We start from the raw sequence: 113,913 nt of genomic DNA, 5'->3' as shown, positions 1-113,913 counted from the left end.
CCACGCCGTCGGCAGCCACGACGTGCTGTTCTGCGAGGTGGTGGATCTCTCGGAGCCCGGCGGTGGACAGGTCCTCGTCTATGCCGGCCGACGCTACCACACCTTGCCCGTGTCATCGCCTGCGTCACCCGCGCCCGCCCGCAAGGCGGACGGCCTGCTGGGGGCGCTCTGACGCCGCGCATCCGAACCATGCGGCCCATCAGGCCGTCGAGGCGCGCAAGCTCAATGTGCGGGAGGATGTTGATTTATCCACCGGGGCTGCTTACCGCATCACCATTGAACGACGTCGGACTTGTCATGCGCCACGGCATCGGGCCGGAGAACCGGGTTCGACCGGGCGTGCCAAGCTCTCTATTTGTATCGGGCATTCGAAATACACAGTTCGCCCTACACTGCGGGGCGAGACCATAGATTCGGTTGTGTCGTTTCAACGATCTTCACCAATGGTGCCGTAGGGTCGAGCGTGCGATTTCGTGGGGGACCTGCTTGGCTCGGCACCATACCTTCCTCGAACGCCTGTTCGATCTGAAGCCCTATGCGTCGGCCTTCAGCACTGCCCTGCTGGGCTGGCATCCCGCCCTGCGGCGGAGCACGGGTTACTTCCCGGATTTCGCCTGGCCGGCCGGCCGCGCGCGGGTGATCAGCGACGAGACCCGGAGGCATCGCCTCTGCGCGCCCGGCTACGACGCGGCGCGGGCCATCGTCATGCGCCACAACGCCGATGTGATGAACGGGCTGGAGACGGCCTGCATGGGGGACACCACCCGCACGATGATCGCCGGGATCGGCGGCGTCCTGATTCCCGGCCACACCGTGATCCCCGCCGATTACGACACGGGCCGCCAGATCTCCCTCGGCCAGCGGGGCCAGGCGCGCTGGGCCTTCTGCCACCCCGCACCGATCGGCCTGCGCAAGATCGTCCTGACGGAGCGCTGCCTCGCGATCCCGCCCGTCTTCCATTTCGGCCATCTCCTCACCGACGTGCTGATGCCGATCTGCGAGGCCGTGCGCGTCGGTGCCATCGACAAGCGGGAGGAGACGGTGTTCGTCACGGCCTCGCACCCGCCCCTCGTGACCGCCTTTCTCGATGGGCTGAAGGCGCTCGGCTACCCGATCCGGCAACTCGTGCTCAAGGCGACGGACCATGTGGTCACGGAGCGCTATGTCTATGCCCGGAGCCATTGCCCCAATATCGAACGGATCTTCGGCGTACCCCAGGCACTGGATACGGCACGGGCCATCTTCCGTGCGGCCTATCGGGGGCATCCGATCACGCCGCCGGCCTCGAAGCTCTATCTCCGGCGCCGCAACCAGCGCCTGCGCGTCGTGGAGGGCGAGGACGCGCTGGTCGAGCGGCTGGAACGCGCGGGCTTCCGCATCTTCGAGCCGGGATGGGGCAACCATGCCGAGCAGATGGCGGCGATAGCGGGTGCCGACGTCGTGGCCGCCGTACACGGCGCCGCCCTGGCCAACACGATCTTCTGCAAGCCCGGCGCCACCGTCGTCGAACTGATGGCCTCGACCTCCCGCAAGAGCACAGTGCTTCACTGGGCGAGTGAGGGCGGGGCCGACTACGTGCCGGTCCTGGGCGGCCCGGAGGGCGCCCGGCAATCCTTCGCGATCGATCCCGCGGCCACGGCGGAGGCCATCCTCCGCGCCGTGGAACCCGCACCGAGACTCCATGCCGGGGCCTGACGCATGACGACCCCGGACACCTCGGCACGCGGCCTCGCGGGGCGGAACGTCCTCTGCGTGGCCGGTTACCTGCTGCTGCTGGTCTCCGCCTATTTCATCGCCAAGAACCTCTCGGCCAAGCTGATGATCGCGGGGCTCGTCACCATCGCCGTGAGCGATCCGACGCTGCTGCGCGAACGCCTGCCGCACGCCCTGGAATGGGGGCTCGCCGCGCTCGCGGGCTTCGCCGCCTGGACGGTGCTCGGCCTTCTCGTCAATGGCATTCCCCTGGGGCCGGCGAGCGATGCGGTGGCGAATTTCGCGCTCCTGGCCGTCTCCCTCCTGGCGGGACGGCGCCTGCTCGCCTGCTGCGGCCTCCGCTTCATCCTGAGCGCGCTCTTTGCCGTGGCCAGCCTCAGCGCACTCCTGACGCTCGTTCTGCATTTCGGCGGGGGCCTCTCCTTGGCGGACAGGCTCGTGCCGCTGGGTCGGCCGTCCAACTCCATCCCGGGAGCCGGCGGCCTCTGCATCGCCCTGATCGGCATCGTCGCCCTCCTCGGTGACCGGTCACGCCCGGCCACACCCGCGACGATCGCCCTCGTCGCCCTGGCCGCGCTGCCGATCGTCGTGGCCATGGCCATGACCCAGAGCCGCGGTCCCATCCTCGCGGCGGTCGTCGCCCTGGCGGCGACGCGGCTGCCGTGGCGTCCGGATGGCTGGCGTCTCACCGGCTGGCGGCTCTTCGCGGTGGCCCTCCTGGCCTGGAGCCTCACCACGGCGCTGATCGTGATCGAGCCCTGGCTGAGAGCGATGCTCTGCGTCGACCAGTCGAATTTCTGCCGTCCCTCCAGCCGCCAGCAGATCTGGACCTGGGTGTTCGAGCATATCTCGCAGCGGCCCCTGCTCGGTTTCACGCCCGTCTTCCGCTTTGCCGATTCGCTCTTCAACCACGCCCATAACGGCCTCTTCGGCACGGCGATGTATTTCGGCGTCCCGGCCTTGGTGGCCGCCCTGGCGATGACCTTCGTCTATTGCCGTCACCTCGCGACCGTCGACGGAGGGCTCTCGACGTTCTGCGCCGCCGCGCTGATCTTCAGCTTCGGCTACATGGGATCGGACCTTCCCAACCCGTTCTCGTTCGTGAACATGCATTTCTTCTTCCTCTGGCTGCCCATCGCCTTCGCCTTGGCGGGGCGGTCGGAGGAGGCCGCGACCGGGTCGGATTAGGACATCGTCCTGAAGCGTCGCGCCGCTCCATGGGGTGCGGCTGCCACGCTCCTTGCATCACGCGATCCGCATCACGCGCCCACACCCGTCCGGAGACGACGCGATCATGGCAGCCGAACCCTATTTCCCCGTCTGGCGCGCCAGGGATGCGACGTCGGAGGCCACGGACGTCATGCCCGACGAGCGGCTGCCCGCGGGCCAGACCGTGCTCCTCGGCTTCCAGCACGTGGTGGCGATGTTCGGCGCCACCGCGCTGATGCCGATCCTGATGGGGTTCGACCCCAACCTGGCGATCTTCTTCTCCGGCATCGGTACGCTGATCTTCTTCCTCGCCACGGGCGGCCGGGTGCCGAGCTATCTCGGCTCGTCGGCGGCCTTCGTCGGTGTGGTGATCGCGGCCACGGGCTATGCCGGGGCGGGGCCGAACCCCAACATCGCCGTGGCGCTCGGAGGCATCGTCGCGGCGGGTCTGCTCTACGGCCTCGTGGGCGCTGTCATCGGGCTCGTCGGCTATGCCTGGGTGGAGCGGGTGATGCCCCCGGTGGTGACCGGCGCGGTGGTGGCCGCCATCGGCCTCAACCTCGCTCCGATCGCGACGCGGATCATCTCGGCCTCCGCCTTCGACACCTGGTTCGGCCTTCTGACGGTGGTCATCGTCAGCGTCATCACCATCTACGCGCCCGGCCTCGCCCGGCGCCTGCCGATCCTGATCGGGGCGGCCCTCGCCTACCTGCTCTATCTCCTCCTCGCCAACGGGTTGGGTCTCGCCAAGCCCATCGATTTCTCCGCCGTCATGGCCGCCCCCTGGATCGGCGTGCCGGGCTTCGTGGCGCCAATCTTCGACCCCAAGGCGATCGCCCTCATCGCCCCGGTCTTCGTGGTGCTGATCGCCGAGAATCTCGGCCATATCAAAGCCATCGGCGCGATGACGAGCCGCAACCTCGACCCCTACATCGCCCGCGCCTTCCTCGGCGACGGCCTCGCCACCATGCTGTCGGGGGGCCTCGGCGGCACGGGGGTGACGACCTATGCGGAGAATATGGGCGTCATGGCCATGACCCGGATCTACTCGACCCTGGTCTTCGTGGTCGCCGGCTTCACCGCGATCCTGTTCGGCCTGTGCCCGAAATTCGGGGCCCTGATCCTGACCCTGCCGGTGCCGGTGATCGGCGGTCTCTCGGTGGTGGTGTTCGGGCTGATCGCCGCCACGGCCGGGCGGATCTGGGTGGAGAACCGGGTGGACTTCGCCAATGCCCGCAACCTCCTCACGGTCGGCGTCGCCGTGGTGCTGGGCGCGGGCGACCTCACCCTGAAATTCGGGTCCTTCGCCTTCGGCGGCATCGGCACCGCCACCTTCGGTGCCATCCTGATCTATCATCTCCTCGACATGACGAGGATCGGACGCGCGCGGGTGTGACGGCGGCGCGCCCCTTCACAGGAGGGGCGCGGCCTATTCGGCCGCGAACAGGCCCGGCATCTCCGGCTCGACGCTTCCCGGCAGTGTCGCCTTGGGGTCGCCTGGCCCGGTCTCGCAGCCGAGCACGGGCAGGGCGATGACGCGCAGCCCGCGAAAATCCGTGCGGCAGACGATGGTGCCCCGCGTCTCCACATAGGCGAGGAGCCGCCGGGCGCGCCCCGGCGAGCGGCTGCCGATGGCCCGCGCCAGGGCCTCGTCGCCGGGGCAGGGCTCTCCGGCCAGGGCCGCGCGGGCGAGGAGCAGGAACAGGCCCTGGACCTCGTCGGGCAGGTTGGCGGCAGCGGCCTGTGCCTCGTCCCAGCGCGCGTCCCCGTCGGCCCGGGAGGCCTCACCGTCGAACCCGGCCCGCGCCACGCCGAGGCGGCGGCGGAAGGCGGCGAGGGGGAGGGATTCGCCGTCGAGCCCGCGCATGCGGCAGCGCACGAGGAAGTCCTGGTAGATCACGGCCACGGGCTGGCGCCCGGCATCGGGGTCGGCGGCGATGCCGCGCAGCACCTCGTCGAGGCCGGCGCGCAACTCCTCTTCGCTCAGGGGCTCGGGCGCCTCGACGGGCTCGGGTCGGTAGGCGCTGAGTTCGCGCAGGAGGTCGGCGGGGCTCGCACGGGGCGTCGGCGGAGTGCGCGGTGCCGGGGCCCAGGAGGCCGGGCCATCCTCGGCCGAGCGGGTGAGAATGAGGGCGCGCAGATCCGCGTCGGCGGGAGCGGGAAGCGGCACGAGCTTGGGCGAACCCGAGCGCGCCGAGGTGGAGACCGGCCCGATGCGCAGGGCCAGCGGCCGGCGGCTCAACGCGGGGCCGAGGGCCACGAACTCGCCGCGGGAGAGATCGCGGAACCGCTCGGCGCCGCGGCGGTCGAGACCCAGCAGGTCGGCGGCGCGGGCCATGTCGATGTCGAGGAAGGTGCGGCCCATCAGGAAGTTGGTGGCCTCGGCCGCCACGTTCTTGGCAAGCTTGGCGAGGCGCTGCGTGGCGATGATGCCCGCGAGCCCGCGCTTGCGGCCACGGCACATCAGGTTGGTCATGGCCCCGAGAGAGGCCTTGCGCGCCTCGTCGGAGACGTCGCCGGCGGCAGCGGGCGCGAAGATCTGCGCCTCGTCGACGACGACGAGGACGGGGTGCCAATGGCTGCGCTCGGCCTCGAACAGGCCGCCGAGGAAGGCGGCGGCGGCGCGCATCTGCGCCTCCATGTCGAGGCTCTCCAGGGTGAGGACCACGGAGACCCGATGGGCGCGCACCCGCGCCGCGATGGCCTGGAGATCGCCCTCCCCATGGGCGCCGTCCACGACCACGTGGCCGTAGGCCTCGGCCAGGGTGACGAAATCGCCCTCGGGATCGATGATCACCTGCTGGACCGAGCCCGCGCTCTGCTCGAGCAGGCGGCGCAGGAGATGCGACTTGCCGGAGCCGGAATTGCCCTGGACCAGGAGTCGGGTGGCCAAGAGTTCCTCGAGATCGAGCCGGGCGGGCTCTTCGCCCGGCCCCATGCTCAGACCCATCTCGATCCCCACCGTCATTCCCGCTCCGCTGTCCCGTATCGCGCCCGCGACGAGACCGATCCTAGCACGGATGAGCCCAGCGTGCGGAGCACGAGGGCGGCGCATCCACAGGCACGAGCCTCGCCGATTAGACATAAAGACCTAGGCTATTTGACCTAGGTTTTTAAGCAAAGGACGAACATCCTAGACACTCCATGCTCAAGGCTTTGCGAACGCGCGCATGGCCGCTCCATCGACCACAGAGCGCTGCATTTTCCTGCAGGCCGCCCTTGCCGCCCTGCCCCGCGCATCTAGATTCCGGTCTCATGAACCCAGTCCTCATCGTTGCCCTGGTCTGCGCCTCCACGGTCCAGGCCCCCGACTGCTCCCGCGAGACGGCCCTCGACGTGATCACGGGGCCTGCTCACACGCTTCAGGAATGCATGATGCAGGGGCCGGTCCTGGCGGCCAATGCCGGCCACGGCAACAATCCGGACACCTACGTGAAGACCCGCTGCGAACCGCGGCGCTGAGCCGGCCGGGCGCGAATCCCCCAGGAACGAAGCCCCATGAGTAACGACGTCAGCCCGGACCGGGCAGTGATGATCCGCCTGCGCGCCCGCCTCGCGGTGGTGGAGCGGGCGGCTTGGTTCGGCTTCGCCGAGGCAATGCGTCGGCAGCCGGAGGAAACGGAAGCCTATATCGCGGCCGAGCGCGCCAAATGCGCCGCCGGGTTCGCCGGCCCGGCCTGGGCCCGCGACCTGAGCGATGCCGAGCGAGCGATGCTCGGCGCCGAGGTGGATGCGGGGCTGGCGCAGCTGATGGAGGACGCCAAGGAGGACTGATCCTCTCGGTTCCCTTCCCCCGGACGGGTGAAGCGGGTGAGCCGCTGACGTGGCGCGTATTCGCGTGAGGTCCCAGATCACCTTGCGCTTCGCTGCAGGCGTGTAAAAGGTGCGGCCTGCGATGCCGGACTCGACGAGAGTCTGACCAATATCTTCCCCTCACCCGCCCCACAGATCCCGCCAGGCCGGCGGCATCGCCAGGCCCGGCAGGCTGGTCGCCGCGTGGATTCCGATGGCCACGGCGCGAGCGAGGGTATCGGCCGCCGCCGCGCCGATACGGGCGAGATCGGTGATGGGGTCGGAGAGGGGAATCCGTCCGGTGGAGACCGCGAAGACCATGTCGCCGTCGAGCGGCGTGTGGACGGGGTGGATCGCCCGCGACAGGCCGTCCTGCGCCATCACCGCGAGGCGGCGGCACTGAGCCTTGGTCAGCACCGCGTCGGTGGCGACGATGGCCAAGGTGGTACTGGTGCCGGGCGAGGCCTCGCGGGGCCAGGTGAAGGCGTCCGCCGGCATCGGATCGGGGAAGCCGAGGCCGCCGAACTCCCCCTCACGCTCGAACGGCGCCGCCCAGAAATGCCGCCCCTCCCCCACCGTGACCCGGCCGAAGGCGTTCACCGCCACCAGCGCGCCGACCCGCGCGGGCGTGCCGTCCACGAGGGAGGAAGCCGAGCCGAGGCCGCCCTTGAGGTTGGCCGTGCGCGCGCCGTAGCCTGCCCCCACGGTGCCGAGGGCGAAATCCTGCGCCGCCGCCGCGGCGGCCTCGTAGCCGAGGTCGCGATAGTGCGAGAAGCGGCCCCAGTTCTTGTCGCCGCCGTTGAGGAGATCGAACAGGATCGCGCCGGGGACGATGGGGACACGGATATCGGCGACGGGAAACCCCCTCCCCGCCTCGGCGAGCCAGGCCACGACGCCGGCCCCCGCGTCGAGACCGAAGGTGGAGCCACCGGACAGGACCAGGGCGTCGATGCGCTCCACCGTGCGCTCGGGGTCGAGGAGGTCGGTCTCCCGGGTGCCCGGCCCCCCGCCGCGCACGTCGACACCCGCCACCACGGCCGGGTCGAACAGGATCGCGGTGGTGCCGCTCGCCACGCGCGCATCCTGGGCGTGGCCCACGGTGATGCCGGCGATGTCGGTGATGCGGTTGCGCATCCAGAGCCTCCGAATCTCGCTCAGAACGATCGCATGCCCGGGCGGTCGGGGCCAGCGGCGGCGGGCTCGGGCGGCTCCTTGGCCCGCCGCGCCGCACGGAAGGAATCGACGGCATAAAGCGCCAGCGCCAGCCAGATCAGGACGAACAGGACCAGTCGATGCGGCTCCAGGCGTTCGCCGTAAACGAGGACGCTGAGGGCCATGAGGCAGGAAGGGGCGAGGTATTGCATCAGCCCGAGGGTGGAGAGGGTGAGGCGCTGGGCGGCGGCGGCGAACCAGATCAGCGGCAGGGCTGTGGTGGCGCCGGTGAGGAGCAGGAGGCCGAGGCGGACGGGATCGCCGTTCACCACGGCGGGGGCGGCGAGGACGAGATAGAGGCCGGCGGCGGGCAGGAGCAGGAAGGTCTCGGCGGCAAAGCCCACCATGGCGTCGACGCCCACCACCTTGCGCACCAGCCCGTAGAGCGAAAAACTCGCGGCGAGCGTCAGGGACAGCCAGGGCAGGTGCCCCGCCAGGACCACCGCCAGGATCACGCCGGCGGCGGCGAGCCCCACCGCCACAGCCTGGACCGGCCGCAGCCGCTCGCCGAGAACGAGGGCGCCGAGCGCCACGCTCATCAGCGGATTGATGAAATAGCCCAGACTCGCATCGAGCATGTGCCCGGACTGGACCGCCACGAGGTAGAGCAGCCAGTTGATCGCGATGAGCCCAGCCGAGACGACGAGGAGAAGGTGGCGGCGCCTCAGGGGAAACGGGTTGCGCACCCGCCGGCGCAGGACCGCCAGCAGGCCGACCACGAGCACGCTCGACCAGACGATGCGATGGGCGAGGATGCTGCCGGCCGGCACGGAATCGAGCAGCCGGAAATGCACCGGTACGACGATGCCCCAACTCAGGTAGGCTCCGAGCGCGTAGATCAGCCCCACGACGTTCCTCCCGTCCCGCTTCGGGGATGGGACGGGGTTTACACCAAGATCCGAAGCGGAGCGCGGGCGCGGGATGGGGGGAGGCAATGCGTCGAGGGGCCGCTTCGCCCTCCCCGTCCGCGGAAGGGGGGAGGCCGATCAGCGGCGCGGCGGGGTGATCGGGTCGCCGCGCAGGAGGGCGTTCAAACGCTCGGTGTCGAACCCGTCCGTGGCCTTCGGCTTGGCCGGCGCGGGCTTGAGCGAGGCCGTCTTCGTCACCGCGGGTTTGGCGGCGGAGGATGGGGAAGGCTTCGATCCGGTGGGCCTGGCTCCCGTCGGGCGGGGTGCGGCGGGGCCGGTGGTCGAGACGCTGGCCGTGCCGCCGAGGGGCAAGGACGGCGACGGGATCGAGCCGGTATCCTGCGGTTCGCTGGGAACGGGGGCCCGCACCATCTGTGGCGGCGACGGGGCGGGGAGATGTGCCAGCCGGTCGGCACTGACGAAGCCGATCGCCAGGACGCTCAGGCCGAAGACGCTGCCGACGACGAGGAAGCGCAAGATACGCACGCGATACGCTTTCTACAAATACTCAACACCTTGAATACCGCTTTTAAACCAAGGCCGTTAACGAACCCGAGCATCGCCGTCCGGCCCGACCGTGCCATTTTCTGACCCTTCCTGCCGTCGCAGGCGGGAGGCGGTCACAGGATCTGGCTGAGGAAGGCCTGGGTGCGGGCGTGGCGCGGCCTGTCGAAGAACTCGGCCGGCGGCGCCACCTCGATGACCTGGCCCTCGTCCATGAACACCACGCGGTCGGCGACCTCGCGGGCGAAGCCCATCTCGTGGGTGACGCAGAGCATGGTCATGCCGCCGCGCGCCAGCTCGGCCATGGTGTCGAGCACCTCCTTGACCATTTCCGGGTCCAGCGCCGAGGTCGGCTCGTCGAACAACATCACCTTTGGGCTCATGCACAAAGCGCGGGCGATCGCCACTCGCTGCTGCTGCCCGCCCGAGAGCTGGCCGGGAAATTTCCCCGCCAGCTGCGGGATGTGGACGCGCTCGAGATAGCCCATCGCGAGTTTCTCGGCCGCCGCCCGGCCCATCCGCTTCACGTGGATGGGGGCGAGCGTACAATTATCCAGCACGGTGAGATGGGCGAACAGGTTGAAGTGCTGGAACACCATGCCGACCTCGCGGCGCACGGCGTCCACGCTGGCCTGCGCCCCGGTGAGTTCGGTCCCGTCCACCCGGATCGTGCCCTGCTGGTGCGCCTCGAGTCCGTTGACGCAGCGGATCAGGGTCGATTTGCCCGAGCCCGAAGGGCCACAGATCACGATCTTCTCGGCCTTCGCCACCGTGAGGTCGACGTCGCGCAGGACGTGGTGGGCGCCGAACCACTTGTTGACGCCGGAGAGCGCGACGGCGGGGGAGGTCTGCGGTGCCTTCAAGGATTCACTCGTCATCGTCTCTCTCCCGCCGCGAGGCGGCGCTCGATGAACCCGGCATAGCGCGCCATGCCGAAGCAGACGGCGAAATAGACGAGGGCGGCGAAGATGTAGGCGGTGGCCGGGATGGTGGCGGCCGACCAGCGCGGATCGGCGCGCGAGGCTTCCAGCACGCGGATGAAATCGCTGATGCCGACGATGGAGACCAGGGTGGTGTCCTTGAACAGGCCGATCATCGTGTTGACGATGCCGGGCAGCGCCACCTTCAGGGCCTGGGGCAGGATGACGAGGCGCAGCGCCTGGCCCCGGCCGAGGCCGAGCGCCGCCGCCGCTTCGGCCTGCCCCTTCGGCACGGTCTGCAGCCCGCCGCGCACCACCTCGGCCATGTAGGCGGAGGCGAAGAGGGCGATGCCGACGAGGGGCCGCAGCAGGCGGTCCACGGTGATGTCGCCGGGCAGGAACAGGGGCAGCATCACGTTGGCCATGAACAGCACCGTGATCAGCGGCACCCCGCGCCAGAACTCGATGAAGGCGGTGGAGAGCACGCGCACCACCGGCAGGGTCGAGCGCCGCCCCAGCGCCAGCAGGATGCCGAGCGGCAAGGAGACGACGATGCCCACCGTGGCCACCACCACGGTGACGAGGAAGCCGCCCCACAGGCCCGTCGCCACCGAGGGGAGGCCGAGCGACGGCGCGCCCGAGAGGAGCAGGTAGGCGACGACCGGGAAGACCAGGAAGGCGAAGAGCGCGCCGAGATCGCGCCGGGGCGCCCCGAGCCAGAGCATCCATCCCGCGGCGAGGGCGAGCAGCGCGACGGCGAGGTTCGGGCGCCAGCGCTCCGGCGCGGGGTAAGAGCCGTAGGCGAGGTAGTTGATCTTGTCGGCGATGAAGGCCCAGCAGGCCCCCACCGGCCGCCCCGCCACCTCCGGCCGGCAGGCATCCCCCGACGCCCCGGTCCAGACCGCATCGATGACGAGGAAGCGGATCGCGATGGGCAGCAGCCAGGCGAGCAATCCCAGGATCAGCAGGGTGGTGAGCCCGTTGGCCGGGCTCGAGAACAGGTTCCGGCGCAGCCAGCCGAGCGGTCCGCCGACGGTGGCGGGCGGCGGGCGCGAGGCGACGAGATCGGCGCGGACGAATCGCCCCATCCTCAGCGCTCCACCATGGTCACGCGGCGATTGTAGAGGTTCATCAGGAAGGCCGTGGCGAGGCTGAGCGTGAGGTAGACCGCCATGGTGATCGCCACCACCTCCACCGCTTGGTTGGTCTGGTTAAGCACGGTGCCCATGAAGACGTGGACGAGATCGGGATAACCGATCAGCACGGCCAGCGACGAGTTCTTGGTGACGTTGAGATACTGGCTGGTGAGCGGCGGCACGATCGCCCGCATCGCCTGCGGAACCACCACGAGACGCAAGCTTTGGCCCCGGCTCAACCCCAAGGCGGAGGCCGCCTCCCCCTGCCCCCGCGCCACGCTGGAAAGGCCCGCCCGCACGATCTCCGCGATGAAGGCGGCGGTGTAGGTGGAGAGCCCGAGGACCAGGGCGGCGAATTCCGGCAGGATCGGCAGGCCGCCCTCGACATCGTAGGGGCCGCGCGCCGGCCAATCGACCGCGACCGGATGGCCTGCCAGCGCCAGCCCGATCCAGGCGAGACCCGGCAGGAGGACCGGCAGGGCGAGGCCCGGCAGCCAGACCCGGACCGGGGGCCGCCCGGCCTCCGCCGCGCGGCGCGCACGCCGTCGCAGGAGCGACAGGGCGGCGAGGCCGGCGAGGAAAGCGATCGGCACCAGCCAAGCGCTCCCCGAGAATTCGGGGGCGGGCAGGACGAGGCCGCGCTGCGAGACGAAGGCGCCCCCCAGGCTCGCCGGGGCCTCGGCCGAGGGCAGCGCGACCCGCACGGCCACGTACCAGACCAGGAGCTGCAGCAGCAGCGGCACGTTGCGGATTGCCTCGACATAGGCGGAGGCCAGCCCGCGCGCGAGGAGGTTCGGCGAGAGCCGGGCGATGCCCACCACGAAGCCGATCAGCGTGGCGAGCACGATGCCCAGCGCCGCAGCGAGCAGCGTGTTGCAGAGCCCCACCAGGAACGCGTCGAGATAGGTCGAGGTCGCCGCCGCGTAGGGGATCAGCCGCTGGCTGATGTCGAACCCGGCATTGCGCGACAGGAAGCCGAACCCGGCGACGATGCCCTGTTTCGCGAGCTTCTGCGCGGCATTGCCGGCAGCGAGATAGACGAGGCCGGCGACGGCGAGCGCAAGGACGATCTGGAGCGCGAGGGCGCGAAGGGAGCTCTTTCGGGATTCAGCCATGACGGCATCCTCCGCACGCGGCCCCTCTCCCCTCTGCGGGAGAGGGTGGCCTTCGCGTCAGCGAAGGTCGGGTGAGGGGAGCGCCCTCTCCGGAAAGACCTGTGCCAGCCCCTCTCCCGCCCGCTCCGCGGGCACCCTCCCCCGCGAAGGGGGGAGGGTCTTGCTCCCACACCCCCCTCACCGGATCGGAGGCCCGTATTGCAGGCCGCCCTGGTTCCAGAGGGCATTCAGGCCGCGCGGGATCTTCAGCGGTGTCTGCGCACCGACATTGCGCTCGAACGCGTCGCCGTAATTGCCCACATGACGGACGATCCGGTAGGCCCAGTCGGTGGTGAGCCCGAGGCCCTCGCCGTATTTGCCCTCGAGGCCGAGAATGCGCTTCACGTCGGGGCTGAGCGCCGACCGGCGCATCTCCTCGACATTGGCCTGCGTGATGCCCGCCTCCTCGGCGTCGATCATGGCGTAATGGGTCCAAGCGACGAGATCGCGCCACTGGTCGTCGCCCTGGCGCACGCCGGGGGCGAACGGCTCCTTCGAGATCGCCTCGTCGAGGATGACGTGCTCGTCCGGATGCGCCGTCTTCAGGCGCTCGCCGTAGAGGGAGGACTTGTCGGTGGAATAGGCGTCGCAGCGGCCGGATTCGTAGGCACCCAGCGTCTGCTCGCTATTGGCGAAGGTGACGACCTTGTAGGTCAGCCCCCACGTTCGGAACCAGTCGGCGAGGTTGAGCTCGGTGGTGGTGCCCTGCTGCAGGCAGATCGTCGCCCGGTCGAGCTGTTTCACCGACGTGAGGGCGAGGGACTTGCGCACCAGGAACCCCTGCCCGTCGTAGAAGGTGATGACCGGGAAGTTCATGGCGGCGGTGTCGCGCGACAGGGTCCAGGTGGTGTTGCGCGACAGGACGTCGATCTCGCCCGATTGCAGGGCGGTGAAGCGCGCGGCCGAGGATTGCGGGATGAACCGCACCTTGGCCGGATCGTCGAAGATCGCCGCCGCCAGCGCCCGGCAGAAATCCACGTCGAGCCCGCGCCACTGGCCCTGGCTGTCCGGAATGCTGAACCCCGCGACCCCGCCGCTGACGCCGCAGACAAGATGCCCCCGCGCCTTCACCTGGGCGAGGGTGCCTTCGGCAAGGGCAGGAGACGCGGTGAGGATGGCAAGGAGCGGGATCGAAACCAGTCGCATCCGCGCATTGCAGAGGATCGGCCGCCGTGGTCAAGCCGCCGCCTTCACCATCGTCATCCCGGGGCCGCGCAGCGGAGCCCGGGATCCAGACGCGTAGACGTTGCGAGGATGGATCGCGGTCACCTGGGTGAAGCAGTACGTGTTCCGGCATCCGCCATGGTTCCGGATTGCGCGCCGCTGGCGCGCCCCTTCGGGTCCGGGCTCGCCTTCGACAACCCGGAATGACGGTGGGCGTGGCCAGCGCGAGGTTGACGCATCGTCTCCCGCGAGGCTGAGGTTGCGGCGCAACCGCCCTCCCCGCATACGGGTTTCCATGTCGAACACCCCTCCCCGCGATCCCGCCCGCTTCGGCCCGGCCACACGCCTCGTCCATGCGGGGCGCGACCCCTCCGCGCAGCATGGCTTCGTCAACACGCCGATCTATCGCGGCTCGACGGTGCTGTTCCCGACCTATGACGACCTGCAGCACCGGCGCGGGCGCTACGATTACGGCACCAGCGGCTCGCCGACGATGGATTCGCTCACCCAAGCCTGGAGCGAGCTCGCCGGAGCGGCGGGCACGGTGCTGACGCCGTCCGGCCTCGCCGCCCTCACGGTCGCCCTGATGAGCGTGGTGAGCGCGGGCGACCATCTCCTCGTCACCGACAGCGCCTACCGCCCCACCCGCATCTTCTGCGACGGCGTGCTGAAACGCTTCGGCGTGGAGGTGACCTATTACGATCCCCTCGTCGGCGCCGGCATCGGCGAGTTGATGCGCGCGAATACGAAAGCGGTGCTGGTGGAGGCGCCGGGCTCGCAGAGCTTCGAGATGCAGGACGTGCCGGCCATCGCGGAGGTCGCCCATGCGCACGGTGCCGCCGTCATCATGGACAACACCTGGGCGACGCCACTGTTCTTCCCGCCGCATGAGCGGGGCGTCGACATCGCCGTGGAGGCGGGGACCAAATATCTCAGCGGCGGCTCGGACCTGCTCCTCGGCCTCACCTCGGCCAACGAGCGATACTGGCCGGCGCTCCACCGCACCTTCGAGCATTTCGCCATGTGCGCCGGGCCGGAGGATGCGTTCCTGGCGCTGCGCGGTCTGCGCACCATGAACCTGCGCCTGCGCGAGCACGAGCGCCAGGGCCTCGCCATGGCGCGCTGGATGCAGGCGCGGCCGGAGGTGCTGCGGGTGCTCCATCCGGCCCTGCCGGAGGATCCCGGCCACGCCATCTGGAAGCGGGACTTCTCCGGGTCGTCCGGCCTGTTCGGAGTTGTCCTCAAACCGGCTCCGGCGAACGCCGTGGCGGCGATGCTCGACGGGCTCGAATTGTTCGGGATGGGCTTTTCCTGGGGCGGCTTCGAGAGCCTCGTCATCCCGTTCGATTGCCGGACCTACCGCACCGCCACGCGCTGGGAGCCGGGCGGACCGGGCTTGCGCTTCCATATCGGCCTCGAGGAGATTTCGGATTTGCAGGCCGATCTCGATGCGGGGTTCGCACGATTGCGCGCGGCGATGGGATGAGCACCTCCCTCCTCTTTGTGGGGAGGAGGGTTTTTCACGGCGCCAGCCAGGTCCCCGCCCAGCCGTCGCCGTCCCGCTTCCAGGCGGCGCGCCGGTGTCCCCGCCGGTCGAGGAACAGGAATTCGAGCCGGGTGGCACTCACCTGAACCGCGCAGAAATTCGGCCGGCCGGCGGCGATGGCTGCGTCGGTCTCCGGCAGGGTATAGCCTTCGCCCGACGCGAGTTCGGTTCCGGGCCCCGGCGCCACGCCGTAGCAGACCCGGCTCATCGTCATCGACCCGTCCCAGGCGGCATCCGCCAGGGCATCGTCGGTATGAAGCGTGGCCGGGCCCGAGACCCGGATCTGGACCTTGCTCGCCGAATCGTAGCCGTGCAGCGCGGCCCGACCGGAGGCGGCAATCTCGGCCGCCTTGCGGGACCGGCGGTCGCAATGGAAGCGCAGGATCCCGGTCTGCCGCTCGGCCTCGCGCAGGACGATGGTGCGCACCTGCGGGCAGCCGTCGGCATCCACCGTGGCGAGAGCCGGCATGTGGAACGCGTTGCGGCGCAGCCTCGGCCCGTCCTCCAGAAGCCGCCAGAGATGGGCCAGGCTGGCGTCGAGATCGTCGAAGAAATCCGGCAGCGGAATCGTCGGGGGAGTCATACCGTGGACGTCACGGAACGGCATCCGTCCCGGGCTTCCGGCGCTTTTCTTTCAGGATCAGCGCAACGTTGCGGAGATAGATGCCCGTCGAGAGGGCCTGCCCGAAGATGATGACCGGCTCGCGCCGCACCAGCCCGTAGACCAGGGTCATCAGCCCGCCCGCGATGGAGAGGAACCAGAACGAGAGCGGCATGACGCTGCGGCCGGCCTTCTCGCTCGCCAGCCATTGCAGGATGAAGCGGGCGCCGAACACCACCTGGGCCAGGATGCCGAAGACGAGCCAGCCGTCGAACTTGGTGACGAAGATGTCATAGGCGTAGCCGCCCAGGTCTTCCGAAAGCTGCATCAGCATGAGTCAGGCCTCCCTGTCCGTGACGAGCACGACCTCCACCGCCTCGGGCGAGGGCCGCTTGCGGCGGATCAGCCACCACACCCCCGCGAGATCGAGGAGCCCGACCCAGAGCCGATCGAACAGGCCGTAATTGGAGCGCCCGGTAAAGCGCGGCCGGTCGACCACATCGGCATGGACCACGCGGTAGCCCTCGCGGGCAACGAGGGCCGGCATGAAGCGGTGCAGCGCATCGAAATAGGGCAGCGCCCGGTAGACCTCGCGCCGGAACACCTTCATGCCGCAGCCGGTATCGCGGGTGTCGTCCTTGAGGATGCGGCCGCGCACGCCGTTGGCGATGCGCGATTGCAGGCTCTTCAGGCGCCCGTCCTTGCGGCCGACGCGCTGGCCCTGGGCCAGGCCCGTGCTCCGGCCGCCCTCCTCCAGGGCCGCTACCAAGGCGGGGATGAAGGCGGGGTCGTTCTGGCCGTCGCCGTCGAGGGTGGCGATGAGGGCGCCCCGCGCCACGGCGACGCCGCTGCGGATCGCGGCCGATTGCCCGCCGCTGCGGGCATGGCGGACCACGCGCAGCCAGGGCCGGGTACGGCGCAGATCCGCGAGGATCGCCCCCGTGGCGTCGGTGGAGCCGTCATCGACATAGATCACCTCGAACGGGGACAGGGCCGAGCAGGCGCGCTCGATCTCGGTGACGAGGCTCTCGACATTGCCGGCCTCGTTCTTCACCGGGACGACGATGGACAAGCGGGTGGAGGGGGCTGTGTCGGTTTGGGTCACGGGGTCACCGCATAGGCCGAGAGGTCGATCCGCCGGCCGCTGTTGATGTTGAAGCCGGAGACCCGGCCCACCGGGGCAGCCTTAACGCTTGTTTCCGCCCGCCGGAACTCGTCCAGGAACGGCTCGGTGACGAAGACGAGGCGGCAGCCGCCCCCTGCCAGGAACTCCGCCGCCTCGGCCCCGGTATTCAGCATGGCGAGATCGGTCCCGATGAGGAAGACGAGGCTCGGCTCGCGGTAGCCGAGGCTGCCGACCTTCGGGGCGGCGCAGGGCAGCCCGTCGCGGAGGGTGGCGAGGCGCGGCGAGACCTTCAGCGCCGCGAGCACCGGCTGGGTCAGGCCGAACACCGCCGGCGAGAGAAGGGCCGAGGCCAGGATGGCGCAGGCCAGCGCCCGTTCGGGCAGGCGGCGCGCGAACAGGACGACAGCGAGGATCGCGGCGGCGCAGGAGGCCAGCAACAGCGGCAGCCCGGCGACGGGGATCACGTGGTCGAAGGTCCAGGCCACCCCGACGAGGCCGAAGGTCAGGCCGACGGGGATCAGCACCACCAGGGCGGCCACGGCCCTGGCTCCCCGCCGGCCCGGATCGAGGGCGCCGCGCGCCACGGCCAGGAGGGTGAGGATCGCCACGGCCGGCATCAGCGGCAGGACGTAGTGCGGCAGCTTGGTCGGTACGGCCTCGAACACGATCCAGGCGGGCACGATCCAGGCGAGGAGGAACGCGATTGCATCGTCGCGCCGGTTGGCGAAGGCGAAGGGCGCGCTCAGCGCCGCGAAGGCGGCCCCCGGCCAGAAGGTGGCGAAGAACACCGCCAGATAGGTGCCGGGCGGCGCGCCGTGCTTCTCGGCGGCTCCCCCCACCTTGCCGAGCATGTCGCGACCCACCGCCTCGCCAAAGAACGCGCCGCCGCTCTTCCACGCGATGGCGACGAACCAGGGGGCGACGATGGCCAGGGTCAGCCCGAGGCCGAGGCCGGGACGCAGGTCCATGAGCCAGCGGCCGGACCGCTCCTTCAGCGACAGCGCGAGCGCGGCGAGCCCGACGAAGAGGGGCACCATCGGCCCCTTGATCAGGATGCCGATCGCCATGGCCAGCCAGAACACCAGCACGGTCGTGAGATCGGGCCGGCCCCGCGTCCGTCCGGGCGTGATCCGGCCGAGCCAGACCCGCGCCAGCGCGCCCATCGCGGCGACCGAGCAGGCGGTGAGGATGGCGTCCGTCTTGGCGAGGCGCGCCTCCGCCGAGATCATGATGCAGGCCGAGAACAGAGCGGCGGCGACGAGCGCCCCCCGGCGCGGCAGGAAGGCGAGGGCCGCCCAATAGGTGAACAGGCTCGCCAGCAGCGCGCCGATCAGCGAGGGCACGCGGTAGAGCGCGATGGTGGTGCGGGCCCGGTCGACCCCCAGGGCCTCGGCCCCCTTCACCACCGCGGCCTGTGCCCAGTAGATCCCCACTGGCTTCTTGTGGCGTGCCTCGCCCTGGAATCGGATGTCGACGATGTCGCCGGTCTCGATCATCTGCTTCGACGCCTGGGCGAAGCGCGGCTCGTCGCGGTCCATCGGCTGGAGCGAGACGAAGCCCGGCAGGAAACAGACGAGGCAGAGAGCCAGGAGCAGGGCGCAGGCGCGGGCATGGCTCGCCGAGGCCGCCTCGATCAGCCTGTCGAGGAAGCCCGATTCGGCGCCGGGCGGGACGGCATGTCCGGCATCGGCAATTTTCATGAGACGGGACGCAATGGGGCGGACATGGGGCGGCTCCGGGCCGACGGGCAGCCCTTGACGATCGGTCGATGCCGCGACGGGCGGCGGTGTCGATGATGCGGCCGGGAAAGTCAAATTCGCCCGCATCGGAGGAGGGCTGCCAGGATCACGCAAAAGCAGCGAAACGACGGCGGTAATCGCCGGGCGTCGTCGCGATCCGGCGCAGGAAGACCCGGCGCAGGGTCTCCTCCGCACCAAAGCCACAGCGTTCGGCGATGCGCTTCAGCGGCAGGTCGGTTTCCTCCAGCAGCCGGCGGGCGGCCTCGAAGCGGATGCCCTCCATCGCCTCGGCCGGGCTGCGGCCCGTCGCGGCGCGGTAATGCCGGGCGAAGCTGCGCGGGCTCATCCCGGCCCGGTCGGCCAGGGCGGGGATCGTCAGATCGGCGGCGAGGTTCTCGCCGATCCAGGCATGGAGGCGGCCGAACCGGTCGTCGCCGGCCTGGAGCGAGAGGGCGGCGCTGAACTGGGCCTGCCCGCCGGGCCGCTTGAGGAACACGACGAGGTGACGCGCCACGGCCAGGGACATCTCCCGCCCGAGATCGGCCTCCACCAGGGCGAGCGCGAGATCGATGCCGGCGGTGACTCCGGCCGAGGTCCAGAGCCCGCCGTCACGGATGAAGATCGGGTCGGCCTCGACCCTCGCCGCCGGATAGAGAGCCCGGAGGGCATCGCAACGGGTCCAGTGGGTGACCACCCGGCGGCCGTCGAGGAGGCCCGCCGCCCCGAGGAGGAAGGCGCCGGTGCAGACCGAGGCGACGCGGCGCGACCGGGCGGCCCGCGCGCGCAGCCAGCTCCGAAGGTCGGCATTGTCGAGCTGGGCCTGAACCCCTCGCCCGCCGGCGACGATCAGCGTGTCGATGGAGCCGGTATCCGGAACCAGCCCCTCGGCCGTCAGCGCGAGGCCCGACGAGGTGGCGACGGAGCCGGCGCGCTCGGCGACGACGCTGACGCGATAAGGGGATGGCCGGCCGGCATCGACGAAAAGGTCGTTGGCGGTGGCAAAGACCTGGAGCGGACCGGCCACATCGAGGAGTTGCACCCCGGGATAGGCCAAGATCGCCACGGTGATGATCGCCCCGGCTAGGGGCGGCTCCAGAAGCGGGCGGTTTGGCAGGATAGGAGGGTTTTTGGTCATGTCGGCCGGCAACCTGCGCCGGTATCGTCGCACCTGTCCAGTCGCGGACTTTCCGTTGCCGCCCCCCCTCCCGGAGACCCTTGCCATGTCCCAGACCGAGATCCGCTTCGAGATCGGCCTCCTGACCTTCGAGGGCGTGCAGCAGCTCGACCTCACCGCGCCCTACGAGGTCTTCGCCTCGCTGCCGGGGGCGCGCGTCCATCTCGTCGGCCTCGACCGCGCCACCATCGTCAGCGCCACCGGATTGCCGCTGACGCCCACGACGGATCTTACCGCCTGCCCGCCCCTCGACCTCCTGTGCATTCCGGGCGGGATCGGCGTGAACGCCCTGATGACGCACGCGCCCGTGCTCGATTTCGTGCGCGCCCAGGCCGAGCGGCCGATCCTCGTCACCTCGGTCTGCACCGGCGCCCTCATCCTCGGGGCGGCGGGCCTGCTGCGGGGGAAGCGCGCGACGACCCATTGGGGCGCCCTCGACCTGCTGGCCGCGTTCGGGGCGATCCCGGTCGACGAGCGGATCGTGCGCGACGGACGGATCATCACCGGAGGCGGCGTCACGGCCGGCCTCGATTTCGCCCTCGCGGCGGTGGCCGAGCTCGCGGGTCGGATCGAGGCCGAGACGATCCAGCTGGCCCTCGAATACGCGCCGGCCCCGCCCTTCTCGGCGGGCCATCCCGGCACGGCCTCGCCCGAGGTGGTGGCGGCCGCCCGCGCGCGATTCGCCGCCTCGCGCGCCGCCCGCGAAGAGATCATCGCGGGGATCACCGGGAACGGGCGGTTCTGAGCCTCATGCGTCATCGGGCCCGGAGGCGAGGGCATAGACCGCGTCGCCGAGACGCTGGAACGGACCGTCGGGTCCCGAGCGCTTCCAGAGCCGGGTGTTGAGGGCGGCCACCGGGTCGATGCCGGGGACCGACAGGCCGCGCAGGGTCAGTCCCTCCAGGATCTCGGCGGCATGGAGGGGACGGCCCGCCTCCTCGAGGATCTCGGAGGCCGCCTCCATGAGGAGACGGCCCTCGCGCCGGGCCTGCGACCGGTCGCCGCCGGATTCACCGGCAGGCTCTTCGCTTACCGTATCCGGCGACGGGGCGACCGGGGCCGGATCGCGCCGCCCGTCCACTGCTCCTCGGACGGGCACGGATATCCGCCGGCCGATATCGAGGAAGAGCGTGAGGTCGGCGATGACCCGCTCGATGCGGGACCGTTCACGATAGAGGTCGGAGAGGCGCGCCTCGGCCTCGGCTTCCGTCAGGAACATGGTGGCACCTCTGGAATATTCCAATTATGGAATATCTAGCAGAAGACGCATCATAATGGAATATTCCAAACGGATATTTGGAAGATGCCTCAGCCCGCGAGAGCGCGCCGTGCCGCACCGGCCTTGGATGCGCCCGCCTTCGCCCCACCGAGCCTGGGCGGCACCAGCAGGGCGCTGGGATGGGCGGGCTGGAGCATCATGCCGGCCTCGTCGAGGGAGACGGGCAGTTTCGGGAAGACCTCCTGCATATGGGCCAGATCGGCCTTGAACGCCTGCCGGAAGCTGCGGATGCTGGCATTGTCAGCGCCGAACTGGCTGTGCAGATTGGCCCAGGTCAGCCGCAGCGGGCGCTGCAGGACGCGCAGGCGGTAGCCGAGCCAGAACAGGAGATCGAGCTTGCGGGCCGATCCGGCGAAGGCGCGGGCCGCGCGGATATCCACCGGCAGGGCGTGCTGGATCAGGTTGTCGTAGAAATCCTGGTGGAACTGGACGGTCTTCGACCAGACCTGCCCCTCCCCCGATCCGTGCGAGAGCCAGAGGTCGAGCTGGCGGAAGGGCGGCACGTTAAGGGTGCTGGCCTTGTCGCTGCCGTCCCAGAGGCCGATCTGCAGGGTGCAGGCGGCGAGCCGGTTGAGCTGTTCCTTGAACTGCCGGATCGTGCCGCGCTCGCCGCCGGTGACGGAAAATCCCATCTCCTTCATGAAGCCCGACAGGCTGTCGGCCACCGTGATGGTGGGGCTGCGCTGGCGCACCGCCTCGGTGCAGAGATGCAGCAGGACGAGGCGGGCCTTGGGGCCGTAGGGCAGGCCCTGGAACTCCATCTCGCCATTGACCGGGTTCTTGAGGCGACCGGCCAGCAGGCTGAGGGAGTTGCGGCCGTATTCCCGGAAGAACTCGCGGGCATCGCCCGGATCGCGATAAGGCAGGCCGCACAGGGCCAGCACGCTGTGGATGTGCTGCAGGTTCTCCGGCAGGGTCGGTTCGTTCTCGATGACCTCGCGCACCATGTCGCGCCGGCGCCGGTCGCGGGGCATGGCGCCGCGCATGTCGGCGGCCTCGCGCAGGATCGAGGCCTCGGCGTCGCGGGCACGCTGCCGGTGGAGGATGTGCTCGACGATGCTTCCGAACAGGAAGCTGCCGCGGCCGGCCTCGACCTCCTCCAAGAGGTCGGGATCACGGATCTGGGCGAGCTTCTCCTCGATCCCCATGGCTGTCATCGATACCGGCGGCTCTCGTCACTGAACGTCCGCCATCGCACGATTCCGAGGCCAGGAGTCGCCGGGGCCGGATCTTATCCCGACAATCCACGGGCCCGGCCACGAAAGCCGGCAACCGGGGGATGCGCCGCACCCGTTCGGCGATCCCGCCACCGGAAGAGACCGCCACCTGGCCGTTCCGGCGCCTACGCAGAGTTCGATACGGGCCGGAATTCCGTTCTATCCCCATACTTCACCGGCAAACCCCGTTCTCCCCGCAGAATTCCATACGGATCGGCGCAGAATCCCATACGGATCTGGGCCGCGACAGCGCAGAATCCGATACGGAGCCACGCAGAGTTCGATACGTCCCCGCGCAGAGTTCGATACGCGAAAGGGGCTCAACCCACGGGACGATCACGCGAATTCGCCGTCCCATATAACTTGCTGAACTGACTCTCTAAAAAGAGGTTACTGATATCTTTCCTAAGGGCCCGGTGGATCGTTCGTTTTGCCGGACGGCACGGTTTTTTGATCGATATCTTGGAATTTCCAGGATTCCTCCTCTCCCGGTCCACAGGTTCGGCACAGACGAGGATGGACCGCGCACCTTGCGACAGCGGGTTGAGGGAACCCCGCCGCGTGGCCTAACCCTGGTCCGACACTCGCTTCCGCTTCTCCCCGATCCTCCGATTTCCCAAGCGTGGTGAACCCGTGACATCCGACTCGCCGATCGAGACCCTGCTGCGATTGATGGCGGCGCTGCGCGATCCCGAACGGGGCTGCGCCTGGGACCAGGTCCAGACCCTCGAAACCCTCGCGCCTTACACGCTGGAGGAAGCCTACGAGGTGGTGGACGCCATTGAGCGCGGCGATCTCGACGAGCTGAAAGGCGAACTCGGCGACCTCCTGCTCCAGGTCGTGTTCCAGGCGCGGGTCGCCGAGGAGGCCGGGAGCTTCGCCTTCGACGACGTGGTCCGGACGATCTGCGCCAAGCTGATCCGGCGGCATCCGCATGTGTTCGAGGCGGATGGGTCGCCGCTGGCGGACGGTCCCGAGCGCCTGAGCCTGGCGCAGCTCGACGCCAATTGGACCGCCTCGAAAGCAGCGGAGCGGTCGGAGAAGACGGGACCGTCCGAACACGCCGGGGGCGACCTTCTCGGCTCCGTCGCCAAGGCCCTGCCCGCCCTCACCCGGGCCGAGAAGATCAGCCGCAACGCGGCGCGGCACGGATTCGACTGGCCCGACGCGGCCTCGGTCATCGCCAAGATCCGCGAGGAGGTGGACGAGGTCGCCGACGCGCTCGGGCGGGACGACCCGGATCACCTCGCCGAGGAGATCGGCGACCTGCTCTTCGCGGTGGTGAATCTCGCCCGGCATTCCGGAATAGACCCGGAATATTCTTTGAAAAGAGGGAATATCAAGTTCGAGCGGCGCTTCCACGCCATGGCGGCTTTGATCGCGAAGGATGGGACAAGCCTGGAAGAGGCCGATCTTCCCGCCATGGAGGCCGCCTGGCAGCGGGTGAAGCGTTCGGAAGCCTGATCGCCGGCAGGCTTCGGTCCGTTCGGCCGCCCGCGCTCTACCGCCGCCCGAACGGCCAATCGACGATCCGCGTGGCGTGGAGCGCCCACCAGACCAGAACCGGCTGCAGGGCGAGGCGGGGGCCGTGATACCACCAGCTGTCGGGTAGGCCGGGAACGGAGATCCCCTCGACCGCGTGCTTGATGTTGGCCGGGAACACGCAGATCGCGTAGGCGGCCAGGGCGTAGCCGGCGGCGCGGCGGGTGCGCGCGACGAACAGGCCCGCCACGCAGGCGAGTTCGTAGAGACCCGTCAGGATGACGACCTGCCTCGGCCAGGGCACCCAATCGGGCATGATCGGCAGGAAGCTGTCGGTGGCCGCGAGGTGGAGGAGGCCGATTCCGCCATAGAGCGCGGCGAGGCCGAGCCGCGAGAGCAAGCGGCTGTGCATTGGGGCCTCCGTCGTGATGGTCTCCGGCCTCACGCCACTTCCGGCGCGACGCCGCATTCCTCGGCGATGAGACGGCGGAGCCCGTGGCTCAACGCGGCGACGGCTTCGTGCCCGCCGGGAAACGCCGTCGTCCCGATCGCCGTGACGGGGGACAGGCCGCGCAGGGAATTGGTCATGAGCACCGCCTCGGCGGCCAGGACCTCCTCGAGGGCGAGGGAGCGTTCCGTGGTCCCGATGCCGAGGGATTGCGCCAAGCCGAGAACCTGCGCGCGGACGATGCCGGGCAGCACGCCGTCCGACAGGGGCGGGGTGACGAGGCGCCCGTCCAGGATTGCGAACAGGTTGCCGGTCCCGGCGCAGGCGAGGTGGCCTTTGGTGTTGAGGAACAGGGCCTCGTCGAATCCCCGCGCCCTCGCCTCGCGGGCGGCGAGGATGGCGTCGAGATAGCCCAGCGTCTTGATCCTCGCGGCCGGCGAGGTCTCGTTGCGGCGGATCTCGCTCGGAGACAGCGAGACCGGCGCGAACCCCGATCCCGCCCGGCGCGGCGCGGCGGTGATCCACCAGACCGGCCGGGCCGGCTCCGGCGGGGCGAGGCCGCGCGGGCCGGAGCCGCGGGTGATCGTGGTGCGGAGCGCGCCGTCGCCGATGGCAGCGGCCACGAGGCGCATCGCCTCCCCCACCGCCTCCCGGTCGATGGCAAAGCCCAGATCCCCGGCCGAGGCGGCGAGCCGGGCGAGATGCGCCTCATGGAAGGCGAGGCGGCCGCCGAGGCAGAGGGCCGTGTCGAAGAGGCCGTCCCCGAGGGTCAGGCCCCGGTCGGCGAGGTCGAAACCGTGACGGCTGCCCTCGTGGAGGGCGCCGTCAAACCACAGCATCGCGGCTCTCCCGCCACCGGCGCGCCAGATCGAGGAAGTTGCCGAACACCGCGTGGCCGTTCTCGGTCAGCACCGATTCCGGGTGGAACTGCACGCCCATCGTCGGGTGGCGCCGGTGCGACAGGGCCATCACCTCGCCCTCCCCCGACACGGCGTCGATAACGAGGGATTCGTCCATGCCGGGCTGGGGCGTGACGATGAGGGAATGGTAGCGGCCCACCTGCATCGGGTCGGGCAGGCCCGCGAACAGGCCGGACCCGCCATGCCGGATCGCCGTCGCCTGGCCGTGGAGCGGCCGCGCCGCCCGCTCGACCCGGCCGCCGAAGGCCGCGCCGATGGCCTGGTGGCCGAGGCAGACGCCGAGGATCGGGATCTCGCCGGACAGGGCCTCGATGGCGGGCAGGGTCACGCCGGCCTCGTTGGGGGTGCAGGGGCCGGGCGAGAGGATCAGCGCCTCGGGGGCGAGCGCGCGGATGCCGGCGACGTCGACGGCGTCGTTGCGCAGCACCCTCACCTCCTGGCCGAGCTCCTCCACGTAGCGCACCACGTTGAAGACGAAGGAATCGTAATTGTCGACAACGAGGATCATGGTGTCCCGCCCTCGTTCCGGTCGGGCTCGAAGGCGGCGAAGACCCGCGCCGCCTTGGTCAGGGTCTCCTCGTATTCGGCGGCCGGGTCGGAGAGGAGCGTCACCCCTCCCCCGGCCTGGAGCACGGCGCGGGCCTCGTCCATGAACACGGTGCGGATGGCGATGGAGGTGTCGAGCGACCCGTCGAACCCGATGGCACCGATGGCGCCGCAATAGAGCTCGCGGGCATCGCCCTCGATCTCCGTGATGATGTCCATGGCGCGCAGTTTCGGCGCCCCGGTGATCGAGCCGCCGGGAAAGGTGGCGGCGATCAGGTCGATGGCGTCGAGCCCATGGCGCAGGGTCCCGGTCACCACCGAGACGAGGTGATGGACCGAGGCGTAGGATTCGAGACCGCACAGGACCGGCACCTTGACGCTGTGCGGCTCGCAGATGCGCGAGAGGTCGTTGCGCAGGAGATCGACGATCATGATGTTCTCGGCCCGCTCCTTGACGTTGGCCTGGAGCGCTTCGCCCAGAGCCCGGTCCTCGGCGGGATCCTCCACCCGGCGCACGGTGCCCTTGATCGGCCGTGTCTCCACCGCCCGGCCCTGCAGCTTCATGAAGCGCTCGGGGCTGCTCGACGCGATGGTGAGGGCGTCGAAGGACAGGTAGGCGCCGAAGGTCGCCGGGTTGGTCTCGCGCAGGCGGTGATAGAGCGAGAAGGCGTCGAAGCCCGGCGGCAGTGCCGCCTCGAAGCGCTGGGCGATGTTGGCCTGGTAGATGTCACCGGCCCGAATGTAGTCGCGGACCGTCTCCACAGCGGCCTCGTAGGAGGCACTGGTGAAGTTGGAGCGCCAGGCGAGCGCCGGCGCCTCTGCCCTCGGCCGAGGGCTACCGGCGGCCAGCAGCTCCGCGAAACGGTCGAGCCGCGCCCGTGCCCTGTCGGCGCGGGCGGATTCCGTGAGTTCCGGAAAGCCGGTGGCGATGAGCCGGCAGGTGCAGCTGTCATGGTCGATGGACAGGATCGTGTCGTAGAAATTGAAGGCGATGTCGTCGGTGAGGCCGGCGCGGCGGGCCGGCGGCGTCACCCGTTCCAGGCGCGCGCCGAGATCGTAGGCGACATAGCCGATGGCCCCGCCGGGAAAGCCGGTTCCCTCGTCGCCCGCCAGCCGGTAGGGCGCGAGGCAGGCGCGCAGGGCATCCAGGCCGGACCCCTCGAGCGGGTGTCCGTCCAGAGTCGCGCGGCCGTTCGCGTAGCGGAACCGCCCGAACGGGTCTGCGGCCACGATCGAGACGCGTCCCAGGGTCTCGTGGCGCATGGCGCTGTCGAGGAAGGCCAGCCCCGGCAGGGACGAGAACGCCTCCGCCGCCGCGACGGGATCGATGAAGGGGATCTCGCGGGTCCACATGATGCTGTCGGACTTAAGAGCTTCGCGCGGGCTGGGACACGGGCCCCTCCTGCGGCATGGTTTCCTGATAACGCGCCACAGGTGACACGGGTCGCCGTTCGACGGAAGCCGCGCGGGCTGCATGGGCCGTGCAGGCTGTCGGCATGGTGCCCGGAACCGCCGCCCTCGCAACCGCGCGAGGATGGGCGTATAGGGAGACCGCAACCCGGCACCCTCCGCCACGACAATCACAGCCACCGGAATCACGGCCGGTCGAGTTTTCCTCGGCCGCGACCGACGAGCGACCATGACCGTACCTGTTCCGACCCCGGCGAAAGCCGCGCCCAAGATCTCGTTCGTCTCCCTCGGCTGCCCCAAGGCGCTGGTGGATTCCGAGCGCATCCTCACGCATCTGCGGGCGGAAGGCTACGAGCTCGCCCGCCGGCATGACGGGGCGGACGTGGTCATCGTCAACACCTGCGGCTTCCTCGATTCGGCCAAGGCCGAATCGCTTTCGGCCATCGGCGAGGCCATGGCCGAGAACGGGCGCGTCATCGTCACCGGCTGCATGGGCGCGCAGCCCGAGGAAATTCGCGAGAAATATCCGAACCTCCTCGCGGTGACCGGCCCCCAGGCCTACGAATCGGTGGTGGCCGCCGTGCACGAGGCGGTGCCCCCGGCGCACGACCCGTTCCTCGATCTGGTGCCGCCCCAGGGGGTGAAGCTCACCCCACGCCATTACGCCTATCTGAAGATCTCCGAGGGCTGCAACAACCGCTGCACCTTCTGCATCATCCCGTCTTTACGCGGCGACCTCGTCAGCCGGCCGGCGGGCGACGTGCTGCGCGAGGCCGAGAAGCTGGTCAAAGCCGGCGTCAAGGAATTGCTGGTGGTCTCGCAGGACACGAGCGCCTACGGCGTCGATATCCGCTACGCCACGAGCCCCTGGCGCGACCGCGAGGTGCGGGCGAAGTTCTACGATCTCTCCGCCGAACTCGGCGAGCTCGGTGCCTGGGTGCGGATGCATTACGTCTATCCCTACCCGCACGTGGACGACGTCATCCCGCTGATGGCCGAGGGCAAGATCCTTCCCTATCTCGACATGCCGCTGCAGCATGCCAGCCCGTCCGTGCTCAAGCGCATGCGCCGGCCGGGCAACCAGGAGAAACAGCTCGAGCGCATCCGGCGCTGGCGCGAGATCTGCCCGGATCTCGCCATCCGCTCGACCTTCATCGTCGGATTCCCAGGCGAGACCGAGGCCGAGTTCGAAGAGCTGTTGACCTGGATCCGAGAAGCCAAGCTCGAGCGCGTCGGCTGTTTCGAATACGAGCCCGTGGGCGGCGCGGTGGCCAACGGACTCGGCGATCTCGTCCCGCCGGAACTCAAGGCCGAGCGCAAGCGCCGCTTCATGGAGGCGCAGCAGGGTGTCTCGGCCCGCCTGCAGAAGGCGCGCGTGGGCAAGCGCCTGCCCGTCATCATCGACGAGGCCAATGGCGGCATCGCCAAGGGCCGCTCGAAATACGACGCGCCCGAGATCGACGGCAACGTCCACGTCACCTCGCGCCGGCCGTTGCGGGTCGGCGACATCGTCACCGTGAAGATCGAGCGGGCCGACGCCTACGACCTCTACGGGAGCGCGGTGTAGGACCGCGCACCGGCGTGTTCAGGCTCTACCCATCCCCGATCGCCCCGCTCGTGATCCGTTCGATCCCGGCCTCACGCATGGTCGCCCAGGCCCGTTCCACCGATCCGTCGATATCGATCCCCCGCACCGCATCTTCTATGACGGTGACGGCAAAGCCTGCCTTGCGGGCATCGAGCGCGCTCCAGAACACGCAGTAATCGGTGGCGAGACCGGTGAGATAGAGGTGTTCGAACCCGCGCTCGCGCAGGTATCCGTCGAGCCCCGTTCGCGTATTCCGATCGGCCTCCAAGAAGGCCGAGTAGCTGTCGGTATGGGCATGATAGCCCTTGCGCATGACCAGTTCGGCCCAATCGACGTGAAGCTCGGACGAGAAACGGGCACCGGGCGAGCCCTCGACACAATGGTCGGGCCAGAGGATCTGGGGGCCGTAGGCGAGGTCCACGGTCTCGAAGGGGGATTTCCCCGCATGGCTGGAGGCGAAGGAGACATGGCCCGGCGGATGCCAGTCCTGGGTCAGGACCACGTGCGGGAACAGGGCGGCGAGGCGGTTGATCGGGGCGATCACCGCATGGCCGTCCGGCACCGCGAGGGCTCCGCCGGGCAGGAAGTCGTTCTGGACGTCGACCACGAGGAGAAGGTCACGCTCGCCTGGGGGCATCATCCGCCTCCTCCTGTCGTCAGGTGATCCCGGGATCACGGGATCACGGGATACCCGGATCACGGGGTCATGATCGTGGCGCCCGTGGTCTGGCGTCCGGCCAGGTCCTTGTGCACCTGCACCGCGTCGGCGAGCTTCGCCCGCGCATGGACGGGGATCTTCACCGCCCCGCTCGCCACCACGCCGAACAGGTTCTCGGCCATGGAATCGAGGGTGGCCCGCGTCCCCGCATGGGTGAACAGCGTGGGCCTCGTGGCGAAGAGCGAGCCCTTCTGGGCGAGGAGGGCCAGATTGAAGTTCTCGATCGGGCCGGAGGCGGAGCCGAAGCTCACGAACATCCCCAGCGGGGCGATGCAGTCGAGGGAGGCCGGGTAGGTGTCCTTGCCGACGCCGTCATAGACGACGCGCACGCCCTTGCCGCCGGTGATCTCCTTCACCCGCGCGGCGAAATCCTCGTCGCGGTAGAGGATGACGTGGTCGCAGCCATTGGCCCGCGCCAGCTCCGCTTTCTCGGCCGAGCCCACCGTGCCGATGACGGTGGCACCGATATGCTTGGCCCATTGGCAGGCGATGAGGCCGACGCCGCCGGCGGCGGCGTGGAACAGGATCGTGTCGCCCGGCTTCACCGGGCATGTCCGGTGCAGGAGATACTCGGCGGTGAGGCCCTTCAGCATCATGGCCGCGGCGGTGGCGTCGTCGACCCCGTCGGCGAGATGCACGGCGGCGCCGGCATTGATCACCACCTCCTCCGCATAGGTGCCCTCGGCCGAACCGTAGGCCACGCGCTCACCCACCCGGAACCCGGTGACGCCCTCGCCGATGGCGGCGACCACGCCCGCACCCTCCTTGCCGGGCGTGAAGGGGAGCTGCGCCGCCTTGTAGGCACCCGAGCGGAAGTAGATGTCGATGAAGTTGACGCCGATGGCCGTCTGGCGGACGCGGATCTGGCCGGGGCCGGGCTCGCCGACCGCCACCTCCTCGTAGCGCATCACCTCGGGCTCGCCATACTCGTAGACCCGGATCGCCTTGGGCATCGTCGTCTCTCCTCGTCTGTTCGATGGACGCGACATAAGCTGCCCGCTGTGAGGGGCAAGCCCAGTGCTGCCGAGCCGAGCCCTGACGTCGGCGATCGAGGCGCCTTGCCCGAGGCGAGTGCGGGCGGCATGGCCGTTGCAGACCATCGCCCGGCTTTCGCGTGAGACAGGCCGGTCGGTATCGTTCCCCGGCAGCTGCGCAGGAGGGGGCCGCGTCCCATGGAAGAGATCGTCTGGATCAGGCCCGCCGATTACGATCCCGCCGTCGTCGCGGGGCTCGTGTTCCAGCCCGAGCCAGGCCTTCCCGCCTTCGAGGTCATGGACCGCTGCCGGGTGGTGATGATGTTCAAGGCCGGGATCGCCTGGGAAATCAGGCCGTTCACGCAACTCACCTTGAAGATCGTCGAGGAGCCGGAAGGCTGAAGCTTTTCACGGGATCCGCGACAGTTCCAGGTCGCGGCGGATCGCCAGGAGGTCGAGGACGGCGATAACCAGCCAGGGACCTGCGATCCCGATGAAGAATGCCATGGTGAGCTCTCCTCTCCCGGCGATGATCCGGCACCGCCGCATCGGACGATAGGACAGGTCCCGGCAGTCGGCAAACGGGAGTTCGGGCTGTGGCATCGCCCTGACCCCGCGAGATGCCTCAGGGCCTTCCGGCGGCGTTCAGGATCAGCGTCGCGATCGTGTCGGGCTGGGAGATCAGGGACAGGTGGCTCGCCGTCACCTCGATCGTCGTGGCGCCCATCCTCTTCGCCATGAAGCGTTCGAGATCGGGGTCGATCGTCCGATCCTCCGTCGAGACCGCGTAGAAGCTCGGCTTCGATCGCCAGGCCGCCTGGGTGGTCCTGCCCGCCAGCAGCGCCTTCGCGAAGGGCTGCTGCACCGCGTAAAGCACCTTCGCCTTCGCCTCGGGAAGGTCGCCGGCGAAATCACGCAGGAAGGCCGCTTCGCCGAGGCGCCCGTATTCTCCGTCGAAGACGATGCCGGCGCTGGCGGGGGGCGTCGGAAAGGTGCGTGCCAGGGCCGCGTAATCCTCGCCGGCATCCGGCGCCCGGGCCGCCACGTAGACGAGGGCGGATACGTTCGGATCGGTGCCGGCCTCGGAAACGATCATGCCGGCGAAGGAATGGCCGACGAGCACGGTGGGACCATCCTGCCGCGCCAGCACCCGCCGCACCGAAGCCACCGCCTCGTCGAGGGTGGTCAGCGGGTTCTGCACGGAGGTGACCGTGAGGCCCGCTCGCTGCAGTCGTGCGATGACCTCCGACCAGCATGACCCGTCGGCGAAGAGGCCGTGGACGAGGACGACGTTCCGCGCCGCCGGCGGGGCCGCCTTGGCTGATTCCGCCTTGGCCGGGTCCGTGCCAAGCGGGAATGCGGCACCGGCGGCCGCGAGTGTCAGGAAGGTTCGACGATCCATCGGAAGGCTCCCGTCGCATCGGATGTCGCGGCATTGGCCGCCCGCGCCCTGAGAAAGTCCAGGCCATCGGGAACCGCGATGCCGTTGACCGAGCCTCACACCAGCCCGGTCAGGTAAAAGATCCCGATGACGAGGAAGACCGCGCTGGTCTTGAGCACGGTGATCGCGAAGATGTCGGCATAGGCCTGCCGGTGTGTCAGCCCCGTCACCGAGAGCAGGGTGATGACAGCGCCGTTATGGGGCAGGGTGTCCATGCCGCCGCTCGCCATGGCGGCCACCCGATGCAGCACCTCCATGGGGATATGGGCCGCCTGTGCCGCTGCGATGAAGGTGGAGGACATGGCGGCGAGGGCGATGCTCAGCCCTCCGGAGGCCGAGCCGGTGATGCCGGCCAGCGCCGTCACCGTCACCGCCTCGTTCACCAGCGGGTCGGGGATGGCCGACAGGGCCTCGCGGATGACGATGAATCCCGGCAGGGCCGCGATGACCGCGCCGAACCCGTATTCGGAGGCGGTGTTCATGGCCGCCAGCAGCGAGCCGGCCACCGCCGCGCGGCTGCCCTCGGCGAAGCTCTTCGAGACCGGCTTCCAGGCGAAGACGAAGACCGTAAGGATGCCGGCCAGCAGCGCCAGCTCCACCGCCCAGATCGCGGTGACCGACGAGACCGTGGTGACGATGGGCTTGTCGAGCCCCGCCAGCATGGTCTCGGCCTTCGCCCCGTAGAGGCGCGGAATGAGCGCGGTGAAGGCGAGGTTCGAGAGGCCGACCACGACGAGCGGCAGCAGCGCCACCAGGGGATGCGCCAGGGCTTCGTCGGAGACGGGCGTCGGCTCGTTGGTGTGGCCGCTGCCGTAGCCCTCTCCCCTGGCCTTGGCCGAGGCGATGCGCCGGTCGAGATAGGCCACGCCGGCCACGAGGATGAAGGCGGCGCCGATCAGACCGAGCCAGGGGGCGGCCCAGGTGTTGGTGCCGAAGAAGGTGGTGGGAATGATGTTCTGGATCTGCGGCGTGCCGGGCAGCGCGTCCATCGTGTAGGAGAAAGCGCCGAGCGCGATGGTGCCGGGGATGAGGCGCTTGGGGATCTCGCTCAGCCGGAAAGCTTCCGCCGCGAAGGGATAGACCGCGAACACCACGACGAAGAGCGAGACGCCGCCATAGGTGAGCAGGTTGCAGACCAGCACGATGGAGAGCACGGCCCGGCGCGCGCCCACGAGATCGATGACGGCGGTGACGATGGAGCGCGAAAAACCCGAGAGTTCGATGACCTTGCCGAACACCGCGCCGAGGAGGAAGACCGGCAGGTACAGCTTCACGAAGCCGACCATCTTCTCCATGAACAGGCCGGAGAAGACCGGCAGCACGGCGGAGGGATCGGTGAGGAGCACGGCGAGGAGCGCCGCCACCGGGGCGAACAGGATGACGCTGAAGCCGCGATAGGCGACGAGCATCAGGAATCCGAGCGCCAGCAGCGCGATGGCGAGGCTCATGACGACGCTCTCATGATGGGGCAACCTCCGACACTCAGCCCCTGTCGGGGCGCGCAGCTGATGCTAGAAGCCGCAGCGTGGCAATGCCACAGCGAGGTGACCCGAGACGGACGGCACCTATTTGAAACGGCAGCGGTCCGGTCGGTGCCGCTTCGACTGGTCTGGTGAGGGTACCCCTCGCCGAGGAGCGATGCATGGATTCGTCCCCTCCCCGTTTCGACGTGGCCGTCGTCGGCGCGGGTGCCGCCGGGCTCTGTCTCGCCCTGGCCTTGGCCCGAGAGGGCATCGCCACGGCCCTCGTCGGCCGCCACGCCCCCGTCGCCGATGGACGCACGGTCGCCCTCCTCGACGGGTCGGTGCGCTTCCTCGACGCGCTGGAGGCCTGGGAGGAGGTGGCGCCGCATGCAGCGCCGCTCGCCGAACTCCATATCGTCGATGACACGGGCAGCCTGTTCCGTCCGCCACCGGCCCGGTTCGTGTCCACCGAGATCGGCCTTCCCGCCTTCGGCTGGAACGTGGAGAGCGCCCGCCTCGTGGAGACCCTGCGGGCGCAGGCCCGGTCGGCTCCCGGCCTGACCCTGTTCGAGAGCGACGCGGTGGGGCTGGAACGGGATGCCGACGAGGCCCGGATCGGTCTGGAAGAGGGTGGGTCCGTCGCCGCTCGCCTCGTCGTCGGTGCGGACGGAGCCCGCTCGCGCATGCGGGATGAGGCCGGCATCGCCACCAGGGACTGGTCCTATCCGCAGGCCGCCATCACCACCTTGCTCGCCCACGAGCGCCCGCACCGGGACGTCTCCACCGAGTTCCATACCCGGCAGGGGCCGTTCACCCTGGTCCCCCTCCCCGGCGGACACCGCTCCAGCCTCGTCTGGGTCACGGGCGCGCAAGCGGCGGAGCGCCTCGCACGATTGCCCGATGCCGATCTGGCCCGGTCCATCGAGAACCAGGCTCAGGCCATGCTCGGGGCCATGCGCATCGACGGGCCGCGCGGGCTCGTGCCTATGCGGGGCCTCTCCGTCGCCTCCCCGGTCGGGCCGCGCATCGCGCTCATCGGCGAGGCGGCCCACGCTTTCCCGCCCATCGGAGCGCAGGGGCTCAATCTCGGCCTGCGCGATGCGGCGGCGCTACGCGACAGCGTCCTTGCCGCGATCTCGGACGGGCGCGATCCCGGCTCGCGCCAGGCGCTGTCCGGCTTTGCCCGGTCCCGGTCGCTGGATGCCCGCCTGCGCACGGCGGCGGTGGACACCCTCAACCGCAGCCTGCTCACGACCCTCGTGCCCGTCGATGCCCTGCGTGGCCTGGGACTCCTGGCCATGACGACGATCGGACCCTTGCGCCGCATCGTCATGCGCGAGGGCGTGCTGCCCCGCCTTGGTGCACCCTCGCTGATGCGGTGACGATCAGCGCCGGGCGAGGCTCGTCGCCATCTCCGTCCCGCCGGTCTGCTCACCGGTCGATCCGGTGGGGATCGAGGCGGCGGGGGTTCCGCGGCTGAAGGCGGTGCCGTCGCGCCCAAGGCGTTCGCCATGGGCGAACAGGGCCTTCATGTAATCCTGGTCGAACGGCGCCGAGGTGGTGCGCGTGAACCGGTTGTCGATCTCGGCCACCTCGAGATCGAGGCCGCTGCGCTCGGCGAAACGCTCCGTGAGGGCGAGCGCCGCGCGGGTCTGCGCCTTGATCGCGGCGGACATGGCGCGGCCGAGCACGCTCAGGGTCGTGCGTGTGGCCATCTGGAAGTCCGGCGTCACCGTGTTGTTGACGACGAGGTAGATCGTGCTCGTGGGAAGCCTCACCTTGGCCTTGCCGAGGATGGCGGCTTCCGGCGCCAGGTAGAACGGCGCGGTGGTGCCGCCATCCGCATGCATTTCCTGGAAGCGCTTCCCGTCCGTACCGACCACGTCGATCATCACCGGTGGGAACACGCCCGGCACCGCCGAGGAGGCGAGGATGATCGAGCGGAACAGGTCGAGCGCCTTCGGGCTGCCCTCGGAGGCGATGGCGCCCATGTCCCACAGGACGGGGCGCTCGCTGTCCACGGCGGTGGTCGCCACCAGCAAGCGCCGTCCCTTGGCGTGCTCGGCGGCGATGTCGGCCAGAAGCTTGCCCGTCACCATCCGGTCGATCCGGCGCTTGAGCGGCCAGGTATCAGTGAGGGCCTCATTAGTGCCGCCGAACTCGAACACGTCGGCGGCGGAGATCTCGGTATAGGCCCGCGCCAGCGTCGCATCGGCGCTGGAGCCGAGGAAGGCGAAGGGCGCGATCATCGCCCCCGTGCTCACCCCGGTGATGATGCCGAAATCGGGCCGGTCGCCGGCCTTCGACCAGCCGTTGAGGAGGCCGGCGGCGAAGGCCCCGTTCTCGCCGCCGCCCGACAGGACAAGCCACGGATCGGCCGCCGCGCTCGCGCCGTCGATGAGGCTCTGGAATGCCTTGGTGTCGTCGGCCGCGATCCGTAGCTGGCCCTTCAGGCCGTCGGGCCGGGCCTCGGCGGCGTCACCGGCCGTGAACGGCACGCGCTCGGATGCTCTGGCGGGCGATGCCTTGGAGGCATCCTTGGGGGAGGCGGTTCTCGCCGGGGCGCCCGCATGGGCTGGAGCGGCTTCGCCCGGCGCGGCGACGCTCAGCATCGCGACGAGGCCGGCAGCGTAAAGGAGACCGTGTCGGGTCGATGATCCGGACATGAGAGAGTGTCCTTGAATAGTCTCGAAACGCCCGCCTCTGTTGCGAGAACCCGGCCTGTACCTGCCGGTTCCTGCCCGCTGTACGGGCGCCTGCGTCGAACATGCGCCAGCGCACGTCGTTGGGAAAGTGGTCTTCGCCTCGAACCCGCCTTTACGTGGGGGGTAACCTTGACTAACCGCTTCGAGGCTAGAGCCTCACCCCGAAAAGTCCGCCCCGAGTTTTCGGCAAAGATGATGCGCCTTGAACATCCTATGGCATCGTCCTGAATACGATATTCAGAGCGATGGCCCAATCCCACGATCGATCGACACACGGAGCCCGAGATCCCATGAAATTGCCGCGCCGCTTCTTCCAGCCCCTCGCCACTGGCGCCCCAGCCCCGTTCCGTGACCTGCCGGTGAAGCTCGAGCGGATGATCCACTTCGTGCCGCCCCACAACGACAAGGTCCGCGCCCGTGTGCCGGACCTCGCCGCCACCGTGGACGTGGTGCTCGGCAACCTCGAGGACGCCGTGCCGGTCGACCAGAAGGAAGCCGCCCGCAAGGGCTTCGTCGCGATGGCGCAGGCGACCGATTTCGCCGCGTCCGGCACCGGCCTGTGGACCCGCATCAACGCCCTCAACAGTCCCTGGATTCTCGACGACCTGTTCGAGATCGTGTCCCAGGTCGGGGACAAGCTCGACGTGGTGATGGTGCCCAAGGTCGAGGGTCCGTGGGACATCCACTACATCGACCAACTGCTGGCCCAGCTCGAGGCGAAGCACGGCGTCACCAAGCCCATCCTCGTCCACGCGATCCTGGAGACGGCCGAGGGCGTCGCCAATGTGGACGCCATCGCCTCCGCCTCCCCGCGCATGCACGGCATGAGCCTCGGCCCCGCCGATCTCGCGGCGTCCCGCGGCATGAAGACCACCCGCGTCGGCGGCGGCCACCCGGATTACCGGGTCATCGCCGATCCGACCTCGGACGGCGCCGCCCGCGCCTCCGCCCAGCAGGATCTCTGGCACTACACGATCGCGAAAATGGTCGATGCCTGCATGGCCAACGGCCTCAAGGCCTTCTACGGCCCGTTCGGCGACTTCTCGGACGGGGATGCCTGCGAGGCCCAGTTCCGCAACGCCTTCCTCATGGGCTGCGCCGGCGCCTGGACCCTGCACCCGAACCAGGTCGCCATCGCCAAGCGCGTCTTCGCCCCCGATCCGGCGGAGGTCGCCTTCGCGGTGCGGATCGTCGAGGCGATGCCGGACGGCACCGGTGCGGTGATGCTCGACGGTAAGATGCAGGACGACGCCACTTGGAAGCAGGCCAAGGTCATCGTCGACCTCGCCCGGCTGGTGGCCGAGAAGGATCCGGAGCTCGCCAAGACCTACGGCTTGAAGTGATCTGCGGCCTGACCTGAGACGGTTTCCGCTGGCTCCCCTCTCCCCGCACGCGGGAGAGAGGGGAGCCAGCGCTCCCGAAGCGATCGGCCGGATGCCGTCCGGGATCTGCAGACCGGGACGGCACCTTGCGATGCGGCGTGGCAACGCCGCCGATGACAACCTGTCCGACGCATCCTATTTTGGCGTCATGACCGATCTCTCTCCCACCGGAACCCGGACGCGCACTGCCAAATTCGGCCTCGGCGCCGTGGTGCGCCACCGGATCTACCCGTTTCGCGGCGTCGTCTTCGACGTGGACCCGATCTTCGACAACACCGAGGAATGGTGGCTGGCGATCCCCGAGGAGGTCCGGCCGCGCAAGGACCAGCCGTTCTACCACCTCCTCGCCGAGAACGCGGAGAGCGAGTACGTGGCCTACGTCTCCGAACAGAACCTCGTTCCCGATACATCCGGCGAGGCCCTGCGCCATGCCGGGATTCCGGAGGTGTTCGAGCGGGATTCGGACGGCGCCTACCGCCTCCGGAGCGCGCACGCGAACTGAGTGCCGAACGGCCCCCCACGGCGTGAGGCGCCGTCGTCGAATGTGCGCATGAAAAAGGCCGGGCGACGAGCCCGGCCCTTTTCATGTTTGGACTGAGGCCGGGGCCCGGTCTCAGGGCTTCGGAGCGGCACTTCCGGCAGCGGCACCGGCAGCGTTCTGCTTCTCGAGGTTCTTGCGCATGTCTTCGCTGCGCTTCTCGAGCTCGGCCTGGAGCTTCTTCTGCTGCTCTTCCAGCACCTTCGGGTCCACGGCCGGGCCGTCGAAGGCCTTGCCGAAGCCGGCCAGCGGCACGGCGAAGGTCACCTCGCGCTGGGCCTGGTTCTGGACGCTGATGTTGAGGGTGGTGCCCTTCTTGAGCGCGTTCACGAGGTCGTTGCCGACATTGCCGGCCTCGGCGAAGCAGCCGTTGGGGAAGCACACGGCGAACTTACCCGGGGTCGCCTGCTGGCCATCGACGGTGAAGCGGATGCCGGGGCCGAGGAGCAGGCCGAGCGGCAGCAGGTAGCGCACCACGCGCACGCTCTGCTGGGCGTTCTTCATGTCGTAGACGGCCACGGCGAGGACGGGCTGGCCCTGGTCGGAGACGAAGTCGCGGGTGGTGTAGCAGACGTCGGTGCTGGTGTTCTGGTCCTTGCCGCAGACCTTGGTCCAGTCGGCCTGCGACGGCTCGGACTTCACGTTGACGATCTGCGGGCCGGCCGGCTGCTGGGCGGCCGGGGTCTGGGTGGCCGGAGCCGCCGGGGCCGGTGCGGCCGGAGCGGGGGCCTTGCCCTTCGGCGCCTGGGCGAAGGCCGGTGCCGCCAAGCCCGCATTGCCCATCATGCCGGCCAGGGCGAGAATCGCGGCGGCGCGCATCGGGCGCGCGGGACGGTTGGCAAAGAACATCAGCTCTGACCCCTTGGATATCGCGAATGACGAAGGAATGCTGCGGCTCTCGAGCCCAGCAAGGCGTTTCCTGAACTCGATGGTGCGGATCGAAACCCGCGGACGGTGTTCGGTCGAGCCCTCGCCGCCCTGGTCCGCGCGGTCAAGCCCTCGGCGCGCGCAAATTGCCCGTTCCCGGAGCTTGGATGGCCAACCTGGCCCGCCAAGGCGCCGGACGGGGCGCTCAACGCCTCGAACCCGCTCGAACGACCGGGCGGCCTGCTTCCCTGCGGAATGCGGCGAAGACATGACACCTGTCTCGTCCGGAGGGGCGCGATCGTCCCCGTTCGGCTTCCTCGACACGGATCGGTTTAAGCAAGATTTAACCCTAATCGTCCATGCCCGGAGGGCACGAGGAGTCGATGCGCGCGGGGAGTTGAGCGGAGGTGTCGGCGCAGCCAGCGATCATGTCCTTTCGTGACGCCCTCCCCGTCCCCATCCCGGCGGACAGCCCCGCCGCGCCGAGCCAGCGCTCGGAAACGGCCAGGCCCGGCCTGTGCACCTTGCTGGCGGCGACCGCCCATGCCGATCCCGGCCGGGTCGCCTTCGTGGATCCGAAGGACAAGGCGGGCTGGTCCGGGCGCGGCCCCATCACCTGGACCTATGGGGCCGCCGCCGAGATCGTCGCGCGCCTCGCCAACGGCATGCGACAATGGCGCCTGGCTCCGGCGAGCCGGGTCGGCCTCATCGCCGCCGCCGGGTCCGAGACCCTGCTGTCCTACCTCGCCATCGAGGCCGCCGGCCACATTCCCTGCCTCCTGCCCCTGGCATGGGACGAGGATGCCCTGGTCTCCGGCATCCAGGCCGCCGGCATCCAGGCCGTGCTCACCCAGTCCCGGGTCGCGGGAAAGCTTCCGGCCGAGTGCCTGCGCCAAGTGGCGGTGCGCTATTTCGGCCTGCGCTACCTCGCGGCCTTTGGGCCGGACGTGCCCGACGGCGTCATCAGCCTCGACGGCATGGTCCTCGACGGACGCGGCGGCCCCTTCGCACCGGAGAGCGCCGGGCTCGTCACCTTCGCCGCCGCCGATCCCGCGCAGCCGGTCTATCGTCCCGCCGACGCGCTGATCGCCACCATCGCCGTCCATCTCGCCACGGCCCGGGTCGCCCCCCGTGAGCGCATCCTGACCCTCCTCGCTCCCGTCGACCTGAGGGGGCTCGTCACCGGTCTCGGTGCCGCCCTCGTGGCGGGGGCCGGCCTGGAAATGGTCGGGCCGTTCGATGCCGGCCGCTTCGCCGAAGCGCTGGGCCGGCCAGGCCCGACCCATCTCGTCGCGCCGGCCGCCCTCGAACGCAATCTGGCCGCGAGCCGCAGCCCGAACGGACTCGAATCCATCGTCCTGGCCCATCGGTTGCCGACCCGCCTTCACGCCCGGCTGCTGGCGCCGGCCTCCGTCCATGCCCCGCGACGGGTGGTCGATGTCCTCGCCTTCGACGAGACGGCGCTCCTCACCGCCTCGCGGGCCGACGGGGATCTCGCCCACTTCCTTGCGGACGCTCACCCGCTGGCGCCGTTTCCGGCCCTGCTCGATATCGCTCGGGACGAGGAGGGGCGATTCGCTTTCCGGGGTCGCGCCTCCAGGGCCAGCCCATTGCAGCGCGGAATTCCGCAGGGAAAAACCGCCGATCTCTGGAATGCCGTGCCCTTCGCGGCAAAAATATTTGCCGGCCGAGCAACCGAGATCGTGCGCTGCTGATCGTCCCGGCTTCGGGTTTTGCCCGAAATCCACCGCTTTCGAGGAATGGTGCGCGGCCACCGCGAACGGCCAAGATCAGTATGCTTGGAAAACAAAATCTGCTTGTGAGCACGGTATCTTATAGTGATTGGCTGATGTCATGCGTGAAGGTTGGCAAGCGCGCGACGTCGCCGTCTGACCCCGGGACATCGGCCGGGTGGCCGCAGTATTTTCGCCCCACAGCCGGCGAACCATCCGGGTTGACGTGTGTTATCGCACAGGTCCCTTCCCAAGGGGCGATTGATGGGCTAACCCTGACAGTCATGAGTGCGCTGCAACAAGTGTTGGTCGTCGATGATGGTCACCGCGCCATCGATCACTCCCTCGCCGCCGAGCTTGCCGAGCTGGGTTATGCGAGCGTTACCGCATCCCTCGAGGCCGCCGACGACGTTCTCGCCGTCATCGCCCGCCCCGCGGCCATCCTTCTTCAGACCTCGTCCCGCCTCGACCCGGCCTATGCCATGCTCTCGGAGCGCCTGCGCGAGCAGATGCAGCAGGCGGGCATCCCCGTGATCGTCATCGACGGTGTGACGGGGCGTGGCGGCGGTTCCGCGATCGACCTGCAGAGCCGCATCGGGCCTTACGTCCTGAACCAGCCAGATCTCTGACACGGACGATGAATAGGTCGTTGTAAACGGCTGATCGAGCACGAGACTTCATCTGCGAGGCGGGCCGTTGAGCCCGCCTTTTTTCGTGGTCTGGTGCGATGCCGTTCAGGCCGCCTTCTTCTTCGTGGCGCGGGCGATCTTGGACAATTCGCGAAGGATCGAGGTCGTGATCTTGAGGCGCTCCGGGATGGAATCCAGTTCACGGATGAACACGATGCTCATGTCCGGGCGCACCTTGGCGAAGGAGGCCTGACCGCCGACGAAGGCGACCAGTCCCTGAGGGTTGGCGAAGGACTTGTCGCGGAAATGGACGACGACGCCCTTCGGCCCGGCCTCGACCTTCTCCACGTTGGTGTCGCGGCACAGGATCTTGATCGTGACGATCTTGAGGAGCTGCTCCACCTCTGGCGGCAGCGGCCCGAACCGGTCGATGAGCTCGGCGCCGAAGCTCTCCATCTCGGCATCGTTCTCCAGGGTCGAGAGCCGGCGATAGAGGCCGAGGCGGACCGTAAGGTCCTCCACGTAATCCTCCGGGATCGTGACCGGGGCGCCGAGCGCGATGGTGGGCGACCACGCCTCCTCCACCGGCTCCTCGATGCCGGCCTTGAGGGCGGTGACGGCATCCTCCAGCATCTGCTGGTAGAGTTCGTAGCCGACCTCCTTGATGTGGCCGGACTGGGCGTCGCCCAGCAGGTTGCCGGCGCCGCGGATGTCGAGATCGTGGGAGGCGAGCTGGAAGCCCGCGCCCAGCGTGTCGAGGGTCTGGAGCACCTGGAGGCGCTTCTCAGCCTGCACGGTGAGCTGCTTGTTGGCCGGGGTCGTGAACAGGGCGTAGGCGCGGGCCTTGGCGCGCCCGACGCGGCCGCGCAACTGGTAGAGCTGGGCGAGGCCGAACATGTCGGCCCGGTGCACGATGAGGGTGTTGGCGGTGGGGATGTCGAGGCCAGATTCGACGATGGTGGTGGAGAGCAGCACGTCGAACTTGCCCTCGTAGAACGCGGTCATCACGTCCTCGAGCTGGCCCGCCGCCATCTGGCCATGGGCCACCGCCACCTTGGTCTCGGGCATTTCGGTGTCGAGGAAGCGCTTCACCTCCGCCAGATCCTCGATGCGCGGCACCACGTAGAAGGACTGGCCGCCGCGATAGCGCTCGCGCAGCAGGGCCTCGCGGATCATCAGCGCATCGAACGGGATCACGAAGGTGCGCACCGCGAGGCGGTCCACCGGCGGCGTCGCGATGATTGAGAGCTCGCGCACCCCGGTCATGGCGAGCTGGAGCGTGCGCGGGATCGGGGTCGCCGACAGGGTCAGCACGTGGACATCGGCCTGAAGCGCCTTGAGGCGCTCCTTGTGGGCGACGCCAAAATGCTGCTCCTCGTCGACGATGATGAGGCCGAGATCCTTGAAGGCCACGTTCTTGGCGAGCAGCGCATGGGTGCCGACCACGATGTCGACGGTCCCGGCGGCGAGGCCCGCGCGGTTCTGCTTCATCTCGGCGGCGGAGACGAAGCGCGACAGCTGCGCCACCTGCACCGGCAGCCCTTTGAAGCGCTCGGCGAAGGTCCGGTAATGCTGGCGCGCCAGCAGGGTGGTGGGCACCACCACCGCCACCTGCTTGCCGCCCATGGCCCCCGCGAAGGCGGCGCGCAAAGCCACCTCGGTCTTGCCGAAGCCGACATCGCCGCAGACGAGGCGGTCCATGGGGCGGCCGGCATTGAGGTCGGACAGCACCGCGTCGATGGCGGTGGCCTGGTCCTCGGTCTCCTCGAAGACGAAGCGGGCGGCGAACTCGCCGTAGAGCCCGTCCGGAGCCTGGAGGCGGGGCGCCTGGCGCACGAAGCGTTCGGCCGCGATCTTGATGAGCTGGCCGGCCATCTCCAGGATGCGCTTCTTCATCTTGGCCTTGCGGGCCTGCCAGGCACCGCCGCCGAGACGATCGAGGGCAACCTCGGCATCTTCCGAGCCGTAGCGGGTCAGAAGCTCGATATTCTCCACCGGTAGCAGCAGCAATCCGCCGGCATACTGGATCTCCAGGCAATCGTGCGGCGCGCCCGCCGCCGTCACCGTCTTGAGGCCGACGAACCGGCCGATGCCGTGATCGGCATGGACCACGAGATCGCCCGCCTGGAGCGCCTGCACCTCCAGGATGATGTCCTGTGGCCGTTTCGACTTGCGCTTCTGGCGCACCAGCCGGTCGCCGAGGATGTCGCCTTCCGAGATGACCGCGAGCTTGTCGACGATGAACCCGGAATCGAGCCCCCATACCGCCACCGCCATGTCGGTGCCGCGCTTCAGGGCGTTCACCGCCGTGAGCGTGTTGATGGAGACCGGCTTCTTCAGGCCATGATCGGTGAGCACCCCGCACAGTCGGTCGCGCGAGCCGTCGGACCAGGATGCGAGGATCACGTGATGACCGGATCCCTGGAGTTCCTTCACATGGGCGACGGCGGCGTCGAAGACGCTGGCGGTCTCGTCCGCCCGCTCGGCGGCGAAGCTGCGGCCTGCCTTGCCCTCGCAATCAATGGTGAGGCGGTCCGGGCTTTCGGGCACCGCGAAGGGCGAGAGCCGGGCGACGGAGGCGGCGGAGACCCGCTCTTTCCAGTCGTTCTGCGTCAGGTAGAGCGCCGAGGGCCTGAGCGGCTTATAGGGCGCGACGCCGGTGGAGGGCGTCTTCATCGCCTCGGCGCGGGCGTCGTAATAATCGCGGATCAGGGTGAGGCGCTCGGCGACGGCCTCTTCCGCCTGCGCGTCGAAGACCAGTGGCACGCCCGGCACGTAGTCGAACAAGGTGTCGAGACGGTCGTAGAACAGCGGCATCCAGTGCTCGAGGCCGGCATAGCGCCGCCCCTCGCTGATGGTTTCGTAGAGCCGGTCGTCGCGGGTCGCCGCGCCGAAGGTGGAGATGTAGCCCTGGCGGAAGCGCCGGATCGTTTCCGTGGTCAGTTGCACCTCGCTCATCGGAACGAGGTCGAGGGAACGGAGCGAGCCCACCGTGCGCTGGGTCTCCGGGTCGAAGGCGCGGATGGATTCCAGGGTATCGCCGAAGAAGTCGAGGCGGATCGGGTTCGGCAGGCCCGGCGGCGACAGGTCGAGGATGCCGCCGCGCACGGCGTATTCACCGGTCTCGCGCACCGTCCCCGTGCGAAGGAAGCCGTTGGCCTCGACCCAGGCGGTGACGGTGTCCATCGGCACCACGTTGCCGATCGCCGCCGAGAAGGTCTCCACCGCGATCTTCTCTCTGGGAGGCACCCTCTGGATCAAAGCGTTGACGGTGGTGCAGAGGATGCGCGGCTGTTCCTCCGAGGAGCGCGAGCGCGAGAGCCGCGACAGCGCGGTCATCCGCTGGGCGGCGATGGCGGCGTTTGGAGAGACCCGGTCGTAGGGCTGGCAGTCCCAGGCCGGGATGCTCATCACCTCGATCTCGGGGGCGACGAATTTCAGCCCGGTCTGGAACGCGTTCGAGCGCCCGGAATCACGGGCCACATGCACCAGCACCGCCGGCCCCTCGAAACTCCGAGACAGGGCGCGGGCGAGATCGGCCACCACGACCGCATCGAACCCTTCGGGCACATTGGCGAGCGTCGGGCTGTCGCCGCGCTTCAGCGCCTCCAGCGCACGGGCGAGCGCACCGGATTTCGGCAGGGCGAACCGCGCCGTCTGGGGCTTCGGGGCGGGAGCGGGCGCTTTGGGCTGGGGTTTGGCCATCGGGTCGGGGTTTCGAACTCATGGGAAAGTGTGACGCGCCGCGCCTCCCTCCCCCCTGTGGGGAGGGACCGAGGGTGGGGGTGGTTGGGTGACTCTCCAACTGCGGAGGCGAGCGGCGCTACCCCCACCTCCAACTCCTCCCCACAAGGGGGAGGAGAGCCCCGCATCGCCTGGACCGCTAGTGGATCGGTGCGTCGTGCTTATGGAACGCCTGGAGGCGGCGGTATACCGGCGTGTCATAATTCTGCGGCGTCTCGTCCTCGCCGGTGAGCCAGCGGAACAGGTCGCGGTCGGGCACTTCGATCAGGGCCTCGAAGGTGGTCAGCTCCTCATCGCTCAGCGTACCGATCTCCGCATCGGCGAAACGGCCCATGATCAGGTCCATCTCGCGCATGCCGCGATGCCAGGCGCGGAAGAGGGTGCGGCGGCGGCGCGGATCGAGATCCGCGCTGGTGCGGGTGGTTCCAGACATGGGGTCAGCCTGTGATGCTGCGATCCTGGGATCCCCGGATCGGTGGAGTGGTCGGATCGCGCGAGGTTCAGCGCAGGCCTTTTCAGCGCAGCCCTCGCGCAAGCGTGACGATTGCGCCCACGATGACGATGGTCTGGAATCCGATAGCCGACAGGACCCACTTGAGAATGTCGTATTTCGACTCCGCGATCTCGGTCTTGAGGTCGGATTTCGTCACCAACGTCGACAGATCGGTTTCCCGCGTCTCGCGAAGGACGCCGGTCACGGCCTCCGCCTGGTCGTCCGAGAACCCAGCGGCTTTCAGCTTCCGGGCGATGGCGAGAGTATCGAGGGCGATCGTGGCCATGGTGCGTGCGCTGGAATTCCATGCCGCAATGTCCGCAACGGGACCGGCTTCCCGAATATGGCCGATCCCGACAGAGTTGCAACGCCGCCGGACCATATCGTCACGCGCGGCGGCAGCGGCAAAGAGATCGTTGCCCGGCTCGGTCCCCGCATTCTATGCCGATCTCATGCTCTCTCCTCCGGACATGACGGATACGCGAGGTCCGGCACTGTCATCCCGCCTTCGGGTGTCTTCCGTCCCGCATCCAGACGAGGGATGGTCGCTTCGCCCATGACAGACGAACCCCGCCCGACGAACCTGCGCCCCAGCATCCTCGATCCGCTCTTCGCCCAGGCCCGGACCCTCCCCGGCGTCGGGCCGAAGATGGCGCCGCTGATCGAGCGGCTCCTCGGCACGCCCGAACAGCCCGCGCGGATCGTCGATCTCCTGTTCCACCTGCCCCAGGGCGGGGTGGCGCGCACGATGATGGGCTCCATCGCCGAGGCGCCGCCGGGCGAGCCCGTGACGCTGGGTGTCACGGTCACCGGCTATCGCCCGCCCCAGGCCGGGACGGGGCGGCGCCCGTTCCGGGTCCTGGTGGAGGACGGCACCGGCGACATCACCCTCGTCTTCTTCGGCATGCCGCAGGCCCGCGTGGAGAAGATGCTGCCGCTCGGCGCCCATCGCTACATTTCCGGCCGGATCGACCTGTGGGACGGGCACCGGCAGATGGTGCATCCGTCGCGGATCGTGGACGAGGCGGGGCTCGCCGCCCTGCCCGCCGTTGAGCTCGTCTACGGCGCCACCGAGGGCCTGACCTCGCGGGCGATCTCGAAACTGGCGCATTCCGCCCTCGACCGGCTGCCGACCCTCCCCGAATGGCAGGATCCGGCCTGGCTCGCGCGGGAGGGGCTGCCGGGCTTCGCCGATGCGCTCAGGGCCGAGCACCGGCCCGAGGCCGCGCCGCCGGCACCGGCGAGCGACGGCATCACGCCCCGCACCCCGGCGCGGCGGCGGCTCGCCTATGATGAACTCCTCGCCTCGCAGCTGGCCCTGGCCCTGATGCGCGCCCGCAACCGCCGCGCGCCCGGCCGGGCCAATGCCGGGGACGGGCACCTCAAGGACCGGATCGAAGCCGCCCTGCCCTTCGCGCTCACCGGCGCCCAGGCCCGGGCCGTCGAAGAGATCCGAGCCGACCTCGCCTCCGACCGGCGCATGCTGCGCCTGCTCCAGGGCGATGTCGGCTCGGGCAAGACCGCGGTGGCGCTGCTGGCCATGGCCTCGGCGGTTGAGGTCGGCCGCCAGGCCGCCCTGATGGCGCCCACCGAGATCCTGGCGCGCCAGCATTTCGAGCGCCTGACGGGACTGGTCGGATCGTTGCGCCTGCGTCTCCTCACCGGGCGCGACAAGGTCTCGGAGCGCCGCGCCACTCTGGCCGACCTCGCCGACGGCCATATCGATATCGTGGTCGGCACCCACGCCCTGTTCCAGGACAGTGTGATCTTCAAGGATCTCGGCGTCGCCGTGGTGGACGAGCAGCATCGGTTCGGCGTCCATCAGCGCCTCGCGCTCGGCGCCAAGGGAGCGGCGGTGGACATCCTGGTGATGACCGCGACGCCGATCCCCCGCACCCTGGCGCTGACCTGTTTCGGCGACATGGACGTCTCGGTCCTCGACGAGAAGCCGGCCGGCCGCCAGGCCATCGCCACCCGCCTCGTCTCCATCGACCGGCTCGACGAGGTGGTGATGGGGCTCGGCCGGGCGCTTGCCGCCGGGGACAGGGTCTACTGGATCTGCCCGCTGGTGGCGGAATCCGAATATGTCGACCTCGCCGCCGCCGAGGACCGCTTCGCCGACCTGCGCCAGGAATTCGGCGACGCCGTGGGGCTGATCCACGGCAAGATGCCGGGGCCGGACAAGGATGCCGCCATGGAGCGGTTCGCCGCCGGCGAAACCAGGATCCTGGTCTCCACCACGGTTGTGGAGGTGGGCGTCGACGTGCCCGAGGCGACCATCATGGTGATCGAGCATGCAGAGCGCTTCGGCCTCGCGCAGCTGCACCAGCTGCGCGGGCGGGTCGGGCGCGGGGCCAAGGCCTCCACCTGCCTGCTGCTCTATCGCGGGCCGCTGGGACAGGTCTCCCGCGCCCGCCTCGAAATGATGCGCGAGACCGAGGACGGCTTCCGCATCGCCGAGGAGGATCTGCGCCTGCGCGGCGAGGGGGAGGTGCTGGGCACCCGGCAATCGGGCGCGGCCGCCTTTCGCCTCGCGAATCTGGAGAGCGATGCCAGCCTGCTCGAAGTGGCCCGTGACGATGCCAGGCTCATCGTCGAGCGCGATCCCGGCCTCAGATCCGAGCGTGGCAGGGCACTCCGGGTGCTGCTCTACCTGTTCGAACGGGACGCGGCGATTCGGTTGCTCGGAGCCGGCTGAGCCGATTCGCCGGCTGAACGAAACCCGCGCCAAACCTGAACGCATCGCCACAAAAGCGACGAATCGACCCCCGATGACGTCTGCGCAGTTCAGCTTCACGAGCCATGGCACCGCAGCCACACGGCGTCGGAAAGCCCTTTTTGTTCAAAGGCTAAACCGATTTCCGGATCTCGTTTCCCGAGCCGTTGTGCGGTGCCGCACGGACTTCCTGAACTTGAAATGAACGTATTCTCCCCTTAACTGAACATGAACGAACAGCCCGCCAGACTGGGCTGCCACATAGAATTCAGGAGGATGGATATGTCTGCCGGACTGTTCCAAAACCTACCGGGTGCCCACGAAATGGGGAGCGTTCACGCTCTGCCGAGCGAGCCGTGGCTGCTTCCGATCTCGGATGGCAAGGAGCCCGCGCTGAAGACGACGGACGATGTCCTCCTCGCGGTCCGTCACTCCGCCCGCCCCTTCCAGATCGCGGCGAATGCCCTGATGGTCCTGCTCTTGGTGGCCGTCACCGCCCAGATCGCCATGGGCTGGGGTGGTTCCACCATTGCCCCGCACGCCAACAGCCATGTCGCCGATGCCTCGCCGCCGACGCTGCCCATCGAGAAGGCCTCGATGACGGTGCACAACTAGGCGCGTTCGAGCAGGGCTCCCGAAAGGCGGATTCGCTGTTCGGGAGATGTGCGTCGGGTCGACGTCCCTGCCCAAAGACTTGCACCGGCAGCCCTGCATGGGCGAGTGTTTCACTCCGTGCTGACGAGCTTCTCCTGGCGACGGGACGAGGCTTCGAGCGCCGCCTCCGGCCCGGTGGCCTGCCCGTTCTGAGCCGGACGGATCGACGCCGCCATGGCCTGCAGCCTGACCTGCGGGTCCTCCGGCTGGATGACCCCCGCCGACATGACCAGCTTGGCCGCGTCGTCGATGCTCATGGGCACTTCGATGATGTCCGCCCGCGGCAGGTAGAAGAAGAACCCCGTCGTGGGGTTGGGCGCGCAGGGCAGGAACACGCCCACATGGTCGTTCTCCTCGCCGAGCGCCGTCTGCACGTCGGGGCCGGCCGGTGCCGAGACGAACACCACCGACCACGTCCCCTTCACAGGGAATTCGACCAGGCCGACGGTGCGGAACGACGTGCCGTTAGCCGAGAACAGCGTCTCGAAGATCTGCCGCAGGCCCTTGTAGAGGCCCGAGATCACCGGGGTGCGCGCGAGCAGCACCTCCCCGAACTCCACCACGCTGCGGCCGACGAGATTGGCGGTGAGGAAGCCGAGCAGCGTCACGGCGATGAAAGCGATGACGAGGCCGATGCCCGGAATCGAGAAGGGCAGGTAATGGTCCGGCAGGTAGCTCGCCGGCACCAGGGGCTTCACCCAGCCGTCGATGAGGCTGATGAACCACCACGTGATGTAGATGGTGATCGCCAGCGGCCCGGCGACGATGATGCCGGTGAGGAAGTAGGTCCGCAGGCGGCTCTTCTTGCTCACCCGAGGCGGCGGCCGTGCTCCGGCGGGGTCTGGTTCCGGCAACGGGGTGAGCGTTTCGCGCACGGGCGGCCTGTCTCGTGGGAGGCCGATCGTCAGCCTGCATGACAAGGGTTAGCGGGTCGGGCGTGTCACCTCAAGCGCGAGGAAGCGCCCCTGCCCCGGATGATCCGAGGCCGAGGATCACGGCTTGGTCTCGCCGAGCGCCGCCTCTGCCGCCAGCGCCCTCTCCTTCCACGCATCCCGCTCCGCCAGGGCCTCCTTGAGGGCGAGTTCGGCGCGCTGAGCCCGCACGGCGCTGGCCGAGGCCAGGGCTTGGGCCCGTTCGCGGGCGCGGGTCTCGCCGGCCATCTGGACCTTGAGGTCGCGCGGCGTTGCCATGGTCGTGTCCGTTCTCGTCGGGGAGGGAAGTGGCAGGATGCCCCGCCGACGCTGCTTGTGCCAGATCCATGACGTGACGCGAAGGCGCGGAAGGCCTGTGCCGGCACCCCGTCGTCCCGGGGCCGCGTCGCGGAGCCCGGGATCCAGAAACGCAGGAGGTTCAGAACCTTACCCCGCCGTCAGCGGCATGTCATAGGCGGTCGCCCTGCCCCGTCTGGGGGCTGGGTGTCCTCAGGGCGACGGATGCGGGTCGTTGGCCAGCCGGATCGGTTCGCCGTGCGGGGTCGCGGCGGCGGCGCGCAGGAAGGCGTCGCTGCGGGCCTGGACGCTCGCGGAATCGGTGACGCCGCGTTCGGCGAGCAGGGCTTCCAGGGTCGCGAGCCAGTGTCCGTAATCGGCAGCCGCTTCCGGCTCGCCTTCCGGGCGGATGGTGCGTCCGAGGGCGCTGGCCCATTCCTCTCCAGTGAACAGGCCCCGCTCCTGCAGGGACACGACCAGGGCAAAGACCTGCGCCTCCCATGGTTCCGCGAACGGCCCCGGATCGTTGCCCCGGCACATGGCGGTCATCGCGACGTCCCCGGCAGGAGATATCCCTCGAAGGCGGCCACGGTGACGCGCCCGCCGGGGTCGGCGCTCGCCCCCCACAACTCGGCGGCCTCGAACCCCACTGTGTAGAGCCATTGCGGCGGGGCATCCCGGCCCTCCGCGCTGGCATCGGGGAGGACGAAGGCGCCGTGGACCCGCTCGATCACGCCACGCCGGCCCCGGACGTAACGCGGCAGGCGGGTATGGCCAATGGGGTGGTCGTTGCGGGTCAAGACGGGGTCGCGTACCGCATATAGAGCCGGCGAATCCGGCGGCCGGTCGCTGGGGAATCCCGCAGAAAAGCGGGGTGGAATCTCCTCGGCACGCAGCACCCGTTTCACCGGGCTCGCCGGCCCGGCGCTGGCGCCCGCGGCGATTTCTTCTTGCGTGGCAAGGCCATGCGCGACGATCTGCGCTTCGAGGGCGGCGAGCCAGATCTCGTAATAGCTCGACGACAGGTACTCCGCCGGGGGCAGCGATTCCCGCGCCGCGCGGCTGCCGTCCAGGGTCCAAGTACCGGTATAGCCCACCGCCAGAGCCAGGGCGAAGACACGCCGTTCCCATTCCGAATGGAAAACCGGCTCGTTCGCCTCCGGCATGACGGTGCCGAATCCGTGGGCGCCGCCGAGATCCTGTGCCCCGTTCATCGGCCGGCCTCCGGGGTGAGCGGCAGCCCGGTACCGATCATGGAATCGCGCGTGACCAGGGCGGCAAGCTCGGCCTCGCACAGGGATTCGGTTCCGGCGGGCCGCAGGGGCAGGACCATGAACCGGGTTTCGGCGGTGGAATCCCACACGGTGATGCGGGTCGTCTCGGGAAGAGTGAGGCCGAACTCGGCCAGGACCCCGCGCGGGTCGATGACGGCGCGGGCGCGGTAGGGCGGCGCCTTGTACCAGACCGGCGGCAGCCCGAGCACCGGCCAGGGATAGCAGGAGCACAGGGTACAGACGACGAGGTTGTGGCTGTCGGGCGTGTTCTCGACCACCACCATGTGCTCGCCGCCGCGCCCCCCGATGCCGAGTTCCGCGATGGCCGGCGTTCCGTCGGCGAGGAGCCGTTCGCGATAGGCCGGATCGGTCCAGGCGCGGGCGACGACACGGGCGCCGTTATGGGGGCCGATGCGGGTCTCGTACATCTCGACCAGCGCGTCGAGGGCGTCGGCCTGGACGTATCCTTTCTCCAGAAGCAGCGATTCGAGCGCCCTCACCCGTGCCTCGATGGGGGTGAGGCTGCTGCCATGCGCGTGGTCCGGATGGTCATGGTGATGGTCGTGATCGTGCGCCATGGCGTCTCGTCCTGTGCCCGGAGCGGCTTTCAAGTCGGTTGTCCGGCCCGGAGACGGGCAAGCACGGGGCGCGCCGGGCGATGTGCGAGGGCCAGTCTGCTACCTGAAACGGACGGTGTCGACACAACTCCGAACAGCCTCAGCGCACGGCCTCGATGGCCTCCTGGGCATCGCGGTGATCCTCGGCGGTGGCCTCGGGCTTCTCCTGCCGGGCGGGAGCCTGCGGCGCGGCGCAGAGGCTGACCGTGATCGGGAAATGGTCCGAGCCGACGCCGGGTAGCCGTTCCATGTGGCCGAGCAGGAAGTGCTCGCTGAAGAAGACATGGTCGAGGGGCCAGCGCATCAGCGGCCATTGCGCGTGGAAGGTCGCGAACAGGCCGCGGCCCCGGCGTGGATCGAGCAGGCCGCTGATGCTCTGGAACAGCTGGGTCGTGCGGGACCAGGCCACGTCGTTGAGATCGCCGGCGACGATGGTCGGACCCGGCGCCTCCGCGACTTCGCGGGCGACGATCACGAGTTCGGCGTCGCGCGGCGCGCTGCTATGGCCGGGATGCGGGGGGCGCGGATGTAGGCCATGGAGCCTCACCGTCTCGCCGTCTGGCAGCACCACCTGCGTGCGCAGCGACGGCACGTCGTCCTGGAGCAGGAAGCGGATTTCGGGGCCGCGCAGGGGCAGGCGGGAATAGAACAGCAGGCCGTAGGTGTTGTCCTGCGGCTGCTCGACCCGGTTCGGGTAGAGCGCGCGCAATGGGGACATGGCCTCCTGCCAGCCGGAATCGGTCTCCAGCAACAGCACGAGATCGGGTGAGCGACCCGTGACGAGATCGAGCGCCGCGCCGTAATTCCTGTTCGTCTGCAAGACGTTGAGCACCAAGAGGCTGAGCCGGGCTCCTGGATCGCAGGCTTTGGCCGCCTTTGCCTGGGTGGCGGCGAGCGGCGTGAAGGGCAGGATGTAGCGGACCTGCATGACCAAAGCCGCCGCCATGGCGATGGCGAGGATGAGGGAGGTCGTGTCCCTGGAGACCAGAAGGAGGCCGGCGAGGCAGGCCGCCAGCGCCACCGCGATCTGGAGCCGGGGGAAGTCCAGGCTGCGAATGAAGCCGAGATTGGTCTCGATCAAGGGCAGCGCCGTCGCGGCCACGAGCAGACCGGCGATGCCCTGCAGGGCGAGCGTGAGATATGTCAAACTTGGTCTCCGCCGCCGTGCGCCCGTCAGGGAGCCGCCCAACCGGGCCATTCAAGGGGCCTGCCGCGTCGTCTCGCGCGACCGCCACGCGGCCCCGTAATGACCGCCATGCGACCCCGTTTCGAGGGGCGCCTGACAATCGACGGATTCCGGTGGCGGTTCCGGCCTATTCCACCGTCACGGATTTGGCGAGGTTGCGCGGCTGGTCCACGTCTTTGCCCATGAACACGGCCGTATGATAGGCGATGAGCTGGATCGGCACGGCGTAGACGATGGGAGACACGACCGGGTCGAGGTCGGGCATGGTCACCGTCGCCATGGTGTCGAGGCCGGCCGCCGCCGCGCCCTTGGCGTCGCCGATGAGGATGATGCGCCCGCCGCGCGCGGCCACCTCCTGCATGTTCGACACCGTCTTCTCGAAGATCGCGTCGTGCGGCGCGATGACGATGACCGGCACGCTCTCGTCGATGAGAGCGATGGGGCCGTGCTTGAGCTCGCCGGCGGCGTAGCCCTCGGCGTGGATGTAGCTGATCTCCTTGAGCTTCAGCGCGCCTTCCATCGCCATCGGGTAGCTGGTGCCGCGGCCGAGATAGAGCACGTCGCGGGCCTTCGAGACCTCGCGGGCGAGGAGCTCGATCTCACCCTCCAGCTTGGTCGCGTCCGCCATCAGGCCCGGCACGGTGATGAGCGCGTCGACGAGCTCGCGCTCGCGCTCGGCGCTCAGGGTGCCCCGCGCCCGGCCCGCCGCGATGGCGAGGCACAGGAGCACCGTGAGCTGGCAGGAGAAGGCCTTGGTGGAGGCCACGCCGATCTCGGGGCCGGCGAGCGTCGGCACCACGGCCGAGGCCTCGCGGGCGATGGTGGAGGTCGGCACGTTGACCACCGCCAGGGTGTGCTGGCCTTGGCTCTTGGCGTAGCGCAGGGAGGCCAGGGTGTCGGCGGTCTCGCCCGATTGCGAGATCACGAGGGTGAGGCCGGCCGTGTCGAGGGGCGGTTCGCGGTAGCGCGCCTCGGAGGCGACGTCGATCTCCACGGGCAGGCGCGCCAGGGATTCGAACCAGTACTTCGCCACCAGCCCGGCATAATAGGCGGTGCCGCAGGCCGTGATCGAGAGCCGCGAGAGGTTCTTGAAATCGAAGGGAAGGGCCTCGGGCAGGGCGACCCGGCCGTTGGCGAGATCGACGTAATGGGCGAGGGTCCGGCCCACCACCTCGGGCTGCTCGTGGATTTCCTTGGCCATGAAGTGGCGGTGGTTGCCCTTCTCCACCCGGTAGGCCTGGGCGACGATGCGCTGGCGCTGGCGCTGGACCGGGTTGCCGTCGATGTCGCGGATCTCGGCGCCCGCGCGGGTCAGCACCGCCCAGTCGCCCTCCTCCAGATAGGTGATCTCCTCGGTGAAGGGTGCGAGCGCCAAGGCGTCCGAGCCGAGATAGGTCTCGCCCTCGCCGAAGCCGATGGCCAGGGGCGCACCGTGGCGGGCGCCGATGAGGAGATCGTCATGGCCGGCGAAGATGAAGCCGAGGGCGAACGCACCGCGCAGGCGCGGCAGGGCGGCGGCCACCGCCTCCACCGGTCCCAGGCCCCTGTCCATCTCGGCGCTGACGAGCTGGGCCACGACCTCCGTGTCGGTCTCGCTCTCGAAGCGCACGCCCTTCGCCTGCAGCTCGGCCTTCAATTCGCGAAAGTTCTCGATGATGCCGTTATGGACGACGGCCAGCCGCGCCGTGGCATGGGGGTGGGCATTGGTCTCGTTGGGGCGGCCATGTGTGGCCCAGCGGGTATGGCCGATGCCGATGGCGCCGGGCAGCGGCTCGTCGCGCAGCCTGAGTTCGAGGTTGGAGAGCTTGCCCTCGGCGCGGCGACGGTCCAGCCGGCCGTTCGCCAGCGTGGCGACGCCAGCCGAATCGTAGCCGCGATATTCGAGACGGCGCAGGGCTTCGACCACCTGTCCCGCCACCGCCTCATGCCCGACGATGCCAACGATTCCACACATGGACGCTACTTCTCATACGAGTGGGCTTGGCCGGGGAGTGGAAGGCTTGCGCCTCCGGTGGGCCACGCAAGGCGTGGCCCACGCCTTCCTCAACCGCCTTGTATCGGATCGGGACGCCTCGCGGCCAGCTATCCCGTCATTGTGCCGCACGGGCAGCATGCCTTGCCCTCATTCTCACCATCAAGAAAACCTCGCAAGTTCATGCTGAGAAATGGCTTTATGCTTCTGATGAGGCGTTCTGCAGCTGAAGCATGGGCCGGACGTATAGTCGCAAAGCGATGCCGGTCGGCGTCATATCCGGTCAGGGCGCGAGTTCACCCATGCTTGTGAGGTGAATTACGCCTTTGCCGGGTAACTCCACACGTAGCTCCAGCTTACCACCCGCCGCTTCCACGAACCGACGCAGCGTCGAGAGGTAGAGGTCGGTCTGACGCTCCATCTTGAGAACGGCGGGCTGCGTGATGCCCAGCTCCCGTGCGATGTCTACCTGGCTGCGGTCAGCGAGCAGACGCAACGCCTTCAGCCCCTCGATCTCGGCCTTCATCTCGTCCGCGCGAGCCTGAATTCGCGCATGACGGTTGGGCGGCATTGCAGCGATCACCTGTTCCATCGTCCGTGCCATTCTGCCGAATCCATAATCTTCGCTGCCGTGTCCGAATTCTCATATAACTTCTTTAGGGCGGCAATTAGAGATGCTTTATCGTCGACTGTCATCCGCATCTTGGGTTTATTTTATCGCCCGCATCGTTATAGATTAACTCAAATTCATAATCGTCGGCACCAACAGATTTGAAGGACGCTTCTATGGCAGAAGTCCAAGTTTTGGCCATTCAGTCCTCCCGGTAGTCGATGGCGTAAGATATATATTGGCTGTCGTTGCAATCAATAATTGCAAAGTATTTATGACCAATCCTTAATAAGTTCAAACTTTCTATCCCATAATTACCAAAAAAATCTCGCCTGTATTCTCCACCTTGACGATAGTTTTGTGGAGACCTGAGAAAGAAAACTAAATCGTCTTCTTTATTAATCGTACAATTTCCAGCGGTTTCTATCTTTGCTCTAAGAGAAATCTGAACCAAATAGCCGCGCCTCGAATTTGATACTAATATATCTTCTAATATAAGTAGCTTTATTACCTCATGCGTGGGGCCTATTTTTATCCCTAGCGAGCGAGGGTCTTCATCGAAGAGCCACTTTAACTTAGGGGCCTGCTGTCGTGAGTCTTTCGTCGTCGGCATATGGTCCGGTTTTTCGGCGGCGGCGTACCCAAGGTCAGATACGATGCAGGCTGTCGCGAGGAGTGCGACTTTGCTTAGCAGTCTCGCTTGCTTGCCCATGCCGATTGAATAAACTCCCGTCAGTTTGAGCTGGCCATCTCCGCGTCGCCGAGCGATTTGACGCGCATTTCTCTAACACCGCTGAATCGACGCGTTGCCCGACGATCGGATGAATGCGCACTGGCTTGTCCTTCACCACCTGCTCGAAGTTCGCGAGAACCGCAGTGGCCACCTTCTGCGAGGGCGCGATGACGTCGAGCAACCAGTGAGTGTCGCCACTGGTCCAGTCCTCGGCCTTGAGCCGGACGGGAAATACCCGCGCCTGGACCTGACGGTCCAAGACATTTGGAACTATAACCCCCAGGTTATGGAAAAGCCAGATTTTGCAATGAAGCCAGCTTCAGTTCAGCGCCTCGTACAGGCATCGGCGACGGAGCCGAGTCGACCTCAGAGTCCCGAGGATCGCTTGGCGGCCTTCATCGCCTGCAATGCCGCCCGCATCCCGCTGGCCATGCCCTCGATGATGCGCTGGCGGCTGCGGGCGATGGCGAGGGCATCGGCCGGCACCGAGGTGGTGATGACCGAGCCCGCGCCGACGATAGCGCCGGCCCCGACGCTCACGGGCGCCACCAGGGCGGTGTTCGAGCCGATGAAGGCCCCGGCCCCGATCTCGGTGCGGTGCTTGTTCACCCCGTCGTAATTGCAGGTGATGGTGCCGGCCCCGACATTCGCCCCAGGCCCGATCTCGGCATCGCCGAGATAGGTGAGGTGGTTGGCCTTGGCGCCCTCGCCGAGGCGCGCGTTCTTCATCTCGACGAAATTGCCGATGCGGGAGCCGGCCTCCAGCACGGCGCCGGGGCGAAGCCGCGCATAGGGGCCGATATGGACGCCTTGCGCCAGGGTCGCGCCTTCGAGATGCGAGAAGGCATGGATCACGCAACGGTCTCCGACCGTCACTTTGGGGCCGAACACCACATGAGGTTCCACGAGAACATCCCGGCCCAAAACCGTGTCGACACTGAGAAAAACTGTCTCTGGAGCGACCAGCGTGGCCCCTCCGATCTGGGCCGCGCGGCGCAGGCGGGCCTGGATCGTCGCCTCGGCGACGGCGAGCTGGACCCGGTCGTTGACGCCCTGCGCCTCGGCCTCGTCCACGGGCACCACCGCCACGGCGAGCCCGTCCTCCACGGCGAGGGCGACCGCGTCGGGCAGGTAGTACTCGCCCGCCGCGTTGGCATTGCCGATCCGCGTCAGCAGGGCGAGGGCATGGGGGCCGGAGAGCGCCATGAGGCCGGCATTGCACAGGGTGACGGCGCGCTCCTCCGCGCTCGCATCCTTCTCCTCGCGGATGGCGAGCACGCGCCCGCCCTCCGTCAGCACCCGTCCGTAGCCGGCCGGATTCTCCGCCGTGAAGGCCAGCACCGCCACCGCCGCCCCATCGGCCAGGGGCGCGCGCAGACGGGTGAGGGTGACCCCCGTGACGAGGGGGGTGTCGCCGAACGCGATCACCACGTCGTCGGAACCCGCCTCCAGGGCCTCGCGGGCGGCCAGAACCGCATGGGCGGTGCCGAGGCGCTCCACCTGCGGATGGACCGAGGCGCCGGGCGCCGCGCGGGCGATCTCGGCGGCGACCGCCTCCTGGCCCGGCTCCACCACCACGGCGATGCGGGTCGCCCCCGCCTCGCTCGCGGCGGCGAGCACGTGGCCGAGCATGGTCCGTCCGGCCACCGCATGCAGCACCTTGGGCAGGTCGGAGCGCATCCGCGTGCCCTTGCCGGCGGCGAGAACGATGGCCGTGAGGCTGCGTCCGCCCGTCTTGGCGGGCTCGGTCGAATGGGTGGTCTGCGCCGTCATCGTCGCTCCGCCGCTGTCGGGCCGGGGGCCGGCTCGCGTCCTGTCCGGCTGCGCTACTGTGTGGTTTGTCGGGTAGCAAGTCTGCCTGGCCGGCAAGCTGGCGGCGCGGACGGAGATCCGGTCCGCTCCGTCCCGGTCACTGGCTCTTGAGGATGAGGGTGATCAGCACGGCGGCCACGCACACGAACATGACGACCCCGAGGACCAGGCTCGCCAGCGTGGTGGCCGAGATGTAGGTGCCGGCGACGGTTCCGAGCATGCGCGTGACACCCCCTCCCCCTGGGGAAGCGGCGTCACCGGGATGGCCGCAGCCCGGGCAAGCCAAGGCTTGCGCGGAGATCTGTCGCGAGCAGGCAGGGCATGGGATCAGGGCCAATGAGGTGCCTCGTGTGAGGTGAACGACCCACAAAATCTGTCACAAGCGCGGCCATTCGGCCAGTCCGGCGCCCTCTCGCCTCCCGCGTCCGTTCCCGGCCGGACCGCGCGATTGTCGGAAAATCCGCGTTCCCGTGAACGGTTTCGGTCCTTTCCGGCTTAAGGTTGGGTTCAGGCCGTGCCGTGGTAAAGCCGGGACATACCGCATCGCACTCCGCGCTTTTCCGCGCCGACATTCCAGGTCCAATGACGCCGACGATTCCGGGACTTCGCCGCGCCGTGACAGAGCCCTCCTCCGACGATCCCGTTGCGACGGGACCGCGGGACCGGAGCCGCCGGGAGCTTCTGTGGCAGGCGAGCGTCGCCGCGCTGGTCGTCTCCCTCCCCGGCGCCGCGGACACCGCCCGGGCGGACGATGCCCCTGCCCTTCCCGCCGATGGCGCGCCGTTCCAGTCCGGCCTGGTGGCCGACCTCGCCCGTGCACTGGCCAAACGGCCCTTCGTCGCCCCGCGCACCGACGATCTGCCCGGTGCCCTCACCGGGCTCAACCGCGAGCAGTACAACGCCATCCGGACCGTGCCGGGCAGCGCGGTCTGGTCGAACGAGACCCTCGGATTCACGATCGAGCCCCTGCATCGCGGCTCCGTCTTCACCGGCCGCGTGGCCCTGGCCCTGGTGGAGGACGGCACCGTGCGGCCCCTGGCCTACGACCGCTCCCGCTTCGAGGCGGAGGGCATCGCCCTGCCCGAGTTCAAGGACGATCCCGGTTACTCCGGCCTGCGCATCCGCGCCCGGTTCGATGGCGGCGAGCTCACCGATTTCGCCACCTTCCAGGGGGCGTCGTTCTTCCGCCTCGTCGCCACCGGCCAGGGCTTCGGCGTCACCGCGCGCGCCCTCACCCTGCGCCCGGCCGATTCACGCGGCGAGGAGTTTCCCGAACTGCGCGCCATCTGGGTCGAGCGGCCGGGTCCCGGCGGCCCGCTGGTGCTGCACTGCCTCGTCGATTCCCCCTCGGCCACCGCCGCCCTGAGAATGAGCCTGCGGCCGGGCGGCGCCTCGCTCTGCGATGTCGAGGGCACGGTGTTCGCGCGCGCGGCCATCGATCATCTCGGTCTCGGCGGCATGACCACGAGCTACTTCTTCGGCCCCTACGACCGGCGCGGCGCCGATGATGCCCGGGCCGGCGCCTATGCCTCCACCGGCCTGCAGATCCGCACGGGCGCCAACGAGGCGATCTGGCGCCCGGCGCGCAACCCGGAGACCCTGCAGGTCTCGTCCTTCGTCGACGACAACCCTAAGGGGTTCGGCCTGATGCAGCGGGCGCGCAGCTACGCCGACTTCGAGGACGACGTGCAGCATTGGGAGTGGCGTCCCTCGCTCTGGCTCGAGCCTTTCGGCGCCTGGGGGCCGGGGGCCGTGACGCTCCTAGAAATCCCGAGCGATTCCGAGTTCAACGAGAACATCCTGGCCTATTGGCGGCCGAAGGCGTCCCTGGCGGCGGGCACCGAGCACGCGTTCGGCTATCGCCAGCATTGGTGTTGGCAGCCGCCGGAGGCGCCTCCGGTGGCAACCGTCTCCGGCACCCGCAGCGGCAAGGCGCCGGGGAGCAACCGCCGCCTCTTCCTGGTGGATTTCACCGGCGACATCCTGTTCGCCGATCCCGACCTGCAGCCGACGCTCCTGACCTCGCCCGGAACGGTGGCGGCCCCGACCCTCTATCGCTATCCCGACCGCAAGACGGTGCGCGTCTCCTTCGAGCTCGACACGGGCGGCGAGAAGACCTGCGAACTGCGCCTCGTGCTCAAGCGCGGGGAGGCCCCCGTCACCGAAACCTGGCTCTACCGGTGGACACCCTGAACACGCACGCGTTTCCCCCCGCCGCCCCGGCTTCCTTTCGGCCCGCGATGCCGCCCGAAGCCCCGCTGCCCATGCCGGTGCAGGCGCTCGACCGCTGGGACCCCGCCACGGGGCACCGTCCGGCGAAGCCCGCGCGGCGGCCCTGGGCCGCCCGCGCCTTCGTCTTCGGCGGGGCGGCGCTGCTCACCGCCTATGGGGCGTTCGAGATGTACGAGGTCGTGGCCGTCTCGGGCGGGACGACGGCGCTGCAATATGTGCTGCTCGTGCTCTTCACCCTGAACTTTTCCTGGATCGCCCTCTCCTTCATGAGCGCGATCCTGGGCTTCGCCACGCTCCTGCGCCGCCCGAAGGCGCCGCTTCCGCCGACCCGGCTCGCCACGAAGACCGCCATCGTCATGCCGGTCTATAACGAGGCCACCGCCCGCACCTTCGCGGCCGTGGAAGCCATGCGGGCCGAGATCGACGCCACCGGCCATGGCGCGGCCTTCGATTATTTCGTCCTGTCGGACTCGACGCAAGGAGACGCCTGGATCGCCGAGGAGCGCGCCTTCCTGGCGCTTCGCGCGCGCTGGGGCGAGGATGCGCGGCTCTATTACCGGCACCGGGCGAAGAACCACCATCGCAAGGCCGGCAATATCGGCGACTTCGTCTCGCGCTGGGGCGGGGCCTACGACCACATGCTGGTGCTCGACGCCGACAGCCTGATGACCGGACCTTGCGTGGTCCATCTCGCCGCCGCCATGGAGGCGGACCCGGATTCTGGCATCATCCAGTCGCTGCCGCTCATCATCAACCGCAACACCCTGTTCGCCCGCGTCCAGCAATTCGCCGCCCGCATCTACGGCCCGGTCATCGCCACCGGCCTCTCCGTCTGGTCGGGCCGCGACGGCAATTACTGGGGCCACAACGCCATCATCCGCACCCGCGCCTTCGCGCAAGCCTGCGGCCTGCCCGACCTCAAGGGCAAGCCGCCCTTCGGCGGCCACATCCTCAGCCACGATTTCGTCGAGGCGGCGCTGATCCGGCGGGCCGGCTGGAGCGTGACCATGCTGCCCGCCCTGCCCGGCTCCTACGAGGAGAGCCCGCCCTCCCTCATCGACGTGGCGGTGCGCGACCGGCGCTGGGCGCAGGGCAACCTCCAGCACAGCCGCGTCATCGGGGCGGCGGGCCTGACGCTGGCCTCGCGCCAGCATTTCGCCACCGGCATCGCCGGCTACGTCGCCTCCCCGCTCTGGCTCGGCCAGCTCGTGGTCGGTATCGCCCTCGTGCTCCAGACCGCCTATGTGCGGCCGGAATATTTCACCTCCGAATTCGGGCTCTACCCGGTCTGGCCGCGCTTCGACCCCGTGCGCGCGCTCCAGCTGTTCGGGCTCACCATGGGCATCCTGCTGGCGCCCAAGCTCCTGGGGCTGATCCTCGCCCTCATCGACGGGCCTGTGCGCCGGGCCTCGGGCGGCGCCATCCGCCTCGTCCTGTCGAGCCTGATCGAGACGATCCTCTCCGCGCTCATCGCGCCCATCGCCATGCTGATCCAATCCGGCTCGGTCTTCGAGATCCTGGTCGGGCGCGATACCGGCTGGAACCCGCAGCGGCGCGACGACGGCTCGATTCCCTTGCGCGACATCGTCCGGCGCCATCGCTGGCACATGGTGCTGGGGCTGGTGACCGGCATCGCCGCCTTCGCCATCGCCACCTCGCTGTTCCTCTGGATGTCGCCCACCATCCTCGGCCTCGTCCTGGCGATCCCGATCTCCTGGGCGAGCGGCCAGCTCTCCTGGGGCCTCGCCCTCAAGCGCCTCGGCCTGCTGATGACGCCGGAGGAGCGCGACCAGCCCGCCATCGCCATCACCGCCGGGACGCTCGCCGCCCACAACGCCGAGGCCGGCCTCGACGAATCGGATGCGATCCGCGCCCTCCACGCCGATGCGGGCTTCGCCGAGGCCCATGCCCTGATGCTGCCGGAGATGCCCAAACGCCCCCGCGGCGTGATCGACACCGACCGCGCCCTCGCCCAGGCCAAGGTGGTGGAGGCCGAGACTATCGCCGAGGCCGCCGAGTGGCTCAGCCCGAAGGAGCGCATGGCCCTCCTCCACGACCGCGCCCTCCTCGACCGCCTCACCCGCCTCGAACCCGCGTGAGCTACAAGAGTCACGCATGTCGCGGGCTGCGCTGACGAGCCCTCCTCCCCAGCGGATCTCGGACTTGCCCGAGATCCGTCGAGCTTGTGGGGAGGAGTTGGAGGTGGGGGTGGTGGGGCGACTCTCAGCCGTCGGAGGCTGGCGGAGCCACCCCCACTCCTAACCTCTCCCCACAAGGGGGAGAGGGACGCGGTCTGCCTACGAGAGCAGATGTATGAATCCGGTAGCCTGCCTGAGACCGGGGGGGCGTCCGGACCCGGAGCCGGGCTCCACGAGAGCCTGCCGCATCGGGACTGCCGATGCCGGCCCCCTGCCCGCTCGGCGGCCGATCCGGACGGTCAGTCGGCGCTTCCCGAATCGGGCGCCTTGGCCAGGAGGTCGGCGAGAGTGGCCTCGTACTGGATGAGGTCCTTGCCCCGCTTCATCGCCCGGTAGAAGTCCCGCGCCGCCACCGATGCGTTGATGTCTCTTATGTAGGGCGCGGTGCTCGGCACCACCTGGAGCAACTCGCTCGCCTGGGCCACGAACAGGTTCTCGATCTCCGACACGTCGTCGGAGAGATAGAGCACCGTGAGGGTCAGGTAGAGGCGCTTGCAGGCCGTATCGGCCTCGCTCTCCGTGATGATGTCGGATTCGCGCAGGAACTTCGTCATCGTCTCGATGACGAAGCTCGACCGCCGGGACCCGTTGCGGATCGCGGCCCCGCCGATCAGCAACCGCTCGAACGGCTTGAGTTCGATCTTCAGGGGCATGACCGGTCCTTCGGGTTCGGGTGGGATCATCGATCCGGGCGGTTAACAATACATGACCGCCATGGCAGGGTTTGCTTGCGGAATACGGCATCTCCCTCGGAGACCACGAAGATAGGGAGAATACGTCGGATCTCCCTCAGGGTTCGTTGACCGTTCGTCTTAAGACGTTCGCAACGTCCTCGTGGTTTGGTGACGTCGCACCCAAAAAAGGGTGCTTCCAGATCAGAATGGATCGGACCACATGTCTTCAGGCATCACGCTTACCGCGGCAACGCGCCAGAACCTGCTCTCGCTGCAGGGCACCGCCGACCTCCTGACCCAGACCCAGAACCGCCTGTCGACCGGCAAGAAGGTCAACTCGGCCCTCGACGATCCGACGAGCTTCTTCACCTCGCAGGCCCTGTCCGGCCGCTCGGGCGATCTCGGCTCGCTCCTCAACGGCATCTCGAACGGCGTCCAGACGATCCAGGCCGCCAACCAGGGCATCACCTCGATCCAGAAGCTGGTCGATTCGGCCAAGTCCACCGCCAACCAGGCGCTGGCCGACAAGAGCGCGACCACCAGCGGTCTCGCCGCCACCGCCGCCTCCGTGAACGGCAGCAAGAGCTTCCAGGGTCTGGCCGGCACCGCCGACGGCACCCAGGATTTCTCGACGCTGGGCAAGGACGGCTCGCTCGACATCACCATCGGATCCGGCGCTGCCGCGAAGACTGCTACAATTCGGCTCGATTCCTCCACTCTGACGAGCGCCGGTACGGACCTCACCAAGGTCACCGCCGGTCAGGTTGTTTCCGCGATCAACAGCCAGATCGCCAACAACGCTGATCTGAAGGGCAAAGTCTCGGCGTCGGTCGGTTCCGACGGACGCATCGGCTTCTCGACGACCAGTGCCGGATCGACCCAGCAGTTGACCGTGGCCGGCTCCAAGGGGTCGACCCTCGATATCGGCTTCGGCAAAGCGTCGAGCGCCAAAGTCGCGACCCTCACCGCTACCGGTGCGAACGTTGGCAGCGCGACCGATTTCTCGGGCGGCGGCTCAGCGGCTTTCACCGTGAATGACGGTCTGAAGGCGGTGTCGGTCAAGATCGATCAGAACAGCGCGACCGATGCCAACGGCGGAACGGTCGGGACATCGGGCGACCAAACGGAAGTCCTGGCAGCCATCAACAAGCAGCTGAAGGACGGTGGATCGACGGTCACGGCGAGCATCAACTCGAGCAACAAGCTCGTGTTCTCCTCGACGGATTCCGGCCCCGATGCGCAGTTGACCGTGACGCCCGCCGCCGGCGGTGTCGATCTGGGATTTGGTGGCGCTTTCACGCCTGCGGCCGGCACGCCCTCCGGCACCGGCCCCACGGCTGCCTCCACGGGTTCCGTCATAATTGGTGCGAACACCGATCTGTCGAGTGGTAAATCCGCGACGTTCACCGTCGGGAACGGCACAAATTCGACGACCTTCACCATCGACAGCACCAGCCTCGACGCGAGTGGCACGGCGCTGGGTACCAACCCCGATAAGGCTAAGCTGCTCGAGGCGATCAACGCCAAGATCACGGCAGGCGGAGTAACGGGCATCACCGCCAGCGCAGCGACCGGCGCCGGACTCGCCTTCACCGGTACCGGCGTCACGGTCGCCGCCAGCGCCGACACGATCGGTCTCGGTTTCGGTACCAATGCGGCGACGAGCGCGGGCACGGCTTCAGCCGGAACCGGCACTGCGGCCATCGGCCTGTCCTCGACGGGTTCCGATGCCACCGACGGTTCCGCCAAGGCTGTGGTCAACGGCACGACCTCCCTGACGGCAGGCCTCGACCTCAGCACCAAGAACGCCAACTTCACCATCCAGCTCGGAACCGGTCCGGCCAAGACCATCAAGATCGACAACACGACTGGGACCACGCCGGCGACGACAACGAAGCAGCAGATCGTCGACTCGATCAACAAGCAGATCGGTGCCGATACGGGGCTTGCCGGAAACCTTGTCGCCAGCCTTGATGTGAATGATAAGCTCGTCCTGAGTTCCACGACCGCTGGCGCCAGCCAGAAACTCACGGTTCAGGCGGCACAGGGCGCGACAGCCTCTCTCAACGCCGATATCGGCTTTGGCCTTCAATCTTCCAGCGTCGCTGGCCAAGGTCCGGCTACGGCTATGTCCGGCTTTGGCAAGGACAGCACCGGCTCCACCAACACGACCCGCCAAACGCTGGCCAAGCAGTTCAACGAGATCCTGAACCAGATCACTCAGCAGGCCAAGGATTCGAGCTACAACGGCATCAACTTGCTGTACCGCAATGGCACAGATGCGAGCGAGAACTCCCTGAAGGTCACCTTCAACGAATCGGGCTCCTCCAGCCTGACCATCGCCGGCTCCAAACTGGATGCCGACGGACTTGGCCTCACCTCGTCCACCGGTGGTTTCCAGACCGACACGGAGATCAACCAGACGCTGACGGCCATCACGGCGGCCACCAGCCAGCTTCGCGGACAGGCTTCGACCTTCGGCTCCAACCTTTCGGTGGTGCAGAACCGTCAGGACTTCTCGAAGAACCTGATCAACATCCTCGACACCGGCTCGGCCAACCTGACGAACGCGGACCTCAACGAGGAAGCCGCCAACTCCCAGGCCCTGTCGACCCGCCAGTCCATCGGCATCTCGGCCCTCTCGCTCGCCAACACGGCGCAGCAGGGCATCCTGCAGCTCCTCCGCTAAGCGGATCAGCCGTCACGACGATGAGCGGCCGGGGGAAACCCCGGCCGTTTCTTTATGCGTCGACCGACCCTCCCCCGCGCGCGCCTTTCGCCGACGACGAACCGCGCCGCCACCGCCTTCGGCAGGCCGCGGAGCGTCTCCAGCTCGGCATGCGCCTGTCGGACGACGCCGTCCTCATGCTGGGGCGACGCGCCGGCTGTACGGCCGAACGGCTCGACGCCCGCGTTCACGCGGTTCCCCGCCCCCATCGGCCACCCTGCCCCGCAATGCGCGTCCACGGCTTGCGCCACAGGCGCCCGGCGTTCCTCCCGGGATCCTTGCAGACCGGGATCGCGCAAAGCGGCCGGCACATTCCGGCATGTGTTCTCTCCCTCGATGCCGCGACGCTCGACGCTGCCCTGCGCGGACATCGGCGCTCGAACACCTCCCGGGATATGGTGGTGGCCTGGATTCGGGCGTGGATGGAGGGGGCGTGCCTCGCTGGGGATCGGCATCCGAGAGCGTGCCGAGTCAGCGCAGGGATCGACCGAGGCGATTTCACGCTTCGAAGCGGGGGAAGAGCTGAAGGGCCGGGGGTGAGGCCGAGGAAGCGGGCGCCAGGCGCCCGACGTGGCTGCTCCGTTCGTTCCATGGGACGAAAGACCGGAGCGGAACCAGCCTGAGAGCCACCACCTTTGCTCTTTTGGAGGGCGCCTCGCGTGAGGCGACCGCAGGAGGCATGTCCATGCAGAGCAAGCTCACGAAGACGATCATCGGCGCCGTTATCGCCGTCGCCCTCGCCGCTGCCGTGTCTTATGGGCTCATCAACCAGCAGACGGCGGATCAGCTGCAGACCAAGGCGAACCAGACGCTGTCGGACGGTCAGACCGCCCCCGGCACGGCTCCGCAACAGCCGTCGCCGGCGCCGCAGAGCCCAACTCAGCAAGCGCCGACGCAGCAGAACCCCGCTCCCGCACCTCGGCCGTGACAGTCGCGGTTCGGGGACCGGCGGCACGCCTGCTTTCCGCTGGCTGAAACCGCCCGGTAACCCTCCGGCTTTAGGCCTCGTTAGGCACGAAACCGCCGAACCGAGACGGATACCGATGACCAGGGACCAGCTTTCCGCCGAACTGTCGCGCATGGCGAAGATGCAGATCAGCGATATCACCCGGGCCGTGAAGAGTGGCGACAAGGCCATCGCCTTGAACGAGGTGAGCGACCTCGCGCTACGCTTGAACCAACTCGCCGATGCCATCGCGGGCGTACCGGCCCCGGCCCTGGCCCCGACTCCGGCGCCTGCGGTCTCCCGCGCTCGCGTCCTCGACCCGGCGTGACCGCTGCATCGGACTGGCGTGCGGAGCGGAACGAACGCTCCCGCGCCCGGCTCGAACGGGCGCTCCCGGCCGTCTTCCCCGCGCCTGTCCTGCAGCACGCGCTGTCCCGCCCGCTGATGCCACCGACGCCGCGCCTCGCCGTCGAGAGCTACTGGCGCAACCACGTCCACCGGGCCGATCGCCTGGCGCGGGCGCTGGCCACGCGCTCGGGCCAGCCGGAGGGATGGACGTGGCGTCTCGGCTCGGAGAAAGGTTCGGGCCTCGCCGCCACCTTCCGGATGCCGCCCTCTCCCTATCGGGAGCCCGCGCATGCCCGCGGCCCCGGCCATTGCTGCATCTGCGGACAGCCGGTCTTCCGCTTCGGCTGGCACAGGGATCTGTGGGGCACGGGCACGCCGAACAAGAACGCCCGCTGGCATTCGGCCTGCGTCACGGCCTGGAAGTTCTGGGCCGCGCCCAGCGACCAGGTGAAGGTTTTGAAGGCGCATCAGCACCATCGCTGCGCCGCGTCCGGGAAGCGCCTGCTGAAAACCGCCGAGGTCGACCATCGCACGCCGCTCTATCGCGTCTGGCGCGAGCACCGCGATGCCCCTTGGCCCAAACTCCTGGCCTTCTGGGGAGCGCCGAACCTTCAGGTCGTCAACCGGGTCGCACATATTGAGAAATGCGGGACGGAGGCAGGCGAGAGGGCGCATCAACGGCGTGCCCTCATGTCCGGGATGTCCCTCGATGTGGAGCCGGACGGCCTGATGCTTCTCCCGACGCAGGCTTGAGCCACCTGTCGGAGGAAATTTCTTTCACGCCTGCCCATCGGGTGCCGTGGTGTCGAGGATAAAAGTGCGGTGCGGCGCCGTGCCAATCGGAGGAATCCAAGTGACGGACGATAAGGCCGGCCATCAGGATCGCAAGGACACCAAGGCGGCCAAGGCCGCAGAGCGCGCGGACATCGCCGGTCAGGTCTGGGAAGAGGTCAGAGTCCGGGAGACGGCGCGTGACGATCAGATCGTTCGCCTGAAGGCTCAGCGCCTCGAGCGCGATGCCGCGGATGCAGCTGCAGCAAAGCCCCCGACCAAGCGGTCGAAGTGAGCGAGGGCTAAACAGGTTCGCGTTGGAGCGCCAACGCGCACGCTGCTTAGCTCTTCGATGTGTCGCAGGTTTTCATCGCAGAACCGGGGGCACGTCTGCGAAACCGTCTTGGAATCTGCCTGAACCTTTTGGCCGCGGGATCATCGGACGAAGGGGCGGGTTGATCGATGAAAGCCACACCCCGGAGCCAGTCCCATGGCCGACATCCGTCACGCGTATTCCGATCCCATCGAACAGGGCGCCCAGGCGCGGATCCACGGTCACCCCAAGGATGCTTGCCCCTATCCTCGCGACAGCGAAGATCGGACCTCTTGGATGGAGGGCTACGATGGCACGCCGCGTGAGGATGGGCCCGATATGCCATCCGGCGAGAGCCGCCGCTGAGCCTTCTTCAGACCAGATGGCTGTCCGGCCCCAGGGACCGAGACTGGGATAACATTCGAGACGGGGGCTGCGCGATCGCTCCTGTGAACGCAGGAAAGTCCGGCGCGCCATCACCGCGGCCGGGCTTTCGGTTTGGCAGATCTCTCGGAGGAGAGGGTTCGCGGGGCTAGCTCAGGCCACGGATGCGCTGCCAATCGGACAGCTCACGGCTTCGGGCATCGTAGAGAGCCCGAAGTTTGGTTCCCTCTTCCCCACGGCCCACCGGTTGGTTCGAGACTGCATTGACCATCTCGTCGCCAAACCATGCCGCAAGCTCTGCAGCCCAGGCCGCGTCGGCAGCATGGAGACGGCTGGCTGTAACCGATAAGAAGGGGGCGGGCCTCGGGCGGGCTTTCGCTTTCGTCATATGCGCCGAAACGGATGAATCGTTGCTCCGGTTTCAAAAGTGAATACAAAATTTTCGGTCGCTCAGGTATGGGCGGGCGGCTCGCCGAACGCTTTCAACATCGCGCCACGCACCGACGTACCCTGGCATCGATCCGGCCCACGAGGCTTCCGATCATGTCGGTTCGGGCGACGTCGCTCTTGACCGCGTTCCCCTTCTCCGACTGGCTCGCCGCCCGGGCCGAGCGGTCAACCATCTCCGACGCTTAGCCGGCCATCGGACCAAATCGTTAACCTGGACTCGTTGCCTTGTGTGCGTGTGCCGCGAAGGTTGACGCTGCCCCGCGTACCGCCATAGACAAGGCGGCCGGATGGTCGGGTAGCGGTCCGGTGGCAACGGGCGAGAAGTCCAAGCATCGACAAAGGCAAATTATTTAGCTTTTGCAACGACTTGGAAGGGTGGCCGAGTGGTTTAAGGCAGCGGTCTTGAAAACCGCCGTGGGGGCAACTCCACCGTGGGTTCGAATCCCACCCCTTCCGCCAGTAATGCTTTCGCCAGTATTCGCATTCAACCGCTAAATCACTGAAAACGAACGAGTTTGTGTCGCCTTGCTTTCGTAGGTGACCGCTGGCGTTTGCCTGATTTCGCGTTTATGGTGTGGGTAGAAACGTGGGTTAGATTGTATGGCTGGAAAGCTCACTGCCCTTGCCGTTCAGCGCCAGAAGACGCCCGGCATGTATGGTGACGGTGGCGGCCTTTGGCTTCAGGTGACCGGCAAAGGGGCGAAAAGTTGGATTTTTCGCTTCACCCTCCACGGTAAGGCCCGTGAGATGGGGCTGGGGTCGGCCAATACGTTTTCGCTTGCCGAAGCTCGCGAGAACGCGCTCGCCTGCCGGAAGCTCCGCGCAGAGGGGCACGATCCAATCGAGGTAAGGAACTGCCAGCGCCAGGAGGCTGCCATCGAAGCAGCCAAGGCCGTCACCTTCCGTGACTGTGCCACCGCCTACATCGAGGCCCACAAAGCCGGATGGAGCAACCCGAAGCACGCGGCACAGTGGACGGCGACACTCGAAACCTACGCCTACCCCGTCTTCGGTAGCCTGCCTGTGCGGGGCGTCGACACCGCCCTCGTGATGCGGGCGGTCGAGCCCATCTGGACCAGCAAGAGCGAAACTGCTGGTCGAGTGCGGGGGCGGATCGAGGCGGTTCTCGATTGGGCATCAACGCGCGGCTACCGGATGGGTGAGAACCCGGCGCGATGGAAGGGGCATCTCGCCAACCTGCTCCCCAAGCAGTCGCGGGTGCGGCAGGTTGAGCATCACCCTGCTCTACCGTTTGACGAAGTGCCTGCGTTTCTTAGGTCGGTCGCTAACCAGCCTGGAACTGCGGCTCGGGCGCTTACCTTTGTTATTTTGACCGCAACCCGTACCGGCGAGGTGATCGGCGCACGCTGGGCAGAGATTGACCGCGCCTCGGGAGTATGGACCGTGCCGGCCAACCGAATGAAGGCGAGAACCGAGCACCGCGTGCCGTTGTCTGCGGGAGCTCAGACCATTCTGGCTGCAATGGCCGAAATCCGCATCGACGAATTCGTATTTCCCGGCGGCAAGCGTGGCAGACCGCTCAGCAACATGGCGATGCTGGCGGTGCTGAAGCGCATGGGGCGGGCTGACATCACCGTTCACGGCTTTCGGAGCTCGTTCCGCGACTGGGCAAGCGAGACGACGCACGTTCCGTCCGATGTCGTCGAGATGGCGCTGGCGCACACCATCGATAGCAAGGTCGAGGCGGCCTACAGGCGCGGTGATCTGCTCCCAAAGCGTCGTGCGTTGATGGACGATTGGGCCGCTTACTGCGGGGCCTACCATCCATCCGCCCCCGCCGAGATGGCGGGGGCGGATTGAGCCTCCAAACAAAATCCGCTGCGAGGTCGCGCCGCCTATCTCGTGCCCCGAGGCTGCTGCTTCAGGGCATTTTCAGCGTCAAGGCGTTCCATGTAGGCGTCGAGCGCACGGGCTGAGACGTACCGTCGGCGGCCGTCCGTCATCGATTCGAGCTGCCCACTCTTGAACAGCTCGTAAATTCGCGTCGTACCGATGGACAGCACGCGTCGGGCTTCCGGGACCGTGTAGCGCATTTGGGTGTGGGTGAACGATGGCATGGCAGACCTCCTCTGTTGTGGCCTACTTTGCCTTTACAAAGCACCAGAATTCGCTCTTACGCCTGACGGCTGCACGTTTATTATTTTCCTTATGCGCAATTTTTGACCGCTGTACCGCGTAGGTTGCGAACATGTGCACGTTTATGACATGAGCCGTACCGTTCGCCCATTTGGCTAATTCGAGGGCTGCCTTCGTGAAGACTCCCCCGGTAAAGGCCGTTGCGTCCCAATGGAGCTCGCGTCGAGTATCCACTTCACCGCCTGCAAGGGTCTACGGTTACGTCCGAAGTCGGGAATTGCGAGCCCGGCACGTGTCCGACCAGATCGAGCCTCAGCGCTTGGCCTTGGACGCCTGGGCCGCCTCAGTCGGCATCATTTTCGACGACGTGTATGTCGAGCGAGGGTTTGGGGCTGACTGCCCGTTCAACAAACGAACGCAGGGAAAGGCAGCGCTCGCCCGCCTGCAGCCCAATGATGTCTTGGTGGCGGCTCGTTTCGACCGCCTATTCGGAGGGGCCGAAGACGCTCACGCAAGCCTCGCCCTTGCACGTCAGCGGAAGTTTGCGATCCGTGCTCTCGATGTCCGCGGGGGACAAGCGGAGCTTGAGACCGACGAGTCGCTGGCCAACATCCTCTTGGCCCTCGCTGGCGGTACAAGGTACGCGGTCTCGTTGAAGCGAAAGGCAGTCAAAGACAAGCAGTCCGAGCTTGGCCGGTATAAGGGTGGGCGGGTCCCGTTTGGGTATTTGGTTGACCCGGAAGGGAGGCTCGTTCCTGACCCTGCCCAGCGAGCTTTTGTCTCTCAACTTCACCGGATGAAGTTGAGTGAGGCGACGGGCGAGCAGATGAGGCTGGCAGCGCTTGAACAGGGCTTCACCCTTACCACCGCGGGGATAGGCAAAATTTTGAAGCGAAGCTTCAGCGGTAGTTAACTGCATGTGCGACGGCGAATCGGGATGGGGACATTAAATTCAAATCGGCGGCCATTGCCGTTGGGAGGAAACGTTCGAGAAGGGTGCAGGCTGTGTAAAAACGTCGGCACTTCGCTACGCCGGAGCGCAATCTTCCATGACAAAGTGAGAAACACCGGCTCAATTCGCCGCGACTGCGACCATTTAGGGTTTTTGTAGAAAATTATTCTACCCACATCAGCCCAGGACGCGTTTTCACACAACCTCGCCCCAAAGCGGCCGATGCAGCCTGCCGCCGTCTACCGCTTCGCCTCAATCATCGAACGGATGCGCGCAGCCATAGTTTCTATCGGGAATGGCTTGGTCAGGACCGCCATGCCGGGAGCAAGGTGTTCGTTGCCGACGAGCGCGTTTTCGGCGTAGCCGGTCATGAAGAGCACCTTGAGGTTGGGCCGCGCGACGCGGGCTGCGTCGGCCATCTGGCGTCCATTCATGCCGCCGGGCAGTCCCACGTCGGTCACGAGCAGGTCGATGCGCACGTCCGATTGCAAGACTTTTAAGCCGACCGCGCTGTCACCGGCCTCAATCGAAAGACAGCCGAGGCCTTCAAGGATGTCGGTGACGAGCATCCGCACGGACGGCTCGTCATCCACAACCAGCACCGTTTCGCCCTGCTCGGAGCGGGACAGTACGGCAAGCTTGTCGGTCGGATCATCGGCGGCGACTTCGCCGTAATGGCGTGGCAGGTAGATGCAGATCGTGCTGCCCTGTCCGACCTCGGAGTAGATGCGCACCTGCCCGCCGGACTGCTGCGCAAACCCGTAAATCATGCTCAGGCCGAGCCCTGTCCCCTCGCCCATGGGCTTGGTCGTGAAGAACGGTTCGAACACTCGGGCAATGATTTCGGGCGGCATGCCGGTGCCAGTGTCGGTCACGCTGAGCGCAAGATACTGACCCTCCGGCATGTCTTGCTGGCGTGCGGCTCGTTCGTCGAGCCACTTGTTGGCTGTCTCAACGGTGATGCGGCCACCATCCGGCATCGCATCGCGAGCGTTGATGGCGAGGTTGAGCAACGCATTCTCAAGCTGCGGAGGATCGACCAAGGCGGGCCAGAGGTCGGACGCGCCGACCACCTCGACAGGGATGCCGGGTCCCACGGTACGCTGGATCATCTCCTGCATTCCGGAGACGAGCCGGTTCACGTCTGTTGGCTTCGGATCGAGCGTCTGACGGCGTGAGAATGCGAGGAGGCGGTGAGTGAGAGAAGCTGCGCGTCGCGAGGCGCCCTGCGCCACCGCCATGTAGCGCTCGACGTCGTTGAACCGCCCCTGCTGCATGCGGTTCTGCATCATCTCCAGAGAGCCGCTAATCCCCGCGAGAAGGTTGTTGAAGTCGTGGGCAAGGCCACCGGTCAGTTGACCCACCGCCTCCATCTTCTGCGACTGGCGCAGCCTCTCCTCAGTTTCGGATAGGACGGCAGACCGCTCGGCCACCCGCTCTTCGAGCGTCTCGTTCAGCTCGCGCAATGCGGTCGTCGCGCGGTTCTGCACGGTGACATCGTAACCGCCGACGAAAATGCCGGTGATCTTGCCTTTATCGTCGCGGATTGGCTGGTACAGAAGATCGATGTAGCGGTCTTCGTCGTCGTCACCGAAGCGGATTGGGATGGCCCTGGCCGAGAAAGGCTCGCCGGTCGCGTAGACCCCGTCGAGCAATTCGAAGAAGCCTTGCCCCACGATGTCTGGGAACAAGTCGCGCACGCTGTGCCCGAGGTAGCTGCGCTCACCCGCTATCGTCACGTAGGCTTCGTTGACGTATTCGTAGACGTGCGTCGGACCGGTCAGCACCGCTACAAAGCCGGGCATCTGGTGCAAGAGGTGGCGTTGGCGCGCCTCGCTGGTGCGCAACGCAGTTTCGGCCTTCTTCCGGCTCGTCATCTCCGTCGCAAGGAGCAGTACCCCCGCGAACGTACCTTCCTCCCCTTGGACAGGTGAAAAGCTGTAGGTCCAGACCGTTTCCTCATCCCGGCCATGCCGGTGCATCGTCATCGAAAGGTTCTCGATGGCGAAACCTTCACCCGTTCGCAGCACCTCGGCGACCTGCGGCCCGAGGACGAGTGCTATGTCAGTCAACACCTCCGGCATCGGACGCCCGAAAGCCGCCGGATGTCGGTCTCCAAGCGCCGCACCGTAGGCATCGTTGTAGAGTAGCCATTGCTCCGGTCCCCAGTACAGGGCGGCGATCCCCTTGGCATTCAAGACCAGTGACAGGGAGGAACGTAGCGACTGCGGCCACAGCGCGAAGTCGCCGAGCGGCGTAGCGGACCAATCCGTATCACGAACACGCCGGCCCATCTCACCGCCACCGATTAAGGTCGGGGCGGCCTTCCGCCCGTCCGTGAGCAAGGTGTCATGCACGGGGGGCGTCGCTTTGCATCGAAGGCTTCTCGATAGACGTCTGGGGTGCTGCCTCGTCTCGGTCGAGCAGGCGCAGGGCTGCCCGCACCACCTCACTAGTGCTCGCGAAGCGGCCGGAATTCAGGCAGGACCGAATGAGGTCGTCCTGTTCCGATGTAATCGAAACGGTGATGGTTCTACGCACGGGCATCAGCCGGATGTGTGCCGTAAGTGAAATCCTTACAATTCACGTTATAGTCGCAGCCCTCGTGCGCTTCCCACCCGCGAAAAATTTCGTGAACTATGAATACCTCGGCTTCATGAGCGTGCTTGTGACCATCACGCTAGCCTCGGCTGCCAACATCCATATCGAGTTGAACCGCTACGACGAGGCCCTGGGCAAGAGCGCCTTTGAACGCTCTCGCGCCGATCTGCGCCATTCGGCCATGGCGCTGATCGCCGCCCTATGCGTGGCGCTCGTCACCGTCTTTACCAAAGGTCTGATTCCAGAAGTGGCGGCTCGGCAGGCGGCGGTGAACGGGCTCGCCCTCATCACGATTGCCTTTAGCATCGTGACCAAGGTGGACCTGACGCTGGCTGCATTCCGGCTCACGCCGCTGCCGAAGAAGCTTTAGTGAGGACGGCATCTTAGGTGGCGCCGTTTCTGTTTGGACATTCCGGGAGCGTCCTGAGAGGGCTCCAGAGGCCCCCCGCTCAGACCGCTATCCCAAAAATTTGAATTTTACTGCAGCTAACCCGTCTTACTGCCGTTGCGTTCGCGATATATGGAGTTTTTGTTCACCTCAAGGCCACGAGAAGCCACATGGCAAGCCACGTTTGTCTCGATCCACATGACCCCTACGGACAATCCGAAGCGCTGGTGATGTTTGAAGGTGAGTTCCCCGCCATCCGAATCGTGTCCGTGATCGATAAGGACGGCGACGACATTCTCTCAGACCTCATTGAGCAACAGCGCCTCGATCTCATCCACGAGATCGCGGAGGCGTGCGGACAGTCGACAAGCTCGGCGGCAACGGCTCACTGACAGCCGAGCCATAAAAGGCGCGCCACCAACCCAGTGAGCGCGCCTGAGTGTTTGTTCCGGTCTCGGGAAGGGAACGCTCATCTCCTACCTGGAGAGGCGATCCTAGGTCGTGGTTGCATTACAACACACCAACAGGTGCAGACTGTCTTAAAAATATCATGCTGGCTTAAGACGCCGAACGAGAGGCATGAAGGGGTCAGATACCTAGCCACTGGGACCGAGCTATGCCCTCCATATCTGATCTCGCAACCACCCTCCGTCACGTCGCCTCCCCCGGCATCAAGCCGAAGGATTTGATCGCCGCCGTGCGTGAGAAGTACCCCGAGACCACCAAGAAAGAGATCGTGCGCGCCGCGTTCTTCTCCCTGTCGGACGGACACGATGCGAACCCAGGCCAGACCGGAGAGCTTTACGACTTCGCACTCAAGGAGCGCGGCGTGGAAGAGCGCCCGGTTGCGCCACTCCCCAAACGGAAGGGCAAGAGGGAGCGGTCTGTGACGAAGAAAGCCAAGGCATCCGCCTAGCCGACGATGCAGGCGTCATGGGTGAGTTTGCTTCACGCCATCGCTTCACATGCAAAAACCATCACTGACGATGGCGCTTGCCATTGCCTTGGTGCATTTACTCCATAGGGCCGGCCTTTTCGACTTAGAAAGGCGGTGACCACCAGGGGTCTACCAGCATGATGCCGGCTAGTGCCTGCCAGTTATTGATCTCAAGTGTGCCACTTGGTCCGGGACGATGACGCGTTCCTCCCCGGCGACCGCAGCGGACCCGCGTTGGTGGTTCTTTGCCCGGTAGAGAGCTTCGTCGGCCCGCTTCATCAAGCCGCTTCGGCTCGCGATTGTCACGTCGAAGCGGCAGACCCCGATTGTGGCCGACACGGTGATGACGCGCGTGTCCGTTTCGACATCGTGTCGTAACGTGGCGAGGAGATGCCTAAGGCGCCTTTTCAATTCGGCATCGTCGAGGCTCTCGGATATTACGAGGGCGAACTCGTCGCCGCCTAGCCGAGCCGCAAGCCCGTCCGCTCCGCAAGAGGCCTGAAGCTTCTCGGCCATCACTCGTAGGACGTCGTCGCCGGCAGGATGCCCACAGGCGTCATTCACGACCTTGAAGTGATCGAGGTCGATGAGCAGAAGGACGAAGCCGCTATCATTCTCGCGTACCAGCCGAATTCGCTCATCGAGAAACAGGTTGAGGCGGCTTCGGCTGGCGAGGCCCGTAAGGTCATCGGTCTGTGCGGCGTGGCGAAGGGCCTGCTCCATGGCGTGCCGTTCTGTGATGTCCTGGAGCACCCCAATCAGGGCCACTGCCTCATCAGCACGGAACTCCAATTCGCCCTTCAGGCGCACGCGTAGGGCCTCGCCCTGGGCATTACAAAAGTCGCTTTCGATATCGAAGGACTCACCGCTCGAGATTGCGCGCGAGACCGCCGTCTCGATCATGATGCGTCCTTGTGCCGAGTAGAAATCGAGGATTGCCTCGAGGGGCACTTCGTTGCCCACAGGCATTCCATGAATGGCATAGGTCTGATCCGAGAAGGCCATAACCTTCGTGCGAAGGCAGAGTCTCCACGAGCCGATTCGGGCCATCCGTTCTGCCTGACGAAGCTGGCGGTTGCTTCGGTCGAGTGCTTCCAGGGTCCGACGGCGCTCTTCCGCGAGCCGAACGAGCGCGAAGGTATTGCTGCGGGCCGTCAGGAGGGCCTCGGCAAGCTGCGCGAGGTCCCGCAGAACCGTCATGCCAGCCTCATCCAGTTCCCGCGGCTGACGGTCGATAACGCAGAGCGTAGCCACGGCGATGGGGCCGGCGCCGTGCGGGCGTTCGATGCGAATTGGCATGCCGGCATAGAAGCGAATGTGCGGGTCCCCGGTCACAAGGGGATTGTGGGCAAAGCGCGAATCGACTGTTGCATCGGACACGACGAGCAGGTCGTCGGCCTTCAGAGCATGGGTGCAGAACGCGTCCTCACGCGGGGTACCGTCGATGCTCAATCCGCAAACGGCTTTGAACCACTGCCGGTTCTCATCCACCATCGTGACAAGGGCAATGGGACATTCCAGCACTTGCCCGGCCGTCCGCACCAAAGTGTCGAACTCATGCTCGGGCGGCGTGTCGAGGATGCCGAGGCCCCTGAGGCATGCGAGCCGTTCGGCTTCACTCACGATTGCGTGCATCATTTCCCACTAATGAATTGCGCAGCTTAACGCTCCCCTACCTCTATATGCGGTATCTGCCTCAGCAAAAAGACGGGCGAGAGGACGGCCACGATCCATGAAGATGGCCACCGGAATCGTTACGTCATTCGCACAGAGAACAAAGTTGACGTCTCGTGGGCGGTGTTCGACGTCATCGCCTCTGGCAAACAAGCCCACATTCCTGAGGTTCGCGGCTACTCAGCGGAATACCGCAACACGTTCAACGAAAGAGATTGGCGCTTTGCGATGGCCATGGTCGCTGGGGCGTGTTCGAGCTAATTCAGTTTTTGATAGCGGCAGTCCTCAAACGTGGCGCTGCCAACATATCGAGCTTCAAACCCGAATCTAGAGCGCAGCCGAGACCATATTTAAGCAAAATGTCTGCGCCATTTCACTTATCCACGATGGGCTGTGTCTGCTGTGCACCCCTGCTTTTGCCTCTTTTTCAATAAATTCATGGACAGCTTCGGTCAAATCGAAGCCGAAAGAGTTAAGTGAGTTGATGATGATCGACACCGATACTCCAGATTTGTGAAGCGCCATGCTGATCCGTACGACGTACTCATCGTCACGGAGATACGGCCGAAGGAATTCCACGACGTCGGCGCGGACCTCGTCCGCGCCCTCGGGGCGCGTTGCGCCCAATGTCCGGCTAAATCGCTCGGTCGCCGCAAGCCAGAAATCACGTACCGCCCCCTGGGCGTCGGTTTGGAAGGCGTCGCACAACATAGCCTCCACCATTCGAGACATTTCGGCTGCCGATCCGGGGGGCGCCTTCTCAAGCGCATACAGCGCCCAAAGCACGAGGATTTCTGCGGGGTTACCAGCGGTCTCGTCGGCACGATTGCGCCCTCGCCAAGCACGCTCTCTGTACGGCCTCAACTCCTGCCATGTAGACGCGAGAAACGTGGATGGCTCGTCGAGAGAGAGAACGCAGTCGCAGCCGATTTTGGCCAGCGGAGACCCCGATCCGGATAATGCTTTGGCAGCGCCAGAGTACGGTGGCTCAACCGACATCAGCATCGACCGAAGCAGATTCGCGATGGCCGCGCGGTCGGGCGATTCAGAGAAAATGACGGAGGCGAGGACCGCAGTCATACGGTCGCTGCGCCACAGCGGTTCCCGTGCCAGCGTCCAAGAGAGTGCGTCGGTACGAGGCCGAAGGCGTTGGGCAAGGCCGTGAACCACGATGATCCAGGCATCAACATACCGGCCCTCGCCAACATGGTGTCGCGGGCGCCAGCAGCCACGATGCTCGCCCTCGAAGACGAGCCGCTCCAACCAAGCCCATCCAAGGCACGTGGCATCGCGCCGCGAAAATAGGGCATCGAGAATTACCTCGAGTCCCGCGGTCGCGCGCTCCATATCCGAGACGATCCGCGCCTCGTCCTCCGCATTGCAGGGCGCATCAAAAACTTGGCCGTCTCCAGATAGCCAGCGCAGGCGCAGCGATGCCTTGCTTAGTAGGTGGACCGCGATCATGCCGACGCTCTGGAACACGCCTGCGGGGTCGAAGGCGGGCTGCGCAAGCATTAGCAAACGAGCGATTTCGTGCTCTTTCACGGCATCGGCTTCTCCAAGCCCGAGCCTCAGAAATACCGGGTGGGGCAGCCGCTCGACCAAGCCGAACAGGCGCGCGGTGTCGAGCTGCCGCGCGATGTCGAAAAAGAAACTGTTTTCAAGCCACACGTGGCTGTCGAGGCGCGTTTCCCAAGCCTCTTTGGGAGATGGCTTCGCTCGGTACTCGTCCACCGCCGCGCGCAACCCGTTCTTCACCTCGGCCCTGCCCCAGGCGAACGCACCGGGATCGGCCGCGATGGTGTCGATGAATTCGGATACCGCAGCCCAAAAGCTCGCGCGTGACCGCGCATCGGACTCGATAACTTCATTCAATTCGGCAAGAAAGGCGTCCCAGGCGCCGAACGACCCAAGCCCCAGAAAATTAGGATTGCGACGAACGCCTGAATTAAAGCCAGCAATCACGTCGACGGCGCAGGCCCGCCCGAGCAAGGCTGCGAATAGCCAGCATTCGTGCGGTATGGGGCCGTCTCTGGGCGCGGGTGAGCGCGCGTATGCGGCAAGGTCGGGTAAGCCAGCGGCTTGAAACGCGTCAACGAGGGCGGTGGTCCCACCAGTGCCTTCTGGGTCCGAGGCCGGGTCGCTGCGCGCAGCCTCGATCCAAGCGACCATGTGCCCGCGCAACACCTCCACATCGTCTCGAGAGTTTAGTCTAGCTTTTGCGCCTGTGACGCCGGCGGCGCGTACTTCCTCCCACGAGGTCATACGGGGCCCTGCCCGTTACCAATTTGTGGAGCTAAATCCTCGATTGACTGCGAGCGCGCCCATACCCGGCTTACTGCCCGGCGGATTTCGAGCGGGTTGGGGAGGCGAACGATCACGCCGGTTCTCTCACCGATCTCATTGAAACTTGGACCACAATGCCAAACCTCATCGTCGACAATCAAAAAGCGATCATGAATGTCCGGCGTATCCCCCCCCGGCATGACACGTACTACCGGGGTTCGTGACCCGTATTGCTCCTTCAGCACGACGAGGTCCGACACGAGCGCGAGCCCGGATTGTACCTGAAATCCCGGAGCATCACCGACGTTGGCCCTTAGGCCGGGCTGGCCCGTCAGGATATGGGGCTTCACAGCCGGGTTCTCATTGCGCAACGCGAGGTCACGTAATTCCCGCCGCCCAAAATAGGGGTCAACGAAAATGAGCCGCCGCGATGCGCGTCGGATAAGGCCAAGAACGAACTCGTGAGCTAGGTCCCGCGCCGCCTTGCTGTCCGCCCCCGAGGTTACGCCCCCAGAGTGCCGTCCGAAGACGTGCTGAGGCGCGCGCCCGCGCTTCTCCCGGCTTTTACGGCGGCCAATCAAACGATCCAGCCGCGCGGCCGCTCCCTCGTGCATCGCCTCCCCTACGACAGATTTTGTCGCGTTGGTCCGCAAGCTCACTTCGTAGTCGTGTGCCTGTTTGCGGCGCCCACCCGATGGGACTTCAATCGTTGCTCGCCCGACGCCCATAAGAAGGTGTAGGTTGACTTGGCGCAACCATTGGTGCGGCTCAACAAGCCGAAGCAAGCCTCGCTGGGTGCAAACGAGCGCGTGGCCAATCTCCCCCAACATCTGTGGGAACGCGATGGTCCTGCGGGTTGGCTCGAGCGGGAGGGGCATTACCGACGTCCACGCGCCCGAGCGGCGCTCGCCCACAAGCAACGTCGCTGTCGACAGGTCTGCGGTTCGGCCGGCATTCCGCCTCGGCGTAACGCGAATTCTGAGGGTTTCACCACCGTCAGCCTCTCGCTGGCCTGGGTACGTTTCGATGGCGCAACAGAGGGGATCGGGCGCGATCATCGCCACGGACCCCAGCCACTCGTCAAACATGAACGGGTCGAAGCCCAGGTGCTCTCCCATCCATTCCCGCGCCTCCGGGCATCGGCTCAGTACGCGAACAGCGCGGGGCGGGCCTTGCAGCGGCACGAGCCGATGGACCCGCGGCCCGTCGTGCCAAGGCAGCAAGAACGGAGCCTCCACGCCCAGAGCGAACCTGCCGAAAGCCGGCTCAGCCTCAAATTGGACAGGCTGCACCAGAACGCGCTTACTGACCGCCGGAGCAATGTTTACAAGCCCCGCACTGGCCTCAAGGTACCAACGGACCGCATCGGCCGTCGAAACCTTCGTTGCCGAGAAGCCGCACGACCAGTTCGCTGTTCTGGGAACGGGCCAGGGTTTAGTGCCAGCGAACCAACCAGCCGGCGGTGTCATGTCAAACGGGAATAGCTCAATCCACGCGAAAACGAGATGTTGCACCCCTTCCGCACGCAGGTTTGCGATCCGAACCACGGCCTCGGGATAATCGTCTAGGAGTAGCGGCCACGCGCCTTTCGTTGGCACGTGCTCCACTCCTGGGTCAGGGCCAGGGTCAAATTGCGTCATTGGGCGTTGTGCGCCTTTCTGTAATTGGCGAGGGATGCTGTCCGCGCAGTGAGCGGGACTGCCCTGGTTCACGTCCAAAAATTAGCATTGGGGCCTCACTGCCGACCAGCAGCACGTCTGCGCTCCGAACATTCGAGAACGGAGACGTGTTCAAACCAAATTAGGCTTTCTCGGAGTTCGGCGTGCAACGCTAAGTCTGCGTGAGCCGGTTTGGTCGCCCATTCTCGTGAGATCAGACGGACTGGACATACAGACCGGCGTCGATTCGCCCCTTGGGTCGAACGGTGATCGGAATAGAATTTTTGGTCAGCCGGACAGAGGTTCCGCCCGTTCTAACGCCCCACCAGAAGACGCTTTTCGGCCTAACAGAGGGCCTTTGCGAACTGTTGGGAGCCCTTGCCGCCACCAGCGGCACGCCGAACCTAAATTAGGGTCCGATCACCCCTACCCAAGGTCTGCCCAAAGCCACTCAAGATTTGGCACGCCGCCGGAACTGCGCTCCGTCGAAAGAGAGGCAAGCCTTGCTAAAACATGATATCGCCGTTCAACGAACTGTTCCGCCCGGAACACTTGCAACCGCCGGACGGCCCGTTAAGTTCGATCTCCCAATTCGGTATGGCGATGAGCGACCATGAGCGACGAACCCATACCCAACGTGATCGATGAGCTGGATACCCCCGGCCCGTTACGTGTCCTGTCCCCGCGGCGATACACAAGGAAGGTCCTCCCGCCGGTACTCGGCTTGGACGACGACCCATTCGCCACGATCCCCACACGGGGACAACGGTCAATGCTTGCGGCGCCGGCTCTGAGCACGGAGGTCGCCGTGGGAGGGCCGACACTAGCACGCGCGAACGTTTCCAAAACTGGCCCCAAGAAACTCGAACAGGACCCAATTCGCTCTCCGCGCGTCACAGAAGGCGCCACAAATGGACGGCCTATTGATCAACTTTTTCGTGAATGCACCGACGCCGCGCAGCAGTTCAAAAACTCAAAAAAGCGGGAAGAACACCTGCTGATGCAGTGCCTGCAGAAAGCGGCGCTTCTTTACGAGTATGGGGAATCCCAAGACCCCGAGGGCTACGCGCTCCTCCTTTCCCACCATAAAATTAGGGTGACCGCACGTACGCATAACCCCTTCTTGCCCATCGTAAAGCTCGTTTTTGGTGCCGTGGAAAAGGGCCAGCGCACCAACCTGAGCCGATACGCAGGCGTCTTACGCTTCGCCCACGAAAAGGGGGTGGAGCCGCATGCGTTTCCTCATCTGTTCAAGGAGGAAGGGGGCCTTGACGGCTGCGCTGAGAAAGACCGCGAGGCTCATCCGAGCCCGGAGCGACAGGCGGCATCTACGAAACACGCCGCCCACCTTCAGGCGTTAAAAGCACAGGCTCATGGCGCTGATCTCTCGGAGGTTGCTGATGAATTGCAGACCGGGCTCACCGCTGTTTTGATCGAGAAGGATCAGCACGGAAATCTGCAGGTGCTCGGGTTACGGACGGAAACGTTCGAACACGTTCGCCGGTACAGACCCCTCATCGCGGTGGGAGCGCAAGAGCAATAGAAGATCATAGCGGCCTCAGCTCCACACGCTGCCATGTAGAACGAGCGTTGTAGGTAAAACGGTTCGCTCATGGTTGGGGGCGAACGTGGGCGCTGTCACGTTCTGGCCTATCAGCCGGGGGCGGCCTCGATGTCCCGACTGCTATTTACGGTATGCTCGCGTCCCTGAGGTTCATGACGCCGGGTGCTGTCGCATCCGGCCACCGGCCGGCGATGGCCTCGAACGTAATCACTGAGCCAAATTTCGGAAGATGTGTCGCGTACTCGGCGAGCTTCGAGGCGCTGCACAGCAGCATGGTCGCCGCATCCCCATGAGGCACCACGGCCTTCGGCGCAGATTTAGCCCAACAGGAGGCACGAATCCCGTAGTTTGCTGCCTGATCACGGCGGGCCGGGAACCTGTCGGTTGGCCCCTTCACCTCGACATGGAGCGCGAAGCGCGCTCCATTCTCGGCCTCGAAAACCGCGAGGACGTCCGTCTCTTGCCCCCGGCACCCCTCGCACCGACACCGCTCGGTGAAGTGTGATCGCCACCACGTGGCCGCCCCCCGGCTCCGACGTGCCCGCATTTCTTCATGGAGCAGCCGCGCTGTGCCGGCCAAGGCCGAGAACTTTGTCTGCCCGATCACCCAGGCCCTGAAATCCAAGGCGCGGACGAGGGAGTCCGCGAAGGGCTGAGCGTAGGCGTACTCCAGCGTACCGTACAGCATCGACGATTGTCCTCGACCTCATTCTCAACAGTCGCGCAACGATCCTAAGGGGGAGGAAGCGTGGCGCGGCCCTCAAAGCATTCGCCGAACCAGACTGGCGCCCGATACGAACCACCAGAAGCAGCTGACAAATCAGGATTTTCAGGTGTCGCGCTCGTCTGATGCGGCCCTCATAGGGTCAAAAAGGGCATGCTCGGCTATGCCCACAGTGATTACCATCCGACCGCCCCCGCGGTTGGGGGCGACCTACCATAACCCCTGTTCGACCCTCCCGGTTGTGAACGAGCCAGCCGCGGCCCCTAACAGTGGCAGTTCGGCCGGCGCTGGCGCTCAACTTCCCAAGGGATCAGACCAATGCTGAGGTCCATGGAATTCCTTACGGGGTCCAGTGATCGAACGGCGCGGATCGTCGCCCCTGTTTTGTAAAGTCAGGGCAGTGAAGCCCGGAAACACGTCCATGCGCCGCCCACCAGTCCCACGTCCTCCATCTATAAACTCCCCACCCGCCGCGGCACCAAGGCGCGGAAATCAGTTGCGCCTCCCGCCCCTGCCTCGCCTCGGGAAGGTAGGCAGTCACCAAGCGGCCCCCCGTCAATCCAAGCGGTCGCACACTGACCTCGACGACCCCTATTTTTCCTGCGACGCCTCAGACCTCGACGCGCCGCCACTGCCCTGGTCGGAAGAGGACCGGCGTCGGGCGCTCTCCCCCGTCACCAAGTTCTTGGAGGCCCTGTCGGAGGAGGAAAAGCAGTGCTGGTCACTCATCACCATCCTCGTGCCCACCCTCTGGTTCGAACGCGGGGCCGTTACCGCAGCCCATATCCGGAATGCGAAACGTCAGCTTCTGCGCGCGATCAAAAAAGCAGGGCTTACGCTTGGGGCATTCGTGATCGACGTCGTCGTTCGCCCCCGGTTTGGCCAGACGGACGGCCCCGTCGGGCTCCTGCTCCATTTCCATGGCGTTGGCCGCATCGCATTCTCAGACAGGCGGGCTAAAAAGGCTTTCCGCGCAGCCATGCGCCCATGGGCACAAGGGAAAAAGGCCATTGAAATCCGACAGCCCAGAGAGGCGAAAGGCGGCCTCGCCAGTTTTCTTCTTTACGGTCTGAAAGACCTCCAAAACCCACTCAAACCCCTCTACGGGGAGACGGTGCCGACCAACGACGGGTGGACCACGGAAATGCGCCGGCTCGTAGCTGAGTCCGGCATTGAGCCCCGTGACCTCCTCGTCCTCCGCGGGCTAAAGCGGCACAGGGATACGTTGCGCGTCCTTGATCCGAAGATGCAGGGTCCTCCCATCGCGGGATTGGGTTCGGGGCCGGGCCTGCCGTCTGGCGTCAACCTCTGCCGTCACCGAATTCTGCCAAATGGGTGCCTTGCACCGGTCCCGGCAATCCCACGGCGCCGCAGAGAATTGAGCCCGTTGGTGGTCGGCATCGCGGAGCCTCGGTGGGCACCAATTCTGCCCCCTCTCAGCCGCGGTGCCTACGGCCTTTACCGGCCTTCGCCTCGACCACCGACCACCTAAATTAGGGTTCGACCACAAGGACCTTGCTCATCAAACCCGGCCTTTGGCCGCTCCAGATCGCAGAGGTCAATGCGGTCCACCCGACGCATGAGCCGGTGCCGGGATGGTATCACCAGAGAATGGGGGAATCGTGATCCAGGCTCTAGGTGGGGGCGAAGATAGGCATGGGGAGCGACTCCAATTGATTTTTATTCCGTAACTACTGCAAATATTCGCCAGTCGAATCACGTATTCATCCCCCTTGTAAAGTCATTACAGGCAAGCGGCGCCTACGATGGGTCTCGGCGAGACAGACGAGACTGAAATTCATTCCGGCACCGTCCGCTTGCTTCTCACTTTGAAATGCAGGGGCCTGTAATGCGAGACAAAGCGACAAACATTGAGGGGTTGGGTATTTACCGTACCCTCATCCACCCGCATGGCACAATTCAAACCGAATTCGTGTTTCGGTCCAAGACCGGAAAGCGCTGCCAAGTAGCTATCGATGACGGCCTGATCCGCGATAGCCGACGGCTGATGAGCATTCTGGATCAAAACGGATACACCGGCCCCAAAATCAAATCCGAAGACGCCGATACGTTGAAGCAAGTTGCCGATGCCTACGCGCGTTCGCCGGAAGGCCAGCAAGTGACAATTCGGATTGCGGAGCATGGGGGATGGTCCCAAGACCTATCGTTCTTCCAGTACGGCGAGTTCCGGCTGCCGTCGAAGGAGAAGGTGCCCTGCACCTCACAGAACATCGGGGTCGAGTTGAAGCGGAGGGGGACGCTGCACGACTGGATTGCGACGGTCGCTCGACCGGCCAGACACTCGTCTCGGATCATGCTGGCGCTGTGCGCGGCCTTCGCCGCCCCACTTCTGCGTTTGCTCGACGACGAGCCTGACAATTTCGGCTTCAATTTTTGGGGGCCTTCGTCAACGGGAAAGACGACAACTACCGACGTTGCCGGTTCAACCATTGCTCGCGGTAGCGCAGCAACCTGGGATGGAACGGTACAGGGTCTTCAGGACCTTGCGCAGGCGTACAATGACTTGCCATTAACTATTGATGCGGGGGAGGCTGCCGACACCGGCCAGGGAGATCGCCTGCGACAGCAATTTGCTTACAAGCTTAGTAAGGGCAAAACGCGGGTGCGCAACAGCGCCTATATGGCCGAACACGGTCAGGCGACCTCTACTTTCAGAACAATTTATTTATCGACCAACGAACAGGCCGAGGCTGAAAAAATGCGACTTGGCGCCAGTGTACGTTTCATTGGGGTGCCTGTGCCTGCGGACTCCAAAACGTCACATGGCGTTATCGATTACATCCCTCCTCCAAATATAGCGGGAGATCGGCGGTGTTTTTCGGAGCGCATAATTAAGAGCCTGAATGCCGCAATTGCCCAGAATCATGGTCATGCGATGCCCGAATTTATTCATCGGGTGCATGCTAACGTTGGGAGAGCGCAAGGACATGCGAGAGCCTCAATTAATAACTTCATCGACCAGCCGGCTTTCGCTCAACTTGATACAAGCCAGCGTCGCGTGCTTCGAAGATTTGCGGTTTGCCGCGCTGCCGGTTTTCTCGCGATTGAATATGGCATTCTGCCTTGGACTCGTGCACACCTTGGTGATGCGATCTGCAGATGCGTTTGGGCCGCGCTCGAGCAGCCCAGCAATTACAACAGGTTGGCCGCACATAATGCTCAGCGGATTTTGGAATGGCTCATGAATCCTGAGCGCGCCGTGTTGGCCGCGCGGTCAAACCTTTCACCTGACCAAATTCGAGACTCGGACTACGTTTTAAAACGAGATCGAGCGGCGGTTCAGGGCATTGCACTGGTCATGCCAAACCATCTTCGTACGGCCTTAAATTTAAGCGATGGGGCACTAAAGCAAGCGATTGCACATCTCGTAAAAGATGGATTTATTCAGGCGTCTGCACGGGGCAATACAAAGCAGCATTGGTTTCGCCGCGGCGAGCCGAACAAGTTCCGGCTCAGCTTTTACCACATCTACTTGAGAATCGCCTCCTCGAAGAGCACCTAACAGAAAGGCGCCTTGAGCGTGGACGTGAATTGGCATGGCATGGCCCGCGCTCTTCTTCCCGACGATCTCTGGCATGACGTTGCCCCGCTGCTTCTGCATCCCCGGGCGCGTTCGAAGGGCGGACGAAGACCTATCGAGAATTAAGCGGCGCCCACCGGCATCCTGTTCATACTGCGCTCCGGCTTGCCCTGGGAGATGCTGCCGGCCGAGATGAACTGCAGCGCTGGCATGACGTGCGAGCGCCGCCTGCGCGACTAGCAGCCGGCGGGCGTCTGGACCTGCCTGCATCACGTTCTGCTGGGACGACTTCATGAAGTCGATCAGATCAATTGGAGCCGGGCCAGCCTAGACAGCGCGTCTGTCCCGGCCAAAAAGGTGCTCTGCCACCGGCCCGAACCCGGCGGACTGGAGCAAAGCATCGCCTCGTCATCGATGCCCATGGCACACCCCTCGGCCCGAACTTCACAGGGGCCAACCGGGATGACAGCGTAATGATGGCGCGACGCTTGATGCCATCCCGGCTGTCCACAGCCCACATCGTGGTTGCCGACGCTGCCGTCCCCTAAGCTTCATGCCGACAGGGCCTATGCCGCCCGCGTCCGTCTCCGCGAAAGCCGTGCCCGTTGGACCGTGCCACGCATTGTTCGGCGCTTGGTCGAAAGCAACAAGAAGCTCGGCGGTCACCGCTGGGACGTGGAGCGAACCTACGCTTGGTTCAATCGCATCCGACGCCTGCCAGTCAGCTGCGAACGCCGTGCCGACTTCTGTCAGGTTTTAACAGCCGATACTGCAGGCCTCGGCACCCTCAGCCAGATCAGGCGGTTCTATCGGTCGCTCTAATTCAAGAAGCCGCTACGCGCGATCAGAAATATCGCCGCCTTGTAAAGTCAATACGCTACCAATTGACGGGATGAAACCGATGCTTGACACAGAGATTAAATTTATGGGCAGAATGCCGTCGCCGGGCTCCATGGAGGAAAGGCTTGGCGTCTTAATGCCTTTCATCGCCAGCTTTCACTGGGCCGACGATGAGCAAAAATCACGGCTTTGCACGATGACCCAGCTGTGGGCACACATTGACCTGAGTGATTTCAGCGAAGATTTTATTGAACGCACAAATTATGAATTTGTGGCTTACATCCAAAAAATTGGCTTATTCCGCGCCCCTTTGGTAGCGGTGCAAACCATAAGCTATGACTCCGGTCCCTCTGCTAGCCAAGCGCCAAAACTTGTCGTCCAATTCGAGATTTTGCTCGACTCAGGTTACTGCGCCGAAAGGACGCTTAGGCGATTTGAGCAAAATCCACCGAATTTACTTAATGGGGCCGCTTGCACGCGGCTCGTCCCTTTCCAGCTTAGTACAGAGCGAGCTAAGCGGTGGGCATACGATGTAATTGCTTGGGCTGACCCCCTAAAAAGTGGGTTTGTTCGACATGAAATAAATTTAGCGAAGGACGATTTTGCGCAAGCGTTATCATTTATTCCATATCGTCATTTCATAGTTGGACAAAATCTTCACTACTCCAGCATTCTGAGGCCTTACCCCGGAATTCCTCAAAGTATGTTCACCTCAGGAACTCCCGACGACGCTACACTGATTAAATAGATTTAATCTTTTGTAGCGGCAAAAGCTACAAAATTTGGGGTGCAGGGGAGTTAAATTCACCCTGCACCCCTCCGTACGTACGATAGCGACGGTAAAAATTGGACAATTACCGTTTTTCGTAATTGACATTCATAGCACGAAGTCTGTTGCCTGGATTGCGTCGACGACGCTTTTGAGTGCGATTTGGAAATCGGCTCGACCGTCTCCGTTGACATCGCCTTCGATGATCGTCGAACCGCCAGACTGGACGGCGTGCAGCTCGCCCGCCGTCTTTGTGAAGGCGGCGGTTCCGAGGTAGCTGAAGGCCTGATCGGAGGCCGCTCCCGTCACCGCCTGGATCGCCGACAGGTCGATGCGGTCGGTACCGGCCAGGAAGTCGGTGATCTGATCTCGCGTCGCGGTCCCAGTCACGCTGTCGCCAACAATCTTGAACACGAACGTGTCGGCCCCCGTGCCGCCGGTGAGGACGTCCCGGCCGAGGCCGCCGACGAGGATGTCAGCCCCCTTTCCACCAAGGATCGTGTTCGCGCCCTCGTTACCGGTCAGCGTCAGGCCGGTGGCGCCCGCATTGCCCTTCAGGGTCTCGATCTCCTGACCGGCCTTCAGAGTGTAGCTGACGCTAGCCAGCACCATGTCAGCCCCGGCGCCCGCGGCCTCGGTGACCTGATCGCCGGCCGCATCGACGTAGTAGGTGTCGTTGCCAGCTCCACCGAACAGGGTATCGATGCCCGTCTTGCCGTTGAGGGTGTCGTTGCCGGCCCCGCCGACGATCTTGTTGTCGAGCGCGTTGCCGGTCAGCGTCAGACCGGTGGTGCCCGCATTGGCTCGCAGCACCTCGATCTCCTGGCCGGAGCGCAGGGTGTAGCTGACGCTGGCGTAGACCGTGTCGCTGCCCTCGCCCGCGGCCTCGGTGACCGCGTCCGCCGCCGCATCGACGTAGAAGATGTCGTTGCCCAGGCCGCCAAAGAGGCGGTCGGCTCCAGCCCCGCCGTCGAGGACGTCGTTGCCGGCTCCGCCATACAGGCTGTCGGCTCCTGCACCGGTGGTGAAGCGATCATTGCCATCGCCGCCGCCGAGCTCGAAGAACTCGACGTTGCTGACTACGGTGCCGTCGCCGACGAGGGTGGTCCGGCCGGTCGTGCTCTTCAAGGTGAAGGTCAGGTTGGCAGTGGCAAAGCTTCGGTCGATGAGGGCAAAATCGAGGGCGCCCGCGCCGCCGTCAATCGTGTCCGCCCCGCCCAGGCTGTAGATCGTATCGTCACCGTCTCCAGCCAGCAGCTGGTCGCTGTCGATCTGGTTGTACCCTCCGGCATAGCTGTCGTGGAGGATGTCGTTGCCGGCCCCGCTGCTAAGGACGTCGCTGCCTTCGGCACCTAGGAGAACGTCGTTACCGCCCAGCGTGGTGAAGCGGTCGTTGCCGTTGCCACCGTACAGCTCAATGTTCTCGGCGTTCAGAACCGCGGCTCCATCACCCACCAGGATGGTGCGGCTGCCGACGCTCTTCATCACGAATGTGAGGTCAGCCTCTGCAGAGAGGCGAGAGACGACGGCCGTGTCGATGCCAGCCCCGCCATCGAGGACGTCAGCGCCCCACAGGCTCTGGAGCACGTCGTCCCCGTCGCCACCCTTCAGCGTGTCGCTTGTACCATCGGGGTTCCAGCTATCGACAAAATCGTCGTACAGGCGGTCGTTACCGGCCCCACCCACAAGCGAATCTTTGCCGCCGCCGCCAATGAGCGTGTCATTACCAGTCCCGCCGACGATCTGGCCGTCACCGTAATTGCCGGTCAGCGTGAGACCCGTCGCCCCGGCGTTGGCTCGGAGGGTCTCGACCTCCTGGCCGGACCGCAGAGCGTAGCTTGCACTGGCGTAGACCGTGTCAGTACCGCCGCCGGTCGCCTCAATGACCTGATCCATGGCCGCATCGACGTAGTAGACGTCGTTGCCGGCACCACCGGAGAGCGTGTCGATGCCGGCTCCGCCGTCGAGGACGTCTTTGCCAGCGCCGCCGAAAATCTTATTGGCGAGTTCGTTTCCAGTCAGCGTGAGGCCAACGGTTCCCGCGTTGGCCCGCAGGGTCTCGATGCTGAGACCGCCTAACGCGTAGCTGATGCTAGTGTACAGGGTGTCGGTACCCGAACCAGCATACTCTGTGATTCGGTCGCCGAGGTCGTCGACATAATACGTGTCGTTACCGAGGCCGCCGTCCATCGAGTCAGCACCAATCCCGCCGTCGAGAATGTCGTTACCCTCGCCCCCATCGTCACCGTCATTTCCACGAAGAGTGTCGTTGCCGTCTYTRCCTGTCAGTTTATCGTTATTTGACCCACCAATCAACGTGTCGGCATTTGTGCCAATTCCATCATTTAAAATAACAGAGACAGTTGCGTGAGATAGGTCGATTTTATCCGAGCCATTTGATGCATTAATAGTTATACCGTTACTAAAATCAGAACTCCCTCCGAGGATATTCGAACCTATAACGCCCGAAGTAGTAAGCGTGATCTGTCCAGCAGCCACCGTTGCGAAAGAATTGAGCTGCGAAACCGTCAGCGTCACACCATAACTGCCAATGTCTAAGCGCTCAATATTTGATATAGTGGTTTTTGTCAGATCGCCGTCGGCAAGCAAAGTATCATAGTCGGCCCCACCATCGACGGTTCCAGTCGGCGGCGTGTAGCGCTCCTCGGGACCACCGCTTCCCTCTATGCGATCATTCCCCTCACCGCCGTCGGCAAAGTCGGTGCCGCCGCCTGTCTCAAGCCAATCGTCACCTGTTCCTCCATATAAAAAATTATTGCCATCTCCTCCAATGAGAGTGGCTCCTCGATAAACATAGCTGTTTCCTGAAAAACTTACGTAATTTTCACCATCAACTCCTTTCGTCGGTGACAAGGCTCTTAGGACATCGTCTCCGCCCTGACCATAAACTGTTGTATAAAGATTATAGTAATTGTAACTTTCATCAGATTTTACGTAATAAAATCCTGCGGTGAAATTCTCTGATTCGTCGGAAAGAACAATGTTCTGTACGTAAGTGACTAAATTTTCCATTATATCAATCCTAATCCGCGCCAGATCGGTCAATTAGTGAAAATAACCAGAACAAGGCATAACACCTAACTGAATTCAGCCCCAATCTTGTAAGATTTATGATGCTAAATTATGCTGGTGATGATGGTTGACAGCTATGACGTTCGTGCGAACAATTTCCGCCACGTTTAGCGCCTTTATTGGCTATTTGCATCACCCATTTGAGGGGGGGGCAGCGCAAAGTACCCGGATCGTTCGGCGCGCAAGGACTGTGGTCGGCGGTCCGCTGCAGCATCATTGCCCGGGTATCGTCCTCCGCTTTCACCTACAGGCCGACGGGTTGTTGGAACCTGCGTCGTTGCAGTTGGTCCGTATAGAATGGCTCGGAGCGTATGGCCGCCCCCAAGTCGCATATCTTAATCGACAGAGAGTCCGGTGTAGGAGCTTTAGAATCCCTCTCGCAGGGTAGTCGTTCCGCGACCATCCCCCTCGCGAGAATTGCCGTCTCCCTGGGCTTCAAGGCTCGCCTCATTGAAAGGCTGAGTACGCGCCCGTTTTTTTGGGTCGCGACGATCCCTTGCGCTCCCTTCAAAGCTACAATCTGGGACACGATTATTCCCACGATTCTGGGCGAAGCGCGAACATGACAGTGCGCTCTCGATGTAGTGCAACTTTTCGTCATGAAGGAACATTGCATTCTTCAAGCGTGGCGAGAATCAGTTGCGTGTGTCTGGGGCATCGGCCGGGCCTCACTCGCCAAGATCGAAGCCATAGGCGTCGATAGCGTGGCGGACCTGTGCGACCTCGATCTACAGCCCATGCTCAAGGCGATGACAGTGGTGGGGGAGCGAATCATTCACGAGCGAAGTGGGCTCGCGTGCCTACCGCTGGAAGAGCTGCCGGCGCAGTGGAAGGACTGTGCCGTCACGCGCTGGTTCTCTCGCCGTATTGAGGATTGGTAGACGATGGAGGAGGCAGTGTCGGCGCAAGCGACACGGCTTAAGGAGAAGCTGCCGCGCGGCAGGCTCGGCACGACCCATGTCACCGTCTCCCACCATACGTCAGAGCACGACCGCCGCGACCCGATGCGCTCCGTCTCGACCACCGTCACGCTACCGGAGCCGACGAACGACACCCTGGCCCTTATCAAGGTGGCCCGGGCCGACATGGCGAAGAAATCGCGCGCGTCATCAGGGGACCGCCCCTGGCGCTTCAGCAAGGCCGGCATCATCACGACCGACCTCGCGTCGCTGGAAGATGGCCAGCGCGCGCTGTTCGGGCAGCTCGACCGCGAGCGGAGTGGGCCGCTGATGGCCGCGAGGGACAAGTGCAATCGGCGCTTTGGCCGGGGGGGGCCGTCGTGCCGGCGCGGGCTGGTCTTGAGGCGAAGCGAACGTGGTCGACCAAATTCGAGATGCGCAGCCCGCGCTACACGACGCAAGTCAGCGAGTTGCCGACTGCTCACGCGACGATTTGAAGGCTCTGCACTTCAATCGCGATAAGGCTGCTTTCGACCCTTCTCGGACCCTCGGAAGGTCTGGTTTGCAGCAGCTTTTTGGAGGACGACCTACGTCCAAGTCGGGTGGAAAAGAGACATTCATGGTAGCATCCCATCGATGAGCACTGATCTGCCCATCACGCTGTCCCGCCTACGGGATATTGGCTGGAAGGAATGGGACCCCATCGGGCTTCTCCCGGCCGGTGAGGCATGGGATCAGAAGCCGTTCGCCGACGAATACGATGACTATCTGCGCAAGGTCGTTGCCGATTTTCGGAGCGGAAGTCCGCTCGCGGAAGCGGTGAAATATCTCCTGCGCATCGAGCGCGAACACATGTCCCTCGGTACTCGGTTGGGCCAGAAGGCCAGGGCTGAGGCGACGGCGCGATCAATCCAGCGCTTCGTGGTCCCTTCCGCCTAGGGTGAAAGGCAGAAGTGGTGTCACTTCCTACCTTGCTTGCGTAGCAGAATTTCGAGGATGGGGATGTCGTCCTCCACGTCCTCATTCCCACAGAACCGAGAGTATTCGACGTGGCCGTCCTCGAACACGTCGATCTCGATCCGCTCGCCAACCAGCGTTGCCGTGAGCATGAGGCTGTCGGGCCGGTGTCGGCTCAATTCGAAATGGACCTTGTTGGCTTCCAGGAGACGGATCATGCGGTAGATTTCGTGGCTCATCGCGGCATCGAACCATGATGCTCGTGGGTCCGCAACGGGTCGACAGCAGACACCTAGGGCGAGATGGCACATGAAAACCGAGTTGCGGACGCCCTTCTTCGATGCCCTCCTGACGCAACATCCGCAGTGGTGTCACATCTCGCTTTGCCCAGCGCAATCCGATCCTCGGTCAGGGGTCATGCTGATAGTACCAGCGCCCTCCGGCTCCGACCTATCGGGCGGTCTTGTGATTGAAGACGATGGGGGCGAAATCACCATTGGACTCGATTACAGCCACATCCATCTTGCGTGGCCGCCCTACCCACAGAATGCGTTGGACCCAATCTGGTGCGATCCACTCGCTTTCGTGGATGCCGTACTAGTTGAAAGTGTTGTCGCCTCGTCGGGCTGGATCGACGGCGAGCTAAGTGTCGGCTCACTTCATCACGCCACGAACGTCCCCGATCTCATAATGCACAATGTACAATATCTCCGAGTGAGATCGTGGCTTGGAACACGCAATCGGGAGCAGTTCTTAGTCGGCAAGGGGGCATGATCGAAAGTAGGAGACCCGTCGCGATAGTCTGCTAAGGGTCGGAAGCGGAGCGGCTGCTTCGGGGTGAAGCGCCTGGGTCCGATTGCTACCACCGTCTGGGGCGCCGACAAGTTGATGCGTTCGGTCTCGGTCAGGACGTTGGTAATCTACGTTTGCGTCGCGCCCCCGGTCGCGCTGTCGCCTCCGAGTTAGAACCTTAAGGTACCGAACCCGCCACCTGCTGTATTCGTCACCTGATCGCTGAATACGACCCTGGGGGGGGGCAACATCAATCCAGGTTCATTGAGCGTTCGAACGCGGTGGCGTTCATCTCTTGGCCTGTGGGATCGGCTACCGAAATGTCTTTAAAGCCTCGGCCCGCAAGCTACCATGTTTTCTCGAGCGCTTGGTCCGCGGTTCCACACGCGAAGATGAGCGCGCGCCCAGCGTGATCGTTCGCCTTAACTTTGTACAAAGTGGGTCTCCTATCCGGATGGCGCTAAGCATACGCTAGCTAGAGGGATCGCGCGAGACATCGGTACGGTAGCGCGAGGCGTGACCCTGTCGGGCCTACTGACCTCTCGTTCTTCGCCTATATTCGTCGTTGCTCGTTACCGTTCGGCGACTAAGCGTAGGTATAAACGTGGGTAGAGAGTGACGATTGAATATTAAGCTGTTGTTATCAAAGGGTAATTCTATCCCAATGAGCGGACACCCCTTCCGCCAATATTCTCGATATGTGTCTGATTTATTTATATTTTTTGATTGAATATAGTTTCCACCCCACATCGAGCCCCACATTTGATTTTGGACGGGACTGGTTGGTTATGGGCGGCCCGGGACAGGTTCGTGTCAGAAGCCTCTCCTCCTCGCACGTTGCGACTGCCGCGACATGGCTCGTCCACCGGCGGACTGGCCGGGCATGGCCGTGTTCGTGCCGCACTACCAACGGGTCCGGATCAAGCAGACCAAGCGGTTCGATCTCATCGAAGCCCACGTGGCCAACCGCATCTTTCCTGAGCAACTACGGGCGATGGCACTACTTGCCGCCTTCCTGTTCCGGCGGGCCATGCTGCGAGACCTCGACCGGGCGGAGTGCCTGTCCGGCGCGACCGCGATCTGGTCGCAGTGGGACGGCTACCTCGCCCAGGAACGGGGACTAACCCTACAGGCGGATCTGACCGAACGCGGCATCCCGCTTCTCCACGCCCACACGTCGGGGCACGCGAGCATCCCGGATCTGAAGCGGCTCGCGGAGGCCATCGCCCCGCGTCGGATCGTGCCGATCCATACATTTCACGCCGACCGCTTTCCTGTGCTGTTCGGCCCAAGCGTCAGCATCAAATAGGATGGTCAGTGGTGGGAGATCGTAGCGTGAGTTCGTCGCCTTCGTCGTTCTACAGGGGCTTGAGCAAGACCTACCTTGAGGCGCTGGATGCCCTCACCGAGGCGCCTCTATCTTTCGCGTGGAGCGCGAGGGCGACAGGCTCTTACCAATCACACACGCGAGATACCTGGCCCGCCGGAAGCAGGGATCGGTCAAGCTGGCCGCGGACGGAAGCTTCGACGTCGATCCCGACACCGCACTCTGGCGCAGCTACGGGGGTCCGAAAACGTTGCGGGAGATGATCCACGCTGCGGACGCGCTCACTGGCCCAGAGAAGATCGGGCTGCAGCGCCTCCTTCTCGCAAGCCCCCATGTCATCGACATCGAGATCGCGTTTGGCGCCATTGCCCCGCCGACAATCGAAGACTCGAAAGACGGGCTAGTTGCAGCTGTCGAGGAGGACGCAGGCGCAGCACCCCAAGCTTCCTCATCAGTAACCGCGGGCGGCACGGACCGTATCGACGTCGCGACGTTGGAGGAGCAGGATGGGGAAGTCCTCATCGTCTTTCACGAGGCCAAGCACTTCGCCAATTCGGAACTCCGTGCCAGCGCCGGGGAGACGCCGCGAGTAGCCGAGCAGATTGACCGGTATCGGCGGACCCTCGCACATCATACCAATGCGATCAGCCAGAGTTATCACGATGTCTGCCAAGCGCTTGCCCGTATCGACAGCATGCGCCGCCGCGTGCAAACCGACACTCAGGCCTCGCCCCCCCCCCTTCATCCGTTGATTTCCCGTGTTGCAAACAGCGGCACTCCACCCTCAGTCGACCCCGAGCCACGTCTCGTTGTCTTCGGTTTCGGCAAGGACCAACGCGATGGCACGGTCTGGCAGAGCCATTTCAAGCGTCTGACGGATATGAGCGGCGAGGGCTTCGGTCTGAAAGTCCAAGCAGTCGGCCACACGCAAGGGCGCCGATCTCCCGCCTTCACAGCTTAGGAGAAGACGCCGTTCGAGCCGCGGACGACTTCGACGCATGGATGTTGGACGCCCCCAGCATCCATTTTTGACCCTCAGCGGACTTCGGAAGCATCTGCTTCCACGAAGAACCTCGGCCATAGCGCATGCCTCGCTACATGGTGTTCAACTGTATTACCACACCGCGGGATCAAAAACCGGATCGCGGCATCCGCCTAGAACGACCTGAGATACCGGCCGTCCGGCATCCGCAGTCCGGTGGGGAACGCCGAAACGCGGAATCAGACGGGTGCGCGCAGCGTCGTGCGTCCGTTCCGTGATCGGATCACTCTCTGATCGACGTCCAGGACTGGCCTGAGCAGAATAAATCTGCCGATCTGTCGCCGCATGGAACAAATACGGCAGAATTCTCAGAAATAGAGCCGCTTATGCTTTTGACAGATTCAGGTTTTTGGATGAAACTGATCGCGTTGACGATCTACATAAGCATCGTCATCCGATGGGGCTGATCTTGTTGCGTCAGCGTTTCCAGATCTCGACGTGAATGCAGCGACCCGGCCCAGGAAGCGCCTCTATCATCATGAATGTTGTTGTCCGGCCGCATCTCATCGATTGGTCGCAGTCCATCTGCCTTGGTTCACCGCCTCAGAGATTCCAGCCTTGGATCGTCGCGAAGGGTGTCCCGTTCCTGGGGGTCGAAGCTGTGTCGCTTGGATTCGGTGGGACCGTGGCCCTCGATTCCGTCGATCTGTCGGTCGGGGAGGGTGAGATCCATGCGGTGATCGGCCCGAACGGAGCCGGCAAGTCCTCCCTCATCAATGCGATCAGCGGCCTCTACGCGCCCGATTCCGGAACCATCCGGATCGGCGACGACCGCTTCTCTCGCGTGCCGACCCGGCGGCTCGCCCGCCTCGGCGTGGCGCGCACCTTTCAGAACCTGGCGCTGTTCAAGGGGCTCACCGTCCTCGACACCGTGACGGCCGGGCTGGTCGACCGTCAATCCGCCGGGCTGGGCGCACAGATCCTCGGGCTTTCCCATGCCCGTCGCGAGGCGCGCGAGCACCGGGAGCAAGCCGAGGCCGTCATCGCCCTGCTCGACCTCGCTACGTATCGCGACCGGCTCGCCGGCACGCTGCCCTACGGCGTGCAGAAGCGGGTCGAGCTCGCCCGCGCCCTGGTGGCGCGCCCGCGCCTCCTCCTCCTCGACGAGCCCATGGCCGGGATGACCGCCACCGAGAAGCGGCGGATGAGCGGCGATATCCGCGCGGCGCGGGACTCCACCGGGGCCACCATCGTGCTGATCGAGCACGATGTCGGCGTCGTGATGAGCCTGTCGGACCGTGTCACCGTCCTCGATCACGGGCGGCGCATCGCCTCCGGAACGCCAGCTGAGATCCAGTCCGATCCCGCCGTCATCGCCGCCTATCTTGGCCTCGCCTTCGACGAGACCGTCGCATGAATCCCGATCTCGCCTTCCTCGTCGAGGTGCTGGTCGGCGGCCTGCTCTCGGGGGTGATGTATGCGCTGGTCGCGATCGGCTTCGTGCTGATCTACAAGACCTCCGGCGTGCTCAACTTCGCCCAAGGGGCGATGCTGCTGTTCGCGGCGCTGACCTTCGTCAGCCTCACCGAGCGGGGCGTACCCTTCGCCGGTGCCTTTGCCGCGACATTGGGCGTGATGACGCTCCTCGGCCTGGCTATCGAGCGCGCCGTACTGCGGCCCCTGGTCAACCAGCCGCCGATCACCCTGTTCATGGCGACCCTCGGCGTCGCCTACGTTATCGAGGGGGCCGCCCAACTCGCCTGGGGCACGCAGGTGCACGGGCTCGATCTCGGCATCGACGATACGCCCATCGACATCGCCGGCATTCTCGTGAGCCGCTTCGACCTGTTCGCGGCGGCAGTCGCCGGGCTGATGGTGGCCGTGCTGAGCCTGTTCTTCCGCTACACCCGCACCGGCCTCGCCTTCCGGGCGGTGGCGGACGATCCGCTGGCGGCGCTGAACACCGGCCTGCGCCTGCCCCGGATCTGGGCCGCCGTCTGGATCGCGTCGGGCATCGTCGCCCTGGTGGCCGGGCTGCTCTGGGGCGCGCGCCTCGGGGTGCAGTTCTCGCTCTCCCTGGTGGTGCTGAAGGCCCTGCCGGTTCTGGTGCTCGGCGGCTTCGATTCGATCCTCGGCGCCATCGTGGCCGGGCTCATCGTTGGCGCGGTGGAGAAGCTGTCGGAGGTCTATCTCGGACCTGTCATCGGCAGCGGCATCGAGGGCTGGATCGCCTATGTCGCGGCTTTGGGCTTCCTGCTGCTGAAGCCCTCGGGGCTGTTCGGCCTGCGCAGCGTCGAGCGGGTCTGAGCGCCATGGCCGCCACCTCCCCTCCGCTGGTCAAGGCCCCGCCGCGCCCGTCGGCCAAGAGCATCGGCGTCGCCCTTCTTCTGGTGATCGCCTACGGGATCGTGCCGCTCATCGGCACCAGCTACCTCTATGAGGCGATCCTGACGCCGTTCCTGGCCCTGTCGCTGGCGGCGCTGGGGCTCAACCTGCTCACCGGTTATGCCGGCCAGCTCTCGCTCGGATCCTCCGCCTTCATGGCTCTGGGGGCCTACGCGGCCTTTAACCTGTCGCTGCGGCTGCCCGTCCTGCCCCTGCCGGTCACGATCGTACTGGCCGGCCTCGTCGCGGCCTTCGCCGGGCTGGTAGCAGGGCTGCCGGCCCTTCGCTTACGCGGCTTCTACCTCGCGGTCTCGACGCTGGCCGTGCAGTTCTTCGTCGCCTGGCTGCTCAACCGCGTCGGTTGGCTCTCCAACGACAGCCCGTCCGGAATCATCTCCGCGCCGCCGCTGGTCGTCGCCAGCCTGTCCTTCGAGGATGCCCGCGGCCGCTACCTGTTCTCCCTCACCGTCGTGACGCTGCTGACAGTCCTGGCGTGGCGCCTGGTCTCCTCGCCCACGGGCCGCAACTTCGTCGCCGTGCGCGACAACGAGACCGCCGCCCGCGTCATCGGCGTGAAGGTGGCGCGCACCAAGCTGCTGGCCTTCGCGCTGTCCTCCTTCATCGTCGGCGTCGCGGGGGTGCTCTGGGCCTTCGCCTACCTGCGCACGGTGGAACCGGCGGGGTTCAACCTCGATCGCTCGTTCCAGATCCTGTTCATCGTCATCATCGGGGGCCTCGGCACCCTGCGCGGCGCCTTCCTCGGCGCGGGGCTCATCGTCGTCCTGCCGTTGCTGCTGTCCCGGTTCGGCGCGGCGGTCCTCGGCGACGGGTTCGATTCCGGCACGCTGGAGATGTGCCAGCGCATCGCCCTCGGAATCCTGATCGTTGCCTTCCTGATCCGCGAGCCCGCCGGGCTCGCCGCCCTCCTCGACCGTGCCGCGCGCCGCCTGCGCCGCCGGGTCTGATTCTTTTACCCGCTCCGACCTCCCGCCCTGAAGGACGCTCCCATGCCCTCACCCAAGCCCCGCCTGCACGCCGCGCTCGCGACTGGCGCCGCCCTGTTCGTCTTCGCTAGCGCGGCGCGGGCCGACGAGCAGCATTTCCCGCTCCAGAGCTACCGGGTCGGGCCCTATGCGGCCGGTGGTACCGGCTTCTTCGGCGGCTTCATCGACTACCTGAATCTCATCAACACCCGCGACGGCGGCGTGAACGGGGTCAAGCTCACCTGGAGCGAGGGCGAGACCCAGTACGAGGTGGAGCGCGGCGTCGAGGTCTACGAGCGGCTGAAATCCCGCCCCGGCATCGCCGCCTGGAACCCGCTCTCCGTGGGCATCGCCTACGCGATGATCGACCGGATCACCAAGGACAAGGTGCCGCTGGTCACGATCAACCACGGCCGCACCGATTCCACCGACGGCCGGGTCTTCCCCTACGTCTTCCCGCTCCTCCTCAATCCCTACAGCGAGACCTCCGGCATCGTCGAATATCTCGGCAGCCTCGCGGGCGGCCTCGACAAGCTCAAAGGCAAGACCATCGCGGTGCTCTACCACGGCTCGCCCTACGGCAAGGAGACGATCCCGATCTACGAACTACTGGCCAAGAAACACGGCTTCAAGGTCGAGCAGATCGAGGTGCCGCATCCCGGCAACGAGCAGCAGTCCCAGTGGCTGACCATCCGCCGCCTCAAGCCCGACTATGTCGTGCTGCGCGGCTGGGGCGTGATGAACCCGGTGGCGCTGAAGACAGCGCAAAAAACCGGGTTTCCGGCCAGCCGCATCGTCGGCAACGTCTGGTCGAATTCCGAGGAGGACGTGATCCCGGCGGGCGAGGCCGCCAAAGGCTATGTCGCCATCACGACCCAGGCATCGGGCGCCGAGTATCCGGTGCTGAAGGACATCATCAACACCGTCTACGACGGCAATGTCGGCAATCTCGCCGACAAGAAGCGCATCGGCAGTGTCTACCACAACCTCGGCATCGTGAACGGCATCCTCAACGTCGAGGCGGTGCGGGCGGCGCAAGCGAAGTTCGGCCAGCGCACGCTCACCGGCGACGAGGTCCGCTGGGGCTTCGAGCACCTGCGTCTCGACGAGGCCCGCGTCGCGGCTTTGGGCGCCAAGGGCCTGTTCCACTCCATCAACGTCACCTGCGCCAACCACGAGGGCGATGGCCGCGTCACCTTCCAGCAATGGGACGGGGCCAAGTGGACGGTCGTCTCCAACTGGATCGCCCCCGACTGGGCGACCCTGCGCCCGATCATCGAGGCCTCCTCGGCGACCTATGCCAAGGAGCACGGCATCACGCCGCGCAACTGCGCTGCCGAGGAGGCCGCCACCCACGCCGCGGCCACTCCGTGACCGGCGCGCCCCTGCTGCGCGTCGAGGCGCTGGAGGCCCGCTACGGCGGCGCCGTCCGCGCCCTTTCGGGCGTCGGCCTGTCCGTCACCGAGGGCGAGATCGTCGCCCTCGTCGGCTCCAACGGCGCCGGCAAGACCACCGTGCTCAAGGCGGTCTCGAACCTTCTGCCCGCCGCGCGCGGGCAGGTCACGGCGGGCCGCATCGTCTATGACGGGCGGGACGTGTCCCGGACGCCCACCGATGCCCTGGTGCGGGCCGGCCTCGTCGGAGTCCTCGAAGGACGGCACTGCTTCCGGGGGCTCAGCGTGGAGGAGAACCTCGTCACCGGAGGGCTCGGGCGCGGCTCGAACCGCGTCGCCATCCGGGACGATCTCGCGCGGATCTACGCGATCTTCCCGCGCCTCGTGCAGAAGCGCCGGGCGCCGGCCGGCCTGATCTCCGGCGGTGAACAGCAGATGGTGGCGATCGGACGCGCTCTGATGGGCCGCCCGCGCCTGCTCGTCCTCGACGAACCCTCCATGGGCCTCGCTCCGCAGGTGGTGGCGGAGATCTTCCGCACCCTCGAACGCCTCAACCGTGATGAGGGCCTGACGATCCTGGTGGCCGAGCAGAACGTCACCGTCGCGCTGCGACATGCGGACCGGGCGGTCGTGCTGGAGAACGGACGCAGTGTCCTCACCGGCACCGCCGCCGAACTCCGTGGCCGCGACGATATCAGAGCGTTCTATCTCGGCATGGGTGCCGCGCCCGCCCGCATGACGGCGTAAGCAAGTGAATTTCCAAATACAACTACAATAGGAAAACATCTTCCTAGATAGCTATTAAATAAAGTAACTCCGTTCATTGACGTTCGTTTCCAGATCATTGCATATTTACTCATAAGATAATCTCGTTCATCAGCGGGGCATTTTCGCTTCGAGACCGAGTCACAACAGCGGGCACATTGCGCCAGACATGCTTTGTCTTGTGCCGGCCTGCACACCATTCCCCTTCGACTTCACGAACGCGTGCTTGCGCCGGCCGATGGCTTCCGCATGCCCGTGAGAGACGAGCCTTGATGACTGATTTCGCGCCTTCCCTGTCGATACCGAGCCCGTCCCGAAGCCGCCGCCTGCAGAGCGTGATGCTGGGAACCTGCCTCGCTTGCGCACTGCCACTCGGTCCGATGAGCGCAAGGGCTCAGTCACCGAGCGCGATCGAGAGCTTCACCGGTGAGGCCGGCCCCCGTACCGATCCGAGCGCGATCGGCGTCGCACCGGATGGCACCGAGAAGTGGCATGGCCCGCTAGCGCCCTACGCCGCCAGTCTCGCTGCGCACGGTCTCAGCTTCGACGTCAATGCTTACGAATACTTTTTCTCAAACCCGGGTGCGGGCCTCCGTCCGGGGCAATTGTCCAACTCGACCTACTTCCTGCTCGGCCTCGACGCCGATCTCGACAGGCTCGCCGGGATCAAAGGGGGCTGGTTCCACTTCACTCAGACTTTCTTCGGATTGCGCTGGAACAACCGCAACATGGACGGCGACGTCGGAGATTCAACGGTAGGCTATCAGCCGACATACAACCGCGACTTCGCCCGCCTCTCGATTCTGACCTATGAGCAGCGCCTGTTCGACGACAGGCTGGCCATCGAGGTCGGGCGCACTCACCCCAACCGCTACTATGCTCTGCCGCCCTGCCAATCGAGCGTCAGCTGCTTTCAGGACATCCTCCAGATCAATGCCGGCCTGAGTTCACCGCTTTACGGCGTGTGGGGCGGCAACGTCGCCTACAAGCTGTCGGCGCAGGATTACATTCAGGCCGGTGCTTTCGCGGTCACGAGCGGCGCCAATTTCCTGTCGGGCTACGACTGGAACTACGAGCCGCTCAATGGCGCATTGGTCCTCGCGGAGACCGGGCACGCTACGACCTTCGTGACGGATCCCTATCCGAGCCGGGTGGCGCTGACAGGATTCTACAACACGGCCGACCATGCCGATAACGTCAAGACGGTGTTCGGCACCTCCAAGGGACTCAATCCCGGCGCCCCGGTGCTGCAAAAGTCGGGCACCTCGGGAGTGATCCTCACGGCGAGCCAGGTCGTCTGGCGGGCCGATGGGGGTGCCGAGGCGGCCAACCTGAACCCGACCTCCATCCAGGCCTATACCAGCCTCGCCTACGCACCCGACCCGACCATCCCGATCCGATGGAACGCGTTCGCGGGCGTCACTCTCCAGGCCCCGGACCAATCGCGTCCCTTCGACCGTTACGGCGTCAAGGTGAACTGGCAGCGGATCGCGGGTGACTACGCGCAATTCCTTTCGGATGCCAACTTCATCTCGGGCGGTACCGGCGCACCGTATTCCCGCGACAAGTTCGTCTTCGAGGCCAACGCACACCTAGCCGTCGGCAAAGGCATCTTCTTCGAGCCGGTAGTCCAGTACCTCGTCAACGGCAATTCTTACTGGAACCCCTACACGGCCAACCGCAGCAAGGACGGCTTTTACGTCGGCGCAACCCTGATTGTGCCTCTGGGAGCGATCTTCGGTCTGTCTCCGGGCTGAGGCCCCCGACCGCCGTACAGCCACGATTTTCAAGAAGGAGGGCCATCATGGGTTCCCTAACCGAGACCAGCATCGACTACACCGTCCACCCCCGGGTCAATTCACACGACCCGATCCCACCGCGGCCACGGCCGGACCGACATGCGGACGTGATCCGGACGGATGAGGACGCCATCGCCACCGCGACGCGGCTCGCGGCGGATTTCGCGGTGGGAGCCGCGCTGAGGGACCGGGAAGGGCTCCTGCCCCTGCCGGAACTCGACGCTTATTCCCAGAGCGGCCTGTGGGCGATCAACGTGCCGAAAGCCTATGGCGGCCCCGGGCTCTCCTACGCGACGCTCGCCAAGGTGATCGCGATCATCGCGGCGGCCGACAGTTCCCTCGCGCAGATCACTCAGAACCATCTCGCGATCAACGCGCATATCGACATCGACGGGACCGACGCCCAGAAAGCCGAATTCTTCGGTTGGGTCCTGGCCGGACTGCGCTTCGGCAACGCCTTCTCCGAACTCAACAGCAAGACCGTCGCCGCCTTCGAGACCACCATCCGCTATGAGGGCGACGAGGCGGTCATCAACGGCCAGAAATTCTACAGCACCGGTGCGCTTCTCGCGCATATCATTCCCATCGTCGCCGTAGACCCGGACGGGCAAGGCTTCCTGTCCTTCGCCGACCGGAACGCGCACGGGATCAGCATCAGCAACGACTGGTCGAGCTTCGGGCAACGCACGACGGCATCGGGAAGCGTGAACATCGACAATGTGCGCCTCCCGCGCCAACGTCTCCTGCCGGTCAAGGCGTTCGACCGTCCCACCATCGCCGGACCGGTCTCGCAGATCATCCAGTCGGCGATCGATGCCGGCATCGCCAGGGGCGCCATCGAGGACACCATCGCGTTCGTGCGGACGAAGAGCCGGCCCTGGGTCGATAGCGGCCAGGACCGGGCGTCAGAAGACGTATTCACCATCGCGGCAATCGGCGACCTCTCCATCCGGTTGCACGCCGCCGAAGCCCTTCTGGACATTGCCGGTAAGGCCATCGACCGCGCCCATACCGATCCGTCCGAAACCAATGTCGGCGAGGCCACCGTACGGACCGCCGAATCCAAGGTGTTGACCACCGATATCGCGATCCTGGCGACGAACAAGCTGTTTGAACTGGCGGGAACCCGCTCGACCCTGGCCCAGCACGGCCTCGACCGGCACTGGCGCAACGCTCGCGCCCACACGCTCCACGACCCGGTTCGCTGGAAGCTGTTCCACGTGGGCAACCACTACCTCAACGGCATTCACCCACCGCGCCATCCCTGGAGCTGACGCAGCCGCGCTCAGGAGCCGACCGCCCGCCTCCAACGGACTTGATCCATGACCCGCCAGATCCGCTTCAACGCCTTCGACATGAATTGTGTCGGCCACCAGTCGCCGGGCCTCTGGGCGCATCCGCGCGACCGGTCCTGGCAGTACAAGGACCTGGAATACTGGACAGACCTCGCCAAGACCTTGGAGCGGGGTATCTTCGACGGGATCTTCATCGCCGACGTCGTGGGCTATTACGACGTCTACAAGGGATCGAACTGGCACGCGCTGCATCAGGCGGCGCAGATCCCGGTGAACGACCCGATCCAGCTCGCGGCGCCGATCGCGCTCGCCACCGAGCATCTCGGCATCGGCATCACCGCCTCGACCTCGTTCGAGCACCCCTACACTTTCGCCCGCCGGCTCTCGACAGCCGATCATCACACCAAGGGCCGGGTCGGCTGGAACATCGTCACCTCCTATCTGGAGAGCGGGGCGAAGAATATCGGAGAAGGCGGACTCAAGCGGCACGACAACCGCTACGAAGTCGCGGCCGAGTATGTCGAGGTTCTCTACAAGCTGTTCGAGGGCAGCTGGGAGGACGGCGCCGTCCTGCGCGACCGCGACAGACGCGTCTTCACCGACCCGGCCAAAGTCCACGAGATCGCGCATCAGGGCCGTCACTTCACCGTGCCGGGTTATCATCTCTGCGAGCCGTCGCCTCAGCGCACGCCTGTGCTCTATCAGGCCGGCGCGTCAGGCCCCGGCAAGGCTTTCGCCGCGGGACATGCCGAATGCGTGTTCGTGGCCTCTCCGATCAAGGCGACCCTCAAGGCTTATGTGGCCGACGTGCGCGCCAAAGCGGCGGCCGCCGGCCGCGATCCGCGCGACGTCCTCGTCTACAACCTCACCACCGTCATCGTGGCCGAGACCGACGAAAAGGCGCAAGCGAAGTTCGAGGAATACCAGCGCTATACGTCCTATGATGGCGCCCTGGTCTTCATGTCGGGCTGGAGCGGAATCGATTTCGGGCAATACGCCCCCACCGATCAGATCCGAAAGGTCGAGACCAACGCCATCGTCTCGATGGTGGAGAATTTTACCGGCTCGGAGAAGCCTTGGTCCATCGAGGAACTGGCCCGCTGGGGCGGGATCGGCGGCCTCGGGCCGGTCTTCGTCGGCTCTCCCTCGACGGTCGCCGATATCCTTCAGGAATGGGCCGAGGAGACAGACGTCGACGGTTTCAACCTCGCCTATGCGGTCACGCCGGAGACATTCGAGGACGCGGTGAACCTGCTCGTGCCCGAGCTCCAGAAGCGTGGCGCCTATCCGAAAGCCTATCGCCCCGGAACGCTGCGCGAGAAGTTGTTCGGGCGCGGGCCACTCCTGCCCGAGACCCACCCGGCCCATGCCTATCGCGACATCGAGGCGGTGAAGGCACGGGATGCCGCGCTCCGCTCCGCCGCGGCAGCCGAGTGAGACCGGCCATGCCCGATCCGATCCTCGCACTCACCGATGTCTCCCTGGCCTTCAAGGGCATCACGGCGATCAACGCCCTGAGCTTCACGGTGGAGCGCGGCGAGATCTGCGCCCTCATCGGCCCGAACGGAGCCGGCAAGAGCTCACTGCTGAACATCCTCAACGGCGTCTACCGGGCGGATTCCGGTGAGGTCGTGTTCGAGGGCGAACGCTTCTCCCGCATCCGTCCCCTGCAGGCGGCACGACGTGGCATCGGACGCACGTTCCAGCACGCGGCCCTGTTCGGGAAGCTCAGCGTCCTCGACAACGTGCTGGCTGGCCTCACCCGTCACAGCCGCACCACGCTGGCCGAGCACGCCTTCGGGGTGTTCCGCGACCGCGCCGAGACGGCGGAGTTCCGGGATCGCGCCGAGGCGATCCTCGACTTCCTCGACCTGACGACCCACCGCGACGCCGTCGTCTCCACCCTGTCCTACGGCATCCAGAAGCGGGTCGACCTCGCCCGCGCCCTCGTGGGCCGTCCCAGGCTCCTCCTCCTCGACGAGCCGATGGCGGGCATGAACCAGGACGAGAAGCGCGCCATGAGCGGCTTCGTCGCGCGGGCGAGGGCCGAGTTCGGCACCACCATCGTCCTCATCGAGCACGATATCGGCGTGATCATGGACCTCTCGGACCACGTCGTGGTGCTGGATTACGGCCGCAAGGTCGGGGACGGCACGCCGGAGGCCGTCCGCACCGACCCGGCCGTCATCGCCGCCTATCTCGGCACGCCCCATTGAGGCCTTCCCAGCCATGAGCTTCTTCCTCGAGACCCTGGCCGGCGGCCTGCTGGCGGGGGTGATGTACGCCCTCGTCGCGATCGGCTTCGTGCTGGTCTACAAGGCGTCCGGCGTCTTCAACTTCGCGCAAGGGGCGATGGTGCTCTGCGCCGCGCTCACCTTCGTCACCCTGCGGGAGAGGGGGATCGAACTCTGGCTCTCCGGCCTCATCACCCTCACGATCCTGGTGGCGCTGGCGGTGGCGGTGGAGCGGGTCGTGCTTCGCCCCCTGGCCAACCGGCCTCAGATCACCCTGTTCATGGCGACCCTCGGCCTCTCCTACGTCATCGAGGGGACCTCGCAGCTCCTGATGGGAGCGAGCGTGCATGAGCTCGATCTCGGCATTCCCGACACGCCGATCGAACTCGGGCCGATCCAGCTCAGCCAGTTCGATCTGGCCGCCGCAGCCACCGCCGGCGCCCTGGTCATCGCCCTGTCGCTGTTCTTCGACCGGACGCGGATCGGCCTGTCCCTGCGCGCCGTCGCCGACGATCCGGGCGCGGCCCTCTCCATCGGCATCCGCCTGCAGACCCTCTGGGCCGTAGTCTGGGCGGTGGCGGGCTTCGTCGCCCTCGTGGCGGGCCTGCTCTGGGGCGCGCGCCAGGGCGTCCAGTTCTCCCTCACCTTCGTCGTCCTGAAGGCGCTACCCGTCCTCATCATCGGCGGCTTCACCTCCATCGCCGGCGCCGTGGTCGGCGGTCTGATCGTGGGCGCGAGCGACAGCCTCGCCGAGATCTATCTCGGCCCGCTCCTGGGTGGGAGCGTCTCCACCTGGTTCGCCTACGTGCTCGCCGTCGCCTTCCTGCTCGCCCGGCCCGCCGGCCTGTTCGGCGAACGCGCCATCGAGAGGGTCTGAGCGCATGCCCCCCGTCGCCTCCGTCTCGGCCTTGCCGGGCGCTCACCCCGTCCGCCGCGCTCTCGTCCCGACCCTGTCGGCCCGCGCCACGATGCTGGCGATCCTCGTGACGACCGCCTTCGCCGTGCCGGCCGTGGCCAGCGACTACTGGCTCAACGCGATCCTGATCCCGTTCCTGATCATGGCGCTCGCCGGCCTCGGCCTCAACCTGACCATGGGCTACGCGGGCCAGGCGTCGCTGGGCACCGGCGCCTTCATGGCGGCGGGGGCCTACGCCACCTACAACCTGCTGCTGCGGGTACCCGAACTGCCGCTGCCGGCGAGCCTCGTCCTTGGCGGCCTCGTCGCCGGACTGGTCGGGCTCGTCGTCGGCCTGCCGTCCTTGCGCATCAAGGGCTTCTACCTCGTGGCGACGACGCTGGCCGCGCAGTTCCTGATCGAGTGGGTGCTGAACCAGTATCCGTGGTTCTCCAACTACGCCTCGTCGAGCACGATCTCGGCACCGCGCCTCGCCTTGGCCGGCTACGACCTGTCGCGACCGGGCGGGCGCTACCTCCTCACCCTCGTCACCGTCATCCTCGTGACGGCCGTGGCGTGGCGACTGGTGCGCAGCCAGACCGGCCGCAACTGGATGGCCGTGCGCGACATGGACACCGCGGCAGCGGTGATCGGCATCCCGGTGGCGCAGGCCAAGCTCAAGGCCTTCTTCGTCGGCGCCACCGTCTGCGGCATTGCCGGTGCGCTCTGGGCCTTCGCCTATCTCGGCACGGTGGATGCGCGCAGCTTCGATCTCGACCGTTCGTTCCAGGTGATGTTCGTCATCATCATCGGCGGGATGGGCAGCCTCGCCGGCTCGTTCATCGGCGCGGCCTTCATCGTCCTGCTGCCGATCCTCCTCAGCCACGTGGCCGGGATCACATTCGGAGGCGCCATCGATGGCGGCCAATTGCAGAACCTCCAGCACATCCTCTTCGGCGGCCTGATCGTCTGGCTGCTGATCCACGAGCCGGACGGCCTGTCGGCCCTCGCCAACCGCCTTTGGCACCGCCTCGCCGCGCGTGCCTGATCCTTCCCGGCCCCCTACGCTCCCGGAGTTCACCGATGACGATCCTCACCCGTGCGATCCGCGCCGCCGCGGTCGCGGCCTCCTTCGCCCTGGCGGCGCCTGCCTCGGCCGGGGAGGCGAAGGAGCAGTACTTCCCGCTGGCGACCTTCCGGGTCGGCGCCTACGCCTCCTCCGGCATCCCCTCCTGGGCGGGGGTGATCGACTACTTGCGCTACATCAACGAGGTCGAAGGCGGCATCAACGGCGTGAAGCTGTTCTGGGACGAGTGCGAGACCGAATGGGCGGTGGAGAAAGGAGTCGAGTGCTACGAGCGGGTGAAGGGCGGCAAGAACGGATCGCCGGTGGCGGTGTTCCTGCCGCATGGAGACCCGGTCTCGAAGGCGCTCACCGAGAAGTCGGTGGCCGACAGGATCCCGCTGATCACCACCGGCTACGGCCGCACCGAGGCCATCGACGGACGGGTCTTCCCCTATAGTTTCACGGTGCTCTTCAGTTTCTGGAGCGAGGCCTCCTCGGTGGTGAACTACGTCGCCGAGCAGGTGGGCGGTAAGGACAAGCTCAAGGGCGTCAAGATCGCCACGATCTATCACGATAGCCCCTACGGCAAGGAAACCCAGACGCCCCTCGACATCCTCTCGAAGGAATACGGGTTCGAGAACATCCAGATCCCGGTGCCCCATCCCGGCAACGACCAGTCCGCGCAATGGGCGCGCGTCCGGCAGATCAAGCCGGATTGGGTGTTCCTGCGCGGTTGGGGCGTGATGACGCCGGTGGCGATCAAGACCGCGGCCAAGACCGGTTTTCCCGTCGACCGGATCATCGGTGGGATCTGGTCGGGATCGGAAGAGGACGTCCGGCCTGCCGGGAGCGTCGGCAAGGGCTATCTCGCGATCACGCCCTTTCCCGCAGGCCAGGATTTCGAAATCCTCAAGAAGATCAAGACGGAGATCGTCGACAAGAACCGCAGCGACCTGCGAGACCCGAAGAGTTTCGGCTCGGTCTACTACAATTCGGGAATCATCGAGACGATCATCGCCGTCGAGGCGATCCGGACGGCGCAAGCGCGCTTCGGCCACCGGCCCATCACCGGCGAGGAGGCGCAATGGGGCCTCGAACATCTGGTGCTCGACGAGGCCCGCCTGAAACAGATCGGCGCCGAGGGACTGGTCCAGCCCCTCAAGCTTTCGATCAAGGATCACGAGGGCGGCGGCGCCGGCAAGGTGCTGCAATGGGACGGTGCCAGATGGGCCGTCGTCAGCAATGGCTGGGTGAAGTCGGACCGCGAACTCCTGCTACCGCTGATCTACGAGCGCGCCGCGGCCTACGCCAAGGAGAAGGGCATCGTGCCGCGCACGGCCGAATCCGCCGAAGCCAGCGCACGCTGATAGGGGCGGCCATGACGCAGTTTCACGATTTCCTCGCGGTCGAATCCATCGAGGCGTCCTATGGGCAGGCGGCCCCCGCCCTACGCGGCGTCTCACTCACCGTGGCGGAGGGCTCCATCGTGGCGCTCCTGGGCTCCAACGGCGCCGGCAAATCCACCACGCTGCGGGCGATCTCGAACCTTCTCGGGCCGCAAAGGGGGGCCCTGCGGGGCGGCAGCATCCGCTGGCGGGGCGAGTCGACGGCCGCCCTCGATCCGGCGGATCTGGTGCAGCAGGGCATCGTGCAGGTCCTGGAGGGCCGCCACGTCTTCGGGCAACTCACAGTCGAGGAGAATCTCAGGACGGGTGGCTTCCTGCGCCGCCCGAGCCGGCGGCAACTCGCGGACGATCTGGAGCGGGTCTATGCGTGGTTCCCACGCCTGCGCGACCGGCGCTCGGCCAAGGCCGGACTCACCTCGGGCGGCGAGCAGCAGATGGTGGCGATCGGCCGGGCGCTGATGACCCGCCCGACCCTGGTCCTCCTCGACGAGCCGTCTATGGGGCTCGCGCCGATCATCGTCGGAGAGATCTTCGAGATCATCCGTCGCCTCAACCGTGAGGAGGGCGTGAGCTTCCTTCTCGCCGAGCAGAGCGCCAACCTCGTCCTGGCCTATGCCGACCGTGCCTACGTGCTGGAGAGCGGTCGCGTCGTCGAAGCCGGACTGGCTGCGGACCTCGCCACGAGCGGCCGCCTCGGCGAGATCTACCTCGGGGGTGCTGCGACGGCGACGCGGCACTGACCACTTTCCATTCTCGATCAAGGACAGGCGATGAGCGAGCCGAACACGACCGCATGGGCCGCTTGGGGGCCAGTCGTTCGGCCGTCCGCGCACAAGGCCGCATGCACCCGAGGTGAGCCATAGCGCCTGTGGTGCTCGGCATGGATCCGCTGCACGCTGTCCAGGAGGCGACGGTTGGACACCGACCGGTCGCTCTCGGGACGTGATCGCCAGCCGTAAGAGCCGCTGGGAGAGACTCCGAGCACGCCGCACATGAGACGCACCGGCTTGGGCCGCTCGCATGCTGCTCGATGAAGGCGAACGTCATTTGGGCATCTCCGCGAAGATGCCGATCGCTTTTCTTAGGACGTCGCGCTCCATGCGCGTCCGTTCGAGTTCATGCCGCAGACGGGCGATCTCGGCCGCCTAATCGGACGGCGATGACACCGGGCTCATCGGCGCGGTTCCTGACAATCCCGCTGGCCGCGGTGGCGGGCAGCCGCCCATCAGCGCCGTGTGCCATTGCCTCAGCATCGACGGTTGGATCCCGAGTTCGGCCGCGATCTGCATCTGTGGTGGGCTGCTGCTCTCCAGCAGCGCCACCGCCTCGCGTTTGAACTCCGGGGTGAACTCGCGTCTCGTCTTTGCCATCAAACACCTTCCCCGCCCGTAAGGAGCGTATCAGAGGTGTCCGCAAAACCGGTTCTCCCGCAGTTTGCGTGGATTACGCAGCGAGAAGGACGCGGCGTCGGAGCAGGGGGAAGCCAGCGCGTCCGTACATGGTCCGCTTGAGCATCTTCAGCCTGCTGATCTGCCCTTCTGCCTGATCGTTGCTCCATGACGTCGTCAACGCAGCGCGCACCGCCGTTCCGTCGCGTTCCCGCCCGGACGCGAACGTCATGAGGGCTGGTATGTCACTGAGACGCGCCGCGTCGAGCCAGATGTCGAGTTCGCCGGCGGGATCCGCGGGCGGGGTGCCATCGACGCAGCAGGTACGGACCAGGGTGGCGAACCGCTGCGCCAGCGCACCGAACCGGGCGGCCTCCGGGTCCTGATCGATCCGGCCCATGGCGGCGGTCGCATAGGGCGGGAGGGTCGCGACGGGCTGTGTCAGGAACCAGGCGAGTTGCTTCGGCGATGAGAGAGCAATCGTATCCGGGGCCGGCGATGACGTTCGGGCCAGCCATTTGCGGGCGGCGCGCCGCGCCGGTCTCGTGCGATGCTCGGCGACGAAGCGATGAACCTGGCGATGTGTGCCGGCAAAGCCCCGATCACGGAGTTCGCGCCAGAGCTCCATCGCGTTCTCGCACCCCTGGGGCATCCGCTGCTCCAGATGCGCCAGATGGGGGTCGAGGCGGCTGGGTTCGGGGCGACGTGCCGCGCGTTCCGGAAAGCTCTCGGCCTGAGCATACTTGCGCACCGTTCCGCGGGCGAGACCCGTCGCCCGGGCCATCGCCAGCAAGGTCTCACCAGCTTAGGGTCTGGACTCAATCAGCACCAGAAGGCGATGACAGCGGCGAGTGCGACGGCGGAGGCATAGTTGCGGGCCAGCTTGTCGTATCGGGTGGCGATACGACGGAAGTCTTTGAG

Annotated in this window: 101 protein-coding genes, 1 tRNA gene and 6 pseudogenes (1 of these 108 only partly in view); 53 read left to right on the top strand and 55 right to left on the bottom strand. The window is 66.2% G+C overall.

From position 1 onward, the window contains the following. The 4 genes from ASF26_RS16475 to ASF26_RS16460 form a co-directional block, all read left to right on the top strand. Positions 1-172, top strand: the end of a protein-coding gene (locus ASF26_RS16475) for a flavin reductase (RefSeq protein ID WP_056256136.1). 386 nt of this gene lie to the left of the window's left edge; the window shows 172 of its 558 coding nt (coding positions 387-558); its start codon lies off the left edge, out of view; its stop codon occupies positions 170-172. Positions 173-486: 314 nt separating this feature from the next. Then, a complete protein-coding gene (locus tag ASF26_RS16470) occupies positions 487-1,695 on the top strand; it encodes a glycosyltransferase family 61 protein (RefSeq protein WP_056256133.1) in 1,209 nt (402 codons plus the stop codon). 3 nt (positions 1,696-1,698) lie between these two features. Continuing rightward, positions 1,699-2,901 carry an O-antigen ligase family protein gene (locus tag ASF26_RS16465; RefSeq protein ID WP_056256130.1) on the top strand — a complete coding sequence of 401 codons (1,203 nt, stop codon included), beginning with the start codon at positions 1,699-1,701 and terminating at the stop codon, positions 2,899-2,901. 106 nt (positions 2,902-3,007) lie between these two features. Beyond that, complete coding sequence (locus ASF26_RS16460; RefSeq protein ID WP_056256129.1) at positions 3,008-4,318, top strand: solute carrier family 23 protein; 1,311 nt, start codon at positions 3,008-3,010, stop codon at positions 4,316-4,318. 33 nt (positions 4,319-4,351) lie between these two features. On the opposite strand, the gene ASF26_RS16455 is transcribed toward ASF26_RS16460, so the two are convergent. Next, positions 4,352-5,890, bottom strand: coding sequence for an ATP-binding protein (locus ASF26_RS16455; protein WP_056256125.1), 1,539 nt, complete (start codon positions 5,888-5,890; stop codon positions 4,352-4,354). A 287-nt stretch (positions 5,891-6,177) separates the two neighbouring features. On the opposite strand from ASF26_RS16455, the gene ASF26_RS16450 reads away from it, so the two are divergent. Further along, positions 6,178-6,384, top strand: coding sequence for a hypothetical protein (locus tag ASF26_RS16450; RefSeq protein ID WP_027173473.1), 207 nt, complete (start codon positions 6,178-6,180; stop codon positions 6,382-6,384). A 36-nt stretch (positions 6,385-6,420) separates the two neighbouring features. After that, positions 6,421-6,696 carry a hypothetical protein gene (locus ASF26_RS16445; RefSeq protein ID WP_056256121.1) on the top strand — a complete coding sequence of 92 codons (276 nt, stop codon included), beginning with the start codon at positions 6,421-6,423 and terminating at the stop codon, positions 6,694-6,696. A gap of 159 nt (positions 6,697-6,855) precedes the next feature. Here the strand turns inward: ASF26_RS16445 and ASF26_RS16440 are convergent, their stop codons facing one another. The 7 genes from ASF26_RS16440 to ASF26_RS16410 all read right to left on the bottom strand — a co-directional run bounded on the left by ASF26_RS16440 (position 6,856) and on the right by ASF26_RS16410 (position 13,694). Continuing rightward, positions 6,856-7,848 (bottom strand): P1 family peptidase, encoded by a 993-nt coding sequence (locus ASF26_RS16440; protein ID WP_056256117.1) that lies wholly within the window; start codon positions 7,846-7,848, stop codon positions 6,856-6,858. Between the two features lie 20 nt (positions 7,849-7,868). Continuing rightward, on the bottom strand, positions 7,869-8,774 hold the full coding sequence (rarD, locus tag ASF26_RS16435) for an EamA family transporter RarD (protein ID WP_056256113.1): 906 nt from the start codon (positions 8,772-8,774) through the stop codon (positions 7,869-7,871). Positions 8,775-8,912: 138 nt separating this feature from the next. Further along, entirely contained in the window at positions 8,913-9,320 is a 408-nt protein-coding gene (locus ASF26_RS22805) for a hypothetical protein (protein ID WP_056256111.1), read from the bottom strand. A 134-nt stretch (positions 9,321-9,454) separates the two neighbouring features. Then, a complete protein-coding gene (locus ASF26_RS16425; protein WP_056256109.1) occupies positions 9,455-10,216 on the bottom strand; it encodes an amino acid ABC transporter ATP-binding protein in 762 nt (253 codons plus the stop codon). Next, positions 10,213-11,346 carry an amino acid ABC transporter permease gene (locus tag ASF26_RS16420; RefSeq protein WP_056256105.1) on the bottom strand — a complete coding sequence of 378 codons (1,134 nt, stop codon included), beginning with the start codon at positions 11,344-11,346 and terminating at the stop codon, positions 10,213-10,215. Before ASF26_RS16420 ends, ASF26_RS16425 begins: the two co-directional genes overlap by 4 nt. Before the next feature lie 2 nt (positions 11,347-11,348). After that, positions 11,349-12,509 (bottom strand): ABC transporter permease subunit, encoded by a 1,161-nt coding sequence (locus ASF26_RS16415; protein WP_056256101.1) that lies wholly within the window; start codon positions 12,507-12,509, stop codon positions 11,349-11,351. Between the two features lie 177 nt (positions 12,510-12,686). Next, complete coding sequence (locus tag ASF26_RS16410; RefSeq protein WP_056256098.1) at positions 12,687-13,694, bottom strand: amino acid ABC transporter substrate-binding protein; 1,008 nt, start codon at positions 13,692-13,694, stop codon at positions 12,687-12,689. 313 nt (positions 13,695-14,007) lie between these two features. Here ASF26_RS16410 and metC point away from each other — a divergent pair, with 313 nt between their 5' ends. Beyond that, positions 14,008-15,198, top strand: coding sequence for a cystathionine beta-lyase (gene metC, locus ASF26_RS16405; protein ID WP_056256095.1), 1,191 nt, complete (start codon positions 14,008-14,010; stop codon positions 15,196-15,198). A 34-nt stretch (positions 15,199-15,232) separates the two neighbouring features. On the opposite strand, the gene ASF26_RS16400 is transcribed toward metC, so the two are convergent. The 5 genes from ASF26_RS16400 to ASF26_RS16380 all read right to left on the bottom strand — a co-directional run bounded on the left by ASF26_RS16400 (position 15,233) and on the right by ASF26_RS16380 (position 19,859). After that, the gene (locus tag ASF26_RS16400) at positions 15,233-15,865 is read right to left on the bottom strand and encodes a pyridoxamine 5'-phosphate oxidase family protein (protein WP_082477680.1); all 633 of its coding nucleotides are present in this window, start codon (positions 15,863-15,865) and stop codon (positions 15,233-15,235) included. After that, the gene (locus tag ASF26_RS16395; protein WP_056256089.1) at positions 15,852-16,193 is read right to left on the bottom strand and encodes a lipid-A-disaccharide synthase N-terminal domain-containing protein; all 342 of its coding nucleotides are present in this window, start codon (positions 16,191-16,193) and stop codon (positions 15,852-15,854) included. The genes ASF26_RS16400 and ASF26_RS16395 overlap by 14 nt, the downstream gene beginning before the upstream one ends. 3 nt (positions 16,194-16,196) lie before the next feature. Further along, on the bottom strand, positions 16,197-16,964 hold the full coding sequence (locus ASF26_RS16390) for a glycosyltransferase family 2 protein (protein ID WP_056256084.1): 768 nt from the start codon (positions 16,962-16,964) through the stop codon (positions 16,197-16,199). Further along, positions 16,961-18,685, bottom strand: a complete 1,725-nt coding sequence (locus tag ASF26_RS16385) for a glycosyltransferase family 39 protein (RefSeq protein WP_056256081.1) — start codon at positions 18,683-18,685, stop codon at positions 16,961-16,963. Before ASF26_RS16385 ends, ASF26_RS16390 begins: the two co-directional genes overlap by 4 nt. Positions 18,686-18,830: 145 nt before the next feature. Then, positions 18,831-19,859 (bottom strand): GlxA family transcriptional regulator, encoded by a 1,029-nt coding sequence (locus ASF26_RS16380; protein ID WP_244475965.1) that lies wholly within the window; start codon positions 19,857-19,859, stop codon positions 18,831-18,833. An 85-nt stretch (positions 19,860-19,944) separates the two neighbouring features. On the opposite strand from ASF26_RS16380, the gene ASF26_RS16375 reads away from it, so the two are divergent. Further along, positions 19,945-20,643 (top strand): DJ-1/PfpI family protein, encoded by a 699-nt coding sequence (locus tag ASF26_RS16375; protein WP_056256078.1) that lies wholly within the window; start codon positions 19,945-19,947, stop codon positions 20,641-20,643. 3 nt (positions 20,644-20,646) lie between these two features. On the opposite strand, the gene ASF26_RS16370 is transcribed toward ASF26_RS16375, so the two are convergent. Together ASF26_RS16370 and ASF26_RS16365 are read right to left on the bottom strand one after the other, a co-directional pair. Further along, complete coding sequence (locus ASF26_RS16370) at positions 20,647-21,117, bottom strand: winged helix-turn-helix domain-containing protein (protein WP_056256071.1); 471 nt, start codon at positions 21,115-21,117, stop codon at positions 20,647-20,649. 89 nt (positions 21,118-21,206) lie between these two features. After that, positions 21,207-22,325 carry a replication protein RepA gene (locus tag ASF26_RS16365; RefSeq protein ID WP_056149677.1) on the bottom strand — a complete coding sequence of 373 codons (1,119 nt, stop codon included), beginning with the start codon at positions 22,323-22,325 and terminating at the stop codon, positions 21,207-21,209. Positions 22,326-23,027: 702 nt separating this feature from the next. Here ASF26_RS16365 and mazG point away from each other — a divergent pair. Continuing rightward, the gene (mazG, locus tag ASF26_RS16360) at positions 23,028-23,858 is read left to right on the top strand and encodes a nucleoside triphosphate pyrophosphohydrolase (RefSeq protein ID WP_082477679.1); all 831 of its coding nucleotides are present in this window, start codon (positions 23,028-23,030) and stop codon (positions 23,856-23,858) included. A 37-nt stretch (positions 23,859-23,895) separates the two neighbouring features. Here mazG and ASF26_RS16355 read toward each other — a convergent pair whose 3' ends face one another. Genes ASF26_RS16355 through pabB form a run of 4 tightly spaced genes read right to left on the bottom strand, consistent with a single transcriptional unit; the run spans position 23,896 to position 27,143 of the window. Beyond that, on the bottom strand, positions 23,896-24,288 hold the full coding sequence (locus tag ASF26_RS16355) for a DoxX family protein (RefSeq protein ID WP_056256066.1): 393 nt from the start codon (positions 24,286-24,288) through the stop codon (positions 23,896-23,898). Positions 24,289-24,317: 29 nt separating this feature from the next. Continuing rightward, on the bottom strand, positions 24,318-25,163 hold the full coding sequence (locus ASF26_RS16350; protein WP_056256063.1) for an aminodeoxychorismate lyase: 846 nt from the start codon (positions 25,161-25,163) through the stop codon (positions 24,318-24,320). After that, positions 25,150-25,752 (bottom strand): aminodeoxychorismate/anthranilate synthase component II, encoded by a 603-nt coding sequence (locus tag ASF26_RS16345; RefSeq protein WP_056256059.1) that lies wholly within the window; start codon positions 25,750-25,752, stop codon positions 25,150-25,152. The genes ASF26_RS16350 and ASF26_RS16345 overlap by 14 nt, the downstream gene beginning before the upstream one ends. Continuing rightward, positions 25,749-27,143: an aminodeoxychorismate synthase component I gene (gene pabB, locus ASF26_RS16340; RefSeq protein ID WP_056256056.1), complete on the bottom strand. Its 1,395-nt coding sequence runs from the start codon at positions 27,141-27,143 to the stop codon at positions 25,749-25,751. The genes ASF26_RS16345 and pabB overlap by 4 nt, the downstream gene beginning before the upstream one ends. Before the next feature lie 286 nt (positions 27,144-27,429). Between pabB and rimO the strand changes: the two genes are divergently transcribed. Next, positions 27,430-28,767: a 30S ribosomal protein S12 methylthiotransferase RimO gene (gene rimO / locus ASF26_RS16335; RefSeq protein WP_056256053.1), complete on the top strand. Its 1,338-nt coding sequence runs from the start codon at positions 27,430-27,432 to the stop codon at positions 28,765-28,767. A 25-nt stretch (positions 28,768-28,792) separates the two neighbouring features. On the opposite strand, the gene pncA is transcribed toward rimO, so the two are convergent. Together pncA and ASF26_RS16325 are read right to left on the bottom strand one after the other, a co-directional pair. Then, positions 28,793-29,428, bottom strand: coding sequence for a bifunctional nicotinamidase/pyrazinamidase (pncA, locus tag ASF26_RS16330; protein ID WP_156463024.1), 636 nt, complete (start codon positions 29,426-29,428; stop codon positions 28,793-28,795). A gap of 56 nt (positions 29,429-29,484) precedes the next feature. Beyond that, a complete protein-coding gene (locus tag ASF26_RS16325; RefSeq protein ID WP_056149687.1) occupies positions 29,485-30,459 on the bottom strand; it encodes a quinone oxidoreductase in 975 nt (324 codons plus the stop codon). A gap of 219 nt (positions 30,460-30,678) precedes the next feature. Here ASF26_RS16325 and ASF26_RS16320 point away from each other — a divergent pair, with 219 nt between their 5' ends. Continuing rightward, entirely contained in the window at positions 30,679-30,882 is a 204-nt protein-coding gene (locus ASF26_RS16320) for a hypothetical protein (protein ID WP_018043697.1), read from the top strand. A 223-nt stretch (positions 30,883-31,105) separates the two neighbouring features. On the opposite strand, the gene ASF26_RS16315 is transcribed toward ASF26_RS16320, so the two are convergent. Both ASF26_RS16315 and ASF26_RS16310 read right to left on the bottom strand, forming a co-directional pair. Next, entirely contained in the window at positions 31,106-31,882 is a 777-nt protein-coding gene (locus ASF26_RS16315) for an alpha/beta hydrolase (RefSeq protein WP_156463023.1), read from the bottom strand. Positions 31,883-31,977: 95 nt separating this feature from the next. After that, entirely contained in the window at positions 31,978-33,369 is a 1,392-nt protein-coding gene (locus ASF26_RS16310; RefSeq protein ID WP_056256050.1) for a GntP family permease, read from the bottom strand. Between the two features lie 194 nt (positions 33,370-33,563). Here ASF26_RS16310 and ASF26_RS16305 point away from each other — a divergent pair, with 194 nt between their 5' ends. Further along, a complete protein-coding gene (locus ASF26_RS16305; RefSeq protein ID WP_056256047.1) occupies positions 33,564-34,766 on the top strand; it encodes an FAD-dependent monooxygenase in 1,203 nt (400 codons plus the stop codon). Between the two features lie 3 nt (positions 34,767-34,769). Here ASF26_RS16305 and ASF26_RS16300 read toward each other — a convergent pair whose 3' ends face one another. After that, the gene (locus tag ASF26_RS16300) at positions 34,770-36,050 is read right to left on the bottom strand and encodes a patatin-like phospholipase family protein (protein WP_056256044.1); all 1,281 of its coding nucleotides are present in this window, start codon (positions 36,048-36,050) and stop codon (positions 34,770-34,772) included. A 329-nt stretch (positions 36,051-36,379) separates the two neighbouring features. Here ASF26_RS16300 and ASF26_RS16295 point away from each other — a divergent pair, with 329 nt between their 5' ends. Both ASF26_RS16295 and hspQ read left to right on the top strand, forming a co-directional pair. Continuing rightward, positions 36,380-37,432 (top strand): CoA ester lyase, encoded by a 1,053-nt coding sequence (locus ASF26_RS16295; RefSeq protein WP_056256043.1) that lies wholly within the window; start codon positions 36,380-36,382, stop codon positions 37,430-37,432. Between the two features lie 187 nt (positions 37,433-37,619). Further along, positions 37,620-37,973 carry a heat shock protein HspQ gene (gene hspQ / locus ASF26_RS16290; protein ID WP_056256913.1) on the top strand — a complete coding sequence of 118 codons (354 nt, stop codon included), beginning with the start codon at positions 37,620-37,622 and terminating at the stop codon, positions 37,971-37,973. A 111-nt stretch (positions 37,974-38,084) separates the two neighbouring features. On the opposite strand, the gene ASF26_RS16285 is transcribed toward hspQ, so the two are convergent. Next, positions 38,085-38,858, bottom strand: coding sequence for an invasion associated locus B family protein (locus ASF26_RS16285; protein ID WP_056256040.1), 774 nt, complete (start codon positions 38,856-38,858; stop codon positions 38,085-38,087). 446 nt (positions 38,859-39,304) lie between these two features. On the opposite strand from ASF26_RS16285, the gene ASF26_RS16280 reads away from it, so the two are divergent. Continuing rightward, positions 39,305-40,591, top strand: a complete 1,287-nt coding sequence (locus ASF26_RS16280) for an AMP-binding protein (protein ID WP_244475964.1) — start codon at positions 39,305-39,307, stop codon at positions 40,589-40,591. Between the two features lie 302 nt (positions 40,592-40,893). Further along, complete coding sequence (locus tag ASF26_RS16275; RefSeq protein ID WP_018043707.1) at positions 40,894-41,238, top strand: hypothetical protein; 345 nt, start codon at positions 40,894-40,896, stop codon at positions 41,236-41,238. 105 nt (positions 41,239-41,343) lie between these two features. Here the strand turns inward: ASF26_RS16275 and mfd are convergent, their stop codons facing one another. The 3 genes from mfd to ASF26_RS16260 form a co-directional block, all read right to left on the bottom strand. Next, the gene (gene mfd / locus ASF26_RS16270; protein ID WP_056256034.1) at positions 41,344-44,943 is read right to left on the bottom strand and encodes a transcription-repair coupling factor; all 3,600 of its coding nucleotides are present in this window, start codon (positions 44,941-44,943) and stop codon (positions 41,344-41,346) included. Positions 44,944-45,121: 178 nt separating this feature from the next. Further along, positions 45,122-45,415 (bottom strand): succinate dehydrogenase assembly factor 2, encoded by a 294-nt coding sequence (locus tag ASF26_RS16265; RefSeq protein WP_018043709.1) that lies wholly within the window; start codon positions 45,413-45,415, stop codon positions 45,122-45,124. An 82-nt stretch (positions 45,416-45,497) separates the two neighbouring features. Then, positions 45,498-45,761, bottom strand: coding sequence for a hypothetical protein (locus ASF26_RS16260; protein WP_018043710.1), 264 nt, complete (start codon positions 45,759-45,761; stop codon positions 45,498-45,500). 270 nt (positions 45,762-46,031) lie between these two features. Between ASF26_RS16260 and recG the strand changes: the two genes are divergently transcribed. Continuing rightward, complete coding sequence (gene recG / locus ASF26_RS16255) at positions 46,032-48,173, top strand: ATP-dependent DNA helicase RecG (protein WP_156463022.1); 2,142 nt, start codon at positions 46,032-46,034, stop codon at positions 48,171-48,173. 300 nt (positions 48,174-48,473) lie between these two features. After that, on the top strand, positions 48,474-48,806 hold the full coding sequence (locus tag ASF26_RS16250) for a hypothetical protein (protein WP_056256028.1): 333 nt from the start codon (positions 48,474-48,476) through the stop codon (positions 48,804-48,806). Positions 48,807-48,916: 110 nt separating this feature from the next. Here ASF26_RS16250 and ASF26_RS16245 read toward each other — a convergent pair whose 3' ends face one another. The 11 genes from ASF26_RS16245 to ASF26_RS23695 all read right to left on the bottom strand — a co-directional run bounded on the left by ASF26_RS16245 (position 48,917) and on the right by ASF26_RS23695 (position 58,477). Next, positions 48,917-49,720: a DUF502 domain-containing protein gene (locus ASF26_RS16245; protein WP_200925950.1), complete on the bottom strand. Its 804-nt coding sequence runs from the start codon at positions 49,718-49,720 to the stop codon at positions 48,917-48,919. A gap of 117 nt (positions 49,721-49,837) precedes the next feature. Then, complete coding sequence (locus ASF26_RS16240) at positions 49,838-50,035, bottom strand: hypothetical protein (RefSeq protein WP_018043714.1); 198 nt, start codon at positions 50,033-50,035, stop codon at positions 49,838-49,840. Positions 50,036-50,266: 231 nt separating this feature from the next. Further along, entirely contained in the window at positions 50,267-50,602 is a 336-nt protein-coding gene (locus tag ASF26_RS16235) for a nitrile hydratase accessory protein (RefSeq protein WP_056256026.1), read from the bottom strand. Then, a complete protein-coding gene (gene nthB, locus ASF26_RS16230; protein ID WP_056256023.1) occupies positions 50,599-51,267 on the bottom strand; it encodes a nitrile hydratase subunit beta in 669 nt (222 codons plus the stop codon). Before nthB ends, ASF26_RS16235 begins: the two co-directional genes overlap by 4 nt. Further along, positions 51,264-51,905, bottom strand: a complete 642-nt coding sequence (gene nthA, locus ASF26_RS16225; protein WP_056256021.1) for a nitrile hydratase subunit alpha — start codon at positions 51,903-51,905, stop codon at positions 51,264-51,266. Before nthA ends, nthB begins: the two co-directional genes overlap by 4 nt. A gap of 139 nt (positions 51,906-52,044) precedes the next feature. Next, entirely contained in the window at positions 52,045-53,091 is a 1,047-nt protein-coding gene (locus ASF26_RS16220; protein ID WP_082477677.1) for an endonuclease/exonuclease/phosphatase family protein, read from the bottom strand. A 166-nt stretch (positions 53,092-53,257) separates the two neighbouring features. After that, positions 53,258-55,084 carry a glutamine--fructose-6-phosphate transaminase (isomerizing) gene (glmS, locus tag ASF26_RS16215; RefSeq protein ID WP_056256012.1) on the bottom strand — a complete coding sequence of 609 codons (1,827 nt, stop codon included), beginning with the start codon at positions 55,082-55,084 and terminating at the stop codon, positions 53,258-53,260. 301 nt (positions 55,085-55,385) lie between these two features. Further along, positions 55,386-55,694: an XRE family transcriptional regulator gene (locus tag ASF26_RS16210; protein ID WP_082477687.1), complete on the bottom strand. Its 309-nt coding sequence runs from the start codon at positions 55,692-55,694 to the stop codon at positions 55,386-55,388. Positions 55,695-55,914: 220 nt separating this feature from the next. Next, positions 55,915-56,424: a hypothetical protein gene (locus ASF26_RS22800; protein WP_156463021.1), complete on the bottom strand. Its 510-nt coding sequence runs from the start codon at positions 56,422-56,424 to the stop codon at positions 55,915-55,917. A 387-nt stretch (positions 56,425-56,811) separates the two neighbouring features. After that, on the bottom strand, positions 56,812-58,218 hold the full coding sequence (gene glmU, locus ASF26_RS16205; protein ID WP_056256006.1) for a bifunctional UDP-N-acetylglucosamine diphosphorylase/glucosamine-1-phosphate N-acetyltransferase GlmU: 1,407 nt from the start codon (positions 58,216-58,218) through the stop codon (positions 56,812-56,814). A 136-nt stretch (positions 58,219-58,354) separates the two neighbouring features. Next, complete coding sequence (locus tag ASF26_RS23695) at positions 58,355-58,477, bottom strand: hypothetical protein (RefSeq protein WP_280136361.1); 123 nt, start codon at positions 58,475-58,477, stop codon at positions 58,355-58,357. Positions 58,478-58,839: 362 nt separating this feature from the next. Here ASF26_RS23695 and ASF26_RS16195 point away from each other — a divergent pair, with 362 nt between their 5' ends. Both ASF26_RS16195 and mdoH read left to right on the top strand, forming a co-directional pair. Then, positions 58,840-60,450: a glucan biosynthesis protein D gene (locus tag ASF26_RS16195; RefSeq protein WP_082477676.1), complete on the top strand. Its 1,611-nt coding sequence runs from the start codon at positions 58,840-58,842 to the stop codon at positions 60,448-60,450. Then, positions 60,438-62,588 carry a glucans biosynthesis glucosyltransferase MdoH gene (mdoH, locus tag ASF26_RS16190; RefSeq protein WP_056255997.1) on the top strand — a complete coding sequence of 717 codons (2,151 nt, stop codon included), beginning with the start codon at positions 60,438-60,440 and terminating at the stop codon, positions 62,586-62,588. Before ASF26_RS16195 ends, mdoH begins: the two co-directional genes overlap by 13 nt. A gap of 338 nt (positions 62,589-62,926) precedes the next feature. Here mdoH and ASF26_RS16185 read toward each other — a convergent pair whose 3' ends face one another. Further along, positions 62,927-63,340, bottom strand: coding sequence for a flagellar biosynthesis repressor FlbT (locus ASF26_RS16185; protein ID WP_056255995.1), 414 nt, complete (start codon positions 63,338-63,340; stop codon positions 62,927-62,929). A 241-nt stretch (positions 63,341-63,581) separates the two neighbouring features. Between ASF26_RS16185 and ASF26_RS16180 the strand changes: the two genes are divergently transcribed. Further along, the gene (locus ASF26_RS16180; protein ID WP_056255992.1) at positions 63,582-66,050 is read left to right on the top strand and encodes a flagellin; all 2,469 of its coding nucleotides are present in this window, start codon (positions 63,582-63,584) and stop codon (positions 66,048-66,050) included. A 5-nt stretch (positions 66,051-66,055) separates the two neighbouring features. Here the strand turns inward: ASF26_RS16180 and ASF26_RS16175 are convergent, their stop codons facing one another. Then, positions 66,056-66,460 (bottom strand): hypothetical protein, encoded by a 405-nt coding sequence (locus ASF26_RS16175; protein ID WP_056255989.1) that lies wholly within the window; start codon positions 66,458-66,460, stop codon positions 66,056-66,058. Positions 66,461-66,774: 314 nt separating this feature from the next. On the opposite strand from ASF26_RS16175, the gene ASF26_RS16170 reads away from it, so the two are divergent. The 7 genes from ASF26_RS16170 (at position 66,775) to ASF26_RS16140 (ending at position 71,122) form a co-directional block, all read left to right on the top strand. Further along, positions 66,775-67,017, top strand: a complete 243-nt coding sequence (locus ASF26_RS16170; protein WP_056256904.1) for a hypothetical protein — start codon at positions 66,775-66,777, stop codon at positions 67,015-67,017. Positions 67,018-67,132: 115 nt separating this feature from the next. Then, positions 67,133-67,363: a hypothetical protein gene (locus ASF26_RS16165; RefSeq protein ID WP_056255986.1), complete on the top strand. Its 231-nt coding sequence runs from the start codon at positions 67,133-67,135 to the stop codon at positions 67,361-67,363. Next, complete coding sequence (locus tag ASF26_RS16160; protein ID WP_056255980.1) at positions 67,360-68,136, top strand: hypothetical protein; 777 nt, start codon at positions 67,360-67,362, stop codon at positions 68,134-68,136. The genes ASF26_RS16165 and ASF26_RS16160 overlap by 4 nt, the downstream gene beginning before the upstream one ends. A gap of 100 nt (positions 68,137-68,236) precedes the next feature. Next, entirely contained in the window at positions 68,237-68,449 is a 213-nt protein-coding gene (locus tag ASF26_RS16155; protein WP_056255979.1) for a hypothetical protein, read from the top strand. Positions 68,450-68,644: 195 nt separating this feature from the next. Then, on the top strand, positions 68,645-68,833 hold the full coding sequence (locus ASF26_RS16150) for an Rmf/CrpP family protein (RefSeq protein WP_018043730.1): 189 nt from the start codon (positions 68,645-68,647) through the stop codon (positions 68,831-68,833). A gap of 837 nt (positions 68,834-69,670) precedes the next feature. Beyond that, positions 69,671-69,760: transfer RNA gene (locus ASF26_RS16145), tRNA-Ser, on the top strand. A gap of 141 nt (positions 69,761-69,901) precedes the next feature. Further along, positions 69,902-71,122, top strand: a complete 1,221-nt coding sequence (locus ASF26_RS16140) for a site-specific integrase (protein WP_056255977.1) — start codon at positions 69,902-69,904, stop codon at positions 71,120-71,122. Between the two features lie 35 nt (positions 71,123-71,157). Here ASF26_RS16140 and ASF26_RS16135 read toward each other — a convergent pair whose 3' ends face one another. After that, complete coding sequence (locus ASF26_RS16135; RefSeq protein ID WP_056255975.1) at positions 71,158-71,379, bottom strand: helix-turn-helix domain-containing protein; 222 nt, start codon at positions 71,377-71,379, stop codon at positions 71,158-71,160. 194 nt (positions 71,380-71,573) lie between these two features. Between ASF26_RS16135 and ASF26_RS16130 the strand changes: the two genes are divergently transcribed. Next, on the top strand, positions 71,574-72,311 hold the full coding sequence (locus tag ASF26_RS16130) for a recombinase family protein (RefSeq protein WP_280136360.1): 738 nt from the start codon (positions 71,574-71,576) through the stop codon (positions 72,309-72,311). Between the two features lie 278 nt (positions 72,312-72,589). On the opposite strand, the gene ASF26_RS16125 is transcribed toward ASF26_RS16130, so the two are convergent. Both ASF26_RS16125 and ASF26_RS22205 read right to left on the bottom strand, forming a co-directional pair. Then, the gene (locus tag ASF26_RS16125; protein WP_056256901.1) at positions 72,590-74,644 is read right to left on the bottom strand and encodes an ATP-binding protein; all 2,055 of its coding nucleotides are present in this window, start codon (positions 74,642-74,644) and stop codon (positions 72,590-72,592) included. 55 nt (positions 74,645-74,699) lie between these two features. Continuing rightward, on the bottom strand, positions 74,700-74,897 hold the full coding sequence (locus ASF26_RS22205) for a type II toxin-antitoxin system ParD family antitoxin (RefSeq protein ID WP_082477674.1): 198 nt from the start codon (positions 74,895-74,897) through the stop codon (positions 74,700-74,702). Positions 74,898-74,982: 85 nt separating this feature from the next. Between ASF26_RS22205 and ASF26_RS16120 the strand changes: the two genes are divergently transcribed. The 3 genes from ASF26_RS16120 to ASF26_RS16110 all read left to right on the top strand — a co-directional run bounded on the left by ASF26_RS16120 (position 74,983) and on the right by ASF26_RS16110 (position 76,255). Next, positions 74,983-75,321, top strand: coding sequence for a hypothetical protein (locus ASF26_RS16120; RefSeq protein ID WP_056255970.1), 339 nt, complete (start codon positions 74,983-74,985; stop codon positions 75,319-75,321). Positions 75,322-75,509: 188 nt separating this feature from the next. Next, positions 75,510-75,731: a hypothetical protein gene (locus ASF26_RS16115; RefSeq protein WP_056255968.1), complete on the top strand. Its 222-nt coding sequence runs from the start codon at positions 75,510-75,512 to the stop codon at positions 75,729-75,731. A 305-nt stretch (positions 75,732-76,036) separates the two neighbouring features. After that, positions 76,037-76,255: a hypothetical protein gene (locus ASF26_RS16110; protein WP_156463020.1), complete on the top strand. Its 219-nt coding sequence runs from the start codon at positions 76,037-76,039 to the stop codon at positions 76,253-76,255. A 168-nt stretch (positions 76,256-76,423) separates the two neighbouring features. On the opposite strand, the gene ASF26_RS16105 is transcribed toward ASF26_RS16110, so the two are convergent. From ASF26_RS16105 to ASF26_RS16095, 3 genes are all read right to left on the bottom strand, one after another. Continuing rightward, positions 76,424-77,899, bottom strand: coding sequence for a diguanylate cyclase (locus ASF26_RS16105; protein ID WP_244475962.1), 1,476 nt, complete (start codon positions 77,897-77,899; stop codon positions 76,424-76,426). A 378-nt stretch (positions 77,900-78,277) separates the two neighbouring features. Continuing rightward, positions 78,278-80,122 carry a hypothetical protein gene (locus ASF26_RS16100; RefSeq protein WP_156463019.1) on the bottom strand — a complete coding sequence of 615 codons (1,845 nt, stop codon included), beginning with the start codon at positions 80,120-80,122 and terminating at the stop codon, positions 78,278-78,280. 89 nt (positions 80,123-80,211) lie between these two features. After that, on the bottom strand, positions 80,212-81,705 hold the full coding sequence (locus tag ASF26_RS16095; protein ID WP_280136363.1) for a VPA1262 family N-terminal domain-containing protein: 1,494 nt from the start codon (positions 81,703-81,705) through the stop codon (positions 80,212-80,214). Between the two features lie 961 nt (positions 81,706-82,666). Between ASF26_RS16095 and ASF26_RS16090 the strand changes: the two genes are divergently transcribed. Continuing rightward, positions 82,667-83,437, top strand: coding sequence for a hypothetical protein (locus ASF26_RS16090; RefSeq protein WP_156463018.1), 771 nt, complete (start codon positions 82,667-82,669; stop codon positions 83,435-83,437). Between the two features lie 145 nt (positions 83,438-83,582). On the opposite strand, the gene ASF26_RS16085 is transcribed toward ASF26_RS16090, so the two are convergent. Together ASF26_RS16085 and ASF26_RS16080 are read right to left on the bottom strand one after the other, a co-directional pair. Next, a complete protein-coding gene (locus ASF26_RS16085) occupies positions 83,583-84,146 on the bottom strand; it encodes a hypothetical protein (protein WP_056255951.1) in 564 nt (187 codons plus the stop codon). 757 nt (positions 84,147-84,903) lie between these two features. Further along, positions 84,904-85,104: a hypothetical protein gene (locus tag ASF26_RS16080; RefSeq protein ID WP_056255948.1), complete on the bottom strand. Its 201-nt coding sequence runs from the start codon at positions 85,102-85,104 to the stop codon at positions 84,904-84,906. 927 nt (positions 85,105-86,031) lie between these two features. On the opposite strand from ASF26_RS16080, the gene ASF26_RS22200 reads away from it, so the two are divergent. From ASF26_RS22200 to ASF26_RS22790, 3 genes and pseudogenes are all read left to right on the top strand, one after another. Then, complete coding sequence (locus ASF26_RS22200; protein WP_162240228.1) at positions 86,032-87,705, top strand: DUF927 domain-containing protein; 1,674 nt, start codon at positions 86,032-86,034, stop codon at positions 87,703-87,705. 39 nt (positions 87,706-87,744) lie between these two features. After that, a pseudogene (locus ASF26_RS22195) lies at positions 87,745-88,545 on the top strand (IS5 family transposase). 79 nt (positions 88,546-88,624) lie between these two features. Beyond that, entirely contained in the window at positions 88,625-89,311 is a 687-nt protein-coding gene (locus ASF26_RS22790) for a hypothetical protein (RefSeq protein ID WP_156463017.1), read from the top strand. 129 nt (positions 89,312-89,440) lie between these two features. Here the strand turns inward: ASF26_RS22790 and ASF26_RS23690 are convergent, their stop codons facing one another. Further along, the gene (locus ASF26_RS23690) at positions 89,441-92,398 is read right to left on the bottom strand and encodes a calcium-binding protein (RefSeq protein ID WP_280136359.1); all 2,958 of its coding nucleotides are present in this window, start codon (positions 92,396-92,398) and stop codon (positions 89,441-89,443) included. 674 nt (positions 92,399-93,072) lie between these two features. Here ASF26_RS23690 and ASF26_RS16070 point away from each other — a divergent pair. Then, positions 93,073-93,821, top strand: a pseudogene (locus ASF26_RS16070) (DUF4113 domain-containing protein); the annotation flags it as partial. A gap of 139 nt (positions 93,822-93,960) precedes the next feature. Next, on the top strand, positions 93,961-94,263 hold the full coding sequence (locus ASF26_RS16065; protein WP_056255942.1) for a hypothetical protein: 303 nt from the start codon (positions 93,961-93,963) through the stop codon (positions 94,261-94,263). Positions 94,264-94,283: 20 nt separating this feature from the next. Here ASF26_RS16065 and ASF26_RS16060 read toward each other — a convergent pair whose 3' ends face one another. After that, the gene (locus tag ASF26_RS16060; protein WP_056255939.1) at positions 94,284-94,520 is read right to left on the bottom strand and encodes a hypothetical protein; all 237 of its coding nucleotides are present in this window, start codon (positions 94,518-94,520) and stop codon (positions 94,284-94,286) included. 803 nt (positions 94,521-95,323) lie between these two features. After that, positions 95,324-95,509: pseudogene (locus tag ASF26_RS23500) on the bottom strand (hypothetical protein). A 447-nt stretch (positions 95,510-95,956) separates the two neighbouring features. Between ASF26_RS23500 and ASF26_RS16055 the strand changes: the two are divergent. The 15 genes from ASF26_RS16055 (at position 95,957) to ASF26_RS15985 (ending at position 112,344) form a co-directional block, all read left to right on the top strand. Further along, positions 95,957-96,382 (top strand): MBL fold metallo-hydrolase RNA specificity domain-containing protein, encoded by a 426-nt coding sequence (locus ASF26_RS16055; protein ID WP_200925949.1) that lies wholly within the window; start codon positions 95,957-95,959, stop codon positions 96,380-96,382. A 118-nt stretch (positions 96,383-96,500) separates the two neighbouring features. Beyond that, positions 96,501-97,361 (top strand): hypothetical protein, encoded by an 861-nt coding sequence (locus tag ASF26_RS16050; RefSeq protein ID WP_056255936.1) that lies wholly within the window; start codon positions 96,501-96,503, stop codon positions 97,359-97,361. Between the two features lie 643 nt (positions 97,362-98,004). Next, positions 98,005-98,799: an ABC transporter ATP-binding protein gene (locus ASF26_RS16045; RefSeq protein ID WP_056256898.1), complete on the top strand. Its 795-nt coding sequence runs from the start codon at positions 98,005-98,007 to the stop codon at positions 98,797-98,799. Beyond that, complete coding sequence (locus tag ASF26_RS16040; RefSeq protein ID WP_056255931.1) at positions 98,796-99,689, top strand: branched-chain amino acid ABC transporter permease; 894 nt, start codon at positions 98,796-98,798, stop codon at positions 99,687-99,689. The genes ASF26_RS16045 and ASF26_RS16040 overlap by 4 nt, the downstream gene beginning before the upstream one ends. Before the next feature lie 5 nt (positions 99,690-99,694). Next, positions 99,695-100,732 (top strand): branched-chain amino acid ABC transporter permease, encoded by a 1,038-nt coding sequence (locus ASF26_RS16035; protein WP_056255928.1) that lies wholly within the window; start codon positions 99,695-99,697, stop codon positions 100,730-100,732. Positions 100,733-100,774: 42 nt separating this feature from the next. Continuing rightward, on the top strand, positions 100,775-102,124 hold the full coding sequence (locus tag ASF26_RS16030; protein ID WP_056255924.1) for an ABC transporter substrate-binding protein: 1,350 nt from the start codon (positions 100,775-100,777) through the stop codon (positions 102,122-102,124). Continuing rightward, a complete protein-coding gene (locus ASF26_RS16025) occupies positions 102,121-102,891 on the top strand; it encodes an ABC transporter ATP-binding protein (RefSeq protein ID WP_056255920.1) in 771 nt (256 codons plus the stop codon). The genes ASF26_RS16030 and ASF26_RS16025 overlap by 4 nt, the downstream gene beginning before the upstream one ends. Positions 102,892-103,247: 356 nt before the next feature. Then, entirely contained in the window at positions 103,248-104,666 is a 1,419-nt protein-coding gene (locus ASF26_RS16020) for a carbohydrate porin (RefSeq protein ID WP_056255917.1), read from the top strand. Between the two features lie 47 nt (positions 104,667-104,713). Then, positions 104,714-105,982: an SfnB family sulfur acquisition oxidoreductase gene (locus tag ASF26_RS16015; protein ID WP_056255914.1), complete on the top strand. Its 1,269-nt coding sequence runs from the start codon at positions 104,714-104,716 to the stop codon at positions 105,980-105,982. A 48-nt stretch (positions 105,983-106,030) separates the two neighbouring features. Continuing rightward, positions 106,031-107,440, top strand: coding sequence for an LLM class flavin-dependent oxidoreductase (locus ASF26_RS16010; RefSeq protein WP_056255912.1), 1,410 nt, complete (start codon positions 106,031-106,033; stop codon positions 107,438-107,440). A gap of 8 nt (positions 107,441-107,448) precedes the next feature. Beyond that, the gene (locus ASF26_RS16005; protein WP_056255909.1) at positions 107,449-108,219 is read left to right on the top strand and encodes an ABC transporter ATP-binding protein; all 771 of its coding nucleotides are present in this window, start codon (positions 107,449-107,451) and stop codon (positions 108,217-108,219) included. Positions 108,220-108,232: 13 nt separating this feature from the next. After that, a complete protein-coding gene (locus tag ASF26_RS16000; RefSeq protein ID WP_056255908.1) occupies positions 108,233-109,114 on the top strand; it encodes a branched-chain amino acid ABC transporter permease in 882 nt (293 codons plus the stop codon). Between the two features lie 4 nt (positions 109,115-109,118). After that, on the top strand, positions 109,119-110,180 hold the full coding sequence (locus ASF26_RS15995) for a branched-chain amino acid ABC transporter permease (RefSeq protein WP_056255904.1): 1,062 nt from the start codon (positions 109,119-109,121) through the stop codon (positions 110,178-110,180). 35 nt (positions 110,181-110,215) lie between these two features. Continuing rightward, positions 110,216-111,565: an ABC transporter substrate-binding protein gene (locus ASF26_RS15990; RefSeq protein ID WP_056255900.1), complete on the top strand. Its 1,350-nt coding sequence runs from the start codon at positions 110,216-110,218 to the stop codon at positions 111,563-111,565. A gap of 11 nt (positions 111,566-111,576) precedes the next feature. After that, entirely contained in the window at positions 111,577-112,344 is a 768-nt protein-coding gene (locus ASF26_RS15985) for an ABC transporter ATP-binding protein (protein WP_056255897.1), read from the top strand. Between the two features lie 74 nt (positions 112,345-112,418). Here ASF26_RS15985 and ASF26_RS22180 read toward each other — a convergent pair. The 3 pseudogenes from ASF26_RS22180 to ASF26_RS15975 form a co-directional block, all read right to left on the bottom strand. Continuing rightward, a pseudogene (locus tag ASF26_RS22180) lies at positions 112,419-112,974 on the bottom strand (transposase); the annotation flags it as partial. Positions 112,975-113,047: 73 nt separating this feature from the next. Next, positions 113,048-113,797: pseudogene (locus ASF26_RS15980) on the bottom strand (ISL3 family transposase); the annotation flags it as partial. Between the two features lie 17 nt (positions 113,798-113,814). Next, a pseudogene (locus ASF26_RS15975) lies at positions 113,815-113,913 on the bottom strand (IS5/IS1182 family transposase); the annotation flags it as partial.

This window comes from Methylobacterium sp. Leaf93, assembly GCF_001422345.1.
GTDB lineage: Bacteria > Pseudomonadota > Alphaproteobacteria > Rhizobiales > Beijerinckiaceae > Methylobacterium > Methylobacterium bullatum.
Note: the sequence above shows the minus strand (reverse complement) of the source record. Positions and strands in the feature narration are given on the sequence as shown.

What these genes read in the sequence shown, in the direction of transcription:
- glmU (WP_056256006.1), bottom strand. Translation starts at nt 58,218, where the DNA reads ATGACGGCGCAGACCACCCATTCGACCGAGCCCGCCAAGACGGGCGGA.
- ASF26_RS16055 (WP_200925949.1), top strand. Translation starts at nt 95,957, where the DNA reads ATGGCCGTGTTCGTGCCGCACTACCAACGGGTCCGGATCAAGCAGACC.
- ASF26_RS16060 (WP_056255939.1), bottom strand. Translation starts at nt 94,520, where the DNA reads ATGAGCCACGAAATCTACCGCATGATCCGTCTCCTGGAAGCCAACAAG.
- ASF26_RS16165 (WP_056255986.1), top strand. Translation starts at nt 67,133, where the DNA reads ATGACCAGGGACCAGCTTTCCGCCGAACTGTCGCGCATGGCGAAGATG.
- ASF26_RS16065 (WP_056255942.1), top strand. Translation starts at nt 93,961, where the DNA reads ATGAGCACTGATCTGCCCATCACGCTGTCCCGCCTACGGGATATTGGC.
- ASF26_RS16305 (WP_056256047.1), top strand. Translation starts at nt 33,564, where the DNA reads ATGGATTCGTCCCCTCCCCGTTTCGACGTGGCCGTCGTCGGCGCGGGT.
- ASF26_RS15985 (WP_056255897.1), top strand. Translation starts at nt 111,577, where the DNA reads ATGACGCAGTTTCACGATTTCCTCGCGGTCGAATCCATCGAGGCGTCC.
- ASF26_RS16125 (WP_056256901.1), bottom strand. Translation starts at nt 74,644, where the DNA reads ATGGGCCGGCGTGTTCGTGATACGGATTGGTCCGCTACGCCGCTCGGC.
- ASF26_RS16020 (WP_056255917.1), top strand. Translation starts at nt 103,248, where the DNA reads ATGCTGGGAACCTGCCTCGCTTGCGCACTGCCACTCGGTCCGATGAGC.
- ASF26_RS16185 (WP_056255995.1), bottom strand. Translation starts at nt 63,340, where the DNA reads ATGCCCCTGAAGATCGAACTCAAGCCGTTCGAGCGGTTGCTGATCGGC.
- ASF26_RS16040 (WP_056255931.1), top strand. Translation starts at nt 98,796, where the DNA reads ATGAATCCCGATCTCGCCTTCCTCGTCGAGGTGCTGGTCGGCGGCCTG.
- hspQ (WP_056256913.1), top strand. Translation starts at nt 37,620, where the DNA reads ATGACCGATCTCTCTCCCACCGGAACCCGGACGCGCACTGCCAAATTC.
- ASF26_RS16235 (WP_056256026.1), bottom strand. Translation starts at nt 50,602, where the DNA reads ATGACCGCCATGTGCCGGGGCAACGATCCGGGGCCGTTCGCGGAACCA.
- ASF26_RS16465 (WP_056256130.1), top strand. Translation starts at nt 1,699, where the DNA reads ATGACGACCCCGGACACCTCGGCACGCGGCCTCGCGGGGCGGAACGTC.
- ASF26_RS16415 (WP_056256101.1), bottom strand. Translation starts at nt 12,509, where the DNA reads ATGGCTGAATCCCGAAAGAGCTCCCTTCGCGCCCTCGCGCTCCAGATC.
- ASF26_RS16135 (WP_056255975.1), bottom strand. Translation starts at nt 71,379, where the DNA reads ATGCCATCGTTCACCCACACCCAAATGCGCTACACGGTCCCGGAAGCC.
- ASF26_RS16410 (WP_056256098.1), bottom strand. Translation starts at nt 13,694, where the DNA reads ATGCGACTGGTTTCGATCCCGCTCCTTGCCATCCTCACCGCGTCTCCT.
- ASF26_RS16080 (WP_056255948.1), bottom strand. Translation starts at nt 85,104, where the DNA reads ATGGAAATGGAGCAGGAGCCCGACGGGGCCGTCCGTCTGGCCAAACCG.
- ASF26_RS16325 (WP_056149687.1), bottom strand. Translation starts at nt 30,459, where the DNA reads ATGCCCAAGGCGATCCGGGTCTACGAGTATGGCGAGCCCGAGGTGATG.
- ASF26_RS16445 (WP_056256121.1), top strand. Translation starts at nt 6,421, where the DNA reads ATGAGTAACGACGTCAGCCCGGACCGGGCAGTGATGATCCGCCTGCGC.
- ASF26_RS16175 (WP_056255989.1), bottom strand. Translation starts at nt 66,460, where the DNA reads ATGTCCGCGCAGGGCAGCGTCGAGCGTCGCGGCATCGAGGGAGAGAAC.
- ASF26_RS16195 (WP_082477676.1), top strand. Translation starts at nt 58,840, where the DNA reads ATGACGCCGACGATTCCGGGACTTCGCCGCGCCGTGACAGAGCCCTCC.
- ASF26_RS16460 (WP_056256129.1), top strand. Translation starts at nt 3,008, where the DNA reads ATGGCAGCCGAACCCTATTTCCCCGTCTGGCGCGCCAGGGATGCGACG.
- ASF26_RS16260 (WP_018043710.1), bottom strand. Translation starts at nt 45,761, where the DNA reads ATGGCCACGATCGCCCTCGATACTCTCGCCATCGCCCGGAAGCTGAAA.
- ASF26_RS22800 (WP_156463021.1), bottom strand. Translation starts at nt 56,424, where the DNA reads ATGGGCAAGCAAGCGAGACTGCTAAGCAAAGTCGCACTCCTCGCGACA.
- ASF26_RS16005 (WP_056255909.1), top strand. Translation starts at nt 107,449, where the DNA reads ATGCCCGATCCGATCCTCGCACTCACCGATGTCTCCCTGGCCTTCAAG.
- ASF26_RS16280 (WP_244475964.1), top strand. Translation starts at nt 39,305, where the DNA reads ATGTCCTTTCGTGACGCCCTCCCCGTCCCCATCCCGGCGGACAGCCCC.
- ASF26_RS16000 (WP_056255908.1), top strand. Translation starts at nt 108,233, where the DNA reads ATGAGCTTCTTCCTCGAGACCCTGGCCGGCGGCCTGCTGGCGGGGGTG.
- ASF26_RS16265 (WP_018043709.1), bottom strand. Translation starts at nt 45,415, where the DNA reads ATGTCTGGAACCACCCGCACCAGCGCGGATCTCGATCCGCGCCGCCGC.
- recG (WP_156463022.1), top strand. Translation starts at nt 46,032, where the DNA reads ATGACAGACGAACCCCGCCCGACGAACCTGCGCCCCAGCATCCTCGAT.
- mfd (WP_056256034.1), bottom strand. Translation starts at nt 44,943, where the DNA reads ATGGCCAAACCCCAGCCCAAAGCGCCCGCTCCCGCCCCGAAGCCCCAG.
- ASF26_RS16115 (WP_056255968.1), top strand. Translation starts at nt 75,510, where the DNA reads ATGGCAAGCCACGTTTGTCTCGATCCACATGACCCCTACGGACAATCC.
- ASF26_RS22790 (WP_156463017.1), top strand. Translation starts at nt 88,625, where the DNA reads ATGCTTGACACAGAGATTAAATTTATGGGCAGAATGCCGTCGCCGGGC.
- ASF26_RS16095 (WP_280136363.1), bottom strand. Translation starts at nt 81,705, where the DNA reads ATGACACCGCCGGCTGGTTGGTTCGCTGGCACTAAACCCTGGCCCGTT.
- rimO (WP_056256053.1), top strand. Translation starts at nt 27,430, where the DNA reads ATGACCGTACCTGTTCCGACCCCGGCGAAAGCCGCGCCCAAGATCTCG.
- ASF26_RS22205 (WP_082477674.1), bottom strand. Translation starts at nt 74,897, where the DNA reads ATGCCCGTGCGTAGAACCATCACCGTTTCGATTACATCGGAACAGGAC.
- pncA (WP_156463024.1), bottom strand. Translation starts at nt 29,428, where the DNA reads ATGATGCCCCCAGGCGAGCGTGACCTTCTCCTCGTGGTCGACGTCCAG.
- ASF26_RS16380 (WP_244475965.1), bottom strand. Translation starts at nt 19,859, where the DNA reads ATGACCAAAAACCCTCCTATCCTGCCAAACCGCCCGCTTCTGGAGCCG.
- metC (WP_056256095.1), top strand. Translation starts at nt 14,008, where the DNA reads ATGTCGAACACCCCTCCCCGCGATCCCGCCCGCTTCGGCCCGGCCACA.
- ASF26_RS16090 (WP_156463018.1), top strand. Translation starts at nt 82,667, where the DNA reads ATGCTTGCGGCGCCGGCTCTGAGCACGGAGGTCGCCGTGGGAGGGCCG.
- nthA (WP_056256021.1), bottom strand. Translation starts at nt 51,905, where the DNA reads ATGGCGCACGATCACGACCATCACCATGACCATCCGGACCACGCGCAT.
- ASF26_RS16210 (WP_082477687.1), bottom strand. Translation starts at nt 55,694, where the DNA reads ATGGAACAGGTGATCGCTGCAATGCCGCCCAACCGTCATGCGCGAATT.
- ASF26_RS16365 (WP_056149677.1), bottom strand. Translation starts at nt 22,325, where the DNA reads ATGGGGATCGAGGAGAAGCTCGCCCAGATCCGTGATCCCGACCTCTTG.
- ASF26_RS16395 (WP_056256089.1), bottom strand. Translation starts at nt 16,193, where the DNA reads ATGCTGATGCAGCTTTCGGAAGACCTGGGCGGCTACGCCTATGACATC.
- ASF26_RS16140 (WP_056255977.1), top strand. Translation starts at nt 69,902, where the DNA reads ATGGCTGGAAAGCTCACTGCCCTTGCCGTTCAGCGCCAGAAGACGCCC.
- ASF26_RS16425 (WP_056256109.1), bottom strand. Translation starts at nt 10,216, where the DNA reads ATGACGAGTGAATCCTTGAAGGCACCGCAGACCTCCCCCGCCGTCGCG.
- ASF26_RS16285 (WP_056256040.1), bottom strand. Translation starts at nt 38,858, where the DNA reads ATGTTCTTTGCCAACCGTCCCGCGCGCCCGATGCGCGCCGCCGCGATT.
- ASF26_RS15995 (WP_056255904.1), top strand. Translation starts at nt 109,119, where the DNA reads ATGCCCCCCGTCGCCTCCGTCTCGGCCTTGCCGGGCGCTCACCCCGTC.
- ASF26_RS16440 (WP_056256117.1), bottom strand. Translation starts at nt 7,848, where the DNA reads ATGCGCAACCGCATCACCGACATCGCCGGCATCACCGTGGGCCACGCC.
- ASF26_RS22200 (WP_162240228.1), top strand. Translation starts at nt 86,032, where the DNA reads ATGCGAGACAAAGCGACAAACATTGAGGGGTTGGGTATTTACCGTACC.
- ASF26_RS16420 (WP_056256105.1), bottom strand. Translation starts at nt 11,346, where the DNA reads ATGGGGCGATTCGTCCGCGCCGATCTCGTCGCCTCGCGCCCGCCGCCC.
- ASF26_RS16315 (WP_156463023.1), bottom strand. Translation starts at nt 31,882, where the DNA reads ATGGATCGTCGAACCTTCCTGACACTCGCGGCCGCCGGTGCCGCATTC.
- ASF26_RS16150 (WP_018043730.1), top strand. Translation starts at nt 68,645, where the DNA reads ATGGCCGACATCCGTCACGCGTATTCCGATCCCATCGAACAGGGCGCC.
- ASF26_RS16250 (WP_056256028.1), top strand. Translation starts at nt 48,474, where the DNA reads ATGTCTGCCGGACTGTTCCAAAACCTACCGGGTGCCCACGAAATGGGG.
- ASF26_RS16015 (WP_056255914.1), top strand. Translation starts at nt 104,714, where the DNA reads ATGGGTTCCCTAACCGAGACCAGCATCGACTACACCGTCCACCCCCGG.
- ASF26_RS16400 (WP_082477680.1), bottom strand. Translation starts at nt 15,865, where the DNA reads ATGCCGTTCCGTGACGTCCACGGTATGACTCCCCCGACGATTCCGCTG.
- pabB (WP_056256056.1), bottom strand. Translation starts at nt 27,143, where the DNA reads ATGTGGACCCGCGAGATCCCCTTCATCGATCCCGTCGCGGCGGCGGAG.
- nthB (WP_056256023.1), bottom strand. Translation starts at nt 51,267, where the DNA reads ATGAACGGGGCACAGGATCTCGGCGGCGCCCACGGATTCGGCACCGTC.
- ASF26_RS16320 (WP_018043697.1), top strand. Translation starts at nt 30,679, where the DNA reads ATGGAAGAGATCGTCTGGATCAGGCCCGCCGATTACGATCCCGCCGTC.
- ASF26_RS16350 (WP_056256063.1), bottom strand. Translation starts at nt 25,163, where the DNA reads ATGCTGTGGTTTGACGGCGCCCTCCACGAGGGCAGCCGTCACGGTTTC.
- ASF26_RS16030 (WP_056255924.1), top strand. Translation starts at nt 100,775, where the DNA reads ATGCCCTCACCCAAGCCCCGCCTGCACGCCGCGCTCGCGACTGGCGCC.
- ASF26_RS16370 (WP_056256071.1), bottom strand. Translation starts at nt 21,117, where the DNA reads ATGTTCCTGACGGAAGCCGAGGCCGAGGCGCGCCTCTCCGACCTCTAT.
- glmS (WP_056256012.1), bottom strand. Translation starts at nt 55,084, where the DNA reads ATGTGTGGAATCGTTGGCATCGTCGGGCATGAGGCGGTGGCGGGACAG.
- ASF26_RS16450 (WP_027173473.1), top strand. Translation starts at nt 6,178, where the DNA reads ATGAACCCAGTCCTCATCGTTGCCCTGGTCTGCGCCTCCACGGTCCAG.
- ASF26_RS16170 (WP_056256904.1), top strand. Translation starts at nt 66,775, where the DNA reads ATGCAGAGCAAGCTCACGAAGACGATCATCGGCGCCGTTATCGCCGTC.
- ASF26_RS16100 (WP_156463019.1), bottom strand. Translation starts at nt 80,122, where the DNA reads ATGGTCGCTTGGATCGAGGCTGCGCGCAGCGACCCGGCCTCGGACCCA.
- ASF26_RS16300 (WP_056256044.1), bottom strand. Translation starts at nt 36,050, where the DNA reads ATGTCCGGATCATCGACCCGACACGGTCTCCTTTACGCTGCCGGCCTC.
- ASF26_RS16010 (WP_056255912.1), top strand. Translation starts at nt 106,031, where the DNA reads ATGACCCGCCAGATCCGCTTCAACGCCTTCGACATGAATTGTGTCGGC.
- ASF26_RS16180 (WP_056255992.1), top strand. Translation starts at nt 63,582, where the DNA reads ATGTCTTCAGGCATCACGCTTACCGCGGCAACGCGCCAGAACCTGCTC.
- ASF26_RS16085 (WP_056255951.1), bottom strand. Translation starts at nt 84,146, where the DNA reads ATGCTGTACGGTACGCTGGAGTACGCCTACGCTCAGCCCTTCGCGGAC.
- ASF26_RS16345 (WP_056256059.1), bottom strand. Translation starts at nt 25,752, where the DNA reads ATGATCCTCGTTGTCGACAATTACGATTCCTTCGTCTTCAACGTGGTG.
- ASF26_RS16455 (WP_056256125.1), bottom strand. Translation starts at nt 5,890, where the DNA reads ATGACGGTGGGGATCGAGATGGGTCTGAGCATGGGGCCGGGCGAAGAG.
- ASF26_RS16035 (WP_056255928.1), top strand. Translation starts at nt 99,695, where the DNA reads ATGGCCGCCACCTCCCCTCCGCTGGTCAAGGCCCCGCCGCGCCCGTCG.
- ASF26_RS16240 (WP_018043714.1), bottom strand. Translation starts at nt 50,035, where the DNA reads ATGGCAACGCCGCGCGACCTCAAGGTCCAGATGGCCGGCGAGACCCGC.
- ASF26_RS15990 (WP_056255900.1), top strand. Translation starts at nt 110,216, where the DNA reads ATGACGATCCTCACCCGTGCGATCCGCGCCGCCGCGGTCGCGGCCTCC.
- ASF26_RS16385 (WP_056256081.1), bottom strand. Translation starts at nt 18,685, where the DNA reads ATGAAAATTGCCGATGCCGGACATGCCGTCCCGCCCGGCGCCGAATCG.
- ASF26_RS23695 (WP_280136361.1), bottom strand. Translation starts at nt 58,477, where the DNA reads ATGCTCGGAACCGTCGCCGGCACCTACATCTCGGCCACCACGCTGGCG.
- ASF26_RS16275 (WP_018043707.1), top strand. Translation starts at nt 40,894, where the DNA reads ATGAGTGCGCTGCAACAAGTGTTGGTCGTCGATGATGGTCACCGCGCC.
- ASF26_RS16355 (WP_056256066.1), bottom strand. Translation starts at nt 24,288, where the DNA reads ATGCACAGCCGCTTGCTCTCGCGGCTCGGCCTCGCCGCGCTCTATGGC.
- ASF26_RS16310 (WP_056256050.1), bottom strand. Translation starts at nt 33,369, where the DNA reads ATGAGCCTCGCCATCGCGCTGCTGGCGCTCGGATTCCTGATGCTCGTC.
- ASF26_RS16375 (WP_056256078.1), top strand. Translation starts at nt 19,945, where the DNA reads ATGTCCCAGACCGAGATCCGCTTCGAGATCGGCCTCCTGACCTTCGAG.
- ASF26_RS16295 (WP_056256043.1), top strand. Translation starts at nt 36,380, where the DNA reads ATGAAATTGCCGCGCCGCTTCTTCCAGCCCCTCGCCACTGGCGCCCCA.